This is a genomic window from Arthrobacter sp. B3I4 (assembly GCF_030816855.1).
Taxonomy (GTDB): Bacteria; Actinomycetota; Actinomycetes; order Actinomycetales; family Micrococcaceae; genus Arthrobacter.
The window spans coordinates 618,975-730,063 of sequence record NZ_JAUSYK010000001.1; the positions used below are offsets into that span (position 1 = coordinate 618,975).

113 protein-coding genes, 1 tRNA gene and 2 pseudogenes (2 of these 116 cut by a window edge) are annotated in these 111,089 nt (G+C 67.4%); 48 read left to right on the forward strand and 68 right to left on the reverse strand.

The window, feature by feature from the left end:
- The 5 genes from dhaL to QFZ61_RS02950 form a co-directional block, all read right to left on the reverse strand.
- Positions 1–184 carry the 5' portion of a dihydroxyacetone kinase subunit DhaL gene (gene dhaL / locus QFZ61_RS02930; protein ID WP_307033158.1) on the reverse strand. The gene continues 443 nt to the left of window position 1, outside the view, so the window shows 184 of its 627 coding nt (coding positions 1–184); it begins with the start codon at positions 182–184; the stop codon falls past the left edge of the window.
- Between the two features lie 2 nt (positions 185–186).
- Complete coding sequence (gene dhaK, locus QFZ61_RS02935; RefSeq protein WP_307033160.1) at positions 187–1,188, reverse strand: dihydroxyacetone kinase subunit DhaK; 1,002 nt, start codon at positions 1,186–1,188, stop codon at positions 187–189.
- Between the two features lie 95 nt (positions 1,189–1,283).
- Complete coding sequence (locus tag QFZ61_RS02940; RefSeq protein ID WP_307033162.1) at positions 1,284–1,439, reverse strand: hypothetical protein; 156 nt, start codon at positions 1,437–1,439, stop codon at positions 1,284–1,286.
- Positions 1,440–1,582: 143 nt separating this feature from the next.
- Complete coding sequence (locus QFZ61_RS02945) at positions 1,583–2,092, reverse strand: amino-acid N-acetyltransferase (protein WP_307033164.1); 510 nt, start codon at positions 2,090–2,092, stop codon at positions 1,583–1,585.
- A 117-nt stretch (positions 2,093–2,209) separates the two neighbouring features.
- Positions 2,210–4,327 (reverse strand): prolyl oligopeptidase family serine peptidase, encoded by a 2,118-nt coding sequence (locus QFZ61_RS02950; protein ID WP_307033165.1) that lies wholly within the window; start codon positions 4,325–4,327, stop codon positions 2,210–2,212.
- A gap of 125 nt (positions 4,328–4,452) precedes the next feature.
- On the opposite strand from QFZ61_RS02950, the gene QFZ61_RS02955 reads away from it, so the two are divergent.
- The gene (locus QFZ61_RS02955) at positions 4,453–4,899 is read left to right on the forward strand and encodes a Rieske (2Fe-2S) protein (RefSeq protein WP_307033167.1); all 447 of its coding nucleotides are present in this window, start codon (positions 4,453–4,455) and stop codon (positions 4,897–4,899) included.
- A gap of 130 nt (positions 4,900–5,029) precedes the next feature.
- Here QFZ61_RS02955 and QFZ61_RS02960 read toward each other — a convergent pair whose 3' ends face one another.
- The 4 genes from QFZ61_RS02960 to lysS form a co-directional block, all read right to left on the reverse strand.
- Positions 5,030–7,522: an ATP-dependent Clp protease ATP-binding subunit gene (locus tag QFZ61_RS02960; RefSeq protein WP_307033169.1), complete on the reverse strand. Its 2,493-nt coding sequence runs from the start codon at positions 7,520–7,522 to the stop codon at positions 5,030–5,032.
- Between the two features lie 456 nt (positions 7,523–7,978).
- Positions 7,979–8,305: an Lsr2 family protein gene (locus QFZ61_RS02965; RefSeq protein ID WP_307033171.1), complete on the reverse strand. Its 327-nt coding sequence runs from the start codon at positions 8,303–8,305 to the stop codon at positions 7,979–7,981.
- 137 nt (positions 8,306–8,442) lie between these two features.
- Positions 8,443–8,631, reverse strand: a complete 189-nt coding sequence (locus QFZ61_RS02970; protein ID WP_307033173.1) for a hypothetical protein — start codon at positions 8,629–8,631, stop codon at positions 8,443–8,445.
- A 2-nt stretch (positions 8,632–8,633) separates the two neighbouring features.
- Positions 8,634–10,166: a lysine--tRNA ligase gene (lysS, locus tag QFZ61_RS02975; RefSeq protein ID WP_307033175.1), complete on the reverse strand. Its 1,533-nt coding sequence runs from the start codon at positions 10,164–10,166 to the stop codon at positions 8,634–8,636.
- A 155-nt stretch (positions 10,167–10,321) separates the two neighbouring features.
- On the opposite strand from lysS, the gene QFZ61_RS02980 reads away from it, so the two are divergent.
- Positions 10,322–10,948, forward strand: coding sequence for a thymidine kinase (locus tag QFZ61_RS02980; protein WP_307033177.1), 627 nt, complete (start codon positions 10,322–10,324; stop codon positions 10,946–10,948).
- Between the two features lie 100 nt (positions 10,949–11,048).
- The gene (locus tag QFZ61_RS02985) at positions 11,049–11,882 is read left to right on the forward strand and encodes an alpha/beta fold hydrolase (RefSeq protein ID WP_307033179.1); all 834 of its coding nucleotides are present in this window, start codon (positions 11,049–11,051) and stop codon (positions 11,880–11,882) included.
- A gap of 118 nt (positions 11,883–12,000) precedes the next feature.
- Here the strand turns inward: QFZ61_RS02985 and QFZ61_RS02990 are convergent, their stop codons facing one another.
- From QFZ61_RS02990 to dacB, 15 genes are all read right to left on the reverse strand, one after another.
- On the reverse strand, positions 12,001–13,470 hold the full coding sequence (locus tag QFZ61_RS02990) for an MDR family MFS transporter (protein WP_307033181.1): 1,470 nt from the start codon (positions 13,468–13,470) through the stop codon (positions 12,001–12,003).
- Positions 13,471–13,569: 99 nt separating this feature from the next.
- Entirely contained in the window at positions 13,570–14,457 is an 888-nt protein-coding gene (gene panC, locus QFZ61_RS02995) for a pantoate--beta-alanine ligase (protein ID WP_307033183.1), read from the reverse strand.
- Complete coding sequence (locus tag QFZ61_RS03000; RefSeq protein ID WP_307033185.1) at positions 14,457–15,377, reverse strand: Rossmann-like and DUF2520 domain-containing protein; 921 nt, start codon at positions 15,375–15,377, stop codon at positions 14,457–14,459. The genes panC and QFZ61_RS03000 overlap by 1 nt, the downstream gene beginning before the upstream one ends.
- The gene (locus QFZ61_RS03005; RefSeq protein ID WP_307033187.1) at positions 15,370–16,941 is read right to left on the reverse strand and encodes a PH domain-containing protein; all 1,572 of its coding nucleotides are present in this window, start codon (positions 16,939–16,941) and stop codon (positions 15,370–15,372) included. The genes QFZ61_RS03000 and QFZ61_RS03005 overlap by 8 nt, the downstream gene beginning before the upstream one ends.
- Positions 16,938–17,450 carry a PH domain-containing protein gene (locus QFZ61_RS03010; RefSeq protein ID WP_307033188.1) on the reverse strand — a complete coding sequence of 171 codons (513 nt, stop codon included), beginning with the start codon at positions 17,448–17,450 and terminating at the stop codon, positions 16,938–16,940. Before QFZ61_RS03010 ends, QFZ61_RS03005 begins: the two co-directional genes overlap by 4 nt.
- Complete coding sequence (locus tag QFZ61_RS03015) at positions 17,431–17,952, reverse strand: DUF3180 domain-containing protein (protein ID WP_307033190.1); 522 nt, start codon at positions 17,950–17,952, stop codon at positions 17,431–17,433. The genes QFZ61_RS03010 and QFZ61_RS03015 overlap by 20 nt, the downstream gene beginning before the upstream one ends.
- Positions 17,949–18,503: a 2-amino-4-hydroxy-6-hydroxymethyldihydropteridine diphosphokinase gene (gene folK / locus QFZ61_RS03020; protein ID WP_307033192.1), complete on the reverse strand. Its 555-nt coding sequence runs from the start codon at positions 18,501–18,503 to the stop codon at positions 17,949–17,951. The genes QFZ61_RS03015 and folK overlap by 4 nt, the downstream gene beginning before the upstream one ends.
- On the reverse strand, positions 18,500–18,859 hold the full coding sequence (gene folB / locus QFZ61_RS03025) for a dihydroneopterin aldolase (RefSeq protein WP_307033194.1): 360 nt from the start codon (positions 18,857–18,859) through the stop codon (positions 18,500–18,502). Before folB ends, folK begins: the two co-directional genes overlap by 4 nt.
- 12 nt (positions 18,860–18,871) lie before the next feature.
- A complete protein-coding gene (gene folP / locus QFZ61_RS03030; RefSeq protein WP_307033196.1) occupies positions 18,872–19,828 on the reverse strand; it encodes a dihydropteroate synthase in 957 nt (318 codons plus the stop codon).
- 11 nt (positions 19,829–19,839) lie between these two features.
- Positions 19,840–20,481, reverse strand: a complete 642-nt coding sequence (gene folE, locus QFZ61_RS03035; protein WP_373427119.1) for a GTP cyclohydrolase I FolE — start codon at positions 20,479–20,481, stop codon at positions 19,840–19,842.
- A 9-nt stretch (positions 20,482–20,490) separates the two neighbouring features.
- A complete protein-coding gene (ftsH, locus tag QFZ61_RS03040) occupies positions 20,491–22,557 on the reverse strand; it encodes an ATP-dependent zinc metalloprotease FtsH (protein WP_307033198.1) in 2,067 nt (688 codons plus the stop codon).
- A 200-nt stretch (positions 22,558–22,757) separates the two neighbouring features.
- Entirely contained in the window at positions 22,758–23,309 is a 552-nt protein-coding gene (gene hpt, locus QFZ61_RS03045) for a hypoxanthine phosphoribosyltransferase (protein ID WP_307033200.1), read from the reverse strand.
- Between the two features lie 29 nt (positions 23,310–23,338).
- A complete protein-coding gene (gene tilS, locus QFZ61_RS03050) occupies positions 23,339–24,400 on the reverse strand; it encodes a tRNA lysidine(34) synthetase TilS (RefSeq protein WP_307037969.1) in 1,062 nt (353 codons plus the stop codon).
- A gap of 98 nt (positions 24,401–24,498) precedes the next feature.
- Positions 24,499–25,629: a zinc-dependent metalloprotease gene (locus QFZ61_RS03055; RefSeq protein WP_307033202.1), complete on the reverse strand. Its 1,131-nt coding sequence runs from the start codon at positions 25,627–25,629 to the stop codon at positions 24,499–24,501.
- 61 nt (positions 25,630–25,690) lie between these two features.
- Positions 25,691–27,196, reverse strand: coding sequence for a D-alanyl-D-alanine carboxypeptidase/D-alanyl-D-alanine-endopeptidase (gene dacB, locus QFZ61_RS03060; RefSeq protein WP_307033204.1), 1,506 nt, complete (start codon positions 27,194–27,196; stop codon positions 25,691–25,693).
- Positions 27,197–27,347: 151 nt separating this feature from the next.
- Here dacB and QFZ61_RS03065 point away from each other — a divergent pair, with 151 nt between their 5' ends.
- From QFZ61_RS03065 to QFZ61_RS03075, 3 genes are all read left to right on the forward strand, one after another.
- Complete coding sequence (locus QFZ61_RS03065; RefSeq protein ID WP_307033206.1) at positions 27,348–27,839, forward strand: inorganic diphosphatase; 492 nt, start codon at positions 27,348–27,350, stop codon at positions 27,837–27,839.
- A gap of 126 nt (positions 27,840–27,965) precedes the next feature.
- A complete protein-coding gene (locus QFZ61_RS03070) occupies positions 27,966–29,291 on the forward strand; it encodes a carboxylesterase family protein (RefSeq protein WP_307033208.1) in 1,326 nt (441 codons plus the stop codon).
- A 3-nt stretch (positions 29,292–29,294) separates the two neighbouring features.
- Complete coding sequence (locus QFZ61_RS03075; RefSeq protein WP_307033210.1) at positions 29,295–30,062, forward strand: DUF429 domain-containing protein; 768 nt, start codon at positions 29,295–29,297, stop codon at positions 30,060–30,062.
- Between the two features lie 16 nt (positions 30,063–30,078).
- On the opposite strand, the gene QFZ61_RS03080 is transcribed toward QFZ61_RS03075, so the two are convergent.
- The gene (locus QFZ61_RS03080; RefSeq protein ID WP_307033212.1) at positions 30,079–32,493 is read right to left on the reverse strand and encodes a phosphoketolase; all 2,415 of its coding nucleotides are present in this window, start codon (positions 32,491–32,493) and stop codon (positions 30,079–30,081) included.
- Positions 32,494–32,668: 175 nt separating this feature from the next.
- Here QFZ61_RS03080 and QFZ61_RS03085 point away from each other — a divergent pair, with 175 nt between their 5' ends.
- The gene (locus tag QFZ61_RS03085; RefSeq protein ID WP_307033214.1) at positions 32,669–33,268 is read left to right on the forward strand and encodes a hypothetical protein; all 600 of its coding nucleotides are present in this window, start codon (positions 32,669–32,671) and stop codon (positions 33,266–33,268) included.
- Between the two features lie 33 nt (positions 33,269–33,301).
- Here QFZ61_RS03085 and QFZ61_RS03090 read toward each other — a convergent pair whose 3' ends face one another.
- Entirely contained in the window at positions 33,302–34,147 is an 846-nt protein-coding gene (locus tag QFZ61_RS03090; protein ID WP_307033216.1) for an HAD family hydrolase, read from the reverse strand.
- 93 nt (positions 34,148–34,240) lie between these two features.
- Positions 34,241–35,521, reverse strand: a complete 1,281-nt coding sequence (gene serS / locus QFZ61_RS03095) for a serine--tRNA ligase (RefSeq protein WP_307033218.1) — start codon at positions 35,519–35,521, stop codon at positions 34,241–34,243.
- A gap of 78 nt (positions 35,522–35,599) precedes the next feature.
- Here serS and QFZ61_RS03100 point away from each other — a divergent pair, with 78 nt between their 5' ends.
- Positions 35,600–36,685: a diacylglycerol kinase family protein gene (locus tag QFZ61_RS03100; protein WP_307033220.1), complete on the forward strand. Its 1,086-nt coding sequence runs from the start codon at positions 35,600–35,602 to the stop codon at positions 36,683–36,685.
- On the opposite strand, the gene QFZ61_RS03105 is transcribed toward QFZ61_RS03100, so the two are convergent.
- The 3 genes from QFZ61_RS03105 to QFZ61_RS03115 form a co-directional block, all read right to left on the reverse strand.
- Positions 36,682–36,915, reverse strand: a complete 234-nt coding sequence (locus QFZ61_RS03105; RefSeq protein WP_307033222.1) for a hypothetical protein — start codon at positions 36,913–36,915, stop codon at positions 36,682–36,684. The genes QFZ61_RS03100 and QFZ61_RS03105 overlap by 4 nt on opposite strands.
- A 94-nt stretch (positions 36,916–37,009) precedes the next feature.
- Positions 37,010–37,990, reverse strand: a complete 981-nt coding sequence (gene pheA / locus QFZ61_RS03110) for a prephenate dehydratase (protein ID WP_307033224.1) — start codon at positions 37,988–37,990, stop codon at positions 37,010–37,012.
- Positions 37,991–38,004: 14 nt separating this feature from the next.
- Entirely contained in the window at positions 38,005–38,331 is a 327-nt protein-coding gene (locus QFZ61_RS03115) for a rhodanese-like domain-containing protein (protein ID WP_307033226.1), read from the reverse strand.
- A gap of 183 nt (positions 38,332–38,514) precedes the next feature.
- Between QFZ61_RS03115 and QFZ61_RS03120 the strand changes: the two genes are divergently transcribed.
- The 3 genes from QFZ61_RS03120 to QFZ61_RS03130 all read left to right on the forward strand — a co-directional run bounded on the left by QFZ61_RS03120 (position 38,515) and on the right by QFZ61_RS03130 (position 42,118).
- On the forward strand, positions 38,515–39,627 hold the full coding sequence (locus tag QFZ61_RS03120; protein WP_307033227.1) for an alcohol dehydrogenase catalytic domain-containing protein: 1,113 nt from the start codon (positions 38,515–38,517) through the stop codon (positions 39,625–39,627).
- A gap of 156 nt (positions 39,628–39,783) precedes the next feature.
- Entirely contained in the window at positions 39,784–41,253 is a 1,470-nt protein-coding gene (locus QFZ61_RS03125) for a peptide MFS transporter (RefSeq protein ID WP_307033229.1), read from the forward strand.
- Between the two features lie 4 nt (positions 41,254–41,257).
- Positions 41,258–42,118: a phosphotransferase gene (locus QFZ61_RS03130; protein WP_307033231.1), complete on the forward strand. Its 861-nt coding sequence runs from the start codon at positions 41,258–41,260 to the stop codon at positions 42,116–42,118.
- Positions 42,119–42,143: 25 nt separating this feature from the next.
- On the opposite strand, the gene QFZ61_RS03135 is transcribed toward QFZ61_RS03130, so the two are convergent.
- The 5 genes and pseudogenes from QFZ61_RS03135 to uxaC all read right to left on the reverse strand — a co-directional run bounded on the left by QFZ61_RS03135 (position 42,144) and on the right by uxaC (position 48,036).
- Positions 42,144–43,115, reverse strand: a complete 972-nt coding sequence (locus tag QFZ61_RS03135; RefSeq protein WP_307033233.1) for a sugar kinase — start codon at positions 43,113–43,115, stop codon at positions 42,144–42,146.
- Positions 43,112–43,816 carry a bifunctional 4-hydroxy-2-oxoglutarate aldolase/2-dehydro-3-deoxy-phosphogluconate aldolase gene (locus QFZ61_RS03140; RefSeq protein ID WP_307033235.1) on the reverse strand — a complete coding sequence of 235 codons (705 nt, stop codon included), beginning with the start codon at positions 43,814–43,816 and terminating at the stop codon, positions 43,112–43,114. The genes QFZ61_RS03135 and QFZ61_RS03140 overlap by 4 nt, the downstream gene beginning before the upstream one ends.
- Positions 43,792–45,363: a UxaA family hydrolase gene (locus QFZ61_RS03145; RefSeq protein WP_307033237.1), complete on the reverse strand. Its 1,572-nt coding sequence runs from the start codon at positions 45,361–45,363 to the stop codon at positions 43,792–43,794. The genes QFZ61_RS03140 and QFZ61_RS03145 overlap by 25 nt, the downstream gene beginning before the upstream one ends.
- Positions 45,360–46,587 (reverse strand): annotated as a pseudogene (gene manD, locus QFZ61_RS03150) (D-mannonate dehydratase ManD). The gene QFZ61_RS03145 and the pseudogene manD overlap by 4 nt, the downstream one beginning before the upstream one ends.
- Positions 46,588–46,605: 18 nt before the next feature.
- A complete protein-coding gene (uxaC, locus tag QFZ61_RS03155; RefSeq protein WP_307033239.1) occupies positions 46,606–48,036 on the reverse strand; it encodes a glucuronate isomerase in 1,431 nt (476 codons plus the stop codon).
- 240 nt (positions 48,037–48,276) lie between these two features.
- Here uxaC and QFZ61_RS03160 point away from each other — a divergent pair, with 240 nt between their 5' ends.
- The 7 genes from QFZ61_RS03160 to QFZ61_RS03190 are packed head-to-tail and all read left to right on the forward strand — an operon-like array spanning position 48,277 to position 55,022.
- Entirely contained in the window at positions 48,277–49,335 is a 1,059-nt protein-coding gene (locus QFZ61_RS03160) for a LacI family DNA-binding transcriptional regulator (RefSeq protein ID WP_307033242.1), read from the forward strand.
- Positions 49,322–50,047: an extracellular solute-binding protein gene (locus tag QFZ61_RS03165; protein WP_307033243.1), complete on the forward strand. Its 726-nt coding sequence runs from the start codon at positions 49,322–49,324 to the stop codon at positions 50,045–50,047. The genes QFZ61_RS03160 and QFZ61_RS03165 overlap by 14 nt, the downstream gene beginning before the upstream one ends.
- A gap of 40 nt (positions 50,048–50,087) precedes the next feature.
- Positions 50,088–50,549 carry a hypothetical protein gene (locus QFZ61_RS03170; protein WP_307033245.1) on the forward strand — a complete coding sequence of 154 codons (462 nt, stop codon included), beginning with the start codon at positions 50,088–50,090 and terminating at the stop codon, positions 50,547–50,549.
- On the forward strand, positions 50,546–51,679 hold the full coding sequence (locus tag QFZ61_RS03175) for an ABC transporter ATP-binding protein (protein WP_307033247.1): 1,134 nt from the start codon (positions 50,546–50,548) through the stop codon (positions 51,677–51,679). Before QFZ61_RS03170 ends, QFZ61_RS03175 begins: the two co-directional genes overlap by 4 nt.
- On the forward strand, positions 51,676–52,599 hold the full coding sequence (locus QFZ61_RS03180) for an ABC transporter permease (protein ID WP_307033249.1): 924 nt from the start codon (positions 51,676–51,678) through the stop codon (positions 52,597–52,599). Before QFZ61_RS03175 ends, QFZ61_RS03180 begins: the two co-directional genes overlap by 4 nt.
- Complete coding sequence (locus QFZ61_RS03185) at positions 52,599–53,477, forward strand: ABC transporter permease (protein ID WP_307033251.1); 879 nt, start codon at positions 52,599–52,601, stop codon at positions 53,475–53,477. The genes QFZ61_RS03180 and QFZ61_RS03185 overlap by 1 nt, the downstream gene beginning before the upstream one ends.
- 42 nt (positions 53,478–53,519) lie before the next feature.
- Positions 53,520–55,022, forward strand: a complete 1,503-nt coding sequence (locus QFZ61_RS03190) for a mannitol dehydrogenase family protein (RefSeq protein WP_307033253.1) — start codon at positions 53,520–53,522, stop codon at positions 55,020–55,022.
- A gap of 87 nt (positions 55,023–55,109) precedes the next feature.
- Here the strand turns inward: QFZ61_RS03190 and QFZ61_RS03195 are convergent, their stop codons facing one another.
- Complete coding sequence (locus QFZ61_RS03195) at positions 55,110–55,598, reverse strand: DUF4190 domain-containing protein (protein ID WP_307033255.1); 489 nt, start codon at positions 55,596–55,598, stop codon at positions 55,110–55,112.
- Between the two features lie 131 nt (positions 55,599–55,729).
- Between QFZ61_RS03195 and pgm the strand changes: the two genes are divergently transcribed.
- On the forward strand, positions 55,730–57,391 hold the full coding sequence (pgm, locus tag QFZ61_RS03200) for a phosphoglucomutase (alpha-D-glucose-1,6-bisphosphate-dependent) (protein WP_307033257.1): 1,662 nt from the start codon (positions 55,730–55,732) through the stop codon (positions 57,389–57,391).
- 22 nt (positions 57,392–57,413) lie between these two features.
- Here the strand turns inward: pgm and QFZ61_RS03205 are convergent, their stop codons facing one another.
- The 5 genes from QFZ61_RS03205 to QFZ61_RS03225 all read right to left on the reverse strand — a co-directional run bounded on the left by QFZ61_RS03205 (position 57,414) and on the right by QFZ61_RS03225 (position 61,917).
- On the reverse strand, positions 57,414–58,580 hold the full coding sequence (locus tag QFZ61_RS03205) for a GGDEF domain-containing protein (protein WP_307033259.1): 1,167 nt from the start codon (positions 58,578–58,580) through the stop codon (positions 57,414–57,416).
- A gap of 117 nt (positions 58,581–58,697) precedes the next feature.
- The gene (locus QFZ61_RS03210; protein ID WP_307033261.1) at positions 58,698–59,237 is read right to left on the reverse strand and encodes a 2'-5' RNA ligase family protein; all 540 of its coding nucleotides are present in this window, start codon (positions 59,235–59,237) and stop codon (positions 58,698–58,700) included.
- 50 nt (positions 59,238–59,287) lie between these two features.
- A complete protein-coding gene (locus QFZ61_RS03215; RefSeq protein WP_307033263.1) occupies positions 59,288–59,893 on the reverse strand; it encodes a malonic semialdehyde reductase in 606 nt (201 codons plus the stop codon).
- Positions 59,894–60,032: 139 nt separating this feature from the next.
- Positions 60,033–60,773: a phosphotransferase gene (locus QFZ61_RS03220; RefSeq protein ID WP_307033265.1), complete on the reverse strand. Its 741-nt coding sequence runs from the start codon at positions 60,771–60,773 to the stop codon at positions 60,033–60,035.
- Between the two features lie 10 nt (positions 60,774–60,783).
- Positions 60,784–61,917: an MFS transporter gene (locus QFZ61_RS03225; RefSeq protein ID WP_307037971.1), complete on the reverse strand. Its 1,134-nt coding sequence runs from the start codon at positions 61,915–61,917 to the stop codon at positions 60,784–60,786.
- Positions 61,918–62,185: 268 nt separating this feature from the next.
- Between QFZ61_RS03225 and QFZ61_RS03230 the strand changes: the two genes are divergently transcribed.
- The 6 genes and pseudogenes from QFZ61_RS03230 (at position 62,186) to QFZ61_RS03255 (ending at position 66,987) form a co-directional block, all read left to right on the forward strand.
- Positions 62,186–62,557 carry a ClpX C4-type zinc finger protein gene (locus QFZ61_RS03230; RefSeq protein WP_307033267.1) on the forward strand — a complete coding sequence of 124 codons (372 nt, stop codon included), beginning with the start codon at positions 62,186–62,188 and terminating at the stop codon, positions 62,555–62,557.
- 147 nt (positions 62,558–62,704) lie between these two features.
- Positions 62,705–63,478 carry a DUF222 domain-containing protein gene (locus QFZ61_RS03235; protein ID WP_307033269.1) on the forward strand — a complete coding sequence of 258 codons (774 nt, stop codon included), beginning with the start codon at positions 62,705–62,707 and terminating at the stop codon, positions 63,476–63,478.
- A gap of 221 nt (positions 63,479–63,699) precedes the next feature.
- A pseudogene (locus tag QFZ61_RS03240) lies at positions 63,700–64,572 on the forward strand (HNH endonuclease); the annotation flags it as partial.
- 209 nt (positions 64,573–64,781) lie between these two features.
- Entirely contained in the window at positions 64,782–65,288 is a 507-nt protein-coding gene (locus tag QFZ61_RS03245; RefSeq protein WP_307033271.1) for a hypothetical protein, read from the forward strand.
- A gap of 127 nt (positions 65,289–65,415) precedes the next feature.
- A complete protein-coding gene (locus tag QFZ61_RS03250) occupies positions 65,416–66,678 on the forward strand; it encodes an NAD(P)/FAD-dependent oxidoreductase (RefSeq protein ID WP_307033272.1) in 1,263 nt (420 codons plus the stop codon).
- Positions 66,679–66,780: 102 nt separating this feature from the next.
- Entirely contained in the window at positions 66,781–66,987 is a 207-nt protein-coding gene (locus tag QFZ61_RS03255; RefSeq protein ID WP_307033274.1) for a hypothetical protein, read from the forward strand.
- A 66-nt stretch (positions 66,988–67,053) separates the two neighbouring features.
- Here QFZ61_RS03255 and QFZ61_RS03260 read toward each other — a convergent pair whose 3' ends face one another.
- A complete protein-coding gene (locus QFZ61_RS03260; RefSeq protein WP_307033276.1) occupies positions 67,054–67,884 on the reverse strand; it encodes an alcohol dehydrogenase catalytic domain-containing protein in 831 nt (276 codons plus the stop codon).
- 123 nt (positions 67,885–68,007) lie between these two features.
- Here QFZ61_RS03260 and QFZ61_RS03265 point away from each other — a divergent pair, with 123 nt between their 5' ends.
- The gene (locus tag QFZ61_RS03265; protein ID WP_307033278.1) at positions 68,008–68,658 is read left to right on the forward strand and encodes a class I SAM-dependent methyltransferase; all 651 of its coding nucleotides are present in this window, start codon (positions 68,008–68,010) and stop codon (positions 68,656–68,658) included.
- A 101-nt stretch (positions 68,659–68,759) separates the two neighbouring features.
- A complete protein-coding gene (locus tag QFZ61_RS03270; RefSeq protein WP_307033279.1) occupies positions 68,760–70,115 on the forward strand; it encodes a uracil-xanthine permease family protein in 1,356 nt (451 codons plus the stop codon).
- A gap of 123 nt (positions 70,116–70,238) precedes the next feature.
- On the opposite strand, the gene QFZ61_RS03275 is transcribed toward QFZ61_RS03270, so the two are convergent.
- Positions 70,239–70,772 (reverse strand): hypothetical protein, encoded by a 534-nt coding sequence (locus QFZ61_RS03275; RefSeq protein ID WP_307033281.1) that lies wholly within the window; start codon positions 70,770–70,772, stop codon positions 70,239–70,241.
- 65 nt (positions 70,773–70,837) lie between these two features.
- Complete coding sequence (locus QFZ61_RS03280) at positions 70,838–71,734, reverse strand: SDR family oxidoreductase (protein ID WP_307033283.1); 897 nt, start codon at positions 71,732–71,734, stop codon at positions 70,838–70,840.
- A 102-nt stretch (positions 71,735–71,836) separates the two neighbouring features.
- On the opposite strand from QFZ61_RS03280, the gene QFZ61_RS03285 reads away from it, so the two are divergent.
- The 3 genes from QFZ61_RS03285 to QFZ61_RS03295 all read left to right on the forward strand — a co-directional run bounded on the left by QFZ61_RS03285 (position 71,837) and on the right by QFZ61_RS03295 (position 73,387).
- Positions 71,837–72,328, forward strand: a complete 492-nt coding sequence (locus QFZ61_RS03285) for a DUF6328 family protein (RefSeq protein WP_307033285.1) — start codon at positions 71,837–71,839, stop codon at positions 72,326–72,328.
- Between the two features lie 2 nt (positions 72,329–72,330).
- On the forward strand, positions 72,331–73,041 hold the full coding sequence (locus QFZ61_RS03290; RefSeq protein WP_373427120.1) for a DUF6766 family protein: 711 nt from the start codon (positions 72,331–72,333) through the stop codon (positions 73,039–73,041).
- 121 nt (positions 73,042–73,162) lie between these two features.
- On the forward strand, positions 73,163–73,387 hold the full coding sequence (locus tag QFZ61_RS03295) for a DUF2188 domain-containing protein (protein WP_307033287.1): 225 nt from the start codon (positions 73,163–73,165) through the stop codon (positions 73,385–73,387).
- Between the two features lie 71 nt (positions 73,388–73,458).
- On the opposite strand, the gene QFZ61_RS03300 is transcribed toward QFZ61_RS03295, so the two are convergent.
- Complete coding sequence (locus QFZ61_RS03300) at positions 73,459–74,583, reverse strand: glycerate kinase (RefSeq protein ID WP_307033289.1); 1,125 nt, start codon at positions 74,581–74,583, stop codon at positions 73,459–73,461.
- A 155-nt stretch (positions 74,584–74,738) separates the two neighbouring features.
- Between QFZ61_RS03300 and QFZ61_RS03305 the strand changes: the two genes are divergently transcribed.
- The 3 genes from QFZ61_RS03305 to QFZ61_RS03315 all read left to right on the forward strand — a co-directional run bounded on the left by QFZ61_RS03305 (position 74,739) and on the right by QFZ61_RS03315 (position 76,665).
- Positions 74,739–75,509: a histidine phosphatase family protein gene (locus QFZ61_RS03305; protein ID WP_307033291.1), complete on the forward strand. Its 771-nt coding sequence runs from the start codon at positions 74,739–74,741 to the stop codon at positions 75,507–75,509.
- On the forward strand, positions 75,493–76,380 hold the full coding sequence (locus QFZ61_RS03310) for an NAD(P)H-hydrate dehydratase (protein ID WP_373427121.1): 888 nt from the start codon (positions 75,493–75,495) through the stop codon (positions 76,378–76,380). The genes QFZ61_RS03305 and QFZ61_RS03310 overlap by 17 nt, the downstream gene beginning before the upstream one ends.
- A 96-nt stretch (positions 76,381–76,476) precedes the next feature.
- Positions 76,477–76,665: a hypothetical protein gene (locus tag QFZ61_RS03315; protein ID WP_307033295.1), complete on the forward strand. Its 189-nt coding sequence runs from the start codon at positions 76,477–76,479 to the stop codon at positions 76,663–76,665.
- Between the two features lie 18 nt (positions 76,666–76,683).
- On the opposite strand, the gene QFZ61_RS03320 is transcribed toward QFZ61_RS03315, so the two are convergent.
- From QFZ61_RS03320 to QFZ61_RS03360, 9 genes are all read right to left on the reverse strand, one after another.
- Positions 76,684–77,484: a glycerophosphodiester phosphodiesterase gene (locus tag QFZ61_RS03320; RefSeq protein WP_373427122.1), complete on the reverse strand. Its 801-nt coding sequence runs from the start codon at positions 77,482–77,484 to the stop codon at positions 76,684–76,686.
- 24 nt (positions 77,485–77,508) lie between these two features.
- The gene (locus QFZ61_RS03325) at positions 77,509–77,757 is read right to left on the reverse strand and encodes a hypothetical protein (RefSeq protein ID WP_307037975.1); all 249 of its coding nucleotides are present in this window, start codon (positions 77,755–77,757) and stop codon (positions 77,509–77,511) included.
- Between the two features lie 122 nt (positions 77,758–77,879).
- A complete protein-coding gene (locus QFZ61_RS03330; RefSeq protein ID WP_307033296.1) occupies positions 77,880–78,698 on the reverse strand; it encodes an HAD family hydrolase in 819 nt (272 codons plus the stop codon).
- Positions 78,699–78,796: 98 nt separating this feature from the next.
- Positions 78,797–79,297 carry a YbhB/YbcL family Raf kinase inhibitor-like protein gene (locus tag QFZ61_RS03335; RefSeq protein WP_307033297.1) on the reverse strand — a complete coding sequence of 167 codons (501 nt, stop codon included), beginning with the start codon at positions 79,295–79,297 and terminating at the stop codon, positions 78,797–78,799.
- Positions 79,298–79,322: 25 nt separating this feature from the next.
- On the reverse strand, positions 79,323–80,288 hold the full coding sequence (locus tag QFZ61_RS03340; protein WP_307033298.1) for a carbohydrate kinase: 966 nt from the start codon (positions 80,286–80,288) through the stop codon (positions 79,323–79,325).
- Between the two features lie 70 nt (positions 80,289–80,358).
- Entirely contained in the window at positions 80,359–81,720 is a 1,362-nt protein-coding gene (nhaA, locus tag QFZ61_RS03345; RefSeq protein ID WP_307033299.1) for a Na+/H+ antiporter NhaA, read from the reverse strand.
- Between the two features lie 77 nt (positions 81,721–81,797).
- Complete coding sequence (locus QFZ61_RS03350) at positions 81,798–82,493, reverse strand: TrkA family potassium uptake protein (RefSeq protein WP_307033300.1); 696 nt, start codon at positions 82,491–82,493, stop codon at positions 81,798–81,800.
- A complete protein-coding gene (locus tag QFZ61_RS03355; RefSeq protein ID WP_307037977.1) occupies positions 82,486–83,829 on the reverse strand; it encodes a TrkH family potassium uptake protein in 1,344 nt (447 codons plus the stop codon). Before QFZ61_RS03355 ends, QFZ61_RS03350 begins: the two co-directional genes overlap by 8 nt.
- 91 nt (positions 83,830–83,920) lie before the next feature.
- The gene (locus QFZ61_RS03360; RefSeq protein ID WP_307033301.1) at positions 83,921–84,715 is read right to left on the reverse strand and encodes an alpha/beta hydrolase; all 795 of its coding nucleotides are present in this window, start codon (positions 84,713–84,715) and stop codon (positions 83,921–83,923) included.
- A 206-nt stretch (positions 84,716–84,921) separates the two neighbouring features.
- Between QFZ61_RS03360 and QFZ61_RS03365 the strand changes: the two genes are divergently transcribed.
- A complete protein-coding gene (locus QFZ61_RS03365; RefSeq protein ID WP_307033302.1) occupies positions 84,922–86,028 on the forward strand; it encodes a GTP pyrophosphokinase family protein in 1,107 nt (368 codons plus the stop codon).
- Between the two features lie 28 nt (positions 86,029–86,056).
- Here the strand turns inward: QFZ61_RS03365 and QFZ61_RS03370 are convergent, their stop codons facing one another.
- On the reverse strand, positions 86,057–86,497 hold the full coding sequence (locus QFZ61_RS03370) for a protein-tyrosine phosphatase family protein (RefSeq protein ID WP_307033303.1): 441 nt from the start codon (positions 86,495–86,497) through the stop codon (positions 86,057–86,059).
- 236 nt (positions 86,498–86,733) lie between these two features.
- Here QFZ61_RS03370 and QFZ61_RS03375 point away from each other — a divergent pair, with 236 nt between their 5' ends.
- Positions 86,734–87,027 carry a DUF4287 domain-containing protein gene (locus QFZ61_RS03375; RefSeq protein ID WP_307033304.1) on the forward strand — a complete coding sequence of 98 codons (294 nt, stop codon included), beginning with the start codon at positions 86,734–86,736 and terminating at the stop codon, positions 87,025–87,027.
- Positions 87,028–87,073: 46 nt separating this feature from the next.
- Here QFZ61_RS03375 and QFZ61_RS03380 read toward each other — a convergent pair whose 3' ends face one another.
- Positions 87,074–88,597 (reverse strand): SulP family inorganic anion transporter, encoded by a 1,524-nt coding sequence (locus QFZ61_RS03380; protein WP_307033305.1) that lies wholly within the window; start codon positions 88,595–88,597, stop codon positions 87,074–87,076.
- 195 nt (positions 88,598–88,792) lie between these two features.
- Here QFZ61_RS03380 and QFZ61_RS03385 point away from each other — a divergent pair, with 195 nt between their 5' ends.
- The 3 genes from QFZ61_RS03385 to QFZ61_RS03395 all read left to right on the forward strand — a co-directional run bounded on the left by QFZ61_RS03385 (position 88,793) and on the right by QFZ61_RS03395 (position 92,169).
- Complete coding sequence (locus QFZ61_RS03385; protein WP_373427186.1) at positions 88,793–89,179, forward strand: MerR family transcriptional regulator; 387 nt, start codon at positions 88,793–88,795, stop codon at positions 89,177–89,179.
- Between the two features lie 102 nt (positions 89,180–89,281).
- Entirely contained in the window at positions 89,282–90,280 is a 999-nt protein-coding gene (locus tag QFZ61_RS03390) for a bile acid:sodium symporter family protein (RefSeq protein WP_307033309.1), read from the forward strand.
- A 104-nt stretch (positions 90,281–90,384) separates the two neighbouring features.
- Positions 90,385–92,169: a thiamine pyrophosphate-requiring protein gene (locus QFZ61_RS03395; protein ID WP_307033311.1), complete on the forward strand. Its 1,785-nt coding sequence runs from the start codon at positions 90,385–90,387 to the stop codon at positions 92,167–92,169.
- A gap of 9 nt (positions 92,170–92,178) precedes the next feature.
- On the opposite strand, the gene QFZ61_RS03400 is transcribed toward QFZ61_RS03395, so the two are convergent.
- The 5 genes from QFZ61_RS03400 to QFZ61_RS03420 form a co-directional block, all read right to left on the reverse strand.
- A complete protein-coding gene (locus QFZ61_RS03400; RefSeq protein ID WP_307033313.1) occupies positions 92,179–92,475 on the reverse strand; it encodes an antibiotic biosynthesis monooxygenase in 297 nt (98 codons plus the stop codon).
- 128 nt (positions 92,476–92,603) lie between these two features.
- Positions 92,604–94,388: a biotin carboxylase N-terminal domain-containing protein gene (locus tag QFZ61_RS03405; protein ID WP_307037979.1), complete on the reverse strand. Its 1,785-nt coding sequence runs from the start codon at positions 94,386–94,388 to the stop codon at positions 92,604–92,606.
- 7 nt (positions 94,389–94,395) lie between these two features.
- Entirely contained in the window at positions 94,396–96,117 is a 1,722-nt protein-coding gene (locus QFZ61_RS03410) for a 5-oxoprolinase/urea amidolyase family protein (RefSeq protein WP_307033315.1), read from the reverse strand.
- A 42-nt stretch (positions 96,118–96,159) separates the two neighbouring features.
- The gene (locus QFZ61_RS03415) at positions 96,160–97,497 is read right to left on the reverse strand and encodes an MFS transporter (protein WP_307033316.1); all 1,338 of its coding nucleotides are present in this window, start codon (positions 97,495–97,497) and stop codon (positions 96,160–96,162) included.
- 115 nt (positions 97,498–97,612) lie between these two features.
- A complete protein-coding gene (locus tag QFZ61_RS03420) occupies positions 97,613–98,386 on the reverse strand; it encodes a LamB/YcsF family protein (protein WP_307033318.1) in 774 nt (257 codons plus the stop codon).
- Between the two features lie 187 nt (positions 98,387–98,573).
- On the opposite strand from QFZ61_RS03420, the gene QFZ61_RS03425 reads away from it, so the two are divergent.
- Positions 98,574–99,179: a GntR family transcriptional regulator gene (locus QFZ61_RS03425; protein WP_307033320.1), complete on the forward strand. Its 606-nt coding sequence runs from the start codon at positions 98,574–98,576 to the stop codon at positions 99,177–99,179.
- A 20-nt stretch (positions 99,180–99,199) separates the two neighbouring features.
- A complete protein-coding gene (locus tag QFZ61_RS03430; RefSeq protein ID WP_307033321.1) occupies positions 99,200–99,535 on the forward strand; it encodes a hypothetical protein in 336 nt (111 codons plus the stop codon).
- Positions 99,536–99,573: 38 nt separating this feature from the next.
- Here QFZ61_RS03430 and QFZ61_RS03435 read toward each other — a convergent pair whose 3' ends face one another.
- Positions 99,574–100,311, reverse strand: a complete 738-nt coding sequence (locus QFZ61_RS03435) for a LysR family substrate-binding domain-containing protein (RefSeq protein ID WP_307033323.1) — start codon at positions 100,309–100,311, stop codon at positions 99,574–99,576.
- A 96-nt stretch (positions 100,312–100,407) separates the two neighbouring features.
- Between QFZ61_RS03435 and QFZ61_RS03440 the strand changes: the two genes are divergently transcribed.
- On the forward strand, positions 100,408–100,812 hold the full coding sequence (locus QFZ61_RS03440; RefSeq protein ID WP_307033325.1) for a DUF5997 family protein: 405 nt from the start codon (positions 100,408–100,410) through the stop codon (positions 100,810–100,812).
- 39 nt (positions 100,813–100,851) lie between these two features.
- Here the strand turns inward: QFZ61_RS03440 and QFZ61_RS03445 are convergent, their stop codons facing one another.
- Positions 100,852–101,229: a VOC family protein gene (locus QFZ61_RS03445; protein ID WP_307033326.1), complete on the reverse strand. Its 378-nt coding sequence runs from the start codon at positions 101,227–101,229 to the stop codon at positions 100,852–100,854.
- A 121-nt stretch (positions 101,230–101,350) separates the two neighbouring features.
- Between QFZ61_RS03445 and QFZ61_RS03450 the strand changes: the two genes are divergently transcribed.
- On the forward strand, positions 101,351–101,965 hold the full coding sequence (locus tag QFZ61_RS03450) for a hypothetical protein (protein ID WP_307033328.1): 615 nt from the start codon (positions 101,351–101,353) through the stop codon (positions 101,963–101,965).
- Positions 101,966–102,004: 39 nt separating this feature from the next.
- A complete protein-coding gene (locus tag QFZ61_RS03455; protein ID WP_307033330.1) occupies positions 102,005–102,643 on the forward strand; it encodes an NADPH-dependent F420 reductase in 639 nt (212 codons plus the stop codon).
- A gap of 15 nt (positions 102,644–102,658) precedes the next feature.
- On the opposite strand, the gene QFZ61_RS03460 is transcribed toward QFZ61_RS03455, so the two are convergent.
- From QFZ61_RS03460 to QFZ61_RS03475, 4 genes are all read right to left on the reverse strand, one after another.
- The gene (locus QFZ61_RS03460) at positions 102,659–103,141 is read right to left on the reverse strand and encodes a pyridoxamine 5'-phosphate oxidase family protein (protein ID WP_307033331.1); all 483 of its coding nucleotides are present in this window, start codon (positions 103,139–103,141) and stop codon (positions 102,659–102,661) included.
- A 130-nt stretch (positions 103,142–103,271) separates the two neighbouring features.
- A complete protein-coding gene (locus QFZ61_RS03465) occupies positions 103,272–104,798 on the reverse strand; it encodes an APC family permease (RefSeq protein ID WP_307033333.1) in 1,527 nt (508 codons plus the stop codon).
- A complete protein-coding gene (locus QFZ61_RS03470) occupies positions 104,795–105,709 on the reverse strand; it encodes a universal stress protein (protein ID WP_307033335.1) in 915 nt (304 codons plus the stop codon). The genes QFZ61_RS03465 and QFZ61_RS03470 overlap by 4 nt, the downstream gene beginning before the upstream one ends.
- A gap of 55 nt (positions 105,710–105,764) precedes the next feature.
- Complete coding sequence (locus tag QFZ61_RS03475; RefSeq protein WP_307033337.1) at positions 105,765–107,156, reverse strand: NAD(P)/FAD-dependent oxidoreductase; 1,392 nt, start codon at positions 107,154–107,156, stop codon at positions 105,765–105,767.
- Between the two features lie 148 nt (positions 107,157–107,304).
- Between QFZ61_RS03475 and QFZ61_RS03480 the strand changes: the two genes are divergently transcribed.
- On the forward strand, positions 107,305–108,003 hold the full coding sequence (locus tag QFZ61_RS03480) for a TetR/AcrR family transcriptional regulator (RefSeq protein ID WP_307033339.1): 699 nt from the start codon (positions 107,305–107,307) through the stop codon (positions 108,001–108,003).
- A gap of 9 nt (positions 108,004–108,012) precedes the next feature.
- Positions 108,013–108,561 (forward strand): hypothetical protein, encoded by a 549-nt coding sequence (locus QFZ61_RS03485; RefSeq protein ID WP_307033341.1) that lies wholly within the window; start codon positions 108,013–108,015, stop codon positions 108,559–108,561.
- A gap of 72 nt (positions 108,562–108,633) precedes the next feature.
- Here the strand turns inward: QFZ61_RS03485 and QFZ61_RS03490 are convergent.
- A tRNA-Leu gene (locus QFZ61_RS03490) sits at positions 108,634–108,716 on the reverse strand.
- A gap of 473 nt (positions 108,717–109,189) precedes the next feature.
- On the opposite strand from QFZ61_RS03490, the gene QFZ61_RS03495 reads away from it, so the two are divergent.
- The 3 genes in view from QFZ61_RS03495 to QFZ61_RS03505 are tightly spaced (at most 2 nt apart) and all read left to right on the forward strand, a layout consistent with a single transcriptional unit that may run on beyond the window.
- Positions 109,190–109,933: a DUF3662 and FHA domain-containing protein gene (locus tag QFZ61_RS03495; protein ID WP_307033343.1), complete on the forward strand. Its 744-nt coding sequence runs from the start codon at positions 109,190–109,192 to the stop codon at positions 109,931–109,933.
- On the forward strand, positions 109,930–110,412 hold the full coding sequence (locus tag QFZ61_RS03500) for an FHA domain-containing protein (RefSeq protein WP_307033345.1): 483 nt from the start codon (positions 109,930–109,932) through the stop codon (positions 110,410–110,412). The genes QFZ61_RS03495 and QFZ61_RS03500 overlap by 4 nt, the downstream gene beginning before the upstream one ends.
- Before the next feature lie 2 nt (positions 110,413–110,414).
- On the forward strand, positions 110,415–111,089 hold the start of the coding sequence (locus QFZ61_RS03505) for a PP2C family serine/threonine-protein phosphatase (RefSeq protein ID WP_373427123.1). Its footprint extends 1,035 nt past the window's final position; 675 of the gene's 1,710 nt are visible here — the first part of the coding sequence; its start codon is at positions 110,415–110,417; its stop codon lies off the right edge, out of view.

Consider the following 111,089-nt stretch of genomic DNA (forward strand, 5'->3'; position numbering starts at 1 on the left):
CAGGCGTTTCCGGGGGCGTCTCCGCCAGTTTGGCCATCACCGCCTTGAAACCGCGGTCCATGTTCTCGCCGTGGTCGGAGTCTCCAATAGGCCGGTCCAGTTCGATGAGTTCGACCCGGTGCTCGGCCATGGCCTCAGCGGACAGCGTCAGCCATCGCACCGCCCAATCGGTATCCAGTCCCACGGTCAGACGCCCCAGCGGAGGGCCGGGGTGTGGACGGGCGCGTCCCAGAGTTCGGTCATCTCGTCGTCGAGCCGCAGGACAGTGATCGAGCAGCCCTGCATCTCCAGAGAGGTGATGTAATTGCCCACCAGCGAGCGGGCCACCGTGAAACCTTGCTCTTCCAGTTTCTGCACGGCCCGGCGGTACACGATGTACAGCTCGCTTAGCGGGGTGCCGCCCATGCCGTTGACGAACAGGAGAACCTTGTCCCCCGAGGCCAGCCCGAGGTCGCTGACGACCGGCTCCAGCAGCCGGTCGGTGATGCCGTCGGCGCCTTCCATGGCGATCTTGTGCCGGCCCGGTTCGCCGTGGATGCCGATGCCGATCTCGATCTCATTTTCCTCGAGTTCGAAGCTGGGGACCCCCGCGTGCGGGACGGTGCAGGCGGTCAGGGCGACACCCATGCTGCGCACGTTTTGGTTCACCCGGTCGCCGATAGCAGCGACGGCGTCGAGGCTGTCGCCGCGTTCGGCAGCCGCCCCGGCGATCTTCTCCACCAGGACGGTCCCGCCCACGCCCCGCCGGCCGGCTGTGTAGAGCGAGTCCTGGACGGCGACGTCGTCGTTGACCAGCACCGTGCGGACCTCCACCCCCTCGGCCTGGGCCAGCTCGGCGGCGGTCTCGAAGTTCAACACGTCGCCGGTGTAGTTCTTAACGATGTGCACGACGCCGGCTCCGGAGTTCACGGCGAGGGTGGCGGGCAGGATCTGGTCGGGGGTGGGCGAGGTGAACACCGCGCCGGGTACCGCTGCGTCGAGCATGCCCATGCCGACGTAGCCGCCATGGAGTGGCTCGTGACCGCTGCCGCCGCCGGAGACAAGGCCGACCTTGCCCGCCACCGGCGCGTCCCTGCGGACGATGTATTTGGGATCCGGGTGGACGGTCACGAGGTCGGCGTGTGCAAGCCCGAACCCCTCCACTGACTCGTCGACCACGGCTTTGGGATCATTGATGAGTTTCTTCATGGCTGTGCTCCCTGGATGGTGTCCTGGCTGCTTGCTTAGACCCTACTACCGGGGCCTGACCAGCGGTAGGCTCCGGATTCAACGCTGTTTGAGGCTCAAGTTCTGTGCACCGCCGGCGCCGTGAAGCCCGGCCAGGCGTCGGCGCCGAGCGCGTCCTGGCGCTGGATTCTGCGCACGGAGTCACCTTCCGCGCCGCTACCGGGGTCCGCGCCGCCGGGGTCCAGCCGCACCGGGACGGCGTCGATCGTCATTTGGAATGCGGAGAAATCTGGGAAAATTACGCGATGCTGCAATTTTGCCTCCGGGCGCCGGCGGCCCGCCCCATCGGGCCGGGATCAGCTTATCCACCAACTAGATTTAGCGGAAGACCCGGTTCAGGCGGGCACGGCGGGGCTTACAGCTCTCGGATCATCCGGGTGTTGCCGAGGGTGTTGGGTTTAACCCGCGCGAGGTCCAAGAATTCCGCGACGCCTTCGTCGTGCGAGCGGAGCAGTTCCGAATACACCACGGGGTCGACCGCCGTCTGGTCCGCCATCACATCGAAGCCGTGCTTTTTGAAGAACTCGACTTCGAAGGTGAGGCAGAAGACGCGGGAGATGCCGAGCGCTTTCGCGTCTTCCAGCAAGTGCTCCACCAACTGGTGACCGACTCCCCTGCCGCGCCAGGCCTCCGAGGTGGCCAGGGTGCGGACTTCGGCCAGGTCCTCCCACATCACGTGCAAAGCCCCGCAGCCGACCACCTCGCCGCCGTCGGTCTCGGCGATCCGGAACTCCTGCAGGCTCTCGTAGTACGCCACGGTTTCCTTGGCCATCAGGATCCGCTGTTCGGCCAGCGGCGCCACCAGGGTCTTAATCACCGGGACGTCACCGGTACGGGCAGGGCGGATGCGGATCGTCTCAGTCACAGCCCAATCCTACGGCGCGGTCCGGGGCGCGCCCGCCCGGGCCCACCGGCTCGCACCGGGTGCCATTTCCAGTCCTCAAAATGACACCCGGTGCGAGTCAGGCGGGTAGCCGCAGGGTCAGAGGCCCAGCTCGTCCGGGACGGGGAGGTCTTTGTCCAGCAGGTTCTTGGCCAGGAAGTGCTCGACGACGCCGTACCAGACCTTGGCGTGCTGCGGCTGCAGGATCCAGTGGTTCTCGTCCGGGAAGTAAAGGAAGCGGTGCTCGGTGTCACCGTTCTCGTCAGCCGGCAACTGCGACTTGGAGAGCAGTTCGTACCAGAGCCGCAGCCCCTCGCCGATCGGCACGCGGTAGTCTTTGTCGCCGTGGATTACCAGCATGGGGGTGCGGATGTTCTCCACGTGCAGGTGCGGGGAATTCTCGGCGGCCATCTCAGCCGTCATCTCCTTGAGCCAGTACTGGGCCGAGTCAGTGGTGGGCCCGAACTGGTCCAGGGCCCAGAGGCTAGCGTGCGTGACGATCGCCTTGAACCGGTCGGTGTGCCCGGCGACCCAGTTGGCCATGTAGCCGCCGAAAGAACCGCCCATCGCCGCGGTGCGGGTTTCGTCGATGTCCGGGCGCCGCACGACGGCGTCGGTGATCGTCATCAGGTCGGTGAAGGGCGCCTTTCCCCACTCCCCCCAGCCGCGCTGGATGTGCTCCTGGCCGTACCCGGTGGAAAGGGCGGGGTCAGGAAGCAGTACCGCGTAGCCGCTGGCCACGAGCAGCCAGGGGTTCCAGCGCCAGGTCCACGCGTTCCAGGAACCCAGCGGGCCGCCGTGGATCCAAAGCAGCAACGGAGCCGGGCTTCCCTCCGAGGCACCTTCCGGAAGGGCCAGGTAGCCGGGAACGCGCGTGCCGTCCGCCGCGGTCGCCTCCACGCGCTCCAGGCTGCCGCGGTAGGCGGGCCGCTCGGCCGGCGCGGGAAGCCGGGTGACCTCGCCGCTGGCCAGGTCGATCCGCACGGCCTCGGCCGGGAACTCGTAGGAGCTTCGCAGCGCGTAGGCTGAGCGGCCGTCCGGGGCGACGACGACGTCGCTGTAGGCTGCGGCGTCGGCCGTCAACCGGGCCGGCGCGGCGTCACCGCCTGCTGCCGGGCCGGATACGCTGATCCGGAACACCGGCGAGGCTCCGTCCTCATCGGCGGTGACCAGCAGGGCAGAGCCGTCCGGCAGCCAGGCTGCCGGGCGCGGCCAGCGGTCCCAGCCTTCCGCCAGCGGGGTCAGCTCTCCGCCGTCGGAGGAGAGGTCCAGCAGGTGCAGCGCCACCACGGGTGCGCGCTCCGGGGTGGTCTCGCTCTGGCTCACCACCGCCAGGGTCCGGCCGTCGGGGCTGACCGGGCCGGGAGTGTAGTTCATGCCTTCGGTGTCCAGCAGGGTCCGGCGGGTTCCGGTGGCGACGTCCACGGCCACCAGCACGGTGCGGGAGTCGGCATTGGCAAGCGGCTTCGTGAAGCTGCTGTAGAGGGTTTTCCCGTCCGGACTGACGACGGTGTCGGCGTCGCGGAGGCCGTTTCCAGCGTCGGGAGTCAGGTTGCGTAGCTTGACCGGCGGCAGCGTGTCGACCGTGCCGGGTTTTCCCGGCTCCGGTTCGACGCCGGGGTCGACGGCGAACAGGCGCGGCTGCGCAGGTCCTAAGTCCGCATCCCAGTGGCGCACCGGGTAGCCGGTGTGAAGGATGGCGGCCACCTTGTTGTCCTTGCGGGCCGTGCGGCGCTCCTCGTCGTCGTCCTCGTCGGTGGAACCGGCGAGCACAGAGGCGGTGACGAACAAAGTGTCGGCATCCTTCGCGGCCAACAACCCGTTGACGCCGCCGGCGCGGGAAAGCGCAACGCGGGCCTCGCCGCCGTCGGACGGAAGCACCCACAGCGCGTTGACCGGGTCGGCGTCCGGGCTTTCAGGATCGGGCCGCGCCGACGTGAAGTACAAGCTGCCGTCTGCCGCGAAAACGGCCCCCGCCTCACCTTTGGCGCTGCGCGTGATCCGGCGGGCCTGCTTCCGGCCGGCGGGATCCAGCTCCCACAGGGCCGTCCGGTACTCAGTGCCCTTCTCATTCAGCGTGGCCACGGTGGTGACCAGCCTCTCGCCGTCCCGACTTAACGCTAGACCGCCCACCCTCGGAATGGCGAGGTAATGGTCCAAGTCATGGAAAGGGGTCTCGGGGTGTTCGCTTAATGACTGCGCATCGGTAGAAGACATGCCCCGATTCAACACCCGATGTGCCACCGATCACACCCCGTTCACTATGAGTGAAACACTGCTTTCAGATCATGGCCGCGCCGGTGGTGCAGGGAACTGTCAGGCACAGTTGGCAGAATGGGCCCATGAATCCTGAAAAGTCCCTCCCGCGACGCTCATTTCTGCTCGGTGCCGGCGCTTTGGGCGGGAGTGCCGTTGCCCTCTCCGCCTGCGCGGGTCCCGGCCAGGATGCGGCCGCCTCTTCGGCGGCAGCTGGCCCCGCGGTTCCGGCCGGCACTCCGGTCCGGGTCGGCAAGCTCAGCGACGTGCAGGTCGGCGGCTCCGCCAGCGGCAAGGTCAACGGCAAAGCCGTCGTGGTTTTCCGGCCCACCGAGAACACCGTGGTGGCATACGACGCCGCCTGCACCCATGCCGGGTGCCCGGTGGCTCCCGCCGGCGGGGAATTCGACTGCCCCTGCCACGGCTCCTCCTTCAAGGGCTCGGACGGCAGCGTGATCACCGGCCCGGCCCGGGCGCCGCTGGGCAAGCTGCAGGCCGCCGTCGACGGCGAATGGATCACCGTCAGCGCCTGACCCGGTCACAGCGCTCCGGAAGACGGCGAAGGACAGCAAGAGGCCCCGGCCGCCTCCCCTTTGGGGGAAGCGGCCGGGGCCTCTTTGGTTTGCTCGCTCCTAGTGCGCTCCGCTCCTAGTGGCGCCGCTCCTAGTGGCTCGGGGCGATCTCCGGGATGCTCGGCTTGGCGTTGCCTGCGAAGGTGAACTTCGCCTCGTCGCCTTCGCCCTGGACGTCCACCACCACGATGTCGCCGGAGTGCAGCTCGCCGAAGAGGATCTTCTCGGAGAGCTGGTCCTCGATCTCGCGCTGGATGGTCCGGCGCAGCGGCCGGGCGCCCATGGCGGGATCGTAACCGCGGGTGGCCAGCAGCACCTTGGCCGCGGGCGTGAGCTCGATGCCCATGTCCTTGTCCTTGAGGCGCTTCTCGAGCCGGGTGACGAACAGGTCCACGATCTCGATGATCTCGTCCTGGGTCAGCTGCGGGAACACCACGACGTCGTCAACACGGTTCAGGAACTCGGGACGGAAGTGCTGCTTGAGTTCCTCCGTGACCCGGGCGCGCATCCGGTTGTAGCCGGTCTGCGTATCCGTGCCCGACTGGAAGCCGGTGGCGACGCTCTTGGAGATGTCCCGGGTACCGAGGTTCGTGGTCATGATGATCACGGTGTTCTTGAAGTCCACCACGCGGCCCTGGGAGTCGGTCAGACGGCCGTCTTCCAGAATCTGCAGCAGCGAGTTGAAGAGGTCGGCGTGCGCCTTCTCCACTTCGTCGAACAGCACCACGGAGAACGGACGACGGCGGACCTTCTCGGTCAGCTGGCCGCCTTCCTCGTAGCCCACGTACCCCGGAGGGGCACCGAAGAGCCGCGAAACCGTGTGCTTCTCGGAGTACTCGGACATGTCCAGCGTGATCAGGGCGTCTTCCTCGCCGAAGAGGAACTCCGCGAGGGCCTTCGCCAGCTCGGTCTTGCCGACGCCGGTGGGGCCGGCGAAGATGAACGAACCGCCCGGACGCTTCGGGTCCTTCAGGCCTGCACGGGTGCGGCGGATCGCCTGGGACAGGGCCTTGATGGCCTCATTCTGGCCGACCACGCGCTTGTGCAGTTCGTCTTCCATCTTCAGCAGGCGCGAGGACTCTTCCTCGGTCAGCTTGAAGACCGGGATACCGGTGGAGTTCGCCAGCACCTCGGCGATGAGATCCTCATCCACCTCGGAGATGTCGTCCATGCCGCCGGTCTTCCACTGGCGTTCCTTCTCGGCGCGTTCGGCAATGAGCTTCTGCTCCTTGTCGCGCAGCGAGGCGGCGCCTTCGAAGTCCTGGGCGTCGATCGCGGATTCCTTCTCAAGCTTCATGGCCGAGATTTTCTCGTCCATGACCTTGAGCTCCGGCGGAGCCGTCATCCGGCGGATACGCAGCCGGGCACCGGCCTCGTCAATCAGGTCGATGGCCTTGTCCGGCAGGAAGCGGTCCGAGATGTAGCGCTCGGAAAGGCTCGCGGCCGAGGCGAGGGCGCCGTCGGTGATGGTGACGCGGTGGTGCGCCTCGTAGCGGTCACGCAGGCCCTTGAGGATCTCAATCGCGTCAGCGACGGAAGGCTCCTTGACCTGGATCGGCTGGAAGCGGCGCTCCAGGGCGGCGTCCTTCTCGATGTGCTTGCGGTACTCATCCAGCGTGGTGGCACCGATGGTCTGCAGCTCGCCGCGGGCCAGCATGGGCTTCAGGATCGAGGCAGCATCGATGGCGCCCTCGGCGGCTCCGGCACCCACCAGGGTGTGGATCTCGTCGATGAACAGGATGATGTCGCCGCGGGTGCGGATTTCCTTGAGGACCTTCTTCAGGCGCTCTTCGAAGTCACCGCGGTAGCGGGAGCCGGCCACCAGGGACCCGAGGTCCAGGGTGTACAGCTGCTTGTCCTTGATGGTCTCCGGCACGTCGCCGCGGACGATCGCCTGGGCGAGGCCTTCGACGACGGCGGTCTTGCCGACACCGGGCTCACCGATCAGCACCGGGTTGTTCTTGGTGCGGCGGGAAAGGACCTGCATGACGCGTTCCATTTCCTGCTCGCGGCCGATCACGGGGTCCAGTTTGTTTTCCCGTGCGGCCTGGGTCAGGTTCCGGCCGAACTGGTCGAGGACGACCGAGCCGGCGGGGGTGCCTTCGGCCTGGCCGGGGCCAACGCCTGCGCCGGACGTCTCCTTGCCCTGGTAGCCGGAGAGCAGCTGGATGACCTGCTGGCGGACGCGGTTCAGGTCCGCTCCAAGCTTGACCAGCACCTGCGCCGCCACACCTTCACCCTCGCGGATGAGGCCGAGCAGAATGTGCTCCGTGCCGATGTAGTTGTGGCCCAGCTGCAAGGCCTCGCGCAGCGAGAGCTCCAGCACTTTCTTGGCCCGCGGCGTGAACGGGATGTGACCGGAAGGAGCCTGCTGGCCCTGGCCGATAATCTCCTGCACCTGCTCGCGGACGCCGTCGAGCGAGATGCTCAAGGACTCGAGGGCTTTGGCGGCAACACCTTCACCCTCATGGATCAGACCCAAGAGGATGTGTTCGGTACCGATGTAATTGTGGTTCAGCATGCGTGCCTCTTCTTGGGCAAGCACAACTACGCGACGGGCACGGTCCGTAAATCGCTCAAACATTTCGCCACACTCCTAGCTACGACGTACTTTGATGCTACGTGCCGGAGTTCGAGATTTGGGGCTTGTTCGCCACGGGGGAAACCGGCCGCCGCTCCGGGCTTCACGCTTCAGGGTCTGGCTGGACTGCCTGGCGGCGTATGAACCCGGTTACGCCGGCCGGCAGCCGGCCTGGCCGGGCGGTGCGACGGGCGGTGCGACTGGCGCTGCGACGCTCCTGCCCAGTTACTCCTTCCGGACCGGGAAAGACACCGCTTGTCGCCGGCCGGACGCCCCGGTTTGGGCCGGCAACTGGGCTGGAACGCACGCCAACCACCCGTTGTGTCACCCGGCATCCGGCCCACCCGATCTGGCACCCGGCACAAGTCCTGGCACCCACCGGACATGACAATGCCCCCGCCGAGAGCGGGGGCAAAGTCATGGCCTGCAAGCGCACGACGGCGGCGGGCAAGTCCGGAGCTAGGAATTTGCCTTTTGGTAGGCTTCCTGAATTTCAGCCTGGATGCGGCCGCGGCTGTTAACCGCATAGCCGTTGTCCCGGGCCCACTGCCGGATCTGCGCCGAGTCCTGATTACGCGCTGTTGTTGCCTTTGTCCGGGTCGCCCGGCCAGTCGAAGTCTTACGCGCCTGGCCTACGAACCGCTCAAGTGCCGAGCGCAGTTCCGAGGCGTTGCCGGACGAGAGGTCAATTTCATAACTGACGCCGTCCAGGCCAAACCGGACAGTTTCGTCCGCGGATCCCCCATCCAGATCATCAACGAGGATGATTTTAACTTTCTGTGCCATAAAGACTCTCTTTTCAAAAGGATGAGTATTTAGAAAAGCAGGATGTATCTGTAAAAAGTATCCATCGTTTTAAGGCCGCGAGTCAAAGCGGAAAATACGCGTCAAAGGAAATCCACAGGAAGGAATAGACCGAGCTTTTAGCGCTGCTCCGGGGAAGGACCGTTTTCCCGGGCTATATTCTGTTCCGGCCCACGGGCAGCCGCCTCGGCCTGCGCACGGGCTTCGGCCTGGCGCTCGGACTTGTCCGCATTGAAGATCGCTTTCATGGCGAACCAGAAGAGGAGTCCCACCACTATGGACGGGAGCAAGACTGCTACGTATTCCATGGTCAGTGCCCTTCCGGCTTCAGCAGCGGGAAGAGGATGGTTTCGCGGATTCCGGCGCCGGTAAAGAGCATGACCAGCCGGTCGATGCCCAGTCCGATGCCGCCCATCGGCGGCGCTCCGTACTCAAGGGCGCGGAGGAAGTCCTCATCAAGCTGCATGGCTTCGACGTCGCCGGCTGCTGACCGGCGGGACTGCTCGGTGAGCCGTTCGCGCTGAATAACCGGGTCAATGAGTTCGGAGAACGCGGTGCCGCGCTCCATACCGCCGATAATCAGGTCCCACGCCTCGATCAGCCGACCGTCTTCGCGGTGCTGGCGGGCCAGCGGCTGCGCGGAGGGCGGGTAGTCGTAAACGAAAGTAGGGTTGAGCAGCGTCGGTTCAACCAGTTCGCCGAAGAGCTCGACGACGAGCTTCTCGGCGTCCCAGTTCGCATCGACCTTGACCTCATACTTCTCGGCCAGGGCCAGCAGCTCGGCTTCAGGCGTGTCCGGGGTGATCTCCTGGCCCACAAAGTCGGAAAGGCCCGGGTACACCGCCATCCATGCCCAGTCGCCGTCGAGGTTGATCTCGCCGGCCTCGGTCTGCAGCACACGGCCCACTCCGGCCGCGTCGGCGGCGTCGAGGATGATCTCCTTAATGCGGTCCGCCATCACGAACTGGTCCGCCCAGGCCTCGTAGCTCTCGAGTGTGGTGAACTCCGGGCTGTGCGTGGAGTCAACGCCCTCGTTCCGGAAGACGCGGCCCATGTCGTAGACGCGGTCGATGCCGCCGACGACGGTCCGCTTCAGGTACAGCTCGGTCGCGATCCGCAGCGTCATCTTCTGGTCGAAGGCGTTCATGTGGGTTTCAAACGGGCGCGCGGTGGCCCCGCCGTGCACGAGCTGCAGCATCGGGGTTTCCACCTCGACGTAGCCCTGGCGGTGCAGGGTTTCTCGGATGGAACGCGTGATCGCGGCCCGGGTGTAGACCATCTCGCGGGCCTCGTCGCGGACGATCAGGTCCACGTAGCGCTGCCGGACGCGGGTTTCCTCGTTGAGCTCGGCGTGCAGCACCGGCAGCGGCCGCAGCGCCTTGGACGCCATGGTCCAGGACTCGGCCATCACGGAGAGCTCGCCGCGGCGGGAGGAGATGACCTCACCCTTGATGAAGACGTGGTCGCCAAGGTCGACGAGGGACTTCCAGTCCGCGAGCGCTTCCTCGCCGATGTTCGCCAGGCTGAGCATGATCTGCAGCCGTACGGCCTTTCCGTCGAGCCCGCCCTCCTGAAGGGTGGCGAAGCACAGCTTGCCGGTGTTGCGGATGAAGACGATGCGGCCGGTGACGCCGACGACGTCGCCCGTGGTTTCGTCTGCCACCAGGTGCGCGTACTTTTCGCGGATTTCCGTCAGCGAATGCGTCCGCTCGACCCCCACCGGGTACGCCTCAACGCTACGTTCGATCAGCTTGGCGCGCTTCTCCATCCGGACCAGCGTCTGTTCGCTGACGTCGGACGGCTCGGCGGCGGTGTTCGGGGCGGGGGTGTTTTGGGAAGTCACAATCCCTAAGTTTACCGGTCGTTCGGCCACCGCCGGTGCGGCAGGCGCGGAAGGACCCCGGGCAGAGGCCGCGCCTCCGGGGTCCGGGACGGCCGCGCCGGGGCCGCTGGCTTCTGGCACTAGAATCGGGGGCGACCGATGTCGAAAGGACCCCCTTGGCCAAGCTCTACTTCCGTTACGGCGCGATGAACTCCGGCAAGTCGACGGGGCTGCTGCAGGCCGCGTTCAACTACGAGGAGCGCGGCCAGCGGGTGCTGCTCGCCAAGCCGGATATCGACACCAAGGGCGACGCCGACGTCGTCTCCCGGCTGGGGATGACGCGGTCGGTGGACTTTCTGATCCCCGCCGGCGCATCCGCCCGGGAGCTGTTTTCGGCGCAGGCCCACGGCGACGACCCGGACGCACTGCTTCAGCATGTGGACACGCCGCCGGTGGCCTGCCTGCTGGTGGATGAAGCCCAGTTCCTGGAACCGGAGCAGGTGGACGACCTGTTCCGCATCGCCGTCCTGGACAACGTCCCGGTGCTGGCCTACGGCATCCGCACCGACTTCCGGACCCGGGCCTTCCCCGGCTCGCTCCGGCTGCTGGAAATCGCGCACACGCTGGAGGAGCTCAAGACCATCTGCCGGTGCGGGCGCAAGGCCATCTTCAACACCCGCCGGATCGGCGAGCAGGTGGTGTTCGACGGCGAGCAGGTCGCCATCGACGGCCAGGACGCCTGGTACGAGTCGCTCTGCGGGTCCTGCTACCTTGAGCTTTCCGGCGGCCGGCTGGGCAGCTGACGACGGGTCAGGCGGCAGGCCGGACGGTACGCGAGACCCCGGGTCAGGCCGCGGGCGAGGTTTACTGTCCGGTACCGGACGCCTCGGTTAGGCTCGAAGCATGACCCGCGAGAACATTCGAACCCCAGACGGCGGAACCCTCGAGCTTTTTAGCACGGGCGCGGAGCTTGCGGCGGCAGGCTCCGGCGTCGTCGTCGTGCCCGCCTCGATGGTGACGGCCGCGGACTACACCCGTTTCGCGCAAAAGCTCAGCGCCGCCCTGGGCCGGCCAGTCCACACCTTTAACCGGCGCGGCCGCGGCTCCTCCTCACCGCAGCCGGAGGATTACACCCTCGATGTCGACATCCGGGACCTGGACGCCGTGATGCGGCACACCGCCAGCACCGACGTCTTCGGCCACAGCTTCGGCGGCGCCGTCGCGCTGCACGCGGCACGGACCCTGCCGGTGGAGCGCTTGGCCGTGTACGACCCCGCCGTGTCGGTGAACCACAGCGTCACGGCCGACTGGACCTCCGAATACGAGCGCCTGACCGCCGCCGGCGACGACGACCGTGCCCTGGCCGTGCTGGTCCGCGGCCTCGAGACCGGCAGTGCGCTGTCCCGGATGCCGCTGTCCATGCTGACCCTCGCGAACAAGTTCACCGCCGGCACTCCGGTGGGCAAGCAGCTGCGCGAGCTCATGAAGACAGGTGTCCGCGAGATCAAGGCGATCGTGGCCGCGGATATGCCGGCCGAGCCGTTCCTCGAACTGCCCTTGGAGACGCTGATCATCGTGGGCGAGAAGAGCCCCGCGTATTTCGGTGTCGCCTGCGGGCAGATCCACGACGTGCTCTCCGGTTCCAGCTACACGATTCTGCCGGGCATGGGTCACGACGGAGTCAACAAGGCGCCTGACCGGCTGATCTCCGAACTCACCGACTTCTACGCCGGCTGATCCACCCCTCCCCAGAGCGCGAACGGACACTTCCGGCCCTCCCCCCAGAGCGCGAACGGACACTTCCGGCCCTCCCGCCGGGGCGCGAAGTGTACGTTCGCGCGATGAGCCGGGTGGGTTAGTGGCCGCCCGGAGTTGCGGCGCCGTCGGTCTTGCGCATCAGAACGGACAGCACGACGGCGGCGCATGCGATGCCGGCCGCCGTCAGGAATGCCGCGTGCATGCCCGCGACGATGCCGGACCCGGCGGAGACGACGGCGAAGATCGAAATCAGCAACGCGGTGCCGGCCGCCCCGGCAACCTGCTGCAGCGTGCTCATAATGGCCGAGCCGTGCGAGTAGAGCTGCGGCGGCAATGGGTTCAGGCCGGTGGTGAACGCAGGCGTGAACAGCAGCGCCAGTCCCAGGCTAAGGGCAACATGCAATGCGATGATCCAGCCCACCGGTGTCTGGGCGTCAAGGCGCGAGAACTGCCAGAGCGAGAGCACCATCAGAACCGATCCTGTCACGGTCAACGGCAGCGGGCCCAGCTTGTCGAAGAGCCGGCCGATAACCGGGCCCAGCAGGCCCATCGCGAGGCCGCCCGGTAGCAGGACGAGACCTGTTTCCAGCGATTTGAGCCCGCGGATCTCCTGCAGGTACAGGGGCAACAGGATCACGGCGCCGAACAAGGCAATCATCGCGACCACGAGCAGCAGCACGGAGACGGTGAACATCCGGAAGTTGAAGGCGCGCAGGTCCAGCAGCGGCGCCGTCGACTTTTGCAGCGTGAGCTGGCGCAGGACGAAGGCCAGCAGGGCGACAACGCCGACGCCGAGGGCCACGACTGCCGGGACGGCGGGGCCTCCGTTTCCGCTGCCGATCTGGCTCAGCCCGTAAACGACGCCGCCGAACGCCGGGACCGTCAGCAGCACGGAGAGCACGTCCAGGCGGGTCTTCTCGGTGTCGCCGATGTTGCGCAGGAACCTGGCGCCGATGCCGAAAGCGAGCAGGGCGACCGGCAGGACGAAGACGAACATGAACCGCCAGGAGAAATGCTGGAGGATCAGCCCGGACACCGTCGGCCCCATGGCCGGTGCCACCGAGATCGCGATGCTCACGTTGCCCATCACGGCGCCCCGGCGGGCAACCGGAACCAGGGTGAGGATGGTGGTCATCAGCAGCGGCAGCATAATGGCCGTGCCGCCGGCCTGGATGATCCTGGCCAGCAGCAGCACCTCGAAGCCGGGCGCGAGGGCCGCGAGCAGCGTGCCGCCGGAGAAGAGTCCCATGGCCAGCATGAAGGCCGCCCTGGTGGAGAGCCGCTGCAGAATGAACCCGGTAGTGGGAATGACCACGGCCATGGTCAGCATGAAACCGGTGGAGAGCCACTGCACGGTGGGCGCATCAACCCGCAGGTCAACCATGAGCCGCTGCAGTGCAACGTTCATGATCGTCTCGTTCAGGATCACCACGAAGGTGGCCACCAGCAAGGTGGCGATGACGGTGACGGACTCGCGGGACAGTTTGTCCGGTGCCGGGTTCCGCTTCTCGGGGGCGACGCCGGCCGGGGCAGGATTGCTGTGGGCGGGCGAAACGTCGGTAGACATGGTGTTCCCTCACGGAGTGGATGAATTGGGCCGCGTCGGGGCTGCCTCAGATTCCAACCATCAGGTCCGGGGAGTAATTCCCGCTCCGGGAGGTCCGGGTTAGGAGTCCAGCGGAACGTTGTCGATCAGCCGCACCGGACCGACCTTCGCGGCGATCAGCACGAGGCCCTCGCCGCGGAACGGTGTCTCGCGGCAGTTCTCCGCAAGCGGCTCCAGGGTGAGCGGATCGACGACGTCGAAGTAATCCAGCTCCACGAGGGGCTGGGATTCCACCAGCGCCCGGGCCGAGTCCAGGTCCAGGGGTTCGTGCGCGTTGGCACGGTCCTCGACCAGCCGCAACGCCCGGGACAGCACGAGGGCGGCCTCGCGCTCGGGATCGGACAGGAACCGGTTGCGGCTCGAGAGTGCCAGCCCGTCCGGTGACCGGACGATCGGCACCGGCACGATTTCCACCGGGAAATTCAGGTCCGCCACCATCCTCCGCACCAGGGTCAGCTGCTGGGCATCCTTTTGGCCGAAATACGCCCGGTAAACGGTCTGGCCTGTGCCGGGAAGCCCGTAGTGCAGCAGCTTCGCCACCACCGTCAGGGCGCCGTCGAAGTGCCCGGGCCGGGACGCGCCCTCCCACTTGTCCGCGAGCGTGCCGGACGTGATCCGCACCATCGGTTCCCCGCCCGGGTACACCTCCTCCACCGAGGGCGCAAAGACCAGATCCACCCCTTCGGCCTCGAGCAGGGCCAGGTCAGCCTCGAGAGTCCGCGGGTAACGCTCGAGGTCCACCGCTTCGCCGAACTGCAACGGATTGACGAAGATGCTGGCCACCACGACGTCGTTCTGTTCGACGGCGGTGCGCGCCAGCCGGGCGTGGCCCGCGTGCAGGGCGCCCATCGTGGGCACCAGCCCTTGCGAAGTTCCGCCTTTCTCGGTGAGCAGGCGGGCACTTTCGGCGCGCAACTGGGCGGCGGTGGTCACAAGCTGGATTCCCATCAGGGTCCTTCCTCAGGAAGCGGGCCGTCGGCATCGCGGGCTTCAAGCGCCCGGTGAATGCCCTGGACCTGCTCCGGCTTCAGCAGCCCGCGGCTGCCGGCACGGCGGGCGGTCGCCCGGGCCATGGCCAGGTACGCGTCCAGAATATCGCCGCCGGAGCCGCCGTCGAGTTCCCGCAGGGCCTCCGAGTGCGCGCTGACGGTGCCGGCGTCGCCGCGGGCCACCGGGCCGGTGAGCGCGGACTCCCCCGAGGCAAGGGCGTTTTCCAGGCTGGCGCGCAGCAGCGGGCCCAGCATGCGTTCGGGGGCGTCGACGCCGACCTCCCGCAGCAGTTCGGACGCCTGGGCCACGAGGGTGACCAGATGGTTGGACCCGTGCGCCAGGGCCGCGTGGTACAGGACCCGGTCACCCTCGGCGATGGCGACCGGCTCGGCACCCATTTCCACTACCAGGGCCTGCGCGATGGGAAGCATGGCCGGGTCCGCGGTCACCCCGAAACTGCAGTCCAGCAGCCGGGTGAGGTCCAGGCTCATGCCGGTGAAGGTCATGGCGGGGTGCAGCGCGAGCGGGACCGCCCCCGCGGCGCGGACCGGGTGCAGGATGCCGACGCCGAAGCGGCCTGAGGTGTGGGCCACGAGCTGGCCGGGCTGCCAGGCGCCGAGTTTGGCCAGGCCTTGCACGAGCGGGCCCAGTGCGTCGTCCGGAACGGCCAGCAGCACCAGTTCCGCGCGCTCCACAATGTCCTGGATGTCGAGGACAGGGACGCCGGGGAGCAGGGTTTCCGCGCGTTCCCGGCTCGCGTCGGATACGGCGGAGACCCCGACGACGGCGTGTTCGGCCGCGCGCAGGGCCGCCCCCAGGACGGCCCCGACCTTCCCGGCTCCGATGATTCCGACGCCGAGGCGTCCTGGCTTAGCCATGTTGCGGCCCTTCCTGTGGTGCGTGTTCGAGGGGGTGGGACCGGACGAGCCAGTGTTCACTGAGTTGCTGCTTCCGCGCGGTCCGGGCTCGGGCTGCCTGCGCGTCAAGCAAGGCGCGGCCCTCGTCCAGGCCGACCTGGATCAGCCGCGGCGCCACTGGGCCCGCGGTGGTGTGCAGAACCAGGTCCGCGACACGGAAGCGCCGGGCCAACGGACCCTGCTGGAGTGCCATCGACTGCGTGCGCTGATGCGGGACCAGCACGAGGTGGCGCCACCAGCGGCCGGAGCGGATCAGCAGCGCGGTGTCCGTGGCGGTGAAACCGTTGCGGCGCCAGCCCAGCGGAGCGAGCAGGCGCGCCCGCTGCGGGGTGGTGACGAAGCCGCCGTCGTCGGGGGCCGCGGCACCGCCGGGAACGCCGCCGGCAGCGGGACCGCCGATACTTCGGGCGGGAGTGCCGGCGGCACCGGGGATGGGCGCGAGCCCGTGCAGCCCGGCGGTGAAGACCCGCACGGGGTCCGGGGTGCCGGGGTCGGGCAGGACCAGCGAAAGCATGGCGAGCACCTCCGGCAGAGTTCCAACGGGCAGCAGGGTGGTCCGGGAAGCGCTGTCGCCGTTGCCGGGGGCGCCGTAGCCGGCCACGTTGACCTGCATCCGGTACCAGCCGAGGATCCGCCACAGCGGCGGCTGGCTGACGCGCAGGGCCTGGATCCGTCCGGGCGGGAGGGTCTGCGCCAGGGTGTCCAGCAGGCCGTAGCGGAGCCGGATGCCGTCGTCGGAAACGGCCGCAGTGAAGTTGTAGCCCTTGTTGAAGGAATTCCAGTACGCCGCGAGGATGCCCAGGCCGGCCGGGATCAGGTAAAAGTAGAAGCTGCGGTTCTCGGTGACGGCGGATAGCAGCACGGAGGCCGCGGCCCCGAGGACGAGGACGACGGTCTGTTCGCTCAGCACCAGTGACCCGGCCAGCCGCTGCGGCGGAACCGTGAGCACCGGGCGTTCCAGCGCCTCGGCGACGGCGTGTGGCGGCCCCGGTGGGTTCTCCTGCCCCTGGGCAACCGCGGCACCGACGGCACCCGGCGCGGAACCGGCGGCCCCGGCCAGAATCGCGGCACGCAGCCGTCGCGCCTCGTCCACCCGCAGGTAGGCCAGGTGCACCGCGGACTGGCCGGCGTCGGCAACTTCGAACCGGAGTTCCGCGAGCCCGAAGATCCGTGCCAGCAGGGGTTGCACAACGTCGATTGCCTGTACCCGGTCGAGCCTCGCCTGGCGCTGCTGCTTGAACAGGAAGCCGGTGTTGACCCGCACGTACCCGTCCGCCACTTGGTAACGGGTGAAATACCAGCTCAACACAAAACCGAGCACGGTCAGCAGCAGCACGGTGCCGCCGCCCAGCAGCAGCCAGGGTGCCCGCGCCGCGAAGCGCTCATCGAAGACCGGGGCGCCGCGGAGCAGGCGTTCGAAGGCGTCACGGCCGAAGAAGAACAACAGCGCCGCCAGCGCCAGCCAGCCGCGGACAAACGGTGAGGCCGGATGCACCCGCTGCCAGGTGCTGCCCGTGTCCGTCACAGCCCGGCCAGCCGGGCCTCGCCGCGGGCCGACAGCTGTTCGCGCAGCCGCGCGCCCTCGCCGGCGGGCAGGCCGGGGATCTCGGCGCTGGTTCCGGCCGAGGCGGTGTGCAGTTTCAGCGTGCACAGGCCCAGTCCGCGTTCCACCGGGCCCGCGCCGATGTCCACGTACTGCATCCGCCCGTACGGCACCACCAGGGTGCGCTGGAAGAAGATGCCGCGGCGGATCAGCAGGTCGTCCTCGCGTTCGGCGTACCCGATGGACCGCACCTGGCGCGGAATGAGCAGCAGCCGCCAGAGGGCCAGCAGGAAGACGGCGGCGGGCAGCACGACGGCGAACCACAGCGGCGGCCAGGTCCATGCCCCGTTCAGGACCAGCACCAGCGGCAGGGACAGGACCGCGACGGCGGCCAGGTTCCCCAGCGCCCAGCCGACGAGGCGCACGGTGACGTACTTCGGCGACACCCTCAGCCAGGCGACCCCCGGGGGGTCAATCGCCTCGGTAGGCATATTCACCTTCCGCTGTCGGCTTGCGCTTTCCGGGTACCCCCGGCGTGCCCTCGGCGTCGCCGTCCTCGGGCGGAATCCGGCAGAACCGCTCCACCACTAGGCCAACCACAATCATGACCAGTCCGCCGCCCGCCATCGCCAGCGTCTGCCAGGTGATCTCCTGCCCGCTGCGGACGTTCCAGAGCCGAAGCTGGTCCATAAAGATCCCGGCGTGCCAGCCCAGCAGGACGGCGCCGGTGTAGGCGCACGCCTGCGCGAGGACCAGGGTCCACGCAGCCAGGAGCGGGTTGAGCATCTTCTTCTTCTTGCCGTTGCGCCACCGCAGCACCCGGACCCCCAGGATCAGGGTGATCACCACGATGACCCCCATCGTGACCAGACCGGTCAGCGGCAGTACCGGCGTCGCCAGGCTGTAGCGGGCGGCCATCAGCGTGGCGAACCAGCCAGCGGCGGCGAGCCCGACGCCGATCACCAGCAGCACGAGGGGGTTGGTCAGCTTCACGGCAGGTCCGCCGTTCCGGCCCCCGGCACACCGTTGAGTTCCTCAAAGCCGTCGAACGGGGCAAGGTCGCGGAAATCGGCAGCCCGCGCGGCGAGCTCCCCGACGCGGACACCGTTGAGCTCCGCTGCGGGGTCGATCAGGGACCAGGGGTAGAGCACGAAAGCGCGCTCGGCGGCACGCCTGTGCGGGAGGGTGAGCTCCGGGTCGGAGCTGACGAGTTCGCCGTAGGTGATGACGTCCACGTCGAGGGTGCGCGGGCCCCAGTGGACCTCCCGGACCCGCAGGTGCTTTTGTTCGACGGCGTGGCAGTGCGCCAGCAGTTGCTGCGGGGACAAGGAGGTCTCGACGCCGATGACCATGTTCAGGAAGTCCGGCTGATCCGGCGGGCCGCCGACGGCCTTGGTCTGGACGATCGGGGAAATCGCCAGCAGCCGCACCTCCGGAGGGTCCACCAGGTCAGCGACGGCGGCCGAAAGGGTGTCGTTGCGGGCCCCCAGATTGCTGCCGAGCGCGAGTACCGCCCGCGTGTATACGGCGGCGGGGGCGTTCATGGCCGTTCCCGGTGCACGCTGACGGAGACGTCGCCGAAGTCCACCTGGATCGGAGCCTTTGGTTTGTGCACCGTGATGTCAACGGCGGCCACCGGGAAACGCGCCAGCACGTCGTCGGCGATCCGCACCGCGAGGGCCTCGATGAGGTTCAACGGCGTGCCGGTGATCCAGCCGCGGATGCACTCGGCCACCTCGCCGTAGTGGGCGGTGTCCAGCACGTCGTCGCTGGCCGCGGCGGCCGTGAAGTCCAGGTGCAGTACGGCGTCCACGACGAAGGGCTGCCCGTCGCGTCGTTCAAAATCGAACACCCCGTGGTGCCCGACGGCGGTGACACCGCTTAGCGTGATCCGGTCCATGGCGCGGCCGGTTCAGGTGTTGCCGGGCGCGGCCGGCGGCACCGAGGAGGAAGCCGACGAGGAAGCCGGGGCAATCCGGGCGGCGACCTTGACGGCGTCGAGGCTGGGGCCGACGTCGTGCACCCGGACGGCCCAGGCGCCGCGGAAGGCGCTGATAGCCGTCACGGCGGCGGTCGCCGCGTCACGTTCGGCCGGCGGGGCGGACTTGCCGGCGACGGTGAGGAGGCTTCCGAGGAACCGTTTCCGGGACGCGGCCACGAGGACCTTGTGGCCCATCGCCTGCAGCACATCGAGGCGCTGCAGCAGTTCCCAGTTCTGCTCCCCGGTCTTGGCGAAGCCCAGGCCCGGGTCGAGGATGATCTGTTCCGGCGTTGCGCCGGCGGCGTACAGCTTGTCCCGGACGCCGGCCAGCTCGGCGGCCACGTCCTCGGCCACGTCGCGGTAGTCGGTGAGCGAGTCCATCGTGCTGGCGTCGCCGCGGCGGTGCGTCAGGACGTAGGGCACCTTGCTGCGTGCTACGAGTTCGGCCATTTCCGGTTCGATCGTGAGGCCGGAGACGTCGTTGATGATCGCGGCGCCGGCGGCGAGTGCAGCCTCGGCCGTGGCGGCATGGGTGGTGTCGATGCTGACCAGGGCCCCGGCCTTGACCAGCGCCTCGATCACCGGCAGGACCCGGCGCTGTTCCTCCTCCACGGTGACCTCGGCGGCGCCGGGACGGGTGGATTCCCCGCCGACGTCGATGATGTCAGCACCGGCATAGTACATCCGCAGGCCGGCTGCGACGGCGGTGTCCGGCGTCGCATGCTTGCCGCCGTCGCTGAACGAATCCGGCGTGACATTCAGGATCCCCATCACGAGCGTCCGGTCCGTCGACAGGTCCTTGAAGGCGGCGGCGGGGCGCGGCTTGCGCAGCACGGGCAAAGGTGACGTGGCAGGCCCTGTTCCGGGGGCTGCAGCGAGGGAGTCCATAGGGTGTCTTCTTACCTTCCGAGGATGAGGCTCATGGCTTCGGCGCGGGTGGCCGGGTCATGCAACTGCCCGCGGACCGCGCTGGTGACGGTTTTCGCTCCGGGCTTGCGGATGCCGCGCATCGACATGCAGAGGTGTTCGCATTCGACCACGACGATCGCGCCGCGGGGCTTGAGGTGGGTGGTGAGAGCTTCAACGATCTGGGTGGTCAGCCGCTCCTGGACCTGGGGCCGGCGGGCGAACATGTCCACCAGCCTGGCGAGCTTGCTCAGCCCGGTGACCTTGCCGTCGTGCGAAGGGATATAGCCGACATGGGCGACGCCGTGGAAAGGCACGAGGTGGTGCTCGCAGGTCGAATAGAAGGGAATGTCCTTCACGAGCACGAGTTCCTCGTGGTCCAGGTCGAAGGTGGTGCCGAGGATCTCCGCCGGGTCGTGGTGCAGACCGGCGAACATCTCCGCGTACGCCCTGGCTACCCGTTTCGGGGTGTCCAGCAGGCCGCTGCGGTCCGGGTCCTCGCCGATGGCGAAGAGGATCTCGCGTACCGCCGCCTGGATGCGGTCCTGGTCGACGGCGGCGGCGGGGACGGACCCTCCCGCCGCCAGAAGACCGGTGGCGGGAGCGTCGTCGTCGTCGTTTAAGAAGGAAGTCACTGCAAAAGCCTAGCCGGGATGGCCGTCAGGCCCCAGATCCGTTGCGCCGCCCTGGAAGGGCTCCTGCGCGGGGACGCCCTGGGCGTGCGGCGGGAGGGTGTCCAGCGGCTCCTCGAGCCGGGCCTCCTTGGCTTCTTCCTGCGCTTCACGTTCGGCCTTTTCGCGGCGCGACTCCACCGGTCCGACAGCCTGGATGGGCCGGCTTTCCTTGGAGAGCCAGATTTCGCGGAAGTCGCGCTTGCGGATGTGCGTGAACACCTGGGCGATCTCGGCCTGGTTCAGCGTTTCGCGTTCCAGCAGTTCCAGGGCCAGCTGGTCCAGAACGTCACGGTTGGCGGTCAGGATCTCATACGCCTCGTCGTGCGCGCCCTCGATCAGGCGGCGCACTTCCTCGTCCACGACGTAGGCGATCTGATCCGAGTAGTTGCGTTCGTGGCCGGCGTCGCGGCCCAGGAACGGCTCGCCGCCGCCCTGGCCGAGGCGGACGGCACCGACGCGCTCACTCATGCCGAACTCGGTGACCATTTTCCGGGCGATGCCGGTGGCCTTCTCGATGTCGTTGGAGGCGCCGGTGGACGGATCGTGGAAGACGAGTTCCTCGGCCACCCGGCCGCCCATGGCGTAGGCCATCTGGTCCAGCAGTTCGTTGCGGGTTACGGAGTACTTGTCGTTTTCCGGCACCACCATGGTGTAGCCGAGGGCTCGGCCGCGCGGCAGGATGGTGATCTTCGTGACCGGGGCCGAGTTCCGCAGCGCCGCCGCCACCAGGGCGTGGCCGCCTTCGTGGTACGCGGTGACCTTGCGCTCGTGTTCCTTCATGACGCGGCTGCGCTTCTGCGGCCCGGCCATCACGCGGTCGATCGCCTCGTCCAGGGCACGGTCATCGATCAGGTTGGCGTTGGAGCGGGCCGTGAGCAGCGCCGCCTCGTTGAGCACGTTGGCCAGGTCGGCGCCGGTGTAGCCGGGGGTTTTCTTCGCGACAGCCTTGAGGTCGACGCCGGGGGCCATCGGCTTGCCCTTGGCGTGCACCTTCAGGATCTGGTCGCGGCCGATCAGGTCGGGGGCCTCGACGGAGATCTGGCGGTCGAAGCGGCCGGGCCGGAGCAGGGCCGGGTCGAGCACGTCGGGACGGTTCGTGGCGGCGATGAGGATGACGTTGGTCTTGACGTCAAAGCCGTCCATTTCAACCAGGAGCTGGTTGAGCGTCTGCTCGCGTTCATCGTTGCCGCCGCCGATGCCGGCACCGCGGTGACGGCCGACGGCGTCGATCTCGTCAACGAAGATGATCGCCGGGGAGTTGGTCTTGGCCTGTTCAAAGAGGTCGCGGACGCGGGAAGCGCCGACGCCGACGAACATCTCGACAAAGTCCGAACCGGAGATGGAGAAGAACGGCACGCCGGCTTCACCGGCGACGGCGCGGGCCAGCAGGGTCTTGCCGGTGCCGGGAGGGCCGTACAGCAGCACACCCTTGGGGATCTTGGCGCCGACAGCCTGGAACTTTGCCGGTTCCTGGAGGAACTCCTTGATTTCCTGAAGCTCCTCGACGGCCTCGTCGGCTCCGGCGACGTCGCTGAAGGTCACCTGCGGCATGTCCTTATTGACCATCTTGGCCTTGGATTTGCCGAACTGCATGACCTTGGAGCCGCCGCCCTGCATCCGGGAAAGCAGGAACCAGAAAAGCACGCCCAGCAGCAGCACCGGGACCAGCAGCGAGAACAATCCGGAGAACCAGTTGCTTTCCACCGGCTGGTCGGTGAAGCCGCTCGGCGGCTTCGACTCGTTGACGGCCTTGACGATGTCCTGGGCGCGGGCGTTCACGAAGTAGAACTGGACGTTCTTGCCCTTGTCCTGCCCATCGACCTGCAGGTTGTCCTTCAGGACCAGGTCCACACGGTTCTCGGCGTCGAAGATTTTGGCCTGCTCAACCTTGCCGCCCTCAGTCAACAGCGCCAGGCCCTTGTCCGTGTCAATGCGGCTTGAGCCGCCCGGAGCGAGGGTGGCAAAGGCCAGCAGGAGCATGCCGATCACTACGACAATCCAAATGCCGGGGCCCTTGAGGAAACTCTTTGCTTTCATCTGATCGGGGGCTGGCCCCGTCCCTCCTGGTAGTGCTGCACGGCGACTGTTCTGCGCGCGTGGTGGTGCTGCGTCAGTCTAGCTATACACCGTCGCCCTAACTCACGCACGGCCAGGGCATAAAGTTCCCTGTGGGCGTAGCGGGGCACCCCGCTGGGACCGGTCAAGGCCGGCGTCGAAACCGGCCGGCGGGGCCGGGTTTACTCGTAGACGTGCGGGGCGAGGGTGCCCACAAAGTCCAGGTTGCGGTACTTCTCGGCGTAGTCCAAGCCGTAGCCGACGACGAATTCGTTGGGGATGTCGTAACCGACGTACTTAACGTCAATCTGGACCTTCGCGGCGGTGGGCTTGCGGAAGGCGGTGCAAATTTCCACGGACGCGGTGCCGCGGGATTCCAGGTTGGTCTTCAACCAGGACAGCGTCAGGCCGGAGTCGATGATGTCTTCGACGATCAGGACGTCCTTGCCCATCAGGTCCGTGTCGAGGTCCTTGAGGATGCGGACGACGCCGGAGGACTGGGTGCCGGAGCCGTAGGAGGAGACAGCCATCCAGTCCATGGAGACGTGGCTGTGCAGCGCGCGGGCAAGGTCGGCCATGACCATCACCGCCCCCTTGAGCACGCCGACGATGAGCAGATCGCGGCCTTCATAGTCCCGGTCAATCTCGGCTGCGAGTTCGGTGATGCGGGACTGGATCTGTTCCTTGGAGTAGAGAACGTGCTTGAGGTCTGCCTGGACGTCGTTTGAATCCACCAATGGCTCCTGTGTAGATGCGGGTGCGACTAATCTTGGGGCCGCTGTTGAGGCCGGAATACTAGCTTCCCACAGCGGGCGCCCTCGCGGGGCACTCCGGCCACGGACTGCCCTGCCTCGGACTGCTCCGCCGCGAGCAGCTGCGCGAGTGAGAGCCGGTACACGCCCACACCGCCGGGCAGCTCCACCGGCCCGGCGGATCCCTGCCGGCGCAGCAGCGCTTCGGCGGCGAGCAGCCGCTGGTAGCTGGGCTGTTGACCACCGACGGCGGCGGCGGCCTTGGCGATCACGCGGAACCGCACGGCCGGAGCCAGCTCGCGCAGCGCTGCCTCGGGCAGGCTGAGCTCCTGGCTGAACTCCGTGCCGGTGCGCTGCTGCAGGCGGGCGAATGTGTCGTCCGCGACCTGTTCCAGGTAATCGGCGTCAAGCTGCAGGATCGACGCCGTCCGGGCCAACGATTCGGCCACCCCGGGGCCGAGCTTGTCCTCGAGCATCGGCAGCACCTCAACCCGGGTCCGGGACCGGGCAAAAGAAACGTCAGTGTTGCTCGGATCGTGCCACGGGTCCAGGCCTTCGACGCCGCAGATTTCCAGCGTCTCGATCCGGCGCAGGCCTAGGAACGGCCGCAGCAGACGGCCGCGGACGGGCCGCATTCCGGCCAGCGAACGGGTTCCGGAGCCCCGCGCCAGCCCCAGCAGGACCTGCTCGGCCTGGTCGTCCAGGGTGTGGCCCAGCAGCACCGCCGACGCACCGGTGTCATCCGCGGCCGTTTCAAGGGCCGCATGCCGGGCGTCCCGGGCGGCAGCTTCCGGGCCGGTCCCGGCCGCGGCGACCTCGACCTTCCGCACCAGGATCGGGTCGAGACCCAGCTCCTGTAGGGTCACCGCTGCGGCCGCGGCCACGGCGGCGGATCCGGGCTGGAGTTGGTGGTCCACGACGACGGCGCCGATGGAGACCGGGTGGCCATCCACGTGGCCGCGGCGGGCAAAGTAGGCGGCGACGGCGGCGAGTGCCAGCGAATCCGGGCCGCCGCTGCAGGCCACGAGCACCCGTGCCGGGTACCCTGCCTCGGCGAGCGCATCCTGCAGCATCTTGCGCGCCTTGCCCAGGACGGGCGCGAGCCGGCCGGGCCGGCGTCGCCCGGCGGAAGCGGCCGGCAGGTCCGGCTCGGTCGTACCAGGCACGCGGACTAGAGCCCCATCCGATCGATCCAGACTTTCGAGTCGTGGATTTCGACCTCGGTGGGGAGATGGTCCGCAGACTCCCAAACCCGGTTAAAGCCCGGCATCCCGACGGTGTCCACGACTTCCCGGACGAACTTCGAGCCGTCACTGTACTGCCGCATCTTCGCGTCGAGGCCCAGCAGGCTGCGGATGAACTTCTCGACGGCGCCGCGGTCCTTACCGCGGGCGTTGAAGCGCTGCCGGATGGTCTTGACTGAGGGCACGATGCTGGCATCCACCGCGTCCATGACCACGTTCGCGTGGCCTTCCAGCAGGCTCATCACCGCCGTGAGGTGCGAGATTGCTGCGCGTTCCTCCGGGTCCTGCAGCAGGTCCAGGATGGCGCCGCGGCCCGGGGCCGACCCTGGAGCGGTCCGGTCTTTCAGCGACTTTGCGGCCGCCGCGGCGCGTTCCATGATGGAGTCGACGTTGCCCAGCAGGTGCTCGCTGAGGCTTTCGATCTGGTCGAGCATGTGGTGGCGCAACCAGGGGGCGGCAGCGAACTGCACCCGGTGCGTTTGTTCGTGCAGGCACACCCACAGGCGGAAGTCCTCGGGCGTCACGTTCAGCTCGCGTTCGACCGAAATGATGTTCGGTGCCACCAGCAGCAGCCGGCCGGCGGCGGGGGCGGTGGAGTTGGGGGCCAGCGCAGCAAAGGGGTCGTACTGTCCCAGGACCTTGCTGGAGAGGAAGGCGAGAATCGCGCCGAGTTGACTGCCGGTGATGGCACCGCTGACACTCGCGGCGCTCGGACTTACGCTCCCGTGGCGGCTTTCGAGCATTTTTTCGATCGCGGGCTGGAGCATGACGGCGAAGCTTTGCGTATTCGCCTTGGCCCACGAGGCCCGGTCCACCACCAGGACGGAGGAGTCGCGGAGGTCACGAGCGGCCTCAAGTCCGGTGATGTCGTGCACGTGCGGCACTGAGATGTCGGCCATAAGGCGCAGGTTGTCGACGGCCGCGCCGATTTCCTTGGACCCCAGCGAAGGTCCGGCCGGCGCGAGCCGCGCGGCCGTGGACGCCGCCATCTCCCAGTTGATCAGGGCCTGGGCCCGGGCTGATGTCTCTGCTGAGGTGGCGCGCGAAGAGGACTCCATAGCCCCATGAGATCACAGGGCACGGCGGATGCGCCTTAATTTCGCTGAGCGGTTAAGCCCGTCAGCGGCACCCGCAGGCGGCGAGGACCGACGCCGTCCGGTCCAGCGCCTCCTTGTTGCCGGCCGCGCCGGGCGTGAGGCCGTTGCCGATAAAGGAGAAGACCAGCAACCGGCCGTCGGCGTCCACCACGTACCCGCTGAGGGCGATCACGGTGTTCAACGTCCCGGTCTTCGCCCGGACCAGGCCCGCTCCCCCCGCGGTGCTGGTGTCCGAATACCGGCTGCCGAGGGTTCCGGTCAGCCCGGCCACCGGGAAGCCGGCAAGGGCGGAACGCAGCCGGGTGTCGGGTCCGGTGGTCATCGCGCGGATCACCGCCGTAAGCTGCCGGGCCGAGACGCGGTTGTCCAGGGTCAGCCCGGCAAGATCGGCAGCGTGGAGCGAGGCCGCGGGGATTCCCAGCTCCTCGAGCTGCTGCAGCACCGCGGCGACCGCGCCGTTGTTGCTGGCCGGTTTGCCGCTCGCCGTCGCCACCATCCGGCCCATCACCTCGGTGAGGTAGTTGTCCGAGGTGCGCAGCAGCAGGTCCACCTGCTGGCTGACGGTCGCGGATTCCACCGCGGCGAGGACCTTGCCCGCCTGCCCGCCGTCCGGGGCCGGCTGGGGGGCCGGCCCCCGGATCACGCCCGGCGCCACGGCAATTCCGACGGCGGCACCGGCCTCGGTAAGCCGGGCTGCAAAGGCCTCCGCGGCGGTCATGGCGGCGTCCTGCGGCCGGGGTCCGGTGCTGGTTCCGGGCGTGAAGCGTGCCGAGTTCAAGGCCAGCGGGAACAACGGGGCCACCTCGCCAGCGGCCACGTCCTCCGGGCTCCAGGCCGGGCTGAGGGCGGGGCCGGTAAAGAGCGAATCATCCAGCAGCACCGACACCGGGCCGGTGGCCCCGCCCTGCTGCAGCGCCTGGACCGTGGACCGGGCGAGCGTGGCCAGCCCGGCGTGGCCCAGCACCGCATCCGGAGCCGAGTCGCCGGCGCCCAGCAGCACGTCGCCGCCGGCGGTCAGGACAACGGTTCCGGGGGTGCTGCCCGCGACGGTCCGGGTGCTGAAACGCCGGTCCGGGCCAAGCGTGCGCAGGGCTGCGGCGGCAGTCAGCAGCTTGATGTTGGAGGCCGGGGCGCGGCCCTCGTCGCCGGACCGGTCGAAGAGCACCTCCCCGGTGGCCGCGTCCTGCACCATCCCGCTGAAGGACCCGGCGCCGTCGGCCTTCAAAGTGGCGCTCAGTTGGGCGGCGAGGGCGGCGGCGTCGGGCACCGGAGCCGCGGCGTTGAGCGGGCGGATACCGGCACCGCTTCCACTGCCGGCGGCAGTGCTCAGGGTGGCGGGGGGAAGCTGCCAGGGGCCGGCCGGGGCGGGGCCCGGCGGCCGTGCGGGGCCGAGGAAACCGGGACCAATCGCCACGCCCGCGGGGACGGCGAGGGCGACGACCAGCAGCATCAGGAGCAGCAGGGGGAGGCTGCGGCCGAGCCTTCCGGGCGGCGGAGCGGCGCCCTCCTGGCCTTTTTTGGGTGTCATGCTGCTGCTGGTCCTTAGTCCCGAAATGTCCCCACCAGTTCCTGAAACCAGCGCCTGTCGCTATATCCTCAATAATAGTCGGCGGCATCGGTCGTGCTCTTTCCGGGCATCACCTGTGCCGCGCACCCCTGAATCCGTCGAGGAGTATTCCATGAAGCATGACGTGACCATCGAGATCCCCAAGGGATCCCGCGTCAAGTACGAAGTCGACCACGAGACCGGCCGTGTCCGCCTGGACCGCGTCCTGTTCACCTCCATGCAGTACCCGACGCACTACGGGTTCTTCGAGAACACCCTGGGCGAAGACGGCGACCCGCTGGATGCGCTGGTGCTGCTGCAGGACTTCGACCTGCACCCAGGCGTGATCGTCGAGGCCCGCCCGATCGGCGTCTTCAACATGACCGACGATGGCGGCGGGGACGCCAAGGTCCTGTGCGTGCCGGCCGACGCTCGGTTCGACCACATCAACGAGATCAGCGATGTCAGCGAGTTCCTGATCAAGGAAATCGAGCACTTCTTCACGCGGTACAAGGACCTGGAGCCCGGCAAGTGGGTCAAGGCCGAGGGCTGGGGCGACCGCGCGGCCGCCGAAGCCGAGCTCGAAGCCTCGATCAAGCGCTACGTCCCGGGCGCGGGCCACTAACCCGCCGCCCTCCCCCGGGGAGCGCGAACGTACACTTGACGCCCTGGAATCTGCGGATTCCGGGGCCTCAAGTGTACGTTCGCGCTTTGTCAGCCGCGGGTCAGGAAGATGTGAAATCGTTGGGCCATGATTTCCGAGCCAACTTTCAGCCCGCCGTGCGGCCCGGTCACCGGCCGGCGGGACGGCGACGTGCTGCGCGCCACCGGCATCCCCTATGCCACAGCGGCCCGCTTCCAGCCTCCCGTTGCCGCGGCTGACTGGACCGAGACCCTCGCCGCCACCTCGCTTACCCCCGCCTGCCCGCAGGCCCCGGTCCCGTTCCTGGACGACATCCTTGGTACCCGCTACGGGGAACTGCCCGGTAGCGAAGACTGCCAGCGGCTCTCGATCACCCTGCCGGCGGACCTTGGCGACGGCGAACGCGTCCCGGTCATGGTCTGGCTGCACGGCGGCTCCTACACCTCCGGCTCCGGCGACCTCGCCATTTTCGACCCCAGGGCCCTGGTGGCCGAGAACCGGGTCATCGTGGTCTCCGTGACGTACCGTCTGGGCCTGTTCGGCTACCTTGCGGCCGGCACCGACCGCCCCGGCAACCTCGGTTTGCTGGATCAGCTCGAGGCGTTCCGGTGGGTGCAGCGCAACATCGGGGCCTTCGGCGGCGACCCGGGATGCGTCACGGCTTTCGGCCAGTCCGCCGGCGGCGACGCCGTGGCCCACCTGATGGCGACACCGGAAGCGCCTGCCCTGTTCCGCCGCGCCATCATCCAGAGCGCCCCGCTGGGCATCACCCGGGGCCGGGCGAAGATGAGCGCTGCGATGGGGGTCGCGGCGGAAGACATCACTGAAGAAACCCCGGCGATGGATGTCGTGGCGGCCGAAGCGCGGGTGTCGCAGGCAGCCCGGAAGTTCGGGCTGATCGCCGCCATGCCGTTCGGCACCCAGTACGGGCACGCTCCGCTGCCGCCCGAACCTGACATCGAAGACGCCTGGAATGCCACGGCCCCGGGGATTGAGGTATTGATCGGCCATACATCGGAGGAAGCCCGGATGTTTCTGCCGCGCAACCCGGTGGTGGGCCGGCTCGGAAAGGTCCCGGTGGTCGGCACCGCCGTCGTCAAGGCCGTCAACTGGGCGGTAACCGAGGCGGTGTACGGCAAAGCTGCCCGGAAGTTCGCCCGCCGTCATGCCCGGGCCGGCGGAACTGCATACCGTTACCTGCTGACCTGGCACGCGCCGGGAAACATTTACGGCGCCGCCCATACAGTGGACCTGCCGTTGCTTTTCGGCGACCAGCAGACCTGGGCCGGGGCAGGTCTGCTGGCCGGCGCAAGCTGGGAGGACATCAATGCCCCGGGCAAGGCGCTGCGTGCCCTCTGGGCCCGCTTCGCCTCGGGCGACGGTCTTGACGCCGACGGCGGGATCCCCGGCGCCTTGCGGTACCGCGCGGTCTGAGCCGTGAAGACCCTCGGCGTCGACCTCGCAGCGGCCGCCAAGAAGACCGCGGCGGCCGTCGTCGAATGGGGCGATGCGGGGGCCCGGCTGGTGCACTTGTCCCTCGGCGTCGACGACGCCGAGATCGTCCGGCTCTTCGGCACCTGCCGCCTGACCGGAATCGACTGCCCGGTGGGCTGGCCGGACGCGCTCCTGCCCTTTTTGACCGGGCACCTGGCCGGCGATGCGCGGCCGGTGCTGGACCGCGACGGCATCGAAGGCCGCCGGATGCTGGCCTATCGGGACACCGACCGGTTCGTCACCGCCCGGACCGGCCTGATCCCGCTGAGCGTCTCCGCCGACCGTCTGGCACACCCGGCGATGCGCTGCGCCGTGATACAGGCCAAAATCGCGCAGGAGCACGGGTTCCAGCAGAGGGACGGCAGCTGCCGGCTGGCCGAGGTCTACCCGGCGGCGTCGCTGAAGTCCTGGGGCTTGCTGGCCCGGGGCTACAAAGGGCGCGGCGGTGCGGAGGCCCAACGCCTGGCCGGCCTCGTGGGCGGGCTCAAGCAGGCTGCCCCGTGGCTCGATCTGGCCGGTTGCGAGGACCGGCTTGCCGGTTCGGATGATCTGTTTGACGCCCTGATCGCCGCCCTGACCGCCCGGGCCGTGGCGCAGGGCGGGACCCTGCGCCCGGACGCGGGCCAGGCTGCGGCCGCCCGGACCGAAGGCTGGATCCACCTGCCCGTCGGCGGCCTGCAGGCGCTCCGTTCCGCAAGCCCCGTCGGTTAGCGGGCCGGAACGGCGGCTACTCCAGGCTGAGGGTCCAGCCGCTGATCTCCTTCGCGTCCTCCCCGTGCACCCGGGTGTGGTTGTGCGCCCGGATCCGCCGGTCCTGCAGCGACTGGCGCAGCAGCGAATGCCGTTCGGCCATTCCCGGCACCCGGTCGATCGCGTCGATGGCCAGCTGGTAGCGGTCGATCCCGTTGAGCATGGCCATGTCGAACGGTGTCGTCGTCGTGCCTTCCTCCTTATAACCGCGCACGTGCAGGCCCTCCTGGTTGGTGCGCCGGTACGCCAGTCGGTGGATCAGCGAGGGATAGCCGTGATAGGCGAAAATGACCGGCTTGTCGGTCGTGAAGATGCCGTCAAAGTCCCGGGACGTCAGGCCATGCGGGTGTTCGGCGGCGTCCTGCAGCCGCATCAGGTCCACCACGTTCACCACCCGGATCTTCAGCCCGGGCGCCCCTTCCTTGAGCAGTTCGGCCGCCGCGACGGTCTCAACGGTGGGAACGTCGCCGGCGCAGGCCAGCACGACGTCGGGCTCCTCGCCGGGGACCTCGGAACCAGCGAACTCCCAGATCCCCAGCCCGCGCTGGCAGTGGTGCGCCGCCTCGGCGGGATTCAGCCAGGTGGGTGAGGGCTGCTTGCCGCTGACGACAATGTTGACGTAGTCCCGGGAGCGGAGGCAGTGCTCCATTACCGAGAGTAGGGTGTTGGCGTCCGGCGGCAGGTAGACCCGGATGACCTCGGCCTTCTTGTTCACCGCATGGTCAATGAAGCCCGGGTCCTGGTGGGAGAAGCCGTTGTGGTCCTGCTGCCAGACGTGGGAGGACAGCAGGTAGTTCAGCGAGGCCACGGGCCGGCGCCAGGGCAGCTCCCGGTGCACCTTGAGCCATTTGGCGTGCTGGTTGAACATCGAGTCGACGATGTGGATGAAGGCCTCATAGCAGTTGAAGACCCCGTGCCGGCCGGTGAGGAGGTACCCCTCCAGCCAGCCCTGGCAGAGGTGCTCGCTGAGGACCTCCATCACCCGGCCGGCACGGGCCAGGTGCTCGTCGACGTCGTCGATCCGGTACTGCCACACCTTGTCCGTGACCTCGTATACGTCTTGCAGCCGGTTGGACGCGGTCTCGTCCGGGCCGAAGAGCCGGAAGGTCTCCGGGTTCAGCGCTATCACGTCGCGCAGCCAGGAACCCAGGGTGAGCATGGCACTGACGCGGTCCCGGCCGGGCCGGTCCATTTCCACGGCGTGGTCTTCGTAGCGGGGAAGTTTCAGGTCGCGCAGCAGAATGCCGCCGTTGGCATGCGGCGTGGCGCTCATCCGGAGCTCTCCGGCCGGTGCGTTCGCCGCGACGTCGGTCCGGAGCCGGCCCTCGCCGTCGAAGAGTTCGTCCGGCTGGTAGGACTCCAGCCACCGGCCCAGCATCGCCAGGTGTTCAGGATTGGTGTTCACGCCGGCGAGGGGCACCTGGTGGCTGCGCCAGGTGCCTTCGACCTGCAGCCCGTCAACGGTTTTGGGCCCGGTCCAGCCTTTGGGCGAGCGGAGCACGATCATCGGCCACGCTGCAGTGGCCGCGTCCCCGTCCAGCCCGCCGACCCTGCGGGCGCCCTGGATGGCACGGATTTCGGCCAGGCAGGCATCGAGCGCCGCGGCGAAATCCCGGTGGGCCGTTGCCGTGTCCTGCGGGTCGGTGACGGTGACGAAGTGCGGTTCGTGGCCGTAGCCGCGCAACAGCTGCTCCAGCTGGGCTTCAGGCATGCGCGCGAGGATCGTCGGGTTGGCGATCTTGTAGCCGTTCAGGTGCAGGATCGGCAGGACGGCGCCATCCGCGGCAGGGTCAAGGAAGTTGTGTGAGTGCCAGCTCGCGGCCAGCGGGCCGGTTTCCGCCTCCCCGTCGCCGATCACGACGGCGGTTACCAGCTCCGGGTTGTCGAAGACGGTGCCGTAAGCGTGGGCCAGCGAATAGCCGAGCTCGCCGCCTTCGTTGATGGAGCCCGGGGTTTCCGGGGCGGCGTGGCTGGGGATGCCGCCGGGGTAGGAGAACTGCCGGAACAGCTCGGCCAGTCCGTCCTCGTCATTGCCAACGTTGCTGTAAATCTCGGAGTAGGTACCCTCGAGCCAGGCATTGGCGACCACGGCCGGTCCGCCGTGGCCTGGACCGGCGACGAACAGCATCTTCTGCCCGTCCCGGCGGATGACGCGGTTCAGATGCGAGTAGACGAAGTTGAGCCCGGGGGTGGTGCCCCAGTGGCCCAGCAGCCGCGCCTTGGTATCAGCGGCGCTAAGCGGCCGGCGCAGCAGCGGATTGGCGCGCAGGTAGATCTGGCCTACGGACAGGTAGTTGGCCGCCCGCCACCACCGGTCCACAAGGGCGAGCTCCGCGTCGTCGGCGGCCTCTGCGGTCCGCTGTCTGGTCCCGATATCCGTGCCATCAGCCACGTGAACACCCCGCTTCCGTCCGTGCCGCCGGCGGCAGCCTCTCCCCTCATCGCAACACCTATCCGGGCCGGACACAAGCCAGCGGAGTGTCGCGGCCAGGGCATTACCAGGACCGTAATGGGGCCCGCACCTCTTACTTGCCTCCCGGTTACCACGCGGTAGTGTGGCATCCAGTATGTTCACGCTGACCATCAACCAAACCGACAGCCGACGCGACGGTGACCGTGTGCCGCAGCTCCTCAAGGACCTGCGGCACATTCCCGCGCGCCTTGATTTCGACCGTTCGGTGGAGGATGAAGTGCAGGGCATCCTGGACTGCCCCCGCCAGACTGTCGAGGCCGCGTTGATCGCCCTGCGCACCGGCGCCTGGTACGTCGGTATCGGCGTCGGACCGGTCAACGAGCCGTTGCCGAACCAGATCAAGGACGCTTCCGGCCATGGCCTGGTTTATGCCCGGCGTGCGGTGGACCGGCTGCGGAACAGCAAGGAGCGGGTTCCGGTGGCGGTGGAGGGCCCGCTCGCGGATTTGGCCGCGGAGGCCGAGGCCGTGCTGCGGCTGCTGGGCCTCATCGTGCACGACCGCAGCGCCGCCGAGTGGCGCGTGCTGGACCTGCTCACCCCCGGCGTCCGCGGGCAGCAGAAGGCCGTGGCCCAGGAACTGGGCATCACCACCCAGGCCGTCAGCAAGGCCGTCGCCCGCGCCCAGTGGAACGAGGAACACGCGGCCCGGCCTGCCGCTGCCCGGCTGCTGGGCCTGATCCTCGACGTCCGCTAGCCTGCCCAGGTTGCGGCCGCCGTCGGCCTTTCCTTAGCGGAGGAGGCTGCGCAGCACGTGGGCGGCGCCGTCCTCGTGCACCGAGTGGGTAACCTCGTTGGCGGCGGCGATCACCTCTGCCGGGGCCTGGCCCATGGCCACACCCCGCCGGGCCCAGGTGAGCATCTCGATGTCGTTGCGGCCGTCACCGACGGCGACGGTGCGGTGCGCCTCAATGCTCAGCCGGCCGCGCAGCTGTTCCAGCGCGCTGGCCTTCGTGACGCCGGCGGCGGCAATGTCCAGCCACGCGGTCCATCCCACGGAATAGGTGACGCCGGCGAGTCCCACGTGCCGGATCGCGGTGTTGAACTCCTCGGGCGTGTTCTCGGAACTGAACACCACGACGCGGACGGCGGTGGCCTCGAGCATCGTCTGGAAGTCGACGCCGATCGCCTCCACGCCGAAGCTCGCATCCTGGAACCGCTCGGTGGAGAGGAAGTTGCCGTGTTCGTCTTCAAGCGCGTACTTGGCGGACGGCAGCCGCTTGCGCAGGGCGCGCAGGGCGGGGCCGGGGTCGAAGGTGGCCTTGTGGAGCACCTCGTAGCCGTCGGCGAGCCCGGAATCCACGCGGAGGGTGACGCCGCCGTTGGAGCAGACCGCGTAGCCGTTCTCGATGCCGATGTGCTCGATAATGGGCAGCGTGGCGTTGAGCGACCGGCCGGTCGCGATCATCACCTCGTGTCCGGCGGCCACCACGGCCTGGGCGGCTTCCCGGACCGGAACCGACATGTGTCCGTCGTGGTCGACGAGCGTGCCGTCAACGTCGAGCGCGATCATCATTTTGTTTGCATCTCGCTGGTCATCGTTGCCAGCGACTGAGGCTTCAGTCAGTGTTGTCATCTGATAATTAGAGCAGACGGCGGGGGCAGCCGCTAGGATCCGCACCACAGCAGGAGGGGAAACCTGGGTTAACGGCTGACGACAATTGACGGGTCAGAGGACAGGCAGGACCGTCATGCCGCCGAGGTACTTCTGCAACGCCGCGGGGACGTTGACCGAGCCGTCCGGGTTCTGGTGATGCTCAAGGATGGCGACGATCCAGCGGGTCGTGGCCAGGGTGCCGTTCAGCGTAGCCACCGCACGGGTGCCCTTGGGCGTCCCGTCCGCGCTGATCACCCGTTCGCGGATGTTGAGCCGCCGCGCCTGGAAGGTGGTGCAGTTAGAGGTGGAGGTCAGTTCGCGGTAGGCGCCTTGGGTGGGGACCCAGGCCTCGCAGTCGAACTTGCGAGCTGCTGAATTGCCGAGGTCCCCTGCCGCGGTGTCAATGACGCGGTACGGCAGCTCGCACTTGGCCAGCATCTCTTCCTCCCACGCCAGCAGGCGGGCATGTTCGGCGGCTGCTTCTTCGACCGTGGTGTAGATGAACATTTCGACTTTGTTGAACTGGTGCACCCGGATGATGCCGCGGGTGTCCTTGCCGTGCGACCCGGCCTCGCGGCGGTAGCAGGAGCTCTGCCCGGCGTAGCGCACCGGCCCGGCGGACAGGTCGAGGATTTCGTCGGCGTGGTAGCCGGCCAGGGCCACCTCAGAGGTTCCCACCAGGTAGAGGTCGTCTTCCGCGAGGCGGTAGATCTCGGCGTCGTGCTTGACGTCGAAGCCGGTGCCCTGCATGGTCTCGGGACGGACCAGGGTCGGGGTGATCATTGGGACGAACCCGGCGTCGATGGCCTGCTCCATGGCCATCTGCAGCAGCGCCATCTCAAGCCGGGCGCCCACGCCGCGCAGGAAGTAGAAACGTGAGCCGGACACCTTGGCACCGCGCTCCATGTCGATCGCACCGATCAGCTCGCCGATTTCCAGGTGGTCCTTCGGCTCGAAGTCGGGGAACTCCCGCGGCGTTCCGACGGTCTTGACCACGACGTAGTCATCCTCGCCGCCGGCGGGGACACCGTCCTCAACGAGATTGGGCATCCCGCGGAGGAGTTCCTCCTGGGCGGACTGGGCGACGTCGGCCTCAGCGGCGGCTTCCTTGACCGAGGCAGCGAGCACCTTTACTTCGGCGAGCAGTGCCTGCTTCTCCTCGCCCTTGGCCTGCGCCACTTTCTTGCCAAACACGTTTTGCTCGGCCCGCAGGTTCTCGAAGCGGATTAACGCAGCGCGCCGGGCGGAATCGGCCGCAATGATCGCGTCCACGACGGACTCATCGGCGCCTCGGGCACGCTGGCTGGCACGGAACTTGTCCGGGTTTTCGCTGAGGTCTTTTACGTCGATCACCAGATAAGAGTATCGAATGCGCAGGGTGTCCTTTGGCCGTCCTGCCGCAGCACGCGCCCGGGATAGTGTTGGAGCAATATGCGCGATTGGCTGCTCTACCTCATCATCGCCGGGGCCCTGGTCTTTGCCGTCTCCAGCTGGTGGGGTGTGCGCCGCTTACGGGCGCTGCATACCCGCAGCGCCGTCTGGGAGGACACGCACAATCCCGGGCTGTCCCGGCAGAAGGTCGCGGTGGTGCTGAACCCGATCAAGGCCCGGTCCGCGGAGGCGCGCGCCCTGGTCGAGAGCGCCTGTCTCGCCGCCGGCTGGGAGGCGCCCTGCTTCTTCGAAACCACTGCTGAGGATCCCGGCTTCGGGCAGGCGCGGGCCGCCGTCGAGTCCGGCGCCGACGTCGTTCTGGTGGGCGGCGGTGACGGCACAGTACGCGTCGTGGCCGACGTCCTGGCCCATACGAACGTCGCCATGGGGCTGCTCCCGCTGGGCACCGGCAACCTGCTGGCCCGCAACATCCATTTGGACATCGGAGACCTGCACGGCTGCGTGCAGACCGCACTGTTCGGGCACCAGCGCTTCATCGATACCGCCCGCATGACGGTGCAGAACGCCCTGACTGACGAATCCGCGGAGTACGCCTTCCTGGTCATCGCCGGCATCGGGATGGACGCCGAGGTCATCGGCGACACTAACGACGGTCTCAAGAAGGCGGTGGGCTGGCTTGCCTACACGGAGGCGGGGGTGCGGCACCTGCCCGGCCGCCGCAAACGGGTTTCCATCTCGCTCGACGACCAGCCGGAGCAGTCCAGGAAGATCCGCAGCGTCCTGTTCGCCAATTGCGGCCTGATCCCCGGCGGCATCGACTTCATTCCGCAGGCCATGATCGACGACGGCGTGCTGGACGTGGTGGTGATGAGCCCGCGCAGCGCGATCGGCTGGGTGGCGATGTACTGGAAAATTGTGCTGAAACACAAGCGGAACCTGCCGGTGATGACGTACTACCGCTCGGGCAAGATCGTGATCACGTGCGCCGAACCGATGCCAACCCAGGTGGACGGCGATCCGTCCGGCGACGCCACCACTCTCACGGTCCGGGTAGCACCCCACTCCCTGCTGGTGCGGGTCAAGGAAGACGCCCTGGTCCGGGACAAGGGAGTCACAGCTGCCTAGCTGGCTTCTTTCTCAGCGGCTTCCTTCTCCGCTTCGGCGGACTTTTTGGCCTCTGCCGCTGCCTTGGCGGCGCGGGCTTCGGACTGCTCGCGGATCATGGCCTGTTCCTCTTCGAAGCGCAGGCGGTCGGCGCGGTCGGCGTCGTCGCCGTCCCAGTCCTGGTTCTCAGCTGTCGGCTTCGGGTTGACGATCATGCCCTGGCCGTCGTTGTCTGTGCTGGTGTCTGGCATTACCTGCTCCCTCCGGTAGGGGACTGCCCCAATATGGTTCAGGCCAGCATACGCCGGTTCAGAAAGGGTGGAAGGGCAGGACGGGCCGCTTCAGCTACGCTGTGGGCGAAGCGGCCGGCTTATATTCCGGCACCACAGATGCCCCCGCGAGTATGTTCTCCACCCAGCTGTGGGCGGCCCGGAATGCCTGGTCGGACGTGTGCGGGGCGACCTCGGTCTGCTGCCCGTCGGCCCGGCCGTAGGAGCCCAGGAAGCGGGTTGCCGGGCTGATCCGATGCAGTCCGGCCAGCGCGTCGGCAACCCGGGCGTCACCCACATGCCCGTCGGCGTCGATGCTGAAGAAGTAATGGCCCAGGTATTGCCCGGTGGGCCGCGATTCGATCCGGCTCAGGTTAACGCCCCGGGTGGCGAACTGATCCAGAATCTCCATCAGGGCGCCGGGACGGTCCTCGGGCAGCGGCACCACGACGGTCGTCTTGTCCGCACCGGTTGGTTCGGGCAGGGCGCCGGGCCGGCCCACCAGGACGAAGCGCGTGACCGCCCCAGGGTTGTCGCCGATGTTTTCTGCGAGGACCGTCAGGCCTGGCTGCTCGGCGGCAACGATCGGCGCGCAGATAGCGGCGTCGTAGTGGACGTCGTCCTCCAGCAGCCCCATCGCAGCGGCGGCCGTAGAGGAGCCGGGGATGTATTCCGCCTCCGGAATATGATTTCCCACCCAGATCCTGCACTGCGCCCAGGCATGCCCGTGGGTGGAAACGCGGCGGATGTCCTCGAGCCGGACACCGGGCCGGACCACCAGGACGAAGCTGATTGGCACCAGGGCCTCGCGGAGGATGCGCAGCTCGGGGCCGGTGGCGATGGCATCGAGCGTGGCGGTGACTCCGCCCTCCACTGAATTCTCGATCGGCACCATCGCAGCGTCGGCGGAACCATCGCGGACCTTATCCAGCGCGGTGTTGACGTTCGACGCCGGAACGCGGGTGGCCTCGCCTGCGCCCGGCACCTGCATCAGCGCCGCCTCGGTGAAGGTGCCTTCGGGGCCGAGGAAGGTGTAGGTGACGGGCGAGGCAGGCATGGATTGTTCCTTCGTTAGAGGATGACGGGCTTGAGCCCGTTATCGGAGACGAGCGGCAGGCCGTTCTCCAGCCACTGGTCCATGCCGCCGGCCACGTTCAGCGCGGAGTAGCCGTTGCCGACGAGCCACTGCGCGGCCCGGAAGGAGCGGCCGCCGGTGCGGCAGATGACATAGAGGTCCTCATCCGGGTCCAGCTCGTCGAGCCGCGCCGGGAGCTGGTCGAGCGGGATGTGCAGTGCCTGCTCGGCGTGGCCGGCGGCCCATTCATAGTCCTCCCGCACGTCCAGAATCCGCGCCGCCTTGGGAATGTCGGAAACGGTCACGGTGTCGATGTCGCTCATGGTCGTCCTCTCCGCTGAAAACCAGGTCTGCCACCAGCGTATCGCCAGGGGTCCGGGGTCCTGGCAATCCCGTGGCACGTTACGCCGCAGAGATTTCCTGGGCAGAGCGGTCTGGGGTTTACTGGTGCCAACGGGGCACGACAGCGACTGGTGCCGACGGGGCCAACGACGGGAGAGGGATCGATGAAGATCACTGGTGCAGTACTTGAGGAAATCGGCCGGACCCGGCCGTTTGCGGAATCGACACCCATCAGCATCTCCGAGCTCGAGCTTTCCGCCCCCGGACCGACGGAACTCCTGGTCCGGCTCGAGGCCGCCGGCATCTGCCACTCCGACCTGAGCGTGGTGGACGGGAACCGGGTCCGCCCCGTGCCCATGCTGCTCGGCCATGAAGCGGCCGGACGGGTCGTGGAGGTAGGAGCCGAAGTCACCGACCTGCAGCCCGGCCAGCGGGTGGTGATGTCCTTCCTGCCCCGCTGCGAGCAGTGCGCCAACTGTGGCGCCGACGGCCGGCTCCCCTGCACCGCCGGCTCGAAGAGCAACGGCGAGGGAACCCTGCTGCACGGGTCCCGGCACCTGAGCCGGGACGGCGAAACGGTGCACCACCACCTCGGCGTATCCGGGTTCGCCACCCACGCCGTCGTGGACCGCGCCTCCGCGGTCCCGGTCGGCGACGACATCCCGCCGGAAATCGCCGCCGTCCTGGGCTGCGCCGTGCTGACCGGCGGCGGCGCGGTCCTGAACGCGGCGAAACCCCGGCCCGAGGACAGCATCATGATCGTCGGCCTTGGCGGCGTCGGCATGGCCGCACTGATCACCGCCGTTTCCCAGGGGATCTCCCGGATCGTGGCCGTGGACACGCTGGCGGAAAAACTGGAGCACGCCCGCCGCCTCGGTGCGCACGAAACCTACACGCCGCAGCAACTGGCGGAACAAGGCGTCAAGGCCAAGTTCGTCGTCGAGTGTGCCGGCAGTGCCCGCGCCTTCGAGAGTGCGTTCGCCGCAACCGACGTCGGCGGCACCACGATCACCGCCGGCCTCCCCTCCCCCGACGCCCGCGCCCAGCTGTCCCCGCTGACCATCACGGCCGAGGCCCGCACGATCGTCGGCAGCTACCTGGGTTCGGCCGTGCCGGCGCGGGACATCCCCAAGTACGCCCAGCTGTGGCGGGAGGGAAAGCTGCCGGTCGAGGAACTCATTTCGTCCCGGATCGCCCTGGCGGACATCAACCAGGCCATGGACCAGCTCGCCGAGGGGAAGGCCGTCCGCCAGGTCATCATGTTCGACGCCGAATAGCCTGCCTCCCCCGGTTGCTCTATCACTTACAGCTGCTAAAACCGGCCCGGGACGGCAACAAGTGATGGAGCAACTCCCGCGAAACACTTCCGGCTTGACTTGCACCGGCGCGCCGCGAATGTGACAATCCCGCGCCGCGGTGCCAGCATTGAAACAATGAGCACAACTCATTTATCCGATCCCCCCGCTTCCAAGCCGGGCGACACGTCGTTTTTCGGCCAGCCGAAGATGCTGGCGAGCCTCTTCTCCGTAGAAATGTGGGAGCGCTTCTCCTTCTACGGCATGCAGGGAATCCTGCTGTACTACATGTACTTCACGGCCGCGCAGGGCGGCCTGGAAATCGAGCAGGGATTGGCCGCCAGCCTCGTTGGAGCCTACGGCGGCGGCGTCTACCTCTCAACCATCCTTGGCGCGTGGCTGGCTGACCGGCTCTTCGGCTCGGAGAAAGTGCTGTTTGGTTCGGCCCTGATGATTATGGCCGGCCACATTGCCCTCGCCCTGGTTCCCGGCATTCCCGGCCTGGTCGCCGGCCTCGTCCTGGTCGGCGTCGGCTCCGGCGGGCTGAAGGCCAACGCCACCGCCCTGGTCGGCAGCCTTTACGGCGAAAAGGATGAACGCCGCGACGCCGGGTTCTCCATCTTCTACATGGGCATCAACGCCGGTGCGCTTATCGGCCCGCTGGTCACCGGCTGGTTGCAGGTGAGCCAGGGTTTCCACTGGGGCTTCGGTGCTGCCGCCGTCGGCATGGCCGTGGGTCTGGCGATCTACGGGGCGGGCCGTAAGAACCTCCCCGAAGAAGCGCACCGGGTGCACAACCCGCTCCCCGCCGCGGAGCGGACCAAGTACGCCCTGATATTCGCCGGTTTCACGGTGGTAATCGCCGTGCTGCTGGCCACCGGAGCCGTCAACGCGGGAAACCTGGCCCTGTCCATGGCCTACGCGGCAATCGGTGCGTCGGTTCTTTACTTCGCCCTGATCTTCAGCAGCAAGAAGGTCAACGGCACGGAACGCCGCCGGGTCGGCGCGTTCATCCCGTTGTACATTGCCTCCGCCGCGTTCTGGGCCCTGTTCCAGCAGCAGTTCACCTTCATCGCCGTGTACTCGCAGGAGAAGCTGGACCGGAACCTGTTCGGCTGGGAAATGCCCGCCGCCTGGGTCCAGTCAATCAACCCGGTGTTCATCATCATCTTCGCGGGCGTCCTGGCGGCTCTGTGGACCCGGCTGGGCAGCCGGCAGCCGGGCTCAGCCATGAAATTTTCGGTCGGCCTGTTCGTCATGGGCCTGGCCTTCCTGGCCTTCATTCCGCTGGCCGGGGAGGGCAAGACACCGCTGCTGGCGCTGGTGGGAATCCTGTTCCTGTTTACCCTCGCGGAACTGTTCCTCTCCCCCATCGGCTTGTCGGTGACCACGAAATTGGCTCCGGAGGCCTTCCGCACCCAGATGGTGGCGCTGTTCTTCCTTTCGGTTTCGCTGGGCACCACGCTGGCCGGCATTCTGGCCGGGCTGTACAACCCGAACGACGAACTGCCGTACTTCATCGGCGTCGGCGGCACGGCGATCATCCTGGCCGTCGGCCTGGCCGCGGCGTCGCCTGCTATTAAGAAGCTCATGGGCGGCGTACGCTGACCCGATGAGCCCCACCCATCGCCCGCCGGTTGAGGCGCGCGTCTACGCACCCGCCGACGGCGAGGCGTCCGACGTCGAACTCATGCCGGCGGGCGATGTCACCGAAGGCGTGGTCCGTATCGGCGGGACTATCCGCCGTCCGCACCAGCGGCAGAGCCGTGCCGTGGCGGAGTACCTCGACTGGCTCGAGGACGCCGGTTTCGAGGGCTCGCCGCGGTTCCTGGGCCGCGACGACGAGGGCCGGGACGTGCTGACCTTCGTCCCCGGCCGCTGCGCCGCGGCGGTGCCGGAAGAGTGGGTGCAGTCCGAGGAGCTGCTGGCCTCCGTGGGCCGGCTGGTCCGCCGCCTGCACGGCGCTTCGGCCGGTTTCGTCCCGCGGGCGCACCCGTTCCCGCCGCATCCCGTTCCCCGGCGTGCCGACAGGCATGATGCTGCGGAGCTGGTGTGCCATCTGGACGTCACGCCGCAGAATGTCGTGGTCCGCGACGGCCGCGCCGCCGGCCTGGTGGACTTCGACCTCGCCGGCCCCAGCACGGCGCTTCGGGATTCCTACAACACCGCGATGCACTGGGTCCCGCTCTGCGACCCCGCGGATGCGTGGCCGGGCTGGGAGGGGCTGGACCCCTACCGCCGGCTCCGCATCTTCGCCGACGCTTACGGCTGGGATCGGGAGGAACGACGGCGGCTGCCCGGGCTGGGCGTGGACGCCGGCACGCTGACCCACGAACGGATGCGGCACAACGCCGTCGCGCTTGGTGGCGGCTGGGCCCGGATGTGGGACGAGGGTGTCGGCGGGCTCATTCTGCGCCGCCGCCGCTGGCTCCAGGCCAACGCGGAGCGGCTGTTGGACGCGCTCCTGGCCTGACTGCCGCCGCACGCACGGCCGCAGGCTAGCGGTGCACGGGGTCGACCAGGTCGAGCAGCCCGAGTTCGGAACGGCGCGGCATCCCCTCCCAGTCGCCGGGGACCATGCATGCGTAGGCCCCGGTACGGACGGCGGTCAGCAGCCGCTGCTGTACCGGCTGCCCGTCGAGCAGTTCGGCGAGATAGCCGCCAACGAACGCATCCCCTGCACCCACGGTGTCCAGCACCCGGACCGGAACCGCGTCCTGACGGTATTCTTGCCCGTCGACCAGGGCAACGCATCCTCGTTCTCCCAGCTTGACCACCACTTGGCCGGGGCCAAGTTGGGCGACCCGGTGCGCCAGTTCCAGCGGATCGGAAGCGTTTCCCACGAAGATCGCGGCCTCGTCATCTCCTGCGAACACCACATCCGCCTGGCGGGCCAGTGTTTGAAACGTTACCGCTGCAGACTGCCTGGTCCAGAGCGCGGACCGGTAGTTGACGTCGAAAGACACCAGCGTGCCGGCGGTCTTGGCGCAGTCGATGGCGGCTTGGACCGCGGCTGCCGCGGAGGCCGAAAGCGCCGGGGTGATGCCGGTGATGTGGAGGAGCCGGGCGGCAGCGATTTTTCCTTCCGGCAGGTCCTGCGGCGACAACTTAGAACCTGCACTGCCGGAACGGTAGTACCAGACTTTTGCCGTCTCACTGGTGCGGCGTTCCTTGATCATGAGCCCGGTGGTGGCGCCGGCATCGCGGCTGCAGTCGACGTCGAGCCCTTCCGCCATTAGCTCCCGCAGGACCAGGTCGCCCAGGCTGTCGTTGCCGACCCTGCCCACCCAGGTCACCGACGTGCCCAGCCGGCGCAGGGCGATGGCCACGTTGCTTTCGGCGCCGCCGATGCCCAGCCGGAGGGACTCGGTGAAGGCCAGCGGCCCGGGGGTTGCTGCCTTCATCAGTGCCATCGTTTCGCCGAGTGTGACGACTTCGCTGGGCGTGCCGCCGCCCGGTCCGGCGTTCATCCGCCGCTCCGGGCGCTTACGGCGTCGGCCACCAGGGCGCTGACACGTTCGGCCCGTCTGGTCAGCTCGCCGAGGTCACCGCCCTTGAAGGCGTCTCCGATCAGTGGACCGCCCAGGCTGACTGCCAGCGCACCGGCGCGGATCCAGTCCGGTGCTTCCTCTATGGCCACCCCGCCGGACGGAATGACTTGCAGTTCCGGGAAGGGTCCGCGCAGCTGGGAAATGTACCCGGGACCGACGGTGGAGGCGGGAAAGACTTTGACGGCCGTCGCTCCGGCCCGCCAGCCGGCCAGCAGTTCCGTGGGCGTCAGGCCGCCCGGGAAGACCGGCGTGCCGTGCTCGACGGCGGCCTGGACGATGCCGACGTCGGTCACGGGCGTGACGAGGAAACGCGCGCCGGCGGCCAGGGCTTCCCGCGCCTCGGATTCCGTGGTGATCGTGCCGACGCCGATCTCGATCCGGTCCCCGAAGCCGCTGGTCAGTTCCGGCAGGAGTTCGAAGACCCCGGCCGTACTCAAGGTCAGCTCGATCGACCGGACGCCGCCGCCGGCGAGCGCCTCGATGACGGGGGCGTATTCGCGGGCGTGCCCGGCGCGGAGGACTGCCACGACGGGATTCGCCTGCAGGATCCGACTCATCGCCGGCCGCTGCAGGGTCCCGGTCCCGGTCCCGCCGCTCATGTCACTGTCCCTAGTTGCCATGGCACAAATTCTTCCTGTCCGAGATCGAGTTCTTCACTGACGGTCTGCGCTCCGGAGGCGACGGCGAGGATGCGGGCGAAGATCTGTGCCCCCACCTCCTGGACCGTAGCCTCACCGTCGACGATGATGCCGCAGTTGAGGTCAAGGTCCTCAGGCATCCTGTTGTAGAGCTCGGTGTTGGTGCCAAGCTTGATACTGGGCACCGGTTTGCAGCCGAAGACGGATCCGCGGCCGGTGGTGAAGCATACGACGTTGGCGCCGCCGGCCACCAGCCCGGTGACGGACACCGGGTCGTACCCCGGGGTGTCCATGAACACCAGTCCGGGGGCGGTCATGGGTTCGGCGTAGGCGTAGACGGCGGACAGCTCGGCCTGGCCGGCTTTGGCCACCGCGCCCAGGGATTTCTCCAGGATGGTGGTCAGGCCGCCGGCTTTGTTGCCCGGCGAGGGGTTGTTGTCCAGGCTTCCGCCGCCGGAGCTTGCATAGTCCTGCCACCAGGAAAGCTGGTCGAGCAGCCGCTGCCCCACCTCGGGCGCGACGGCGCGGCGGGTCAGCAGGTGCTCGGCCCCGAAGACCTCCGGGGTCTCGGCGAGCGCCGACGTTCCGCCGTAGGCCACCAGCAGGTCCGAGGCGACGCCCAGGGCAGGGTTGGCCGTGATGCCCGAGTAGCCGTCGGAGCCGCCGCAGTTCAGGCCCAGCACGAGCTCTGAAACATCCACCGGCTCGCGCTGCAGGGCGTTGATGGCCGGGAGCATGCCCTGGATCAGGGCCACTCCCGCTTTGACGGTGGCCCGGATGCCGCCGGAGTCCTGGATGGTGAGCCGCTCGATAAGTGCGGGGGCGGTCTCCGGATCGAGGAAGCGTTCGGTCTGCAGCATTTCGCAGCCCAGGCCGAGCACCAGCAGACCGGCGAAGTTGGGGTGCGCCGCGTAGCCGCGGAGGGTGCGGACCAGGACTTCGGCGCCGGCGCTTCCCAGCACCATGCCGCAGCCGCTGCCGTGGGTCAGGGCGAAGACCCCGTCCACGTTGGGATAGTCGTCCAGGGCGCTGCCGCGGAACTGGTCGGCAATCATCCGGGCCGTGCTGGCCGAACAGTTGACGGAGGTCAGGATGCCCACGTAGTTGCGGGTGCCGACTTTGCCGTTGGGCCGGCGGTAGCCCTGGAAGGTGGGGCGCGGCCCGGGGGGCGCTGCGGGGGTGACCCTGGCCGTGCCGAACTCGTAGTCCTGCTTCACCTCGTCCATGCCGAGGTTGTGGGTGTGGACGTGGGCGCCGGGACGGATGTCGGCCAGGGCGCGGCCGATCGACTGCCCGTACTTGTGGACGGGGTTGCCGGCGGCCACGGGTTTGAGCGCGATCTTGTGTCCGCGGGGAATGTTGGCGCTGACCGTCAGCTCCCAACCGGCGCTGTCCGGTCCGGCGCTGCCCAGGAGAACCGTTCCGGCGGGAAGGTCGCGGGTGGCGACGCCTACTTCATCATCCGCTGCCAGCCGCAGGACACAGGATTCGAGCGGGAGGGCTGCGGCGGCGGCTTCTACGCTATTCACCAGTCGTGCACCGTCCCGTCAAGGAGGCGGGCGGCAGGCAGGTACGCCGGGGTGTACTCGTAGCCGGCGGCCAGCCCGTCGTCGTACTCCACCCCCAGGCCGGGATTGTTACCCGGATGCAGCAGCCCGTCCTCGAACGTGTAGCTGGTGCGGAATACCTGCAGCGTCTCCTCGGAGTGTTTCATGTACTCCTGGATGCCGAAGTTGTGGATCGCCAGTCCCAGGTGCAGCTGCGCTGCCTGGCCCACCGGCGAGATGTCTGTCGGGCCGTGGAACCCGGACTTGATCTGGTAGATCGCGGCGAAATCCATCAGCTTGCGGAGCGCCGTGATGCCGCCCGTGTGGGTGACCGCCGAGCGCACATAGTCGATCAGCTGTTCGGTGATCAGCGTCTGGTAGTCGTAGACACTGTTGAAAACCTCCCCGATCGCCAGCGGGGTGGTGGTCTGGGACCGCACCCGACGCATGCCCTCCTGGTTTTCACCGGGCGTACAGTCCTCAAGCCAGAACAAGTCGTACGGCTCCAGGCTCTTGCCCAGCGAGGCGGCCTGGTTAGGGGTCATGCGGTGGTGTCCGTCATGCAGCAGGACCAGCTCCGGACCGAATTTCTCCCGGACCGCTGCGAACACCCCGGGGACGTGGCGGAGGTAGGCGCGGGTGTCCCAGAGTTCCTCTGCCGGCTTCGGGAGGCGCTTGGCAGGCTCGTAGTCGTAACGCTGCCCGGGGCGCTGGTCACCGGCGACGCCGTAAATCTGGCCCAGGCCGGGGACCCCGGTCTGGACGCGGATCGCCTTGAAACCCTGGTCCAGGTGGTTCTGGATGGACACGCACAGGGCGTCCAAGTCGGTACCCGAGGCGTGGCCGTAGGCCAGGCAGCCGGTGCGCGAAGCGCCGCCCAGCAGCTGGTACAGCGGCAGGCCGGCGACCTTTGCCTTGATGTCCCAGAGCGCGACGTCGACGGCGGCGATCGCGGCCATGGTGACGGGTCCGCGGCGCCAGTAGGCGCTGCGGTAAAGGAACTGCCAGGCGTCCTCGATCTTCGCCTCGTCACGTCCGATCAGCAGCGGCACGACATGCTCCGTGAGGTAGGCGCTGACGGCCAGTTCACGGCCGTTGACCGTGGCATCACCAAGCCCCACCACCCCGTCCTCCGGTGGTGATGCGCAGCGTGACGAAGTTCCTTCCCGGGCTGCTGACCAGGACCTCGGCTGAGCGTATCGTCATTGTTGTTCCTTCCGGGGGTCAGCGGCGGGCCGCGTAGGACTGCAGGGGCAAGTTGTAGGTGAGGTCGACGGCGGTCTCCACGGCCTCAGCCATGCCCAGCCGTCCTTCGGTGACCAGGCGCGCCAGGTATCCGGCGTCGATCCGGCGGGACAGGTCATGGCGGGCCGGGATGGAGGCCAGCGCCCGGGTGTCATCGACGAAGCCGCTGGTGTTGTAAAACCCGGCCGTTTCGACGGCGGACTCACGGAAGCGCCGCATCTGTTCGGGGCTGTCCAGGAACCACCAGGGGGCGCCGAGTTTCATGGCGGGATAGCAGCCGGCGAGCGGCGCGAGCTCGCGCGAATAGACAGTCTCATCTGTGGTGAAGGCGATGAAGCGGAAGTCCTTGTTCATGCCGAAGCTCTCCAGCACGGGCCGCAGGGAACGGGTGAACTCCACGCTGACGGGGATGTCGAAGCCCTTGTCCGGACCGTAGGAGTCATAGACGCTGTGGCAGTGGTTGCGGAGCACCCCGGGGTGGAGCTGCATCACCAGTCCGTCCTCGACGGACATCCGGGCCATCTCGTACAGCATGCTGCCGGAGAAGGCCTGCGCCTCCTCGGCGGTCGCTTCGCCGCGGGTGGCTGCAGCGAAGATGCGCTGTGCCTCCGCTGCCGGCAACGGGGTAGTGTCAGCGGACAGGTGGCCGTGGTCGGTGGCGCGGGCGCCGGCCTCGACGAACGCATCACGGCGCTGCCGGAGGGCGGCCAGGAAGCCGGCATAGTCCGCCACCTCCACGCCGGAAACCTCGGAGAGCGTCCGGATTTCGTCCTGCCACCGGGGATGGTCGACGTGCAGCAGCGAGTCGGGACGGAAGGTCGGAACAATCCGGCCCGGCCCCAGTTCGTCGCTGAGTTTGCGGTGGGCGGACAGGTCCGACAACGCCGAATCTGTGGTGGCCAGGATCTCCACGTTGAAGCGGTCGAGGATGGCCCGGGGACGGAACGGTTCGGTCTGGAGCAGGGCTGCGAGCCTGTCATAAAGGACATCGGCGTTCTCGGCGGACGGCTGCAGCGGGGTGTCGAAAACCACCGCCAGCTCGTGTTCGAGCCAGTACCGGGTGGGCGTTCCGCGGAACAGCTTCCAGTTCTCGCAGAAACGCCGCCAGATCAGGCGGGCGTCCCGCTCCGCGAGCGCTGTGTCCTGCCGGTTCGGCACGCCCAGCTCGGCCGGCGTATAGCCCTGCGAAACCAGCATGCGCACCAGGTAGTGGTCCGGAATCACCAGCAGTTCGGCGGGATTCCCAAAGAACTCGTTGTCCACGAACACTTCGGCTTCGACGTGGCCGTGCATGGAGACGATCGGCAGGCCGGCGACTGTGCTGTACAGCTCCCGGGCGATGGACCGCGTCGTTGGATCGGCAGGAAGGGCCCGGTCCGGATCGATGGCCCATGCAGTGGCATCACTCATGTAATTCGCCTCTTCTATGAAACAAAATGCAACAAATGTTTGGGGGTTGAACTGTTACCAATATGCATGGCGGGTCGGGATAAAGCAATGAAAACCCGGCAATTGTCGGGAAGCTGAACATCCCGGCGGGCCGGCTCAGATGATTTTCGTTGCAGCCTATTGACAGATTACTGCAAACGGTTGCAGGATGTGACGTGCCGCACAAAGCGGCAGTTTAGCGAAATGTTAGGTGAAGTACGCATGAAGGGTTCCATTACCGTCCGCGACGTGGCGAAGGCGCTGGGCGTGTCGCCGTCGACAGTGTCCCGGGCGCTGTCGGCCTCGGACCTGGTTGCCCCGCGCACCCGCCAGCAGATTATCGACAAGGCGCGGGAGCTGGGGTACGTCCCGAACAACGCCGCCCGCGGACTCGCCACCGGACGCAAGGGGACACTGGGCCTGGTGGTGCCGGATCTGGAGAACCCCTACTTCGCCTCGGTCACCAAGGGGGTCCAGGCCAGGGCACTCGCCGCCGGTTACTCCGTCTTTGTCGCCGATTCGGACGAGGACAGCCGCGTGGAGCGTGAGCTGGTGGGCAAGCTCAAGCCGCAGGTTGACGGACTCATTCTGTGCTCGTCCCGGATGCCCGACGCGGACCTCGCCTCACTCGTGGACGGAATCCCCGTGGTGCTGATCAACCGGCGCATGCAGGGCCTCCCGGATATCACCGTCAATGACCAGGAAATCGTCCGCCAGGCGCTGGAGCATCTGCATGCCTTGGGGCACCGGAAGGTGGGCTACGCCGGTGGCCCCACCGGCTCCTGGTCGGACCAGCAGCGCCGCCGGGGCATCGAACAGGCCGTCCCTGGCCTTCCCGGGCTTGAGGTGGTCTCCCTGGGGTCGTTCGCGCCGGTCTTCGGCGGCGGACAATCCGCCGCAGACCTCGCCTTCGCCGCCGGCCTCACCGCCGTCCTGGCCTACAACGACCTCGTGGCCCTGGGCGTCATCGCCCGGCTACATGCCCGGGGTATCAGTGTCCCGGAGGAGATGAGCGTGGTGGGCATCGACGACATCAACGCCGCGACCCTCGTCTCCCCCGCGCTGACCACCGTCCGGGCGCCCCTGCGCAGGGTGGGCAGCGCCGCCGTCGACCGTCTGGTGGACAGCCTTGACCCCCACTCCGTGCCCCGCACCGCCGAATACCTTCCCATTGAGATCGTTGTCCGGCAGTCCACATCTGTAGTTCCGTCCGCTATCCGTGAGCGTCCGTCCGGCAACGTTGCCGAACGCAATGAAAGGAAATCCCATGCGAGCATCTAGAAGAGTCCAGTGGGCTGCAACCCTCGGCGTGGCCGGGCTGCTGGCCACGGGTTGCGGCGCCCCCGGGAGCGACAACGCCTCCGCCACGTCGCTGTCCGCGGGCAGCGTGCCGGAGAAGCCTTCCAAGGCCGTCACCCTGAACATCCTCGACGTCGCCGGAAACAAGCAGCTGACCGGTGCCATCTTCGACCAGTTCGCCAAGGACCACCCGGACATCATCTCCTCCGTCACCTGGGAGACCGCCGGCGCCCCGGACATGGCCGGCAAGGTCAAGGCACAGCAGCAGGCCGGGAACCTGAAGATCGACCTGGTCCTGACCGGCACCGACGGCCTGGCTGCAGGCATCAGCGAGAGCTTGTTCGCGCCGGTGGCAAAGGATTACAAGGACCGGCTGGGGAACATGGCCAACTACCAGGAGCCCGCGGCGGCGATGCAGAAGCTGGCCGAGGACCAGGCCGTGGAGCTGACCTACTACCCCTCGGGACCGCTGCTTGAATACAACCCGGACAAGGTCCCCAACCCGCCCACCACTGCGGAGGAGCTCCTGGCCTGGGCCAAGGACCACCCGGGCCGCTTCGGCTACGCCCGCCCGGCCAACTCCGGGCCCGGCCGCACATTCCTCATGGGCCTGCCCTACATCCTGGGCGACTCCGATCCGAAGGACCCGGTGAACGGCTGGGAGCAAGACCTGGGATTACCTCAAGCAGCTTAACCAGACCGTCTCCTCCTACCCGACCGGCACGGGCGTGACCATGAACAACCTGAAGAACGGCACCTGGGACATGGCCCTGACCACCACGGGCTGGGACATCAACCCCCGCGCCCTGGGCCAGGTTCCGGAGAACTTCAAGACGCAGGCGCTCAAAAACTTCACCTGGGTCACGGACGCGCAGTACGCCGCCGTCCCCAAGGGTGTCTCCGCTGACAAGATGGCGGCCATCCTGCAGGTGCTGCAGTACGCACTGACCCCGGAGCAGCAGGCCAAGACCTTCGACACCGGCTACTTCTACCCCGGCCCGGCCATCAAGGACGTCACCGTCGACCTCGCTCCGCAGGCCAGCAAGGACGTCATCGCCAAGTTCGGCCGCCCCGAATACGACGCCCTCATCAAGGACAACCCCAAGGCCACGCCGATCGACGCCGCCGCCCTGGTCAAGGCTTTCGACACCTGGGACACGCAGGTGGCCACCGGAAAGGTTGAGCAAAAGAAATGAGCATCCACGCCACGAGTTTTGAAACCCTCGAGCTGGACAATGTGGCCCGCTCCTTCGGCGGGCAGAATGCCCTCCGGAACCTCAACCTCTCGATCCGCAGCGGCGAGTTCATCGCACTGCTCGGACCTTCCGGCTGCGGCAAGTCCACCGCCCTGAACTGCCTGGCCGGCCTGCTGCCCCTGACCGGGGGCCGCATCCTGATGGACGGCAAGCAGATTGACCAGCTGCCGCCCGAGAAGCGCGGCTTCGGCATGGTCTTCCAGAACTACGCCCTCTTCCCGCACCTCAGCGTGGAAAAGAACATCGCGTTCGGCCTGGAAATGCGCAACGTGCCCAAGGCGGAGATCAAGAAGCGTGTCGCCGAGGCCATCGAGCTGGTCCAGCTTGGTCCGCACGCCTCCAAGCTGCCGGGGCAGATGTCCGGCGGCCAGCAGCAGCGGGTGGCGATCGCCCGCGCCGTGGTGCTGCGTCCGCCGCTGGTCCTCATGGACGAGCCGCTGTCCAACCTGGACGCAAAGCTGCGCCTGGAGATGCGCACCGAGATCCGCCGGCTGCACCAGTCGCTGGGTCTCACCACGCTCTACGTGACGCACGACCAGGAGGAAGCCCTGTCCCTGGCTGACCGGCTTGTGGTGCTGCGCCTCGGCGAGGTGCAGCAGGTGGGCACCCCGCAGGAGCTCCATGAACACCCGGCCAACTGGCACGTCGCGGACTTCATGGGCTACCGCAACCTGCTCGAAGGCGTCGTGGAGCGGGCCCACGGCGGGGCCGTGACCGTCTCGGTCCTCGGTACCACCGTAACCGGCTCGTCCAAGGAAGCGCTCCGGGCCGGCGACGCCGTCAAGATCGGCCTGCGACCGGAAGACTTCGACATCGCCCCGGCAGGCTCGGCTCCCGCCGGCCTGGCCAGCATCGACGCCATGGTCGAAGTGGTCGAATACCAGGGCCGCGAGTTCGCCGTGGAGGCCAGGTCCGACGCCGGGAAGCCGCTGCACGTGCGCACGCACCGCCACGTGGAGCCCGGCCAGCGGGTCACCCTGACGGCGTCGCAGGACCGTGTGCTGGTCTTCCCCGCCGAGCTGGCGCCGCCGGTAAAATCCGCTCCCGAGTTTGAGGCGGCGGCGCTGTGACAGTCACCGGGCAGCGCCCGGCCCGGGGGAAGCAGGACGCCGCCAATCGTCCCGCACTGTCCCACCGGCTGGCCGAACGCGGAATCGACAAGCTCCTTCTCCTGCTGGTCCCGGCGTTGCTGTTCGCCCTGGTGCTGTTCGTGTATCCGTTCGTTTACGGCCTGGGCCTGTCCTTCCAGCCCAAGACCGGCGGGCTTTTCGGCGCGTACGTGAAGTTCTTCACGGACCCTTCGGTCAGGGGCATGGACTCGATCTGGGTCACGCTGCAATTGGCGCTCCCGGCGGCCCTGCTGAACGTCCTGGTCTCGGTTCCCCTCGCGTATAAGATGCGCGGGAAGTTCCGCGGCAAGCGGGCCCTGACCACCGTCCTGGTCATCCCGATCACGCTCGGGACCGTTCTCACGGCCGAGGGCCTGCTGAACTTCTTCGGCCAGCGTGGCTGGCTGAACCGGTTCCTGGGCGTCCTGGGTTTTGAGCCCCTCCAGCTGGTCCAGAACTACTGGGGCGTGCTCTGGTCGCTGATCATCTCGGGGTTCCCCTTCGCGTTCCTGCTGATCCTGTCCTACCTCTCCGGCATCGATCCGTCGCTGGAGGCGGCCGCCCGGACCCTGGGCGCGGACTGGAAGCAGCGTTTCCGCCGGATCACCCTCCCGCTGCTGGCGCCCGGCCTGGCCATCACCTTTTGCCTGACCTTCGTCCTGGCCTTCAGCGTCTTCCCGTCGGCCATCCTGGTCGGTGATCCGTCCGGGTCCACGCGCGTGATCGCCTACGTCGCGTACAACGCCTGGGGCCAGCAGTTCGACTACCCGCTCGCATCCGCCGCGGCCATCATCATGGGCGTCGTGGAACTGATCGTCATCATCCTGGTGCTGATCTGGCGCTCCCGCATGTACAAAGGATCCACCGGAGGTAAGGGCTAATGAGCGTTGCACTGAAACCGAAAACGGCCGCCACCCCGCGGGCCGCCAAGCGGCCCCTGGCGTCCTCCCCGGGCACGTTCCTGATCTGGGGAAGCATGGCTGTGTTCCTGCTGCTGCTCCTGGGCGTCGTCTCCTCCGTGGTGGTCAACTCCTTCGCCAAGGAATGGTTCGACACCTGGCTGCCCTCCGGCTACACCCCGGCCTGGTACGCGGACGCGTGGAAGGAGTACGACCTCTCCCAGGTCATCGGCACCACGCTGACGGTGTCCGTCGCCGTCGTCGGCATCTCCGTCCTGATCGGAGCACCTGCCTCCTACGTGCTGGCCCGCCGGAGCTTTCCGGGCAAGAGCCTCCTGATGCTCGTCTTCCTGCTCCCCATCATGATGCCGCCCATCACCTACGGCATCCCGCTGGCGACGCTGCTGACGTACTACCACCTCGCCCCGGGCCTGACCGGGGTAATCCTGGCCAACCTGGTCCCCTCCATCCCGTTCGTCATCCTGACCATGACGCCGTTCATCGAGCAGATCAACCCGTCAATCGAGTCGGCGGCGCGGATGTGCGGCGCCAACATGCTGCGGCTCTTCACCAGGATCCTCGCACCGCTCCTGGTGCCGGGCATCCTCGCGGCCGCCGTCCTGGTGCTGGTCCGCACCGTGGGCATGTTCGAACTGACCTTCCTGACCTCGGATTCGACGTCGGACACCCTCGTCGTTGCCTTGTTCACGGCCATGACCGGTGCCGGCATCCGCGCCCAGCAGTCGGTGGACGCGATGGCCGTGGTCTACATGCTCATGATGATGGTCCTGCTGGTCGTGGCCCTCCGGTTCGTCAATCCCACCCAGCTTGTTTCGCAGGTCCGGGAAGAGACCGACTGACCAGTAACCCGTCCGCGCCCTCCTCCCCCGGCTGAAAGGCCCATGATGTCTGCAATTACCCTCACGGACCGCCTGTCGCTGGCCACCTTGGCTCCGGCGGCGGAACGCCCCGGCGTCTCCGGCCCTGCCGTGAATCCCCGCGCGCTCAGCACCGGGATGGTCCACTTCGGCGTCGGCGCGTTCCACCGCGCGCACCAGGCTGTCTATACCGAGGACGCCGCGGCGGCCTCAGGCGACACCCGGTGGGGCATCCTTGGCGTCACCGGCCGTTCCGCGAAGGTTGCGGAACAGCTCGGCCCTCAGGACGGCCTTTATTCAGTGCTGACGAAGGCCAGGGACGCCACGTCGCTGCGCGTCATGGGGTCGCTACGTAAAGTGGCGTTCCCGGGAGTCGATTCCGAGGAAGTGCTGCGGACGCTGGCTGCCGAGACAGTGCACCTAGCGTCTCTGACCATCACCGAGAAGGGCTATCCTCGGACCCCTCAGGGCTCGCTGGATCTGGCCAGCCCGGCGGTGGCCGCCGATGTTGTAGCGCTCAAGGCCGAGCTGTCGGGCGGCGGCTTCGCCGGCGCTGCCCGGACCCCCCTCGGCCTACTGGCGCGTGGCCTGGCTCGGCGCCACGCCACCTCCGGCGCCCCGTTCGCGGTGGTGTGCTGTGACAACCTGATGTCCAACGGCAGCGTTACCCGCGGCCTGGTGCTCGCCCTGGCGGAAGCGGCCGGGGCCGGACAGATGCTCGAGTGGCTGGACACCGCCGTCACGTTCCCCTCCACCATGGTGGACCGGATCGTGCCGGCGACAACCGAGGCAAACCGCCGGGAAGCCGAAGGGATGCTGGGGCTCCGGGATGAAGCTCTGGTGGTTGCAGAGCCGTTTGGCCAGTGGATCATCGAAGATAATTTCAAGGTCCCCCGGCCGGCATGGGATCGCGCCGGAGCCGTCGTGACCGCCGATGTCGGTGTCTTCGAGGTCGCCAAGCTGCGGATGCTTAACGCCACCCACTCCCTGCTGGCCTATCTGGGTGCCCTGCGCGGGTACCGGACGATCGCTGAGGCCGTGTCCGCCGAGGGACTGGCCGAGGAGGCGCGCCGGCTGCAGCGCAATGACATTATCCCCACCTTGACCGCCCCGCCCCGCACCGATCTGGCGGACTACGGCGAGTCAATCCTGGAGCGTTTCGCCAATCCAAACCTCGGGCACACCACCATCCAGGTGGCTATGGACGGGTCGCAGAAGCTGCCGGTGCGGATTCTCGGAACGGTTATCGACCGCTTGGCCGCGGGGGAAGTTCCGCAGTCCGGCGCCCTGCTGGTTGCCGCCTGGATGGTATTTGTCTACCGCGGACGGGACGTCAATGGCCGGCCCCTGGTTTTGGACGACCCCGTTGCGGACATGCTCCGCGCAGCCGCGGCCGGCTCCGAGGCCGGACTTGCTGACCGGCTCCTGGCCGTCCGGGAGATCTTTCCTGCAGAGCTTGCCGACCACCCGGAGTTCCGGGCGGCGGTGGCTGAGGCGGTCCGGCAGCTGCTGTCCGAGGTGCCGTAAACCGGGAGGCCGAGGTTCCCCTTTTGTCCGTGCCCTTTTACGGAACCCTTTAGCCGTGCCCTTTGCGGAACCCTTTAGCGGCGCCCTCTAGCGGGTGACGAACTCCGCGTTGGAGAAGGCCACGCCGAGCACGACCATCACCAGCACCGTGATGGCGATCGCGACGTAGCCAAGAACCAGGCCGGCGATGGCGAGGCCCTTGCCGCCCGGTTCGCGTTGCAGGGCCAGGTGGCCGAGGACGACGGCGGCCAGCTGTGGAAGAACGAAGAAACCAAACCCCATGAAGGCCGCGATGCCGCAGCACAGGCTCGCGATACTCAGGGCCCTTGGCACCGGCGGGGCGGCGTAATACTGGGGCTGGCCGTAGCCGTTTAGGTACGGGCTGGGCTGCGGGGGCCCATAAGCGCCATAGCCGCCGCCCGGCTGCCCGGGCGGGCCGAGGTGCGGGGCGGAGGGCGGCATCGGCGGGATGTGGCTGTCGGGCCGACCCGATGGCTTGAATACCGGCGCCGGGTTCCACTGCGGCTGGTAACCGCGGTGCGACTCGTCCTCCCCGTACCTGTCCTGCTCGGTCATCGACATCCCCCTTACGTGTGTCCGTCCAGCGTACCGCCGGGGCGTTTTCCTGTCCGGACGTCGGACGTCACCCCAGCTTCGATTCCGGCCCAATCATGTCACCGGGCCGCGTCGTCTGGCATGCTGGAGCCATGGCTAGCCGCGCGGGCACAGTTGCCCAACCCCAAGACCTTGTTGATCTCACTGCGCTCCTGGACGCGTACTACGACGTTACGCCGGATTTGAACGACCCCGGCCAGCGGGTGGTGTTCGGCACTTCCGGGCACCGGGGCTCCAGCCTTAAAGCGTCGTTCAATGAGCCGCATATCCTTGCCATCACCCAAGCGATTGTGGAGTACCGCCGGGGCCAGGGCATTACCGGACCGCTGTATCTGGCCAAAGACACACACGCGCTGAGCGAACCGGCCCAGAACTCTGCCCTGGAGGTCCTGGCAGCCAATGGCGTCCACGTGCTGATCGATGCCCGCCACGGCTACACGCCAACCCCGGCCCTGAGCCACGCAATCCTGACCCACAACAACAACTCCCCTGCCGGTGCGCCGCAGGCCGACGGCATCGTGGTGACACCCAGCCACAACCCGCCCGGCGACGGCGGTTTCAAGTACAACCCGCCGCACGGCGGCCCGGCCGACAGCGACGCCACCGGCTGGATCGCCAACCGCGCCAATGAACTCCTCGAGAACGCGCTGCGCGGAGTCAAGCGGGTTCCCATCGCTGATGCCCTGGCCGCGGACAGCACCGGGAAGTTCGACTTCCTGTCCAGCTACGTTGATGACCTGCCCTCCGTGCTGGACCTCGACGCCATCCGCGACGCGGGCGTCCGCATCGGCGCTGATCCCATGGGCGGCGCCTCCGTGGACTACTGGGGCGAAATCGGCGAGCGCCACCACCTCAACCTCACGGTGGTGAACCCGACCGTGGACCCGCAGTGGGCCTTCATGACGCTGGACTGGGACGAGAAGATCCGGATGGACTGCTCCTCGCCGTCCGCGATGGCCTCGCTGATCAGCCGGATGGCCGCCGGGGCGGACGGGTCCGCACCGTTTGATGTTGCCACCGGGAACGACGCCGACGCCGACCGGCACGGGATCGTTACGCCGGACGGCGGTCTGATGAACCCAAACCACTACCTCGCCGTCGCCATTGATTACCTTTACCGGAACCGCAGCGGGTGGAACCCCCAGTCGGTGGTCGGCAAGACCCTGGTGTCCTCGTCGATCATTGACCGGGTGGCCGACAGCCTGGGCCGCAAACTTGTTGAGGTCCCGGTGGGCTTCAAATGGTTCGTTCCCGGTCTGCTGTCCGGGGAGGGCGCGTTTGGTGGCGAGGAATCCGCCGGTGCTTCCTTCAACAAAAAAGACGGCAGCGTCTGGACCACGGACAAGGACGGTATCCTGCTGGCATTGCTGGCCTCGGAAATCACGGCCGTCACCGGCAAGTCCCCCTCGCAGCTGTACAAGGGCCTGACCGACAAGTTCGGCGACCCCGTCTACGCGCGTATCGACGCCGCCGCGACGCGAGAACAGAAGTCCGCTCTGGCCAAGCTGTCGCCGTCGGACGTTACCGCGACCGAACTGGCCGGCGAAACGATCACCGCCAAGCTGACCGAGGCGCCGGGCAACGGCGCGGCCATCGGCGGCCTCAAAGTGGTGACGGAGAGCGCCTGGTTCGCGGCCCGCCCGTCCGGCACGGAGGATGTCTACAAGATTTATGCCGAGTCATTCAAGGGCGAGGAGCACCTCAAGCAGGTGCAGGCCGAGGCCAAAGCCCTGGTCGACGGAGTCATTTCGTAGCCGCCCAGGCGGTTGTAGCCGCTCAGGCTGTTTGTTCCTCGCGCAGGCTGGTTGCCAGCACCGACCGGTCCCGGCCGAGCGTTTTGGCCCGGTAGAGGGCGGCGTCGGCCGAGTCGATCAGGGCTTGCAGGTCGACCCGGCCGGGGCCGGTCGAGGCGATCCCGTAGCTTACCGTGGGAAGCTTCGCCGCCACGTTGGGTTGTTCTTCCTGTAGCCGCCGGCTGATTATCGCGGCCATCTCTCTGGCCCGTTCGGGGCTCACGCCGGGAAGGAGCAGGATGAACTCCTCACCGCCGTAGCGGCCGACGAGGTCAGTGGAGCGGACGGAGGCCGTACACGCCGCGGCGAAGGTCTGCAGCGCCGCGTCCCCGGCCGCGTGTCCGTACTTGTCGTTGACGGCCTTGAAGTGGTCCAGGTCGGCCAGGACGATGGACGCCGTGGTCCGGGCACCGCTCAGGCGGCGCAGCTCGTTCTCGGCCAGGTCCAGGAACGCGGTGCGGTTCAGCAGCCCGGTTAGCCCGTCGACAGTGGCGCGGGCGCGGAGGTCACGGGTCAGCTGTTCGTTGCTCACCTCGGCCATGGTGAAGGACGCGAGCACCAGGATTACCGATGTCAGCAGCGTGGTCACCACGGAGCCAAAGTAGGTGACAAAGACCGGCCCTTCTTGGCCGTCGAGGAGAAAGGCGATCAGGCGGCCGAGGTAGAAAAGTCCCAGCAGCGCCGAACCGTAAGCGAGGGGCCGGTGCACCCTTGAGTAATCGGGGTCGAGCCGGAAGAGTTCGCGCGAGGACAGCCCCAGCATCAGGGCCATCAGCCCCAGCATCACCGCACCGCCGGACCAGTTGTTCGTCGCGGGATGATCCATCACGGAAACGACCCCGGTCACCACCGGTCCTGCCAGCAAGGACCACAGCTTGGGACTGGTCCTCCGTAACGACCTCGCCCCAGCCCACATCGCCCCGGCACCGCCGACAAGCAGGGTGTTGCCCAGCGGATTCGCCCAGCTCTGATGCACCGTTCCGTCGAGCAGATAGGACGCGGATCCGGTCAGGAAGAGCAGCAGAGCGGAACACCACCAGCCGCTGTAGGACGAACGCGTGCGCCGGAAGGTGATGAAGTAGAACAGGCACAGCAAAGTCAGCGTCACGATGGCGAGGGCGACACGCAGGGTGGAAGTGTCAAGCATCATCCGGTGGTTCCCCCAGCAATCACCCAGTGACCCCGGTATCCATCGGTGTCAGACTCTCAAAGTTGACCCCAGTATTGCACCTTGTTTGCACCTCGGGCGGGAAATGAAGAGACTCATTCACATTGCAGCCCTCCAGAGCTTTAGCACGCGCCGGCTGGCATGACCGCCGTCGGGCGCCATGTCCACCAAGGCGACCCGGTTCAGGACCAGTTTTTCGCCTGCCAGCGGTGCCTTTCCGCCGCGATGGGAAACATGGGGACGGTACCCGCTCCGGGTGTAAGCCGGGGTCGAGACCCGCCCCGGCAACGCTTCCACCACATCAACCAATGCTTCGTGAAGGTGCTGAAGTGCGGCGCTGGGTTCGATCAGGCTGACCGGCACGGACCCGCCGCGGCCGAACCCGGCCCCGCCGCCGACGGTCAGCGAACTGCCCAGGAATGCCCGGACCGGCGCGTCCATGAGCCCTGCCACCGTTTCGACGACGGGGTCACGGTGGCCTTCGCCGTCGGCGCCCCCCTCGCTATCGCCGTCGCCGGGCGGGAGCGGATCGACGACGTCGAACTTCACCAGGGTGATGTGCAACGGCCAGGCCTCGCGGGGGAAGTCCGTCCCCTCGGTGACCGGTTCCAGGAAGGCCACCACTATCAGGTTCCGCATGGGCTCAGTTTGCCACTGCCCGCCGAGGCGCGCCCCGCACGCCTGCAGCGCTAGACGGTTTGCACCACGTCTTCGTAGGCGAACTTGGGCTTGGGGGCGCCCCAGGCGTTCTCGGCGGGCTGGCCGATGTTAACCACCATGAAGCTTTTCTGGCCGCCGCGGGGGAAGAAGGCGGCGTCGATCTTGCCGAAGTCGGCGCCGGTCATCGGTCCCGCCGCAAGCCCGAGCGAGCGGACCGCCAGGATGAAGTAGCCGGCCTGCAGATGCGCGTTGTTGTTGCCGGTAGCCGCGGCGAGCTCCGGGGAGGCGTCGTACATGGCCTTTGGCGCGCCGTAGCCGGGGAGGAAGTTGTCCCACTGCTCGTGCCAGGCCGTGTCGGTGCTGAGGATAGCAACCAGCGGCGCGGACGCCGTCTTCGCACGGTTGCCAGCGGAAAGTGCCTCCACGAGGGTCGCCCGCGCGTCGTCCGAGCGCACGTAGGTCACCCGCAGCGGCTGGGAGTTGAAGGCGGTGGGACCGAACTTCGTGAGTTCATAGATGGCGCGGGCCTGCTCGTCCGTGACGTCTCCGGTGAAGGCGTTGGCAGTGCGTGCCTCGGCAAAGATGGCGTCGACGGCTGCGGCGTCGATTACTGCTTCTTCATGGGCGATCGTCATTCTGGTCTCTTTCCCTGGCTCGCCCGGTCCCGGGCGCGATTGGTGTTGTCTCTGGTTCAACCGGGGCCGGCCGCGGCTGCTTCCCCGCGCGGCGCGTGACCTCGACCACAGGCGTTGCACCCCTAACCAAAGTCCCGGCTCACGCGTCCTCCGCGAGCCGGGCCATCCGGGCGCTGTCGCCTCGGTACATGGCCGCATGATCATTGAGTTCGGTCCGTCCGGTCTCGGCCGCACGTCTGTCAGAGTATTCGGCAAGTTCAAGAAGCCGAACTGCAAGGGTTTCGAACACCTCCCGGTGCGTAAACGGGCGGCCGTACACCGCTATGAGGTCATTGAGGCGGGGAAGTTTCTCCGCTGCCTCCGGTTCGCCGGGTCCTGTTCCACGGATCAACGGGACCAGCTGGTAAGCCAGGTAAGCGAAGTCCCAGATCCTCGGGCCGGGTGAGGCCGCGTCGAAATCAAAGACACCGGCAAGCTTCCGGTCCTCGAACGCCATGTTGTACGGGGCGAAGTCGTTGTGGCAGACCACTTCAATCGGTTCGTGGCTCGCCAGCTGCCAGGTCAGCCGGGTGCGGACCAAATCAACGCTGGCGTCATGGAACTGCCGGAGCAGTTTCCCAGCCTCCGCGAGGATCGCTGGGTGCCAAACCCACGCCGGCAGCGGATACTGCACGGTCTCGCCCGGCAGAAAGGAAAGGACTTCGCGGCCCAGATCGTCCAGGCCTGCGGCCACCGGAACGCCGGTGACTCCGGCAGCGTGCAGTGCGTCCAGCAGCGCGTGCACGGCCGGCGTCCACGGTCCGGAGTTCCTGCGTACGGTATCCCCAACCCGCACCACAACGCTGGAATTACCGCCGGTCAGGATTTCTTCGTTCGCCACCGAACCAAATCTAGAGCACGGAGGGCGCCGGTTCAGCGCGTCCGGCCCCGCCGACGTCGATCTCTTCCGGGAATACCGTCCAGCTCCTCAGCGGTGACAGGATGACCGGCAAAGCCGAGGATGCCGCGATCAAAGCTGCTGTCCAAAGTACAGGTGCCTCTCCAGCAAGAAGCGCCAGGTAGCCACCCGTGAGACTGGCAACCGGCATCACGCCCAGGGTGACCAGGCGGTTTGTGGACATGACCCTGCCCGTCAGCCCGGGCGGGATAAGCCGGGGCAGAATGCCGGCTCCCGCCAGACCGGTCAACACCACGAAAAAGGACCAGCCGAACCCTGACAAGCCGACCCAGAAGACGGCCTCCAGTCCCATGGAAGGGGCTGCCGGAACGAGGACCATGCAAGCCGCACCGGCCAGCCCGGCGATGATCTTCGTCCTCCCGATTCCCAAGCGGCTGGTGACGCCCGTGGCCAGCAACGAAGCCAGCAGGCCACCGGCGGCGGACACGGTACCAAGGGCCAGCACCTGGTCGACCGATAGGTGGAGAGTCTTGAGAATATAGACGACCTTCGCACCAGCCCCCCACATGCCGGCCGCGTTGAGCAGCGCCACTGAAACCATCAGTGTCCGCACAAGGGGGTGCTTGAGCGCGAACGACGCGCCATGGCCAGCCTCGGCCCAGAAACCGGCGGGACCCGCGGACGGGGCCTTCTGCGGTTCGGGCAGCCAGCAGGTTACGGCGGCCGAGAATAGGTAGGCCACACCGGAAATGACCAGAACCACCGGCAGAGCCAACACCCTGATGAGCACTCCAACTAGTCCAGGGACCGTAACCGCCAGCCCACTTTGGACGGCCTGGATATGGGCGTAGCCCCGGCCGAGCTGCTGACCGGCTAGGAGTGTAGGCATTACCGCCGAGTGGGCAGCGGTAAAGAAGACGTCGGCAGTACTGACGATGGCGGCAACGAGGAACAGCTGGCAAAGGCTCAGGGATCCCCACGCAAAAGCCAGGGGTACCGTCAGCACAGCAACCGCCCGGACAAGGTTGGCGCCGATCAGGACCGGCTTCCGGCGCCGACGGTCCACCAGGACGCCCGCCGGCACGCCCATGAACAAGAAAGCGGCCATGCTAAGGGCGTTGAGGATGCCAGCTTATAAGGCGCTAGCGCCAAGGACAGCCACCGCGACGACGGGCAGCACTGATCGGACGACGTCGTCACCAATCCCGTCGCCGATGGTCGCTATAAAGAGGCTGCGAAAAGGGCCACGGAGAAGTACCCGGGCAGGATCGGGGCCTCGGTCCTCCCGGTTCCGGCCGGAGCGGCTATTCTTGGTATCGCCAGCTTTGCGTAAGGTCACACCTGACAGTGTCAGGTTAAGCCTGACGCTGTCAACGGCGCCCGAAGGAGTATCAATGCACAAGCACGACCCGGAACGCCCTTTTTGCTCCTTCTGCGGTCTCGGGCCAGCCCCCGACCGGCGGCTCGTAGCGGGTCCGGGCGTCTGTATCTGTGAACAGTGCGTGGCGAAAGCCCGGCAACTGCTGGGCGCGCCCGACGCTGCAACCACTTCGGACCGTTCGCTCGGGCCGGCTTGGGACCGTCTAAGCGATGCCGAAATCCTCGAGCACCTGCCGGAGGTCTCGCGCGTGGGTGCGCAGCTCGATGATCAGCTCAAACGCTGGGTGCTCGCAGCAAGGGAGCGGAGTATCAGCTGGTCCCGGATCGGCGAGGCATTGGGCATCACCCGGCAAACCGCCTGGGAACGGTTCAAAACCATGGACTGAGCCAGCGGCAATAATTGACGCTTCCGCAGTTCAGGAATTCCGGAGTTACCGGGAGTTCGCGGGGTCGCCAAATTATCAGCCCCGGACTGACGCCGACGTTAGGCGGCTGCCGCAATTATTGTCATAGGTCTGCGGCAGGATTGGTTCATGGGAACCAGCGCAGCGGTCACCTTTTCACCGGCCACCCGGCCGGCGAGTGATGGCCGATGCGCCCCGCCGCTGGAGATTGGGCCGACGACTCCATTGTTGGATGATGTGCTGGGCCAGTTGCGTGAGCTGACGGCAACCGCTGCCACGGACACCGCGGGGCTGGGCTTCCGCGCTGCGGCGGCGTACGCGGGGCAGATCGAGGAAGCCGGCCGTGCCCTGGAGTACCTGCAGGTTATGGCCGCCGGCGCGGTGGACCGGACCCGCACGTCCGCCCCGGACGCGGTCCCGGCCGGGGAAGACGGGTACCGCCGGACCGAGGACTTCCTGCGGGACCGGCTGCAGATCAGCGCCGCCGAAGCGCACCGCCGCCTGTCCCTGGCCCGCACCGTGCTGCCGCGCACCGGGATCACCGGGGACCGGCTGCCTGCGGTGCATGAGGAACTTGGGGATGCGTTCGCTGCCGGGGACGTCCCGACCCGGTCAGCGACGATTATCAACCAGGCGTTGGAGCGGGTCCGGCCGCTGTGTGATGCGGAGACCGCGGCGCGGATGGAACACTCCCTGACCTGCGCCGCGGCCGAGCATGACCCGGACTTCCTGTCCCGTCTGGCCCGGCGCTGGTGGACGGCATCGACCAGGACGGCGGAGAACCTTCCGAGGAGCTCCTGCGCCAACTTCAGGGCGTGTTCATCCGCCGGCCCCGCCACGGGTTGCAGCACCTGGAGATCTTCGCGACCAACGAACAGTTCGAACACCTCCTCACCGCAATGAACACCGCCACCAACCCCCGCACCCCCAACCCCGCCACCAGTACCAAAGAAACGGCAGGAACCGGCACCCGGGCGGCAACCGGCACCGGCACCCCGGCAACCGGCACCGCGGGCGCCGCGACAGGAGGAGCTGGCACCGCTGGCGCCGTTGGGGCTGGGTACGCAGGTGACCGGGCCGAGCAGGATGTGTTCGTTCCGGGTCTGGACTGGCGGTCGCGGCCGCAGAAACTCCTCGACGGTCTTGTCGGCGCTTCCAAAGTCGCCCTCGCCTCCGGCGGGATGCCCGCCACCGGCGGACTCCGGCCCCAGGTCATGGTCACCATCGACTACCGTGACCTCCTCGACCGCCTCCAAAACACCACCACCAATACAGCTGCCGACACAACAGCCACAGCCGGGACAACCGAGGCGCCGGGAGCCGGTGACGGTAACGCGTTCACCTTCGGCAACAGCGGCACCACCAACGCCGGTGACGGTAACGGATTCAGCTTCGGCAACAGCGTCACCACCACCAACGCGGAGAGCGGTAACGGATTCAGCTTCGGCCAAGGCTTCGGGTGGGACACCGGCCAAAGCGCCGAGGGCGGTAAGGAATTCAGCTTCCGCAACGGCGGCAACACCACCGGCTTGGGGTCCCGGGTCAGCTGCGGCGGGGCCGGGCCGTTAGGGTTCACCGGAACCGGGACCCTGGCGTTCACCGGACCTGTCACGGCCTCAACGATCCGCAAGATCGCCTGCGACGCGGACATCATCCCCGTCCTGCTCGGCTCCCAAGGCCGGGTCCTGGACATCGGCCGCGCCAGCCGGGTCTTCCCGCCCCACATCCGCAAAGCCCTCACTGCCCGCGACCAGGGCTGTACCTTCCCCGGCTGCACCATCCCCGCGTCCTGGTGCGAAGCCCACCACATCACCTACTGGTCCCGCGGCGGCACCACCGGAACCGACAACGGAACCCTGCTCTGCTCCCACCACCATCACCTGATCCACAAAGAAGCCTGGACCATCCAACTGCGAAGCGGCGTCCCGTGGTTCATCCCGCCACCCCACCTCGACCCACGCCAAACACCAAGACAAAACCACTACTTCCGCTCATGACGGCAGCTGGCGGGAAAGCGTCTTAGAGGTACTGCCATCCCTTTCTACATGACGAGCGCGGGCAGACAGTCACCATTGCCGGGGAGCGGCCGATGCTCCAGACTGGCCGGAGGTGAATGTACACGCAGGACGGCTCAGATAGGTTGGAATGCAACAACCGGTATCTCGCGCCCTGGCCTGAGAGCCGTCAACAGAGAGGAAGTACAGCCGTGCAGAGCCCTACCCCGGCAAACCCGGACAGAGTGCAGCAGCAGCTGGCCATCTTTGATGTTGTCCGACGTGCCCGAGGCAAGTCGCTTGCCGAGGTGAAGACAATGCTCACCAAGGCGTTCGCGGACCGTGGCCTGCCCAGGCAGCCGGACCTGTGGGTCGATGCTGTGGCGTCCGAGGCCGCCTACGGGAAGCCCTATATCGTGGACCTCCCTGCCGCCGTTGCCGCGGACAGCATCACCAACGCTCCCGACCCAAAAGTGGAGGAAATCCTCCGTGACCGCCGTCAACTCAGGTCGGAAAGCGACACCGAGGATCCGGAAGCCGGCCCCGCCACAAAAGCGGCTCAACGAGAAGCGATCGACGACGCCGCCCACCCGCGGGGCGGTGCGGGCGTCCGTCCGCTTACGTTGCTGGGTTTCGTCGCGGCAGCTGCCGCCATCGCCCTCGCGGCCGCAGCGGCCCGTGCGGCCCTTCGCCGTTCAAGTCGGCATCAGGGGCGGTAATAATCCAAAATCCTCAGCTGCGGTAAGCCGAAGTCGCGGCCGCGGGTCGTTCGGCTGACCTGGCTGGTCCTTTCTGTCTGGCGCTTGGGCACTGTTGCCCGGGCCTCAGGAGGAGTAGGTTGCTCAGATGGAAGATACCTATCAGGTCATCGTGGTCGGTTCCGGATTCGCAGGCCTTTCGGCTGCCAAGGAACTGGGTCGAAAAGGTGTGCGCGTACTGCTCATCGACTCCAACAACTACCATCAATTCCAGCCCCTCCTGTACCAGGTGGCCACCTCGCAGATCGGGGTTTCTGCCGTTACCCGCCCCATCCGGTCGGTCTTCCGCAAGCTCCCAAGCGTGCGGGTGATGACCGCGGAGGTGGCCGCCGTCGACGTCGCTAACCACACCGTCACCACCGCCGACGGCGACACGCTACAGGCCCAGATTCTGGTGATAGCAGTGGGCGCCGTGCCGAACTTCTTCAACACTTCAGGCGCTGAAGAGCACGCCTTGCCGTTGTATTCGATCACTGATGCGACCGCGCTCGGAACCAGCCTGACCCGGTTACTTGACCAGGCCGATCGGGAGCCCGACGTCCCGGTCGAAGTGGTCGTGGTCGGCGGAGGCCCGACGGGTGTGGAAACCGCAGGGGCGATGGCGGAAAACATCAAGTTCGTGGTGACCAAGTACTTCTCCCCCGAGCTCGCCGCTCGGTGCCGCGTGCACCTGGTGGACATGGTTCCCAGTGTCCTAAACATGTTTTCGTCGAAGTCCCAGGAGTACACCACGGAGCGGCTGCTGAAGATCGGCGTGCAACTGCACATGGGAGTCGGGGTCACCGAGGTGCGCGCCGACGGCGTGACACTGGCAGACGGCACTGACATCCCCAGCCGGATGGTGGTCTGGGCCGGTGGCCTCAAGGGCGGTGACCTGCTCGCCCAGTCCGGCCTGAGCCAAGGAAAGGGAGGCCGCATCGACGTTCACTCGGACCTGACCGCCCCTGATGTTGAGGGCGTCTACGTCCTCGGCGACGCAGCCAACATCACCGACGCGACCGGCGCCAAGCTGCCTCAGCTGGGGTCCGTGGCCCAGCAGGCCGGGAAATGGGCCGGCAAAAACATTTACGCGGACCTCAACGGAGGTACCCGGCAGCCCTTCCGTTATCTCGACAAGGGGTACATGGCGATGATCGGGCGGGGCGCCGCCGTCGCCGAGATCGGCCGCAAGCGCCTCCAGCTTCAGGGACCGCTGGCTTTCGTCTCATGGCTCCTGGTCCACCTCGCCCTCCTGTCCGGAACGCAACAGAAGGTCCGCGCCCTCTTCTCCTGGCTCAACGGCTACATCCTCCACAGCCCGGCCCAGGTGGTGGTCGGCGGGACAGAACGGCGTCCTCAGCTCGGCCGCTAGGACAACTTCATTGTTACCCGTGGCCTGAGTAATTTCGCGCTGGCACCTGTAGGATTTTGCTTTCGAAGCCGGAAATTAACTCCGGCGTGGCGCAAGGAGGGCATGATGGCCGAGAACCTGCATCTCACCCCAGAGGAAGATTTTCCGGAAGATCTCACAGATGTCGGAGACCAGCAGTTGCAGGTCCTCGACAGCCAGATCCAACGCCAACTCGACTACGAAGTTGTTATTGAGGGAGAGCCCAACCCCGAGACGGAGTTCCGGCATTATGAACTCGATGAGGAGTTCCAGAGCCGCGACGACCGCTAGCGCAGCCGCTACGGGTCGGGGGCGTTCAGCGGCGCCAGCGATACGGCGTCGTCGTCGAAACCCGGCTCAGGCGGCGGGACTGCCGGGATTGGCGTACTCCACGAGCACGCCGCCGTGCCGCAGAGCGGCCAAGCCGGAGTCCACCCAATCGCCGCCCAGTCCGTCCAGCGCGGCGTCCACTCCCTTCGGTTCCGCGCGGCGCAGCGTCTCCACCGCGGCCTGCCCCCGCACCCCAAGAGGTATTACGCCGTTTGCGACGAGCCAGGGATCCTTTGCCCCGGTTTCGACACCGTACATTGTCAGCTGAAGCAGTAACCCCAGCTGCACCAGCGCTGTGCCAATCCCGCCGGCGGCACCGGTGACGAGAATAGCCTGCCCCCGCTGGACGCCTGCCACCCGAGAGAGCACCTGGTGTGCGACCAGATAATTGAGCGCCACGGCCACCACCTCGCCCGCGTCCAGTCCACGGGGGACATGCATCATGGGGTACCGCCGCACAAAGACGTACTCGGCGTACCCGCCACGCTCCGTCAGCACCACCACCCGGTCCCCCGGAGCAACTGCGGTCACGCCGCTCCCGACGGCATCCACCTCACCCACCACGGCGTAGCCGGGAACAAACGGGAACCGCGGCGGATAAGTCGATAATCCCCGGCGCGCCTGCACGTCCACTGCGCTGACGCTGCTGGCTTCCACCCGCACCCTGACTTCGCCCCGCCGTGGGTCCCTGAGCTGACGGACAACCACTTCCAGCACTTCCGGCCCACCCCGGCGGAGGGCAACCACGCAGCGGTACTCGCCCGGCCCAGCCCCTTGCCCGGCGCGTGAGGTGCCGGATCCGCCTGCCATCCCGACAGCAGCCCACCCCGTAAGCCGCCGCAGCGCTTTATCTCCCACGCGGACATCCTCTCCGGGGTTCTCAGGACCGCATCACCGGCTGCTTCGCTTACCAGCGTGGTCCCACAGCCCAGATGCCGGCAGGGTCCAAGGTCATGCCGGTGTCCTCGGTAGGCTCGGGCGATGGAGAACTCCGGAAACCTGGCCCGCGTTCGGACCGTCTACGACATGGTTGCCGAGACGTACGCGGCCGTCCTTCCGGACACCAGCTTCGAGGCGCCCGAAGACCTGGCTCTGATCAACGAGTTTTCAGCACGGCTACGCGGAGCGGCCGGGCACAGAGTGGTTGACGCCGGATGCGGCACCGGACGCATGAGTGCGTACCTGAGCGGCGCGGGGCTACAGGTCACCGGAGTCGACCTCTCGCCAGGCATGGTTCGCACGGCGCAACGCCTCCATCCGCGGCTCACCTTCGCGGTGGGCGGCCTGGCTGAGCTTCCGGTGGCGGACGCCGCCGTCGACGGCGTTTTCGCCTGGTACTCGATCATTCACTCCGCCCCGGCCGCTCTCTCGGGGACTGCCCGCGAGTTCTGGCGGGTGCTCCGTCCCGGCGGGCTGGCGCTTGTCGCCTTTCACGTGGGCAGCGGCCACCGGACGCTCCAACGCGCCTACGGGCATGACGTTGAACTTCGGCTGGAACTGCACCGGCCGGACGACGTCGGACTTCGGTTCGCGGGACAAGGCTTCGTTCCGGAGATGCAGCTGCTCCGGGCGGCGCGGGGAACGGAAAAACACCCGCAGGCGGCCCTGGTCATGAGCAAACCGAAGGTCTAGGCGACGGGGAAGGACCGTCGGCCGGGCGCGGTCCGCGCGGTAAAGTGGCACCGGAAGATTCCTTCCCGGCCCCGCCACACCATCTTGAAAGGCTCACTGCCATGAGCATGCTCGGCACCAACTGGAAGATCCACGGAAACGGCAAGTCCATCCGCCCCGGCGAGGTCGTCCGGCCGGATGAGCGCCTCACGTGGCCGCTGACCATCGGCGTCGGCATGCAGCATGTGGTGGCCATGTTCGGCGCCACCTTCCTGGTTCCGATCATCACCGGCATGCCGCCCGCCACCACCTTGTTCTTCTCCGGCATCGGCACCTTGCTGTTCCTGGTTATCACCAAGGGCCGCGTTCCCAGCTACCTCGGCTCCTCCTTCGCCTTCATCGCCCCGATCATGGCATCGCAGCAGCAGTTCGGGATCCCGGGGGCGCTGGGCGGCGTGGTGCTGGCCGGTGTCGGACTGGCCGTCATCGGGGCCATCGTGCAGAAATTCGGCGCCGGCTGGATCAACCGCCTCATGCCGCCGATCGTCACGGGCGCCATTGTCGGCCTCATCGGCCTGAACCTGGCTCCGGCGGCCAAGAACAACTTCGACGCCGCCCCGGTCACCGCCCTGGTCACGCTCGCCGTGATCATCGTCGTCAGCGTCTTCTTCCGGGGCATCCTGGGACGGTTGAGCATCCTGGTCGGCGTCGTCGTGGGCTACCTGGTCGCCATGGTCCGCGGCGAGATCAACTTCGCCAAGGTCGACTCCGCCGCCTGGATCGGCCTCCCGCATTTCCAGACCCCCGAATTCCACCTCGGCGTCGTCGGCCTCTTCGTGCCTGTCGTGCTGGTGCTCGTGGCCGAAAACATCGGCCACGTAAAGTCCGTTTCCGCCATGACCGGCCAAAACCTCGACGGCGTCTCCGGCCGCGCGCTCATGGCCGACGGTGCCGCAACCGTCCTTGCCGGTCTGGGCGGCGGTTCCGGCACCACCACCTACGCCGAAAACATCGGTGTGATGGCCGCGACGAAGGTCTATTCGACTGCGGCGTACTGGGTGGCGGGCATCTTCGCCGTCGTGCTCAGCTTCTCGCCGAAGTTCGGCGAACTCATTGCCACCGTCCCGGCCGGCGTGCTCGGCGGGGCCGCCACCATGCTCTACGGCATGATCGGCATCCTGGGGGTCAAAATCTGGGTGCAGAACAAGGTCAACTTCTCCAACCCGGTCAACCTCACCACCGCCGCAGTGGCCCTGATCATTGGTATCGCCGACTACACCTGGACCATCGGCGACTTGAAGTTCACCGGCATCGCCCTCGGGTCGGCCGCCGCCCTGGTCATCTACCACGGCATGAAAGCCATTGCGAAGGCCCGCGGCACCGTGGCCGAGCCGGAGACCGAAGCCAGCACGCCCGTGGCGGCCGCCCGCGCTGCTGTCAACGCCGCAGCGAAACGCTCCCCGAAGAAACGGCGCTGACGTAGCACGGACGTAGCACTGACAGGCTCTGCCAAGCGGCAGTGCCCAGCCATTACCAAGAAGGCCGGGGCCCTTCCCCCAGTTGGTGGGAGGGCGCCCGGCCTTCAGCTGTCCGCGACGGGTTTAGCCGGCGTTGAAAGATTCCTCATCGTCGCCGTCCCGGTCCTTCGGCGCCTTCTCGTCCGGCAGATCGGTGCCGCTGCCGTCGGGGATTCCAGCGGCGTCCTGGCCGGACTCCGAGGAGAACGGGCGGTCCGAATCCGGTTCCTCCGTGTTGGACTGGTCCATGTCCGCTTCCGATGAGGGCACCGCGCCGCCGTTTTCAGCCGCCGTTTGGTCGCCCTGCTCGAATCCTGCTTCGGTGCTTTCGTTCTCTGCGCTCATTTGTTCCTCCGTTCCTCCGAAGCGTCCCGCTCCGGGTTCTCCTGCACTGTCTTGGTCTTCGGCACCGAACTGGCTGAGATCGGGAGCCCCGGCGGGGTAGGTTTCTCCGTCCGGGCTGTCCTGGTTCAGGCCCGCGGCGTCGAAGGCCTCTTCGTCCCGGGGCTGCGTGAAGGACTTTGCGTCGCCGTCCGGGAGTTCCTGCTCGGCTGTCGGGGTTCCGTAGCCGCCGGCTTCTTCCTCGACGACGCGATCCTGCTGGTTGTCCTGAGTCATGGGTTCCTCCTGCAATCGGGCATTTGGTCAGTTGAATCTGGATAGCGAGTTCGCAAGAGCCTGTTCTAGAGGCCCTTGCCGCCAGTTACCGGCAGCACGGCGCCGGAGATGTAGGAGCCGTGGTCGGATGCCAGCAACACGTAGGCCGGGGCCAGTTCAGCGGGCTGTCCGGCCCGCTGCAGGGGCGTGTCCTGACCGAAGCTGGGAAGCTTGTCCGGCCATTCAGTGGCCGGAATCAGCGGGGTCCAGATGGGTCCCGGCGCCACGGCGTTGACCCGGATACCCTTGGGTCCCAGCTCCTGGGCGAGGGCCTTGGTGAAGGCCACCTGCGCAGCCTTGGTCATGGCGTAATCAACAAGCTCCGGCGAGGGGTTGAAGGCCTGGATCGACGCCGTCGTAATGATGGACGACCCCGGCTTCAAGTGCGGGACCGCGGCACGGGCGGTCCAGAGAAGGGAGTACAGGTTGGTCTTGAAGACCCGGTCGAATTCCTCGGTGGGCAGGGATTCGAGGCTGTCCCGGTTCTTCTGGTAGCCGGCGTTGAGTACCAGGGCGTCCAGCCGGCCGAACTCCGCGAGCGCGTCGTCCACAATCTTGGCCGAGAAGTCCTCATTGCGCCCGTCGCCTGCCAGCAACAGCGCCCTGCGGCCTGCTTTGCGGATCCATTCGGCGGTGTCCTGAGCGTCGTCTTCTTCTTCGGGAAGGTAGGAGATGGCGACGTCGGCGCCTTCGCGGGCGAACGCAATGGCCACCGCTTTACCGATTCCGGAGTCCCCTCCGGTGATCAGCGCCGCCTTTCCTTCAAGGGCCCGGCTGCCTTCATAGCTTTCCTCGCCGTGGTCCGGCTTTGGCTCCATGGGCGCTGTCAGTCCGGGCTGTTCCTGTACCTGCTCCGGAAAGGATCCGGAGTAGTACCCGCCCCGGGGGTCTGTCGGCTGGTCTTGCTGCTTTGAGTCGCTCAATTAGTCCACCTACCCAAACGTGTCGGTTTTCCTGTTCCTCCACCGTACCCGAAAATCGTCAGTAAGCTTAGTACTATCTGGAAACTTGAACGAGGAGCACCGATGCCAGAGGCTGAAGAAACCCGCCGCGGGGGACGGGATGAGACCTTCGACGAGAAGATGGACCGCAACTGGGGGGAGTTGCTGCAGGAGCTCCGGGTGCTCCAGACCGGGGTTCAGATTCTGGCCGGTTTCCTGTTGACCCTTCCCTTCCAGAGCCGGTTTGAGACGCTGGACAGCTTTGAGCTGTCTTTGTACCTCTCGAATGTCGTCATCGCAGCGCTCACCACCGCGCTGATCCTGCTGCCGGTGAGCGTGCACCGCCGGCTCTTCCGCAAGGGGCTCAAGGCAACCCTGGTGTCGAGCGCCGACAGGATCACGAAGCTGGCGCTGACCGGTGTCGCACTTCTGAGCGTAGGCACCTCGACGCTGGTTTTCGACGTGACAGCCGGACGGGCCGCAGGGCTTACGGCCGGCGTCGCACTCCTGGCCGTACTCTTGGTCCTGCTGGTCCTGATCCCCAACCGGCTTCGCAACCACACAGGGCAGGACTAGCCGTGGCAGACACCGCAATCCACACCGTTGAACCGTCGTCGGGAGCAAAGATGCGCAAATGGGCGAAAGAGCATGGACTGTTGTTGGCCAACATCGGACTTTTTGCGGCCTTCTTCATCGGCATGATCATCAGCGGAGCAGCCGATTACAGCGAGGACCAGCTCTCCCACGGCCAGCCCGCCGTCAGCATCTTCGAGTACTTGGGCACAGGCGCCTTCCTGGAGGCGACCTTTGAGAACTGGGAATCGGAGTTCCTGCAGATGGGCATGTACGTCATCCTGACCGTGTTCCTCTTCCAGAAGGGCTCCTCGGAGTCCAAACCGATGGGAAAGAACGCGCCCCAGGACGAGGACCCGCGTAACGCCACCCTCAAGGCTGCCACGCCATGGCCGGTACGCCGGGGCGGGTGGGTGCTGAAGCTGTACGAGCACTCGCTTTCGATCATGTTCCTGTTGCTGTTTTTGGCCTCCGTCGCGCTCCATGCGATCGGCGGTAGCCAGGAGTACAGCGAGGAGCAGCAGGCCCACGGCCAGCCCCCCGTCACCGTGTGGGGCTATTTCGCGACCAGCAGGTTCTGGTTCGAGTCGTTCCAGAACTGGCAAAGTGAATTCCTCGCCGTCGCAGTGCTCGTCGGCGCCTCGGTCTACCTGCGCGAGAAGGGCTCACCGGAATCCAAGCCGGTCGCCCAACCGCATTATGAAACCGGCGCCTAAGCGCGCCACACGGGTGTCGTCACCGCATCGCGGCGCAGTTGCCTCGTTACGCGGCTGCCTTTGTGTAGCGTGACCAAAGTAAGCAGATGTAAGCCAAACCACGACGGACAAGGAGCCTCCGATGCCCCAAGGTGATATCGAGACGTACTACGAAGACGGCGAGTGGAAGAACAAGCGCGAAGGAACCAGCCGCGCCTTTTCGACCGGCGGAACCAAAGACGAGGCAGTCGCGGAGGGCCGAGAAGCCGCCCGCCGCGACAAGGTCGAGCACATCATCAAGAACCAGGATGGGCAGATCGCCAGCAAGAACAGCTACGGCAACGACCCGGCGAACGTTCCGGGCTAGCGGCGCCTGCGGTGGCGAGGGCGGCCGGCTGGCCGGCCCCGCCACCCGCACGTCCGGCGGCTAGGAGCGGTTCACGCGCCTTCGAGCACTTGGCTGGTGGTCCAGGCCAGGTACTTTCCCGCGTTGGCCACGGACTCCGCCGCACTCGGTGCGACGTCGAGGAGTTGCGCAGCCGCAACCACGCCGTGACGCTCCAGGTCCTCCGGCGAAACCAGGATCCTGCCGGCGACCATGATCACCGGGATGCCCTGTGCCCGGGCTGCGTCCGCGAGGGCGATCGGTGCCTTACCGGTCAACGACTGGGAATCGAGCGACCCCTCCCCGGTGATGACCAGGTCAGCTTTCCCGAGTTTGTCGGCCAGCCCGGTCAGCCCCGCGACAAGCTCGAAGCCGCCCTCGAGGGAGGCGTTGCTGAAGGCCAGGAACGACGCCGGGAAGCCGCCGGCGGCGCCCGCGCCCGGGACATTGACGTCACGGCCGCTCGCCTCCCTCAGCACCGAGGCCCAGTTACGCAGCCCGGCGTCGAGCCGTTCCGCGGCGTCAGCATCGGCACCCTTTTGCGCACCGAAAACGTGGGCTGCACCCTCGGGTCCATAGAGCGGATTCTGCACATCCACCGCGATCCGGAGGTTCACTGCCGTCAGCCGCGGGTCCAGGCCGCTGAGATCCACGGCGGCCACCTCCCCGAGCGAGCCGCCGCCAAGGGGAACCACATTCCCCGCCGCGTCCACAGGTTTCAGGCCCAGGGCGCGTAGGGCGCCGCTCCCGCCGTCGGTCATGGCCGAGCCGCCCACGCCCAGGACGATCTCAGTAGCGCCGGCGTCCAGCGCTGCCGCGATTAGCTGCCCGCAGCCGTAACTGTGGGCACGCAAGGCGTTCGCGGGCGTCGGTTCCATGTGAGCAAGGCCGGAGGCCTGCGCCGTTTCGATGACGGCTGTCGCCCCGCCAAAGGCGTCCTTGCGGATCGCCCAGGCTGCACCGATCGGCGCCAGGATCGGCCCGACGACGGCGTTCAGGCGTTCCTCGTATCCGGCGGCGACGGCCGCCTCCAGCGTGCCCTCGCCGCCGTCTGCGACGGGAAATTGGACAACGTCTGCCTCTGGATAGACGCGCAGTGCGCCTTCGGCCATGGCGGCAGCGGCCTCAGCCGCGGTCAGGGAGCCCTTGAACTTGTCGGGGGCGATCAGGATGCGCATGGGCTCCATCCTGCCAGCCGGGGCCGACACTCCGGAACCGCGACAAGGCAAGGGCACGGTAGTAACGTGGGCACTTCCGCACACCCGGTAACCTCCCGGCGGCGGCCGTTGCACTTTCGGCCCGACGCCCCGGGAGCAGAGCACAGGAGGAAACGGTGGGCAGCAACGGAAGCGCCGACGGCAGCCGGACCGGCATCACAGGGCTCGTGCTGATCCGGCATGGGGAAAGCGAAGGCAACGTGGCGGCCACCCAGGCCCGGGAAGCGGGGGCCCACGTCATCAACGTTCCGGCGCGCGACGCCGACGTCGGACTGTCCGGCACCGGCCGGGAACAAGCGCTGGCCCTGGGCCGGTTGCTGGCGGGCGTCCCCGAAGCGAGTCGCGGTGCCGTGTGGTCCTCCCCCTACGCCCGGGCCCGGCAGACCGCAGAACTTGCCCTGCAGACCGGCGGGTGGCGGCAGCAGATCGGGCTCGATGAGCGCCTCCGCGACCGCGAACTCGGCATCCTGGACATGCTGACCTCCGCCGGCGTGGAAGCCCGGTTTCCAGAAGAAGCCCAGCGCCGCCGCTGGCTCGGAAAGTTCTACTACCGGCCGCCGGGCGGGGAATCATGGGCTGACGTGGTGCTGCGGCTCCGGTCGCTGCTGGCCGAGCTAGACCGGGAGCACCCCGGCGAGGAGGTCCTGCTGGTCTGCCACGACGCTTTGATCATGCTGTTCCGCTACATCCTGCAGCAGCTCACCGAGTCCGAGTTGCTGGATCTCGCCGCCACCACCAGTGTCCTGAACGCCTCGGTCAGCCGCTTTGTGCGGCCCGGCGGAACGGGATCTTGGGAGTTGGAGAGCTTCAACCTGGCAGACCATCTGACGGCGCACGGCGTACCCGTCACCGAGCACGCAGGAGATGCCAGTGTCCACCCGCGCTGAGACACCGGAGCTGGTGACACCGACCCTGCTGCGCGGCTGGCCGCTGCCCGGCGGCGGTTCCGGCAAGAATGACCGCGGCTCGGTGCTGGTGGTCGGCGGCGCACGCAAGACCCCGGGCGCGGCCCTGCTCGCCGGCGTCGCCGCCCTGCGCTCGGGGGCCGGCCGGCTGACTCTGGCCGTGGCCGAGTCCACCGCGGTACCGCTCGCCGTAGCCTTCCCGGAATCCGGGGTTGTCGGCCTGCCGGAAACCGCCCGGGGTTCGGTCAAAGGTTCCGCGGCCTCCCTGCTCGCGGACCAGTTCGACGCCGCGGACGCCGTGTTGATCGGGCCGGGACTGGACGACAAGGACGAGGCCCTGGCGTTGCTGAGGGGGCTGCTGCTGCCGGGACAGGGCAAGCCCAAGGACGGTCCCGCCGTCGTGCTCGACGCCTATGCCCTGGGTTGCCTGCCCGACCTGGCGGACGAGCTGAAGCCGTGGGCGGGCCGGCTGATCCTGACCCCCAACACCGCCGAAGGGGGTATTCTGCTGGGCCGGGACATTGAGGACCTGAAGCTGGACGTGCGAAAGATCGCCGACACCTACCAGGCAGTGGTGAGCTGCCAGGGCGTCATCGCCGAACCCGGCGGGGGCCTCTGGGAGATCACCACCGGCCACAGCGGTCTGGGCACCTCGGGCAGCGGCGACGTGCTGGCCGGCGCCATCGCTGGACTGCGCGGCCGCGGAACCACCAACGCGCAGGCCACCTGCTGGGGTTCGCACCTGCACGCAGCCGCCGGCGACCGGCTTGCCAGCCGGCTGGGAGGACTGGGCTACCTGGCACGCGAGCTCTGCGACGAGCTGCCGCCGCTGATGGTGGAACTGAGCAGCTGAGCCGGGTTCTGGACTAATCCTAAGCATGCTGATTATTCTGGAGGTGCAGGGCCGGGTATGTCCGGCCGCCGCAGCTTCAACAGTGAGGAGTACACGATGGGTCTGGGAGACAGCATCGAAAAGGGCGCCGACAACGCGATGAAAGACCTCGCCGGGAATGCGGATAAGTCCGACGACGGCAACACGCCGAACCCGGGCAATCCGCACGACGACGTCGAGGTGCATTCCTCGCTCAGCGAGGGCTCCAACGCGATGGAAAAAGAGCGCGAAGAGGACAAGAACTAGGGTCAGCCGGCGGCTGCCTCAGGGCAGCCACTGGCCCCGCTCCTGCAGGACTGCCTTGAGCAGGTCGGCACGGTCGGTGACGATCCCGTCGACGCCGAGGTTCAGCAGCCGGTGCATCTCGGCCGCTTCGTTGACGGTCCAGACATGGACGTGAAGGCCGTGGCGGTGCGCACGGCGAATCAATCCGGGCGTTACGACGGGTACGGCGCCGTAGCGGACCGGGACCTGCAGTGCGTGGACTCCGCGGAGAGCCCGCCGGGCCACCCGGCGTAGCAGCCCCGGCGGGAGCAACGGCCCCAGCAGCACGAAGAGTGCATTCGACGCCATCCCCGCGGAACTCGCCACGGGCCGGCTGAGCCGGCGCAGTACCGCGCGGCGCCGCCGGTCGGAGAAGCTGGCGACCAGGACACGGTCATGCAGTCCGTACCGCTCGATCGCCACCGCCAGCGTCTGCACCGAGTTCCAGTCCTTGACGTCCAGGTTGAGCCGGACCTCCGGGAACTCCTGCACCAGCTCCGCCAGCAACGGGATGGGTTCTGCACCGGCGATCCTCGCGCTGGCCACCGTCTCGGCGACCAGCTCCGAAATACGGCCCTCACCGTCCGTGACCCGGTCGAGCGTCTCATCGTGGAAGAGCAACAAGACGCCGTCGGCCGTGGTGTGCACGTCGGTTTCGAGGTAGCGGTAACCGAGGGCGACGGCGGCGCGGAACGCGGCCATGGAGTTTTCCCGACCCTCCAGGGAGAAACCGCGGTGTGCCATCGCCACCGGCGTGCGGGACGGGCCAACGGGGGCGAAAAAGGGGTGCGGGACGGTCACATTTGAAGCGTACCGGAAGGCTGCTCACCCGGCTCTGTGCAGCAGGATCTCCACCCCGTCGCTGCAATGCAGCAGCGTCCGGCCCCCGCCGTCGAGGTCTACCCAGACCGTGGTGTGGTCCGTCGTCAGCGCGTCCACGAAACCGGCGGCTTCATAGCCGGGCGCCAGACGCACCCGGACGCGGTCGCCCTGGCGCAGGGCTTGCCAGTGCGCGTCGGGCGCGACCCGGCGCAGCGGTTGCTCGTCAAAATGTCGGTTGCCGTTCCTGGCCATGATTGCCCCACCTTCAGTCACACGATCCTTTCGGTGCTGCCAGCCTAGGAGGCCCAGATGAACGCCAGTTGGCCGCCAGCTGGGAATCCCGTGTCCGCGGGGGCCTGGAGTGTTGCGCGGCTTTACCGGAGCGGGACGTCCAGGGCGGCGAGCTTGGCCTCCAGAACCTGGGCCACGCCGTCGTCGTCGAAATGCGGCGCCTGCTGTCCCGCCGCAAGGATCGCTTCCGGGTGCCCGCTGGCCATGGCGTAGCCCTGCCCGGCCCAGCGCAGCATCTCGATGTCGTTGGGCATGTCCCCAAATGCCACCACGTCCTGCGCCTGTACGCCCAGGGATGCTGCGTATTCAGCCAGGGTTACCGCCTTATTGACGCCGGGCAGGGACAGTTCCAGCAGCGCCAGGTTCGGGGCGGAGTGGGTAGCGGCAGCCAGGTGGGCGACGGCGGGTGCGACCTCCGCGAGGAAGTCGTCCGCGGTTCCTTCCCGCACGATCGCGAGGAATTTCACGACGGCATCACCCGCGCGGAGGGTTTCGTGCAGCGGCGCAGCCGTGACTTCAGCCAGCACCCCGCTGGAGCCGGTCCCCATGAAGCCTGGTTCCAGGTGGAAGCCGGTCAGCGTCTCGGCGGCGAAAAGGGCGGCCGGGCGTAGCCGCCGGATGATCCGGCGGACTTCCAAGACGGCGTCGAGTTCCAGGGCCCGGGCGGACACCAGCCGGTCCGCTTCCAAGTCCCAGACCACGGCTCCGTTGGAGCAGATCACGGTTCCGGTGTGGCCGAGCTGCTCTTGGAGCGGGTGTAGCCAGCGCGGCGGGCGGCCGGTGACGAAGACGACCTCCACTCCGGCGTCGCGGCAGGCATGGAAGGCGCGCACAGTCCGGGCGCTGATTCTGCCGTCGTGGCCGAGGATCGTACCGTCAATATCGCTTGCTACCAGCCGCATGCTGCCAGTCTACGTGGGGGGCGGGCCCGTTTCGGCGCGGCCGTGCCGGGTTTGAACGGCGCTCGACGACGCCGGTCAGTGACGCACGTTGGCGCCGGTCAGCGCCGTTCGTAGACGCCGGTCAGTGACGCGCGGGCCAGGACATGCGGACGGAGCCTCGCTTCAAACGCGGCCGGAGAAGCGCCGGCATCGAGGCCGGACTTTTCCACGTTCAGCGCGTGCACCGTGATGATGTAGTGATGCGGCCCGTGACCCTTGGGCGGTGCCGCACCCAGGTAGCCGACGGAGCCGCCGTCGTTCCGGAGCTGGAAGGCACCGGACGGCAGGCTGCGGCCGTCCCGGGAGCCGGCGCCGGCCGGCAGCGAGGTGACGTCCGCCGGGATGTCCAGCACCGCCCAGTGCCAGAAGCCGCCGGGGCCCGGAGCGTCCGGGTCAAACACCGTGACGGCGTAGCTCCGCGTGCCGGCGGGGGCGCCGGACCAGCTCAGCGGAGGGGATTCGTCCCTGGCTCCGGCTCCCGTCGCGGCGCCGCGCTGGGCAGCCGGAAGGACCCCGCCGTCATCGAGCGCGTCACTGCGGAGGGTAAACGTAGTTGCCATGACTTCCTCTCAGTTGGTGGCCGAGTCAGTTGCTGGTGGCGCCCGCACTTTCCGGATCCAGCTCCATCCGGTTCAACTCAGCCCGGGTGGGAGGATTCGCGCCGGCGCGGGAAACAGTGACGGCGGCGGCTGCGGCGGCGTGTGCCAGCAGTGTCCGAAGGCTCCCGGCGGACAGCCCCCGGAGGTCTTTCCGGTTTTGGGCCCCGTTCAGACCCAAATCGACAATGCCGGAGAGCAACGCTGCCATGAACGAATCGCCGGCACCGACGGTGTCGGCCACTTTCACCGGCGGGGTCGGCGCCTGCGCCTCGCCGGCAGCATTGATGGCCCATGGCCCGGTTGCTCCGCGGGTCACAACCACCATGGCGGGTCCTTCCGAGCCGCCGAGCGAGAGCCAGCGCCGGGCCGAGTCCAGCGGATCTTCGCCGGGGTACAGCCACTCCAGGTCCTCGTCAGAGGCCTTGACCACGTCAGCGAGGGTGACGAACTTTTCGGCCTGGCGGCGGGCCTGGCCGGCGTCGGCAATGATGCTCGGGCGGCAGTTGGGGTCGAAGCTGATGGTCATCGAAGGGTGGGCATGTTCGACGGCGGCGAGTACGTCCGCGGCACCCGGGGCCAGCATGGTGGCGATGGAGCCGGTGTGCAGCAGGGTGCTCCCCTGCAGCATGAACGGCAGCCGGGCGGCGAGACCCGGGAGCTCCCAGGCGAGGTCGAAGCGGTAGGTCGCGGCGCCGTCGTCGTCGATGGACGCGGCGGCCACCGAGGTCGGCAGCTCATCCGGTCCCAGCGGCAGCAGCACCGAACTCGACTTCAGGTGCGCCGCCACGGATTCACCGTACGCGTCCCTGCCGTAGCGGCCGATGAACTGCACCGGGTGGTCCAGCCGCGCCAGCCCGACGGCGACATTCAAAGGGCTGCCGCCGACGTGGGCCTGGGTTCCTGAGGGCCTCTGGACAACGTCTACCAGGGCTTCTCCGATGACTGTGAGCATGCCCATACTCTGCCAGAGAACGCGCCCGTGCGCTCCGCTGAGTTGCGGCCGGGCCGGCGGCAGCCGCGAATCAGGGTTGGGCGGTGTCCTGCTGGTAAACATCGGGGATCCCGTCCTGATCGGAGTCGCGCTTCTCCTCTTCCTCCGCGAGCCGGTACTGCCGGTTCCGGGTCTTGAGCACCGCCGTCGCCAGCAGTGCGGCGATGAACGAGGCGGCGAGGATGCCGACCTTGGCGTGGTCGTCATGGACGCTGCCTTGGCCGAAGCTGAGTTCGGCGACGAGCAGCGAAACCGTGAAACCGATGCCGGCCAGGACCGAGACGCCGAAGATATCGATCCACTTCAAGGAGCTGTCCAGCCGCGCCCTGGTCGCCTTCGTCAGCAGCCAGGTAGTGCCCAGGATGCCTGCTGGTTTGCCAAGCACCAGCGCGAAGATGACGCCCAGGGCCACCGGGTCCGTCAGCGCCGAGCCCAGGCCATCCCAGCCGCCCACGGCAACGCCGGCGGAGAAGAAGGCGAAGACCGGCACGGCAATGCCTGCCGAAATGGGGCGGAACCGGTGCTCGAAGATTTCCGAGAGCCCCGGTCCGGCCTCCGGCCCGCCGCTGGCCTGCGAACGGATCACCGGGATGGCCAGACCGAGCAGGACGCCGGCCACCGTCGCATGGATGCCGGAGGCGTGGACGAGTGCCCAGGTGGCAAGGCCGAGGGGCAGCAGGATCACCCAGGCGGCCGGTGCCTTGAGACCAAAGAACCGCCGGTAGCGGTGGGCCAGGTAGGTGTACAGGCCCAGGGGCAGCAGCGCCAGGATCAGGGGCAGGAACTGGATGTCGGCGGAGTAGAAGACGGCGATGATGGTGATGGCGATCAGGTCGTCCACCACGGCGAGCGTGAGTAGGAAGATCCGCAGCGCGCTGGGCAGGTGTGAGCCGATGATCGCGAGGACGGCGACGGCAAAGGCAATGTCCGTGGCCGTGGGGATTGCCCAGCCGCGCAGGGTCTCCGGGCTGCCGAAGTTGATCGCGGCGTAGATGACGGCCGGGACGATGACGCCGCCAACAGCGGCGGCGACCGGCACAATCGACTTGCTAAGCTCGCGCAGGTCCCCCGCGATGAACTCGCGTTTGAGTTCCAGGCCCACCAGGAAGAAGAAGATGGCGAGTAGCCCGTCGGCCGCCCAGGTGCCGAGGCTCAGGTTCAGGTGCCACGGCTCGTAGCCAACCTTGAAGTCGCGGAGCATGAAGTAACTTTCCGATGCCGGGGAGTTGGCCCAGATCAAGGCGATCACGGCGGCCGCCACGAGCAGGGCGCCGCCGACTGTTTCCTTGCGGAGAATCTCGCCAATGCGCAGGGACTCGGCGTAACTTCCCCGGCTGAAGACCGTGGCGCCGGGCTTCCCGGGTCGGGGCGCGGGCGGAGGGGTGTGGCTCATGCGGAAGTCCTAAGTTTTTGGGTCGACTGAACTATGCCGACCAGACTTCCCGGCGCACCTGTACCCAGTCTACTTGGCTACGGCAGCGTGCTGAATCGTTCGGCCCTCGATTTGGCGCCCTGGACGATGATTTGGTCATCCTCGTAGAGGACCGTCTGCGCGGTAGTGTGCCCCCAGGTGCCGCCCGGGCGTTTGACGGCGACGATGGTTACCCCGTATTTGTCGCGGATTCCGACGACGCCGAGTGGTCGGTCGCGGACAATTCCAGGCGGGCCGGTACGGATCATCACAAAATCATCTTCGAACTCCACGTAATCAAGAATGGCGCCAAGGACGAGGTGGGCAACGCGCTTGCCCATGTCGTGCTCGGGCCGGATCACATGTTCGACGCCGAGTTGCGCGAGGATTTCGGCGTGGGGCTCGCTGATCGCCTTCGCCCAGATCTGTGGACGCTGGAATTTGAGCAGCCGGGAAGTAGTCAGGATGCTGGCCTCAATGTCCGAGCCGATGCCCACCACTGCGCGGTCGAATTCGTGCACGGAAAGCTGGCGGAGCACTTCTTCCTTGGTTGAATCCGCCCGGACCACGTGGGTAAGGCGACCGTTGAAGGACTGGACGATGTCTTCACTGGCGTCCACCCCCAGTACCTCGGTCCCTTGGGCTTCAAGCTCGAGTGCGAGCGAACCACCGAAGCGTCCCAGGCCGATGACCACTACCGAGGACGCTTTGTCACTTGGGGTGGCCGAGCGGGTGGAGAAAATGTTCCTAGCCAATGAGCGGCCTTTCTTTCGGGAATTCATAAAGCAAAGGCCGTTCACGCAGGGCCAGCGCGGCCCCGAGGGTCACCGGTCCCAGCCTGCCGATGAACATCAGCAGGATCAGGACGAGTTGCCCGGCCGGCGGCATGGCAGCCGTGATGCCGGTGGACAGACCCACCGTTGCGAAGGCCGAAATGACCTCGAAGAGGATGCGCTCCTGGCCGAAGTCGGTGATGAGCATGAGGAACATGGATGACCCCACCACGAGGGCAATGGCGAGGAGCACCACGGTGATGGCCTGACGGTGAACGGCGCGGGAGAGCCGTTTGCCGAAGATGTTGACAGCCGTACCGCCCTGGAGTTCCGTGCTGAGGATAAAGAAAAGCACTGCGAACGTGGTGATCTTCAAACCCCCGGCAGTTCCGGCCGGGCCGCCGCCGATGAACATCAGAATGTCCATGCCGAGCCAGGACACCGGGTGCATCTGGGAGATGTCGACGCTGTTGAAGCCGGCAGTGCGGGTGATAGCAGACTGAAAGAGGCCGGCGAGGACCCGGTCGGCGGGCGGCAGCGCCCCGAGGGTGGCCGGGTTGGTCCACTCCACAGCAGTCAGGAAGACGGTTCCGCCGATGAGCAGGACCGCCGATCCGGCCAGGACCAGTTTGGTGTTCATGCTCCAAAGGACGGGTCGCCGATACTGCCGTCCCAGTTCGAAGAGCACCGGGAACCCGAGACCGCCGATGATGACCGCTGCCGCTATCGGCAGGCACACCCAGGGATCACCTACGAAGCCCATGAGATTGTCCGAATGGAGGGCGAAGCCGGCGTTGTTGAACGCTGAGACCGCGTGAAAGACGCCGTGCCAGACGGCTTCCCCGGGCGGATAGCTGTAGCGGACCATGAACCGCGCCGCCAGTGTCAGAGCCAGGACTGATTCGACCACGACGCTGATACCCAGGACCCCCAGGAGCAACCGCCGTACGTCACCGAAGCCGGTGCTCTTAGTTTCCGCGGCGGCGGACAACCGGGACTTGAGACCCAGCCGCCGCGCCGTCAGGACCCCCAGCAGGGTGCCAAACGACATTACGCCGAAACCGCCGATCTGGATCAGCACCAGGATGACTACTTGACCGAAGCCGCTCCAGAAGACCGGCGTATCCACGGTGCTCAGGCCCGTAACGCAGACGGCCGACGTCGCCGTGAACAGCGCCTCCAGGAAGGCGGCGCCACCTACGCCTGCTTTGGCCAACGGCAGGGAGAGCAGGCCGGTACCTGCAGCAACGGCTCCGACAAACCCGAGAACGATCACTTGGGCGGGATGGCGCGGCGCGAAAGCGCGGACGAACTTCATGAAGCCCGCGATGAAGGCGCGCAGCACCGCGGGAACTTCCACATGCATGGGGCCACGCTATCACCGGGACCGAGCGGGCGTTCCCGCCCGCTCAGCCCAGCAGCTGCTGGACCAGTTCCCTGCACTTCCGGTAGGCGGCCGCTTTCGGGTCGATGAGGGAGAAGTGGTCACCGGGGACCCTGAGGAACTGGACCGGGGCGCCACCCGTTCTTGCAGCGGCCGAATAGGCCTCGGATTGACTCATCGGCACGGTGTCGTCCTCCGTGCTGTGCACGGCATAGACCGGGGTGCGCAGCGGCACCGCGGTCATCGGATCCGCGTATTTATGCCGTTTGGGGTATCTTTCGGACGATCCACCGAGGAAGTTGCTGACGGCGCCGTTGCTGAGGTTAAGTTTCTCAGCTTCGGCCAGGTTCAGCAGCCCGGACTGACTGACAACACCGGCAAGGTGCACCGCGCCGCCGTCGTTCTTGCACTGCAGCTGGCGGTCTGCGTCCGGAATCCGCAGCTGGCCCAGACGGCTCCTGCCGGCCGCCCAAACGGCGAGGTGGCCGCCGGCGGAGTGGCCGAGGGCCACGACACGGTCCAGATCGAGGCCGTGCTCGGTGGCTGCGTCCCGGAGTTTGTCGATCCCGGCCAGCACGTCGTCGAACGTATGCGGCCAGCCGCCACCGTTGCCTGCCCGGCGGTATTCGAGGTTCCACGCGGCCATGCCATGCGCTGCGAGGTCCTTGGCCAGGGGTTCGCCCAGCTCGGCGCCGTACTGCGAGCGCCAGTAGCCGCCGTGGATGACCACCACCACGCCCTTGGGCGCAGCCCCGTCCGGCAGGAAAAGTTCCGCCCACTGGCTGGGGTCGTTTCCGTAGTGATACTTCTGCCGCTTCACTGTGTCCTCCTGGGGGCCAGGTGAACCAGCGGTGACTGCCCCCATGTCACTGCCGCTGCGTACCCGGGCCAAGCCCGACGCCGCAAATCCGCCATGAGCAGAGCCTACCTTGGGCCCGTGCCGGGTGGCGGAAGGTGCACAGTCTTCGGCGCCCCGGTGCCGACGGGCTGAGGTCCGCTGTCTGTGCTGCGCCGTAAGCTGGGCGTATGGCTAGCAACTGGGAGCGCCTGGACCCCGCGCTGCGCGAATCGGTGCAGGACAACGTGGAACTCTACGAACGCGTCCGCCCTGCCTTGAAATTGGTCACCCGTGAGGTGCTGCTGACTCTGCGGGCCATGCTCAAGGGCACAGAGGTGACGCCGCTTTTTGTTACCGGCCGGACCAAGACCGTCGAGTCTTTCCGGGAGAAGATCTCCCGGATTGAGGAACCGCTCGAACCAGGCGGGCCGCCGGTGCTGAAATTCCCGGACCCGTTCCGCACCCTCAATGACATGGTCGGGATCCGCGTCATCACCAAACTTCCGGCCGAGAACGCCGTCGTGGCCAACCTGATCAAGCGCCAGCGCCAGCTCTTCGACTGCCGCGGCGACCGTGAAAAGGACATCGGGTCCATCGAGTCCGGCACCTACGGGTACTCGAGCCGGCACCTGATCCTCCGGACCATCCAGAACGAGGCCGTCAAGGACTACCAGCAGGTCTTCAACCCGGAGGCGCAGGCGAACGGCAGCTACTTCTTTGAGTGCCAGATCCGGACCGTCTTTGCGCACGCCTGGAGCGAGATCGAGCACGACATCCGCTTCAAGGCCGAGGATCCCCGCGCCTGGACCCCGCAGTTCGACCGCCAGTTCACTGCCACGGCGGCCATGCTGGAAACCGTCGAAAGCGCGTTCGCCGACCTGCACGAACGCTATGAGGAGGTCCGCGGCTACTGGGACATGGACGGGGAGGGCGCCGCGCAGCTCACGCCGAATCGGATCCGCGACGTCTGGCGCACGCTGCTGCCGCACGTGGATCGGAAGGTCGACGACGACTGGGGCTGGGCCGCCGAACTCATGGCAGCGCACGGCCTGAACCAGACGGTGCAGCTCGCCGGCCTGCTCAGCGCCAACCGGATCACTGAGGTCCGTAAGGCCCTGGACCACCGCTACTCCCCCGGACCGGACCGGCTGTTGGATGACCTGTTGCTGTGGCAGTACGGCACCGCCCATATCGAGCTGACGGCCGAACCGGCCGACGCGGTCCCGCACCCCCGGCGGGACAGCCTGCTGCGCCGGCTCAAGCAGATCGAGCGCTACCGGCTGACCCAGCTGTAGGCTTTCGGGCTCCTACAGGCGCGTCGGGTCACTGCGCTGCGCCGAGGAACTTCGCCACGTAACTCCGCTGTCCGGGAGTTTCCACCGCACCGCGCCGGTAATTCTGCCGCACAAAAGCGACTGCGTCGCCGGGCGGAACGCCGTCCAGAACTGCGATGCAGGCCAGGGCGGTACCGGTCCGGCCCCGTCCGCCCCAGCAGGCAACCTCCACCCGCTCTGTTGCGGAGCGCCGCCACGCCTCTTCGAAGGCGTCCAGCGCATCGTGGTCGTCAGCGGGTAGGTGCAGGTCGCGCCAACGGACCCAGCGCGACTCCCATCTTGTCGGCTTCGGCTGCCTGCCCAGCAGATACAGCGCGAACTCCGGCTCGGGGCCGGACGGGAACGGCGCCAGGAGTCCCCGGCCGCGGATAAGCCGGCCGGAAGGAAGACTGAGCACGCCCGGCCGGCCCGGCTGCCACGTCTGCGCCACAGTCTTGAGCGTAGCCCCCGCGCCCGGATCACGCACCGGCTGCGTTCCCGCCCGGTTACGCCCCCGGGGCCCGGGCAGGACACAAGCCAAAACCGGCCCAAACAGCGGATAATTTCGTGTCCGGGCACGAGTAACTGGGCAGGAACGCGCCGTCGGGGGCTGTATGGCTCTGGTGGCAAACGAACCGGGTCTCTAGAGTGGCCCGGAAACCCGAACTGTTCTGAAAGGAGCCACCGATGTCATTTCAGGCATACCTCGACACCATCGAGGACAAGACCGGGCTCACTCCCCGTCAGCTCTTCGAACTCGCGCGGCAGAAAGGCTTCGTGGACGCGTCCGTGCAGGCCGGCGAGATCCTCGAGTGGCTGAAAGCCGATTACGGGCTGGGACGCGGCCACGGCATGGCACTGGTTCACGTCATCAAGCAAGGGCCGGGGATCAGCAGCAAGCATGTCGGGACTACCGGGGCCCACAGCGATGAGTCCAAAACCCTCTGGCTGGACGGCAAGGCCTCCAAGCCCGGCCCCTAGTGGCGGCGCCCACGGTGTCCCACCAGTGGCGACCGCGGGTGTCCTCCTAGTGGCCGGCGCCGAGCTTTCCGCCGAGCCGTTCCCGCATCAGGACGCTGGCATCGTTGAGGCCGACCACCAACACGTCCTTCCCGTGGTTGCGGTACTTCTCGGTAATCGCGTCCAGTGCGGCAATCGTGGATGCGTCCCAGAGGTGGCTGGCGTGCAGATCGATGACGACATGCTCCGGGTCCAAGGCGTATTCGAACTGGGTGTAAAGGTCGTTGGAGGAAGCGAAAAACAGCTCCCCGTTCACGACGTAAGTGGCCGTTTCATGGCCGCCTGTTGTTGTGACGGAGCGTTCGACACTCACGAAGTGGGCGACGCGGCGGGCGAACATCACCATCGCGACGAGAACGCCGACACCGACGCCGATGGCCAGGTTGTGCGTTGCGACGGTGACAACCACGGTGGCCACCATGACGCCGGTTTCGCTCTTGGGCATCAGTTTCAGGGTGCGCGGGTGGATGCTGTGCCAGTCGAAGGTGGCCACCGAAACGAAGATCATCACCGAGACCAGAGCGGCCATCGGAATCAGCGAGACGATACCGCCCAGGGCCACGACCAGGATCAGCAGGAAGACGCCGGCGAGGAAGGTGGAGATGCGGGTGCGGGCCCCGGAAGCCTTCACGTTGATCATGGTCTGGCCGATCATCGCGCAGCCGCCCATGCCGCCGAAGAATCCGGTGACCACGTTCGCAACCCCCTGGCCCCAGGCCTCGCGGCTCTTGTGCGAGCGCGTGTCGGTAATGTCATCGACGAGTTTGGCCGTCATGAGCGACTCCAGCAGCCCCACGAAGGCCATGGCGAGAGCGAACGGGAAGATCACCTGCAGCGTCTCCAGGTTCAACGGAACATTCGGGAAGAACAGCACCGGCAGGGAATCGGGCAGTTCGCCCTTGTCACCGACGGTAGGGACAGCGACGGCGGCAAGCACGGTAATCAGCGTCAGGACCACGATCGCCACCAGCGGGGCGGGGACGGCCTTCGTCAGTTTCGGCAGTCCGAAGACGATGACCAGGCCCAGCGCGGTGAGCGGATAAACCAGCCACGGGACACCGATCAGCTCGGGGACCTGGGACAGAAAGATCAGGATGGCCAGGGCGTTCACGAAGCCCACCATCACTGAGCGCGGGATGAAGCGCATCAGCTTGGCTACCCCGGAGAGCCCCAGGATGACCTGGAAGATACCGGCAAGGATCACGGCGGCGACAAGGTAGTCGAGCCCGTGGGACTTCACCAGCGGGGCGATGACCAGGGCGACGGCCCCGGTGGCGGCGGAGATCATCGCGGGCCGGCCGCCGACGATGGAGATGGTGACGGCCATGGTGAAGGAGGCGAAGAGGCCGATCCGGGGATCGACGCCGGCGATGATGGAGAACGCGATCGCTTCCGGAATCAGCGCCAGGGCGACGACGAGCCCGCCGAGGATCTCGGTCTTCAGCCGCCGCGGCGACTTCAAGGTCCCGCGCACAGACTGCAGTTGTTCAGGCGTGAACGCGGGGGCGCCCACGGCAGCTTTGACGGCCAATTCTGGCTCCGTTCAAGGTCAAGAAGACGCAGTAAGGCGCTCTCGTCTTCAAAGAATGGGGGCGCAGCTTCGCGCCGGAAGGTAGCGGGACTGCCCTTGGCTGTCTCACCGCTCACGGCCACTCTACCCTAACGTGATGGTAGAGTTTCAACCGACGACGGAAGGGGCCGCTTGAACTCGACGGGCCGCAGCTCCATGCACATTGGCGAACTGGCAGAACGCACCGGACTTTCCCTGCGCACCATTCGGCACTATGACGACGTCGGGCTGCTGCCAGCCACTGCCCGGACTGACGGAGGCTTCCGGGTCTACTCCGAGGCCGACGCCGCGCGCCTGATGCTGATCAAACAAATGAAACCGCTTGGTTTTTCCCTTGAGGAGATGGCGGAAATCCTGAGTCTGCTCAACGCAGGCGGAGTCGCGGAACGGGCTGGCGCCGTTGCCGGAGCCTCCGCCGCCGGGCCAGCCGCGGCCCGACTGGTGGAGTTCCTTGAGCGGGCTGAGCACCAGCGCACAAAGATGGCACGCAACCTCGAGCAAGCGGACGAATTCATCGCCATGCTGGGCCGGCAGACTTCCTGACACCTACAGGGCAGAGGGGCTGACGGGCATAAATCTGACATACTCGCCCGTCCGTTGGTCACAAAGTGGCCGGGGTGCGCGCGCCAGTGGCACCATGCTTGGATGCTTGAGGCAACCAAATCCCCAGAGTCCCGCAACGATGCTGACACGCCCGCCAACCCGGCCCTCGCCGCCGAGGCGAAGGTCGCCCGCATTGCGGTCACGGTTTTCCCGCTCCTCGTGGTGGTTGCCGGCGTCGCCGGCTTCCTGCTGCCAGGCGCCTTCAAACCGCTCGCACCCAGCGTGCCGTATCTGCTGGGCGTCATCATGTTCTGCATGGGCCTGACCCTGACCCCGCCGGATTTCGCGTCCGTCGCGAAGCGCCCCTGGGCCGTGGTCCTGGGCATCGTCGCGCACTACGTCATCATGCCCGGCGCCGGCTGGCTGATCGCGCAGGCGCTGCACCTTGAGCCGGAACTCGCCGTCGGTCTCATCCTGGTGGGCTGCGCACCGTCCGGCACGGCATCGAATGTGATGGCCTTCCTCGCCAAGGGGGATGTGGCCCTCTCGGTGGCCGTCGCCTCCGTCTCCACCCTGATCGCCCCGATCGTCACGCCGCTGCTGGTGCTGTTCCTGGCCGGGTCCTATCTGCAGATCGACGCGGCCGGCATGGTGCTGGACATCGTCAAGACCGTGCTGCTGCCGGTCATCGCCGGCCTGCTGGCCCGGTTGTTCCTCAAGAAGGTCGTCGCGAAGGTGCTCCCGGTCCTGCCGTGGGCCTCCGCCGTCGTGATCTCGCTGATCGTGGCCATCGTGGTGGCTGGCAGTGCCAACAAGATCGTGGCCGCGGGCGGGATCGTGTTCCTCGCCGTGGTGCTGCACAACGGCTTCGGCCTGGGCCTCGGCTACCTCGCCGGCAAACTCGGACGCCTGGATGACAAGGCCCGCCGCGCGCTGGCCTTCGAGGTGGGAATGCAGAACTCCGGCCTGGCAGCAACGCTGGCCACCGCGCATTTCAGCCCGCTGGCCGCGCTGCCCTCCGCCGTATTCTCACTCTGGCACAACATCTCCGGCGCCATCGTGGCCGCCTGGCTGGCCCGCCGCCCCCTGCGCGACGCCTAGCGCGCCCGGGTCTGAGGGCTGTGCCGGCCTCGACACCCTCGGGGGGCGCCGATAGGTTGTTGAAGGAACTAAACGACCCCGCAGTCCCGGAACCGGAGGCACGAATGGCCGAACGAGTTGTCGCAGATCTCATCGTGGACCGCCTGAAAGCATGGGGCGTGGACCGCGTCTTTGGCTACAGCGGCGACGGCATCAACGGCTTCATGGGTGCGTTGCGCCGGGCGAGTGCGGACATCGAGTTCGTCCAGGCGCGGCACGAGGAGACGGCTGCCTTCATGGCCGTGGGGCACGCCAAATACACCGGCGGGGTCGGTGTCGTGACCTCCACGCAGGGCCCCGGCGCGGTTCATCTGCTCAACGGCCTCTACGACGCCAAGCTCGACGGCGTGCCCGTGGTCGCAATCGTGGGGCAGCAGGCGCGCAGCGTGCTGGGCTCGGCCTACATGCAGGAAATCGACCTGGCGACACTGTTCAAGGATGTCGCCGCCCAGTTCTCCCAGCTGGTCAGCACCCCGGAGCAGCTCCCCATGGTCCTGGACCGTGCTTTCCGGACCGCCCTCGCCACCCGTTCCCCCTGCGTGGTGTTCGTACCGCACGACATTCAGTCGGCCCCCGCCCCGGAACTGGAGCAAGAGCACGGCATCGTCGTCACCGCGCCGCGCTGGGGGTCTGCAGCGGCAGTCCCGCGCGACGAGGACCTGGACGCCGCCGCGGAGATCCTCGACACGGGTGAAAAGGTGGCGCTGCTGGTGGGCCAGGGGGCCCGGCACGCCCAGGACGAGATCGTAGCCATTGCCGAGAAGCTCGGCGCCGGAATCGCCACCAGTTTGCTAGGCAAACCGTACGTTGACGAGTCGCTGCCGTTCGCCGTCGGAACCATGGGACACCTGGGCAGCACCGCGAGCGCACACCTGCTGGGCAACTGCGACACCCTGCTCATCATCGGCTCGAACGATCCCTGGACCGAGTTCTACCCGCCGCCCGGCGCAGCCCGCGCCGTTCAGATCGACCTCGACGAGCGCAAGATCGGCAACCGCTATCCGGTGGAGGCAGGCCTGCCCGGCGACGCCGCCCGGGTGATCACCGCGCTGATGGGGAGGCTCCGGCAGCGGGACCCGGGACCATGGCGGGCGGAAGTAGAAGAGAAAGTCCGCAACTGGCACCGGCTCCGCGGTGAGCGGGCGGCAGTTCCGGCCCGCCCGGTCAATCCGGAACGCGTAGTCCAGGAGCTGAACGGCCGGCTCCCGGACAACGCCATGGTCAGCGTCGACGTCGGCAGTTGCGTGTACTGGTATGCCCGGCAGCTGATGCTTCCGCGGGGTGTGCCCGCGCACCTGTCCGGAACCTTGGCGAGTATGGGCTGCTCCATTCCTTACGGGCTGGCGGCGAAGCTCGCCAACCCGGACCGACCGCTGGTGGCTCTCGCCGGGGATGGCGCCATGCAGATGGCCGGCGTCGCGGAACTAATCACCGTCGCCCACCGCTGGCGGGACTGGGAAGATCCGCGCTTCATCGTCTGCGTGTTCAACAACCGCGACCTGGCCGAGGTGAGCTGGGAACAACGTGAGACCGAGAGCGAGCCGAGGTTCCGGGACAGCCAGGAGCTGCCGGACTTTCCGTTCGCAGGCTACCGGGAGCTGCTCGGCCTGACCGGCATCAGGGTCGAAGATCCGGACCAGCTCGCCGGCGCCTGGGAGCGTGCGTTTGCGGCGGACCGGCCGGTGGTGATTGAGGTGATGACCGATCCGGATGTACCGCTGCTGCCGCCATTCCCTGCGGGGGCCGAGAAGGCCGAAAACATGCGGACGGCCCTCTCCGCGGAAGGCGAGGAAGGCGAAGCAGGATCCCGGTTGCTGGACACCTATACCGGCCAGGAGGAGGCGCCGTAAGGCTGCTCGTCAGCCGACGCTGGCCGCCTCATCCAGGGTCCGGCCCTCGAAGTGCTCCAACAGTTCCCGCATGGCTTCGACCCCCTGGGTGAAGGTGGCCGAACTGCGCCATTGCTCGATCTGCTCGAGTGATTCCCATGGGCCGGTGCTGATGAACCGGTTCCTGACGTCCCGGTCGTGCATCAGCACCGCCCTGGCCCCGGGATAATCTTCCTCGGTCTTCCTCGCCAGGTCCCGCCAGGCCTGCACGAAATCATTCTCGCGGCCGGGGTGGACCAGCCAGATCCCAAGCGTATAGACAGCCATGGCACAGCCTCCATTTTCCGTACGGGGTTGATACAGCCGAGTATCTGCCGCCGCTACGGGACAGGGTAGGGCCGGACTGCCCGGGGACAGGTCAGCGGCCCGGGGGTCCGCTAACCAGCCCTGGGCAGCTAGCCGATCAGGGCCAGGACAGCTCCGGCTGTGACCACTCCCCCGGCGAGGGCGCGGACGTCCCTCACGGTTCCGGCCCGGTGCGCGCTCACCTGGGTTTCCATCTTCATCGCTTCAAGCACCACGACGGGATCCCCGGCCGCCACCTCGGCGCCCGGCTCGACCAGCCACTTCACCACGGTCCCCGCCATGGCGGCCCGCAGTTCCCCCGGGTCAACCGAAGCAGATCCGCCGCCTTCGGAGGTACCGGCGTCGACCCCGGCACCGAGATTCCCCTGGACCGAAACTCCGCCGGGCAGTAACCGTCCGGCCGCAGCCCAGCCGTCCAGCAGCCCTGCCGGCAGCCCGACGGCGAGCCGCCTGCCGTCCACCTCGACCGTGATGGTGCGGCGTTCGCCGTCGGGCGCTGTGGTGTTGTAGCCCGGGTCAACCGGGATGTTGTCGGCGAAGTCGGTCTCGATCCAGCGGGTATGGACGCCCAGCGCCGCCTCCGAGGTGAAATCCGGTGACTCCAGCACGGCGCGGTGGAAGGGCAGAACGGTGGCCACCCCGGTAATTCTGAATTCGGCGAGGGCGCGGCGGGCGCGCCGCAGGGCCTGCTGCCGGTCCGCGCCGGTGATGATGAGCTTCGCGAGCAGTGAGTCGAACTGCGGCGGGACGAGCGAGCCGGAGCGCACCCCGGAGTCGAGCCGGACTCCCGGGCCGGTCGGACCCGCGAACTCGGTGATGGTGCCGGGCGAAGGCAAGAAGCCGCGGCCTACGTCTTCGGCGTTGAGCCGGAATTCAAAGGAGTGCCCGCGGGGTGCCGGGTCAGCGGTAAAGCGCAGGGGCTCCCCCGCGGCGATGCGGAATTGCTCCTGGACCAGGTCGATGCCGGTGGTTTCCTCGGTGATCGGGTGCTCCACCTGCAACCGGGTGTTGACTTCGAGGAAGGCGACCGTGCCGTCGGCCGCGACCAGGAATTCCACCGTGCCGGCGCCGGAGTAGCCGGCCTCCCGGCAGACGGCTTTGGCGGCGTCGTAGATCTGCTGCGTCTGCAAAGCGGACAGGAACGGCGCGGGCGCCTCCTCCACGAGCTTCTGGTGCCGGCGTTGCAGCGAGCAGTCGCGGGTTCCGACGACGACGACGTTTCCGTGCGTGTCCGCGAGGACCTGGGCCTCCACGTGCCGAGGTCTGTCCAGGTAGCGCTCCACGAAGCATTCGCCACGGCCAAAGGCGGCAACGGCTTCGCGGACCGCGGAGTCGAACGCTTCCTCGATCTCGTCGAGGCTTCGGACCACTTTGAGGCCGCGCCCGCCGCCGCCGAAGGCTGCCTTGATCGCCATCGGCAGCCCGTGCTTATCGGCGAAGGTGCGGCCATCGGCGGCGGACCCGACCGGGCCGTCGCTGCCGGCCACCAACGGAGCGCCGGCGCGGACTGCGGCTTCACGGGCGGTGATCTTGTTGCCCAGCAGCCGGATGGCGTCGGGGGCGGGCCCGATCCAGGTCAGTCCGGCGTCCAGGACCGCCTGCGCGAAGTCGGCGTTCTCGGACAGGAACCCATACCCGGGGTGGACCGCGTCCGCACCGGATTCGGCGGCGACGGCCAGCAGCTTCGGGATGCTCAGGTAAGTGTCCGCCGGTGAATTGCCGTCCAGGGCGTAAGCCTCGTCCGCGGCTAAGACGTGCATCGCGTCGGCATCGATGTCGGCGTACACCGCCACCGACGCCAGCTCGGCGTCGCCACAGGCCCGGGCTATCCGGACGGCGATTTCGCCGCGGTTGGCGATCAGGACCTTGCGCATCAATTGCTCACTTCTTCTTGGGCCGGGGTGGTGGGGGGATCTGGTCGCTGGGGGCGTGGTCCGCCCAGCGGAAGCGGATTCTGCCGCCAATCGGGATCTGCGCGGCGCGATCCAGTTGGACATCGACGACGACCGCGATTACGGGATACCCGCCGGTGATCGGGTGGTCGGCGAGGAAGAGCACCGGCAGCCCTTCGGGCGGGATCTGCAGCGCGCCGGCGACGGTCCCTTCGCTGGCGAGTTCTCCTTCCCGGGTGCGTTGCAGCGCCGTTCCGTCCAGCCGCATGCCCACCCGGTTGGACTGCGGCTTTACCTGCCATTCCTGGCTGGTGAGGGACTCCAGGGCGGCCGGGTCGAACCAGTCAGCGCGCGGGCCGGGCACGACGTCGAGCACCGTCACGCCGGTGCCGGGGAACTCGGGCTGCAGTTCCGGATCTCCGACGACGCCGGATTCGGCCCCGCCGCCGGCGGTCAGGAGCTGCCCCGCGGCCAGCGGCGCCGGGCCGATCCCGGACATAGTGTCGGTGGAGCGGCTGCCGAGGACCGGAGCGGTGTCGACGCCCCCGCGGACCGCCAGGTAGCTGCGGAAGCCGCTCTTCGGTGCGCCGACGCTCAGCGTTTCGCCGTCGAGCAGGGCGAACGGGGTGGCCATCGCAGGGTGGCGGCGGACGGGTTCAGCGTCCGGACCGGCCGGGGCGGTGACGGTCAGCTCCGACGGCGCCCCGGCCACGGCGAGGACCTGGTCACCGGCAGCACGGACCGTGAGTCCGCCGGCGACCGTCTCGATCGCGGCTGCCGACGGCGCGTTTCCGACCAGGCGGTTGGCGCGCCGCAGCGAGGCCCGGTCCAGCGCGCCGGCGGCGGAAACACCGAGGCCTGAGTGGCCGGGCCGTCCGAGGTCCTGGATCAGGCTCTGCAGCCCGGGCGAGACGATCCGGAGCCCGGAGGTGCCTCCCGACGCGGACAATGCGGGCTGTGGTGGTGATGCCGGTGCCGGGTCCGATTGTGATGCCGGTGCGGGGTCCGATTGTGGTGCACGTGCCGGTGCGAGCGCCGGGTCCGGTGCCAGCGAGACCGACTCGCGGACCGGCCGGAACTGGACCCGCTGCCCGGGAACGGCGAGGGCGGGCTGTTCACGGTCCAGGTCCCACATCCGTGCCCGGGTGTGGCCGATCAGCTGCCAGCCGCCCGGGGAACGGCGCGGATACACGGCAGAGTAGTTGCCGGCCAGCGCGACCGAACCTGCGGGCACGGCGGTGCGGGGCGAACTGCGCCTCGGAACGTTCAATGCTTCGTTTTCCCCCACCATGTAGCCGAAGCCTGGAGCGAAACCGGCAAAGGCAACGGTCCAGAGCTGGCCCGAGTGTGCGGCGATCACGCCCTCGATTCCCAAACCGGTCAGCTCCGCCACTTCGGCGAGGTCCTCGCCGTCGTACACGGCGTCAATGACCACGAGACCGCCGTCGTGCCGCACCGGCGCGGCGAGGTCCAGCTGCGGCAGCTGGGCGGCGATCCGGCGGGCAGCTGCCGGCGAGTCGGCCGTGACCAGAACCGTTTCGGCAGCCGCCAGCACATCCAGCTGGCCAGGCAGCGGCTGCTCAAGGAGCAGTGCCTGCAGTGCCATCACATCCTGCGTGCCGCCAAGTTCGGCGAGCACCGCGCGGGTGCCCACCGCCCGCACCGACTGCACTCTTGGAACGGCTGCCTGCCGTACTGCGTCCGTGTCCATTGCTGCCTCCATGATTGCCGTCACCTCCTGCGTCCGCGCCGCTCAGGCGCGGGCGTCCTGCAGCAGCCGCTCTTCTTCCGCGGTCTGCGGGTTACGGCCGATGGCCAGGCCCACGACCGTCACCACGGCGGACAGTGCGAGGTAGCCGGCGATCAGGTACCAGTTGCCGGTGGCTGCGAACAGGGCCGTGAAGACGAGGGGGGCGATGGCGCCGCCGATCACGCCGGCAAGGGTGTACGCCAGCGAGCTGCCGGCGTAGCGCAGCCGGGCGGGGAACTGCTCGGTGATGAAGGCGGCCTGCGGGCCGTACATGAACGCGTGCAGGGCCAGGCCAATCACGACGCCGATGGTGAGCAACAGCACCGATTTGCCCTGGATCATCAGGAAGAACACCGGAATGTAGACTGCGGTGCCGGCCGCGGCGATGCCGTAGACGAGCCGGCGGTTGAAGCGGTCCGTGAGTGCCCCGGCGGCCGGGATCAGCGCCAGCTGGAAGGCCGAACCGATCAGGATCGCGCCTAGGACGTTTCCGGTGGTCATGCCCAGCTGCCTGGTGGCGTAGAGGGCCACAAAGACGGTGAAGAGGGAGTAGAGCACGTCCGGGCAGATGCGGGACAGGGCGGCCGCGACCAGCGCACGGGGTTCTCTGGTAAAGACCTCTTTAATGGGCGCCTTGGGGGCCTCGCCGTGGGCCTGGATGGCCTTGAAGACCGGGGTTTCCTCGAGCTTGAGCCGGATCAGCAGGCCGAAGACCACCAGCAGGGCGGAGGACAGGAAGGCCACCCGCCAGCCCCAGGACAGAAACGCTTCGTTGCTCAGGGTCGCGGCGAGCAGTGCCAGCACGCCGTTGGCCATCAGGTTGCCGGCCGGCGGGCCGATCTGTGCGGCCGAGGACCAGAATCCGCGCTTACGGGCGTCCCCGAATTCACTGGAGAGCAGGACAGCCCCGCCCCATTCCCCGCCGACGCCGATGCCCTGGGCGAGGCGCAGCAGCACCAGGATCGCCGGGGCCGCGACGCCGATCGCTGAGTAGTCAGGCAGCACCCCGATGAGCACGGTGGCCACGCCGATCAGCATCAGGGTGACGACCAGGACGTGCTTGCGGCCGATCTTGTCACCCAGCCGGCCGAAGATCACGCCGCCGATCGGGCGGGCGAGATAGCCGACGGCGAAGGTGGAGAAGGACAGCAGCAGGCCGACCAGTTCGTCGCCCGTTGGGAAGAAGATCTTGGGGAAGATCAGCGCGGAGGCGACAGAGTAGATGGCGAAGTCGTAGTACTCCAGGGAGGTGCCGGTCAGGCTGGCGATGTAGGCCTTGAGGGCGCCCGGTGGCAGCTTCCTCTTGCCGGCCGCCGGAGCGGTCTGGTGCGGTGCGGTCATGATGTTCCTTTGAGTGGCGGGTGCTGCCTGCTGGGTGGGTGTGGCGGAGTCCGCCGCGCGCCTGGATACGGTGGCGCGCGGGGACGAACGGTGTCTGAGCGGGGTGCTGTTGCGCTTATACGAAGGGTGCGGTGCTGATGCCGGCGGCGTTGAGCGCTTCACGGACGGCGGCTGCCATGGCGACCGCTCCCGGGGAGTCGCCGTGGACGCAGATGCTTTCGGCGTGGATTTTAAGGATGGAACCGTCAATCGTGCGGACGGCGGAGTCTGCAGCCATCCGGAGGACATGCTCGGTGACTTCTTTGTGGTCGTGCAGGACGGCCCCGGCGCGGGTGCGCGAAACGAGGGTTCCGTCGGGATTGTAGGCCCGGTCGGCGAAAGCCTCGGTGACAGCACGCAACCCGGCTGACTCGGCCAGACGGAGCACCTCGGAGCCGGGCAGACCCAGGATCGGCAGGTCCGGGTCCACCGACTTCACGGCGTCGACGACGGCCTTCGCCTGCGCGGTGTGCGCCACGATGGCGTTGTAGAGGCCGCCGTGCGGCTTGACGTAGGTGACCTTGCCGCCTTCCGCGGCCGCCAGAGCCTGCAGCGCGCCGATCTGGTAGACGACATCGTCTGCCAGTTCGGCCGGGTCGATGTCCAGGAACCGCCGCCCGAAGCCGGCAAGGTCGCGGTAGCCGACATGGGCGCCGATCCGAACGCCGGCGGCGACCGCCTCGCGGCAGGTCTGCCGGATCACGCTGGGGTCGCCGGCGTGGAATCCGCAGGCCACGTTTGCACTCGAGACGGAGCGAAACATGGCACTGTCGTCGCCGAGGCTCCAGCGTCCGTAGGATTCGCCGACGTCACTGTTCAAGTCGATGCTGTTTGGTCCGGTGCTTGCCATTGTGATCCTCGTCTCAGTTCGCCCCTCTCCAAGGATGCACTATCCCGTCGGATTGTTCAACAATCCGACGATTCTTTCTGGGAGCAATCGTGTACATTCGGCAGTATGACGATTTCCGACGCCGGCCCCCCGGGTCCTTGCGGCCGCTGCGCGCCTGCGCGTCGCCGTCCCGTCGGTCGCCGACCGGGTGGCGGCCGAACTCCGGCTGCAGCTGGCCGACGGGGTCCTTCTGCCCGGCGCGCGGCTGACGGAGTCGACCATCGCGGAGGATCTCGGTGTCTCACGCAACACGGTGCGTGAAGCCTTCGCCGAGCTGGCGGCGGAGCGGCTGGTGGTCCGGCACCCCAACCGCGGCGTATTTGTAGCGAGCCTGGGTCCGGGGGACATCCACGACGTGTACACGGTGCGGCGGGCCGTCGAGGTGGCAGCCTTGCGGGGCGGCGGCAGTCCGGAACGGGTGGCTGCGGTCCGTACCGCGGTCGAAGAGGGCAAAGCCGCGGCGGCGGCGGACGACGAGGAAGCGCTGGGCACCGCGAACCAGCACTTTCACCGCGCGATCGTGGCTTTGGCGGAAAGCCGGCGGCTGGACACGATCATGTCCCAGATCCTCGCCGAGATGCGGCTCTTCTTCCACAAGGCCACCGTTGATGCGCACTTCTACCGCAGCTACGTGGATGACAACGAAGCGATCTGTGCGGCGCTCGAGGCCGGCGACCCGGAACGCGCGGCGGAGCTTCTGCTGTCCTACCTCGACCGCTCGGAAGCGAAACAGGCCGCCGTCCACGGCCAATGACTGCTTGCTAGGCTGGAACGATGAAACGCACCCTTGCTGCCACCTCCCTCGCCCTGCTCGCGATTGCGCTTTCCGGCTGCGGCCAGGTCCAGCAAGCCACCGAGAAAGCCGTCAACGACGGCGCATCCCAAGTCGCCACCGCGGCCGGCAGCGAGATCAAAAAGCAGGCATGTTCGCTCGTCTCGGACGGCCTGGTCAGCGTGCAGGACAAACAGGCGCTCGGCGGGCTGGTGTCCGGCGCCCAGGCTGCCGGGCTGCCCGCGGAGATCACCGCCCCGCTCAAGAAGATTGCGGATTCCGGTGACCAGGTCCCCGCCGACTCGCTCGGCGCGCTGCAGGACGCCTGCGCCAAGTAGCTGCCCGCCTTCGGTTCCGAACCAGTGGGGGGAAACGCCTAGCGCTTACCCTTTTTCCGGGAACCCTTACCGCGGCCCTTGTCCGGGTTGGGTGCGTAGCGCTGCGCGACCTTGGGTTTTTTGACCGCAGGCCCGCGCTTGTCCGGTTTCGGTTCGCGTTTGGGCTTCTCCTGCTGCGCGGAGGGCTGCCGGGAACTCGCGGCGGTGCGTCCGCGGACAATCCCGATGAACTCCTCGATGACTTCGTCCGTGCTGTCGCTGGGCCATGCCAGGGCGATCTCGGTGGCCGGGGCGCCGGTGAGTTTCCGCGCCACAGTGTCCTTGACGTTGAAGTGCCGGGCCACGGACATCGGCAGGACCACCAGGCCCGCACCGGAGGCCACCACCTGCAAGGCCAGCTCCGCTCCACCCAGGCCGGCCACGTCCAGGAAGGTTTCGGCGGCCAGGTCCTCCAGCGCCACCTCCTCGAAGACCGAGATTTCGTGGCCCTTCGGTGCCACCACCACCGGCTGTTCCTCGTAGAGCGGGATGACGCTGAGGCCTTCGCGCTCCACCGGCAGCCGGACGAAGCTCAGGTCCGCGGAGCCGTCGCGCAGCACGGCCAGCTGGGCGCCGTCGTCGGAAAGAAACGAGTGCAGCGGCACTTCGGGCATCCGGTCTTCCCAGCGGCGGATCCATTTGCCGGGGGTGACGCCGGCGACGTAGGCGAACCGAAGCTCCCGCGTCTCGGGTACCGCATCATCGTGGGGCTGGGTTGCTTCTTCTTCTGCGGGCACACGTTCACAGTACCGTTCAGGCCCCGGGGCCGTCCCGCCAGGCGGCGTGGTGCTACTTTGGTGCCTTGCGGGCTGACCGCCGGATACCCTTTAACCATGACCTCTGCGAACTCCCAGTCCATGAAGCCGACCACCGTTGCCAAGAAACTTGGCATCTACCTGCCCGCAACACCCCAGGAGTTCCAGGATTCGGTCATCACGCGCGCTGATTTCGCCGAGCTCCAGGCCAACCCGCCGGAGTGGCTCGCCGAGCTGCGCCGCACCGGTCCGCACCCGCGTCCGGTCGTGGCCCAGAAGCTCAACGTCTCGATCAGCGGCCTGGCCCGCGGCGGCGTCGAGGAAGCCCTGACGACGGCGGAGATCACCGCCCTGCTGCAGGCCCCGCCGGCCTGGCTGGTCGCCGAACGCGCCACCCACGCCGCCGTCCGCGCTGAAGCCCAGCGGGTCAAGGACGAAGCGGCAAAGAAGGACGCCAAGAAGGCCCGCGCCAACGCCGAGTAGGCCCCGACCGGACATCCAAGTGGCGCCGGGACCGTGCCCCTAGTCCTGGTGCAGTTGGACGTAGTTTCCGCAGCCGTCGTCGAGTACGGCGGTGACGCCCCAGGGCCCCTCGGACGGTTCGGCCTGGAAGATGACGCCCTTGGCCGCCAGCCGCTCGTACTCCGCCCGGACATCCGGCACGCCCAGCACGATCGCGGGCATCCCGGCGTCGTGGACCGCATTCATGTAATTGGCGCCGATCGGGTTGTCGCTCGGTTCCAGCAGCAGTCCGGCCGACCCGCCGCCGTCGGGGTCTTTGACGATGTAAAGGTTCTGCTCGGGCAGCGCCATGAGCGTTTCAAACCCCAGCGTCCCGGTGTAGAACTCGTGGGCGGCGGCCGGCTCCCTGACGTGGATGCTGCACATTTTCAGTCGCATGGGCCCTAGGCTACGCCGGACGGGCGACAGTGGGAACGGGCCATTGACGCTCCGCCCACGATGGACTCCAATGGAATCAGCGGAAAAGCTCCCGCCCGGGGGGTTCCGCGGGAGGTTCGTGATGCCGACACTATCGCTGTCCGGTCCGCTGGGGGCGTGGCAGTTGCTGGCCCTGGCCTTGTTCGTCGCGGCCGCTGTGGCCGGCTCGGTGTACCTCGTCCGCAAGCACCAGGCGTCCGACGGCGGCCTGCCGGACGCCGTGTTCTGGGACGGTTTCGGCGGACTCGCCGTCGTTGCCCCGGCGATCCTGCTGCCGGCGCTGGTCTCTCCCTGGGCCGGGCTGCTACTCGCCGCGGTCGGCGTCACGGCCGCCGGCGCCAGCTACCGCTGGACGCCGGTACTTTTCCGCCGCCAGGAATCGCGGCGCGCGGCCCGGGAGACTGCCGCCGCTGATGCCGCCGCCATCCTGCGGCACCGGACCGCTTTGGACCGGTGGCAGCGCTATGAGCTCGACCCGGCGTTCTGCATCGACTTTCCCGCGATGAGCGATCCGCGCCGTCCCGAAACCGCCGCCCTGATCAAGGCCATGAAGGCGGCGGAACTGTCGCGCCACGGATCCGATCGGAACGGGGACGGTTACAGCGCTGCCGTCGACCGGCTGGAGCAGGCCCTTGCTGCGGCGGAACGCGCCGCCGGCGCTGAACATACCGCCGACGCTGTTAAGGTTTCACCCTGAGCCTCCGAGTTCAATCCGGCGCTGAATCAGGAGGGCGCAATGACTGATATCACGATCATCGGCAGCGGCAACATGGCACGCGCGATCGGCCTGCGGGCAGTCGCAGCGGGACGGTCACTCCAGATCCTGGACCGGCACCCGGAGAACGCTGCCAAACTCGCGGCGGAGCTCGGCGCGGATACCGCGTCCGGGAGTCTTGGCGATCTGCCCGAGGGCGACCTGGTGGTGCTTGCCCTGTACTTTGAACCGGCCAAAGAGGTCGCCATGCACTACGGTGACACCCTCAGTGGCAAGACCGTGATTGAGATCAGCAATCCGGTCAACATGGAAACCGGTGACTCGCTGGTGGTCGAGCCGGGAACCTCCGCTGCCGAAGAAGTTGCCAAGCTCCTCCCCGGCGCGCGGGTGGTGAAAGCCTTCAACACCACGTTCGCGGGCCCCTTGGCAGAGGGGGCTGTGAAGGGCACGCAACTGGACGTCCTCATCGCCTCCGACTCGGAGCCGGCCCGGAACGAGGTGGCCGCCTTCGCGGCCAAGGCTGGCCTGCGGCCACTGCAGGTGGGTGCGCTGCGGCATGCGCGGGAACTTGAAGGGATCCAGCTACTGATGATCGGGTTGCAGCTCAACCCGGCGTACGAGAGCTTCAACTGGGGCACCGCGCTGAACGTTGTCGGCTAGGTGCCCCAGCGAGTCCTACAGTTCGACGGTGCCGCTTTCGCCGACGCTCATCCGGCTGTTCGTGACCTTGGACTTTACCCATTGCAGCACCGTAGCGGCCGTTCCACCGGGGCTGGTCCAGTATTCGGCCGAGTCCGAGTCGACGCGCAGCAGGACCACGCCCGGGGTTTCCGGGCCGTCCGGGAACCATGCCTCCACGGCCTGGTTCCACCGCTCGCGGATCTGCTGGCGGTCGGTGACGATCTGCGCGGTCCCGGCCACTGACACCCACTCGGTGCCCTTGCCGAAGGAGACGTTGACCGCGGGGTTGGCTTTCACGTGCGCCACCTGGGAGGTGTCGTCCGAGGTGAAGAACCACATGTCGCCGTCGTTCTCAACGTCCTGGACCGCCAGCGGCCGGCTGACGAGGGCGTTCTCCTCATTGATGGTGGTGAACATCCCGATATGGGAGTGGTTAATGATGTCCGTTACTTTGCTGATGTCCTGTTCGTCCGACATGTGCTCACCTCGTCCTAAGTACAACGGAGGAAGGTCCTCCCTCCGACCAGCCTATTGATAAGCGTGCTTACTTTTCAAGCGCACGTTCATCAGCTGGTCGGAGGGAAGACCTTTCCCGGTCCTTCTGCCGTCAGTTCCCCCGGGACAGCACCTGGCCCCTGAAGAATTCCGGACGCAGCTTCGCCATGACGAGCATGAGCACCACGCCGAGCAGGATGACTCCCATCCCCAGGATGAAGACCAGTCCGAGACCGCCAACCGAGGAACCTGAGCCGTACTCCGGGTCCATCGAGTCGTAGGCCGTCTTGAAGAACATCACCAGCAGGATCACGCCGCCCAGCAGCGGTGCGAGGAACTTGAAGACGAACGAGTGCGCCCCGCGGAAGGCCTCGGCGCGGAAGAACCAGACGCAGGCCAGGGCGGTGATGCCGTAGTAGAAGCAGATCATCATGCCAAGCGCCGTGATGGTGTCCCACAGGGCATTTTCGGACAAGGTCCGGGTGACCACGTAGAACGCGGCGGCAGCCACGGCCGAGGCGATGGTGGCGTAGCTCGGGGACTTGTAGCTGGGGCTGATAGTGCCGAACTTGGCCGGCAGCGCCTTGTAGTGGCCCATGGACAGCAGGGTGCGGGCCGGCGAAACGAAGGTGGACTGTAGCGACGCTGCCGAGCTGCTCAGGATGGCCAGGGACATCAGGATCGCGAACGGTCCCATCACGGGTCCGGCCAGCACGGCGAAGATGCTGCCCTGGTTCTCCGGATTCCCTGCGCCCAGGCCCTCTTCACCGACGCCGGCGAAGGCCAAGGTGGACAGTGCCACGGTCATGTAGATGATGACGATGACCAGCACCGTGACGGTCGCCGCACGGCCCGGGGTCTTCTCCGGGTTGCGGGTCTCCTCATTCATGGTCAGCGTGACGTCCCAGCCCCAGTAGATGAAGATGGACAGCGACACGCCGGCTGCGAAGGCGGAGAAGGATTCGACGGCGAACGGGTTGAACCAGTCCGGCGCAATGGCGGTGGCGTCGAACGCCGTTCCGTTGGCCACATGGCTGAACGCCGCGACGGCGAACCAGCCCAGGACCAGCAGCTGGAATCCGACCAGGACGTACTGCACGGTCTTGGTGGTTTCCATGCCGCGGTAGGAGATCCAGCAGGCCAAGGCAATGAACACCAGGGTGGTGGCAATGTTCAGCGGCAGGTTCGTGGTCAGGTCGGCCAGCTCCGGATTACCGAACAATTGCGCCAGCATCAGGTAGAAGAAGTCGACGGCGACCGCGGCCAGGTTGGACAGCACGATGATGGTTGCCGCGATCAGTCCCCAGCCGCCCATCCAGCCGATCCACGGACCGAAGGCCCGGGAGGCCCAGGTGAAGGAGGTGCCGGCGTCGGGCATGGCGTTGTTCAGCTCACGGTAGCCGAAGGCCACCAGCAGCATGGGAAGGAAGCCGACCAGGAAGATTGCCGGGAGATGGACGCCGACTTCGGAGACTGTGGGGCCCAGGGCGGCGGTCAGGGTGTAGGCCGGGGCGATGCAGGAGACGCCGATTACGACGGCGCCGATCAGTCCCACTGATCCGGCCTTCAGTCCCTTTTCGCTCAGGCCGTGCTGGTGCTGGGCTACGGCCGCCTTGGAGGTCGCTTGTTCGGTGCTCATGCTGTTGCCTCTCGGGAGGTGTCATTCGACGTTGAATGGATGAGGTGCTTGAGTTCGTAGTCGCTGGGGACAACGATCATCGGCACCGGCAGGGCGCGGAGAATCCGGTTGGCGGTGCTGCCCAGGAAAATGGAGCGGTTCCGTGCGAGCCGGCTGGATCCGATCAGCAGGACCTCGCCGTCCTCCCAGTCGAGCCGGTCTACGGCTTCCTCGACGCTGCGGCCTTGCGCCACTACGACGTCGGCCTGGCCGGCTGGTGCGGTGCCGGAAGCGGCCGCCGGAAGGGCCGCATCGAGGTGCTTGTTGGCGTAACTCCGCGCTGTCTCCGCAGCCTCCGCTGAATCGCCCTCGTCCAGAGTGAGCAGGGAGACGACGCGCAGCGGAACGGCCCGGTTCACCGCCATGGAGACGGCGAAATCAAGCAGTTCCTCCGCGCCGGGGCGGTCCCCGAGTCCGCAGCTGACCCGGGTCAATGCGTCCCGGCGGTGGTATCCGTGGGGTGCCAGGGCCACCGGCACCGTGGCGGCGTGCAGCAGGGCGCTGGCCACGGAACCGACGGTGAAGCGTTTAAACAGGCCGTTGCTGGTGGCCCCGATGATGAGCATGTCCGCCTGGAACTCTTCGCAGGCCCCGATCAAGGTTTGCGCGTCGGACTCGCCGCTGCGGATGTGGGCCTGCGCCGGAACATCCTTGGGGATCAGGGCGAGCGCTTCATCGAGCCACTGCTCCGCCTGCTGGTGGAGATAGCTGTCGTATCCTGCGGCGGGAGCGTGGGCCGCATTAAATGGTCCCGCTTCCGGAATGGCCATCACCAGGTCCAGGGCCGCGCCCCGGCCGCGGGCCAGGGATACGGCCAGGTTGACCGCATCGCGGCCTCTGGCATTGGCGGAATACCCCACTACGTAACGCATCTGGCGGGCCTCTCTGGTTTCTTCACGGGTGTTGTTTTGGTGTGCGGTAGGTGTCTTAGCGGGCGGCCGGAATGCGGTCCGCGGCGGCGACGATGCGGGCTGCCGTACTGCGTCCCATCCGCACCGCGCCGTCCACATGCTGGTAGCCCTCGGCTGCGAGGTCGGAGCAGGCCCAGTAGATCGGACCCACCGGGGCGTGCTGGTCCTTGCCGTAGCGGTGCAGGCCGCCCAGATCGTAGCTCGCGGCGTAGGCACCGCGGGTCCACTCCTCGGCGCCCCAGTCCGATTCGTAGTAGACCTCCGGTTCGAGTGCCTTCTCGCCGAGGAACCCGGCGATCGATTCGAGGATGGCGCGGCGGCGTTCCTCGGCACTGAGTTCGAACATCGTGTCCGCCTTCTCGTCCGAGACGAAGCCGACCAGGGTGCCGCGGGGATCCTCGTGGTTGGTGTTGTCGTACACCTCCTGGACCAGCGCTCCGGCACCGAAGCACGTCCCGGACAATCCGTCCTCGCGCCAGAAAGGAGTGCTGTAGACCGCGTGCACTTTAATCACCAGGCCCAGCGACTGATGCTGGTGCATCTGGTGCTGGCGCCTCGGCAGCGGCGGGTTGTAGGAGACGCGTGAATAGAGGTTCGGCGGTACGGCCATGATCACGAAACGGGCGTTGACAGTGGCGCGGTCGGAGAGGACCTTCACCCGGTAACCGGCGGCCTCCTCGTTCGCCTCCCAGTTGATCGTGCGCACCGGGCTGGCCAGGACGACGTCGTCGCCCAGTTCCGCCGCCTGCAGCTCGGAGACCTGCTGCATGCCGCCGACGACTCGTTTGTCCAGGATGAAGTCCTCGTCCGTGAGGTGGGTGAACGACCCTGCCGAGGCCGCCATCAGGACCGCCTGCAGCGCGGAGAAGGCGTGCGCGGGCTTGGTCAGCATGCCCCCGGCGATGAACAGCCCGATGTTGTTGCACGCTTCCTCATCAGGAGAGTTCTGGCGCAGCCAATGGTGGAAGGAGATCGTGTCCAGTTCGCGGGCTTTCGGGTGCGCCCACGGCTCCGTGGCCCCGATCTCGGCAGCGAGTGCGTCCAACAACTCCGTGAGCCTGGCCATTTCTGCCGCGGTGGCGTCACTGACCGGGAAGGAATCACCGGAATATAAGGTGCGCCTGCCGTCAGCGCCGACGTACACCGACTGCCCCTCACGGTAGCGATCATAGGTTTCGAGGCCAAGCTCATCGAGGAGTTCGAGCAGGGCCGTCTGGTCCGGCGAGACCCACTGGCCGCCGATCTCGAGCATGGCGCCGTCGACGGTGTCAGTCCAGGTCCTGCCGCCGACCCGGTCGCGCGCCTCCAGCACGGCGACACTCAGGCCTGCCTTTCGCAGCTCGCGGGCGGCAGTCAGGCCCGCTGGGCCGGCTCCGACGATGACGACGTCGCGGTCAAGTTCCAGCATGATGTCCTTTCTGTGGCCGCCAAGTGATGCGTACCACTAAATGAATGCCATTCATTTACGACGACTATAGCGGTAGCCTGACAAAGAGGGAAGACCCTGGCTGCAGCGGTGGAATAATCCAGAGGACAGCCCAGCAGAAAGGCCCGCCATGCCGGCAGCCACAAGCGCCTCCACGGAGCCGCACCGCCCCGAAGCCAAGCCGCGCCGCCGGGTGGGCCGGCCAGCCTCGGCCATCCTTGACCAGGACGGCATCACCGCCGCTGCCCTGCGGCTGGTCCGCAAAAGCGGCTATGACGGTTTCACCATGGCCGCCTTGGCGCGCACGCTGAACGTGGCGCCGTCGGCTCTCTACAACCACGTGTCATCAAAGCGGGACGTCCTCGTCCTCGTCCAGGACCACCTGACCTCGTTCGTCGACGTATCGGCCTTTGAATCTCAGCCATGGGAGCAAGCGGTTCGGGACTGGGCTTGGAGCTACCGTGACGTGTTTTCCCGGCACACCCCGCTGATCCCGGTTATCGCTGTGCTGCCGGTGGCCGACGCCCCTAAGACCCTTGCCATGTACGAGGCGGTCAGCGCGGGGTTCCACCGGGCCGGGTTCCCGCAGGAGCGGATCGTCTCCGCGATCGTGGCGCTGGAATCCTTCATCTTCGGCTCCGCCTACGACGTGAGCGCACCGGCAGACATCTTCGATTCCGGCGGCCTTGCGGCTTCGACGCCGAACTTTTCCGCCGCCGTCGCCAGCCTCGGCGCCCAGGGATATGCGAACCAGGCGGACGCGGCCTTCAGTCTGGGGCTTGAGGCGCTTATCGCGGGGTTTGGGGCCCTGCGCGCTCCGCAGCCGTAGACTCAGCCCATGCCGGGTCGTGGGGGAACGAAAATCAGCCGCTGGGCGGCCGCACTCTTAATTGGCGGGATCGCGGCTGCAGCGGTCCCGGCGTGCAGCTACGAGGACGACGTTGATGCGGAGCCGACGGCGGCGGCGCCTAGTTACCGGCCCGCGCACACCATCGCCGCCGGGGACCCGGACGTCCTGGCTGCCATCGCACGCAACTACGTTGAGCTTGAGCGGCGATTGGGAACGGTTCCGGGATCGGTGCTGCTTGCTGATTCCGGCCCGGCCGACGGGCCCGGCGTGGGCTTCCAAAAAGTCGCGACACTGCCGAACGCCGGTGAGTACACGGTCGTCGCGGCCTGCGTCGGTCTTCCCGGGGTGCAGTTCGCCCTCTCCCAGAACATGCCGGGCAGCACCCAACACACCGTGCTCGAGGTTGATTGCTCCGGAGCCCAGACCCAGGTTGTCGAACTGCACGAGGGGCATCTCAACGCCCAGCTGGTCGCCCGCCGCGACCCGGCGGGCGCCGCGACCGGCGCCGTCGCCGGCATCAGGATCACGGCGCCATGAGCACGGCCAGTAAGCCGATCCCGGGAAATGCAAAAGAGCTCCGGTCCTAAGACCGGAGCTCTTTCATTTGCGTGCGCGAGGGGGGATTTGAACCCCCACGCCCTTTCGGACACTGGCACCTGAAGCCAGCGCGTCTGCCGTTCCGCCACTCGCGCGCAACTTCTTCCACTCGGTTGGGTTCCGGAATCCGGACCGTCAACCTCGTAAAAGCAGCGAGATCAAGCATAACGGACACTGACGGGAAAACACCAATCGGCATTTTGGCAGGCCTCCGCGGCCCGCATCCGCGCCAGTTGCGTTGAACGGTCAAGCTCCGACCGGCAGTCCTAAAACCTATCCGGCGTGGTGCTCGGGCCGGACGGGCGACCGGCAGGGACTGCGTACCGTCAACTTTCCCCGCGACTGCCAGCTCTCACGGCCGCGGTCTCGGCCTGGGGACATCGGCCCACGTCAGGGCGGGGCTGAGACCAAGCTTGTCGGGCCCGGCGGCGGGCCGCATTAAGGCCATTCCCAGTCATGCCCAGTAGTATCGGTACAGGAGTGCCCGATCCGGGCGGGCTCCCGCGAATGTTGGAAACCGAGTTCCGGAACAAGCGCTGCCCTGCAGCTGTAAGGAAGGAGAAGGACCATGGGCTTGCTGGACAAAGTCGAGCGCGGCATCGAAAAGGCCGTCCGTGGAGTCTTCTCCACCGGTTCCCGAGCGCAGGTTGAGCCGGTCGAAATCGCCAGCCACCTCCGCCGCGAAGTCGACAACAAGGCCCTCACCATCGCCGCGGGACGCACCCTTGCGCCGAACGTGTTCGATGTCCTCCTCAGCGACGACGATTTCCAGCGTGCCCAGGAATGGGGCACGCCCCTCGCGGAAGAGCTGTGCGACGTCGTGATCAACCACGTCCGCAGCCAGGGGTACACCCTGCAGGGTCCGGTACGGATCAGTTTCCGCCGCGACGAGGACCACCGGGCCGGCGACTTCGAGATCAAGTCCCGCACCGAAAAGGCCGGCGGTTCCCCCTCGCAGCCGGGGACCCAGGGCACGACGCCGGCCCCGCCCGCCCGGCAGCCCGCGCGGCTTCAGCCCGTGCTGGACATCGACGGTCAGCGCTACTCGTTGAATGCTTCCTCGGTGGTTCTGGGCCGCTCCTCCGAAGCGGACATTCTGATCGACGACACCGGGGTTTCACGCCGGCACCTTGAAATCCGGTCCGGCCAGGGCACCGCGCAGGCAATTGACCTCGGTTCGACGAACGGCAGCTACGTGAATGGTCACAAAGTAGTGGGCACGTCGGAACTCACCGACGGCGCCACGATCACGATGGGACGGACCAAAATTATCTTCCGCCTTCTGCCCGCCAACCCCGGCGGCCGCCCGTGAGTGAACTGACGATCACCGCCCTGCGATTTGGCTTTCTGATTCTCCTTTGGGTTCTCATCTTCAGCATCGTCTCGGCCATGCGCCGTGACCTCATGATCGGCCGCAAGGCCGCTGCGGGAGCGCCCACCGCTCGCCAGGTGCGCCGCAACCCCGCGCTGGCAGAACCTGCTCCGGCCCCCGCGAAGCAACATGCCCGTGAACTCGTCGTCACCGAAGGACCGCTGAAGGGGACGACACTACCGCTGGCCGCCAGCCCTATCCTGTTGGGCCGGGCGCAAGAGGCCACGCTGGTCCTCGAGGACGACTATGCCTCCGGCCGCCACGCCCGCCTCTTCCCGCAGGGCAGCCGCTGGTTCATTGAGGACCTTGGTTCCACCAATGGCACCTATCTGGCAGATCAGCAGCTGACCCGGGCGCTTCCGGTGGAGCTGGGTGTCCCCGTGAGAATCGGCAAGACGGTCATTGAATTGAGGCCGTAGCCGTGGCCGCACCCGAAAATCCCGCCAACACGGCAGCAACTGCCCCGAAGCGGCCGCTCATCATGCGCTTCGCCGCGCGTTCAGACGTGGGCCGCGTGCGCTCCAAAAATGATGACTCGGCCTACGTCGGGCTGCATCTCGCCGTCGTCGCCGACGGCATGGGCGGTCACGCCGGCGGAGACGTTGCCTCCGGGGCAACCGTTCTGGACATGATCCACCTCGACCGCGACGACTATGACGCCGGGACCGGCGAAGCGGACACCGTCCTGGCCGATGAGATCCAGACTGCCAACTCTCTGCTGTCCGAGCTGGTTCACATGAACCCGAAGCTCGCCGGGATGGGGACCACGGTCACGGCGTTGCTGCTGGCCGGCGGAAAGCTCCACTTCGCGCACATTGGTGACTCGCGCGCCTATCGGCTGCGCAACGGCAAGTTCGAACAGGTCAGCGTCGACCACACCTTCGTCCAGCGGCTTATCGACGAGGGTCGGCTCCGGCCCGAAGAGGCCGAAACGCATCCGCACAAGAACGTGCTGATGCGCGTTCTCGGCGATGTCGATGCCAGTCCCGAACTGGACCTCGACGTGCTCGACGTCGAATCGGGCGAACGCTGGCTCCTCTGCTCCGACGGACTGAACTACGTCGCCGGCCATGTCGTTGAGCGCACCGTCCGCGAG

Coding starts and splice junctions, on each gene's coding strand:
- QFZ61_RS02950 (WP_307033165.1), bottom strand. CDS start 4,327: ATGTCTTCTACCGATGCGCAGTCATTAAGCGAACACCCCGAGACCCCT.
- folP (WP_307033196.1), bottom strand. CDS start 19,828: ATGGACTCCCTCGCTGCAGCCCCCGGAACAGGGCCTGCCACGTCACCT.
- QFZ61_RS03270 (WP_307033279.1), top strand. CDS start 68,760: ATGAGCATGCTCGGCACCAACTGGAAGATCCACGGAAACGGCAAGTCC.
- QFZ61_RS03065 (WP_307033206.1), top strand. CDS start 27,348: ATGAAGCATGACGTGACCATCGAGATCCCCAAGGGATCCCGCGTCAAG.
- pgm (WP_307033257.1), top strand. CDS start 55,730: ATGGCTAGCCGCGCGGGCACAGTTGCCCAACCCCAAGACCTTGTTGAT.
- folB (WP_307033194.1), bottom strand. CDS start 18,859: ATGGACCGGATCACGCTAAGCGGTGTCACCGCCGTCGGGCACCACGGG.
- QFZ61_RS03120 (WP_307033227.1), top strand. CDS start 38,515: ATGAAGATCACTGGTGCAGTACTTGAGGAAATCGGCCGGACCCGGCCG.
- QFZ61_RS03365 (WP_307033302.1), top strand. CDS start 84,922: ATGGCTAGCAACTGGGAGCGCCTGGACCCCGCGCTGCGCGAATCGGTG.
- QFZ61_RS03115 (WP_307033226.1), bottom strand. CDS start 38,331: ATGAGCGACATCGACACCGTGACCGTTTCCGACATTCCCAAGGCGGCG.
- QFZ61_RS03395 (WP_307033311.1), top strand. CDS start 90,385: ATGGCCGAACGAGTTGTCGCAGATCTCATCGTGGACCGCCTGAAAGCA.
- QFZ61_RS03255 (WP_307033274.1), top strand. CDS start 66,781: ATGATGGCCGAGAACCTGCATCTCACCCCAGAGGAAGATTTTCCGGAA.
- QFZ61_RS03195 (WP_307033255.1), bottom strand. CDS start 55,598: ATGACCGAGCAGGACAGGTACGGGGAGGACGAGTCGCACCGCGGTTAC.
- QFZ61_RS03455 (WP_307033330.1), top strand. CDS start 102,005: ATGACTGATATCACGATCATCGGCAGCGGCAACATGGCACGCGCGATC.
- QFZ61_RS03300 (WP_307033289.1), bottom strand. CDS start 74,583: ATGCGCATCCTGATCGCCCCCGACAAGTTCAAGGGCTCCCTGACCGCG.
- QFZ61_RS03010 (WP_307033188.1), bottom strand. CDS start 17,450: ATGCCTACCGAGGCGATTGACCCCCCGGGGGTCGCCTGGCTGAGGGTG.
- panC (WP_307033183.1), bottom strand. CDS start 14,457: ATGGGAATCCAGCTTGTGACCACCGCCGCCCAGTTGCGCGCCGAAAGT.
- nhaA (WP_307033299.1), bottom strand. CDS start 81,720: ATGAGCCACACCCCTCCGCCCGCGCCCCGACCCGGGAAGCCCGGCGCC.
- QFZ61_RS03265 (WP_307033278.1), top strand. CDS start 68,008: ATGGAGAACTCCGGAAACCTGGCCCGCGTTCGGACCGTCTACGACATG.
- QFZ61_RS03135 (WP_307033233.1), bottom strand. CDS start 43,115: ATGAACGCCGGACCGGGCGGCGGCACGCCCAGCGAAGTCGTCACACTC.
- pheA (WP_307033224.1), bottom strand. CDS start 37,990: ATGCCTGCCTCGCCCGTCACCTACACCTTCCTCGGCCCCGAAGGCACC.
- QFZ61_RS03465 (WP_307033333.1), bottom strand. CDS start 104,798: ATGAGCACCGAACAAGCGACCTCCAAGGCGGCCGTAGCCCAGCACCAG.
- QFZ61_RS03210 (WP_307033261.1), bottom strand. CDS start 59,237: ATGCGGAACCTGATAGTGGTGGCCTTCCTGGAACCGGTCACCGAGGGG.
- QFZ61_RS03140 (WP_307033235.1), bottom strand. CDS start 43,816: ATGGCAACTAGGGACAGTGACATGAGCGGCGGGACCGGGACCGGGACC.
- QFZ61_RS03000 (WP_307033185.1), bottom strand. CDS start 15,377: ATGGCTAAGCCAGGACGCCTCGGCGTCGGAATCATCGGAGCCGGGAAG.
- QFZ61_RS03055 (WP_307033202.1), bottom strand. CDS start 25,629: ATGGAGTCCTCTTCGCGCGCCACCTCAGCAGAGACATCAGCCCGGGCC.
- QFZ61_RS03445 (WP_307033326.1), bottom strand. CDS start 101,229: ATGCGACTGAAAATGTGCAGCATCCACGTCAGGGAGCCGGCCGCCGCC.
- folK (WP_307033192.1), bottom strand. CDS start 18,503: ATGAACGCCCCCGCCGCCGTATACACGCGGGCGGTACTCGCGCTCGGC.
- QFZ61_RS03340 (WP_307033298.1), bottom strand. CDS start 80,288: ATGCTCACAGTCATCGGAGAAGCCCTGGTAGACGTTGTCCAGAGGCCC.
- QFZ61_RS03190 (WP_307033253.1), top strand. CDS start 53,520: ATGATGTCTGCAATTACCCTCACGGACCGCCTGTCGCTGGCCACCTTG.
- QFZ61_RS03185 (WP_307033251.1), top strand. CDS start 52,599: ATGAGCGTTGCACTGAAACCGAAAACGGCCGCCACCCCGCGGGCCGCC.
- QFZ61_RS03335 (WP_307033297.1), bottom strand. CDS start 79,297: ATGGCAACTACGTTTACCCTCCGCAGTGACGCGCTCGATGACGGCGGG.
- QFZ61_RS03415 (WP_307033316.1), bottom strand. CDS start 97,497: ATGACCGCACCGCACCAGACCGCTCCGGCGGCCGGCAAGAGGAAGCTG.
- QFZ61_RS02960 (WP_307033169.1), bottom strand. CDS start 7,522: ATGTTTGAGCGATTTACGGACCGTGCCCGTCGCGTAGTTGTGCTTGCC.
- QFZ61_RS03390 (WP_307033309.1), top strand. CDS start 89,282: ATGCTTGAGGCAACCAAATCCCCAGAGTCCCGCAACGATGCTGACACG.
- QFZ61_RS03205 (WP_307033259.1), bottom strand. CDS start 58,580: ATGATGCTTGACACTTCCACCCTGCGTGTCGCCCTCGCCATCGTGACG.
- QFZ61_RS03450 (WP_307033328.1), top strand. CDS start 101,351: ATGCCGACACTATCGCTGTCCGGTCCGCTGGGGGCGTGGCAGTTGCTG.
- QFZ61_RS03090 (WP_307033216.1), bottom strand. CDS start 34,147: ATGACAACACTGACTGAAGCCTCAGTCGCTGGCAACGATGACCAGCGA.
- QFZ61_RS03375 (WP_307033304.1), top strand. CDS start 86,734: ATGTCATTTCAGGCATACCTCGACACCATCGAGGACAAGACCGGGCTC.
- uxaC (WP_307033239.1), bottom strand. CDS start 48,036: ATGAGTGATGCCACTGCATGGGCCATCGATCCGGACCGGGCCCTTCCT.
- dacB (WP_307033204.1), bottom strand. CDS start 27,196: ATGACACCCAAAAAAGGCCAGGAGGGCGCCGCTCCGCCGCCCGGAAGG.
- QFZ61_RS03410 (WP_307033315.1), bottom strand. CDS start 96,117: ATGGACACGGACGCAGTACGGCAGGCAGCCGTTCCAAGAGTGCAGTCG.
- QFZ61_RS03440 (WP_307033325.1), top strand. CDS start 100,408: ATGACCTCTGCGAACTCCCAGTCCATGAAGCCGACCACCGTTGCCAAG.
- QFZ61_RS03175 (WP_307033247.1), top strand. CDS start 50,546: ATGAGCATCCACGCCACGAGTTTTGAAACCCTCGAGCTGGACAATGTG.
- QFZ61_RS03250 (WP_307033272.1), top strand. CDS start 65,416: ATGGAAGATACCTATCAGGTCATCGTGGTCGGTTCCGGATTCGCAGGC.
- QFZ61_RS03215 (WP_307033263.1), bottom strand. CDS start 59,893: ATGACGATCGCCCATGAAGAAGCAGTAATCGACGCCGCAGCCGTCGAC.
- QFZ61_RS03085 (WP_307033214.1), top strand. CDS start 32,669: ATGTTCACGCTGACCATCAACCAAACCGACAGCCGACGCGACGGTGAC.
- dhaK (WP_307033160.1), bottom strand. CDS start 1,188: ATGAAGAAACTCATCAATGATCCCAAAGCCGTGGTCGACGAGTCAGTG.
- QFZ61_RS03285 (WP_307033285.1), top strand. CDS start 71,837: ATGCCAGAGGCTGAAGAAACCCGCCGCGGGGGACGGGATGAGACCTTC.
- QFZ61_RS03315 (WP_307033295.1), top strand. CDS start 76,477: ATGGGTCTGGGAGACAGCATCGAAAAGGGCGCCGACAACGCGATGAAA.
- QFZ61_RS02965 (WP_307033171.1), bottom strand. CDS start 8,305: ATGGCACAGAAAGTTAAAATCATCCTCGTTGATGATCTGGATGGGGGA.
- QFZ61_RS03385 (WP_373427186.1), top strand. CDS start 88,793: ATGCACATTGGCGAACTGGCAGAACGCACCGGACTTTCCCTGCGCACC.
- QFZ61_RS03495 (WP_307033343.1), top strand. CDS start 109,190: ATGGGCTTGCTGGACAAAGTCGAGCGCGGCATCGAAAAGGCCGTCCGT.
- QFZ61_RS03295 (WP_307033287.1), top strand. CDS start 73,163: ATGCCCCAAGGTGATATCGAGACGTACTACGAAGACGGCGAGTGGAAG.
- QFZ61_RS03330 (WP_307033296.1), bottom strand. CDS start 78,698: ATGCGGCTGGTAGCAAGCGATATTGACGGTACGATCCTCGGCCACGAC.
- QFZ61_RS03100 (WP_307033220.1), top strand. CDS start 35,600: ATGCGCGATTGGCTGCTCTACCTCATCATCGCCGGGGCCCTGGTCTTT.
- QFZ61_RS03070 (WP_307033208.1), top strand. CDS start 27,966: ATGATTTCCGAGCCAACTTTCAGCCCGCCGTGCGGCCCGGTCACCGGC.
- QFZ61_RS03470 (WP_307033335.1), bottom strand. CDS start 105,709: ATGCGTTACGTAGTGGGGTATTCCGCCAATGCCAGAGGCCGCGATGCG.
- QFZ61_RS03405 (WP_307037979.1), bottom strand. CDS start 94,388: ATGCGCAAGGTCCTGATCGCCAACCGCGGCGAAATCGCCGTCCGGATA.
- QFZ61_RS02990 (WP_307033181.1), bottom strand. CDS start 13,470: ATGTCTACCGACGTTTCGCCCGCCCACAGCAATCCTGCCCCGGCCGGC.
- QFZ61_RS03355 (WP_307037977.1), bottom strand. CDS start 83,829: ATGAAGTTCGTCCGCGCTTTCGCGCCGCGCCATCCCGCCCAAGTGATC.
- QFZ61_RS03165 (WP_307033243.1), top strand. CDS start 49,322: ATGCGAGCATCTAGAAGAGTCCAGTGGGCTGCAACCCTCGGCGTGGCC.
- tilS (WP_307037969.1), bottom strand. CDS start 24,400: ATGCTGCAGGATGCGCTCGCCGAGGCAGGGTACCCGGCACGGGTGCTC.
- QFZ61_RS03230 (WP_307033267.1), top strand. CDS start 62,186: ATGCACAAGCACGACCCGGAACGCCCTTTTTGCTCCTTCTGCGGTCTC.
- QFZ61_RS03485 (WP_307033341.1), top strand. CDS start 108,013: ATGCCGGGTCGTGGGGGAACGAAAATCAGCCGCTGGGCGGCCGCACTC.
- QFZ61_RS03160 (WP_307033242.1), top strand. CDS start 48,277: ATGAAGGGTTCCATTACCGTCCGCGACGTGGCGAAGGCGCTGGGCGTG.
- QFZ61_RS03275 (WP_307033281.1), bottom strand. CDS start 70,772: ATGACTCAGGACAACCAGCAGGATCGCGTCGTCGAGGAAGAAGCCGGC.
- QFZ61_RS02970 (WP_307033173.1), bottom strand. CDS start 8,631: ATGGAATACGTAGCAGTCTTGCTCCCGTCCATAGTGGTGGGACTCCTC.
- QFZ61_RS02985 (WP_307033179.1), top strand. CDS start 11,049: ATGACCCGCGAGAACATTCGAACCCCAGACGGCGGAACCCTCGAGCTT.
- QFZ61_RS03125 (WP_307033229.1), top strand. CDS start 39,784: ATGAGCACAACTCATTTATCCGATCCCCCCGCTTCCAAGCCGGGCGAC.
- QFZ61_RS03420 (WP_307033318.1), bottom strand. CDS start 98,386: ATGGCAAGCACCGGACCAAACAGCATCGACTTGAACAGTGACGTCGGC.
- QFZ61_RS03325 (WP_307037975.1), bottom strand. CDS start 77,757: ATGGCCAGGAACGGCAACCGACATTTTGACGAGCAACCGCTGCGCCGG.
- ftsH (WP_307033198.1), bottom strand. CDS start 22,557: ATGAAAGCAAAGAGTTTCCTCAAGGGCCCCGGCATTTGGATTGTCGTA.
- QFZ61_RS03235 (WP_307033269.1), top strand. CDS start 62,705: ATGGGAACCAGCGCAGCGGTCACCTTTTCACCGGCCACCCGGCCGGCG.
- QFZ61_RS02940 (WP_307033162.1), bottom strand. CDS start 1,439: ATGACGATCGACGCCGTCCCGGTGCGGCTGGACCCCGGCGGCGCGGAC.
- QFZ61_RS03170 (WP_307033245.1), top strand. CDS start 50,088: ATGAACAACCTGAAGAACGGCACCTGGGACATGGCCCTGACCACCACG.
- QFZ61_RS03430 (WP_307033321.1), top strand. CDS start 99,200: ATGAAACGCACCCTTGCTGCCACCTCCCTCGCCCTGCTCGCGATTGCG.
- QFZ61_RS03130 (WP_307033231.1), top strand. CDS start 41,258: ATGAGCCCCACCCATCGCCCGCCGGTTGAGGCGCGCGTCTACGCACCC.
- QFZ61_RS03475 (WP_307033337.1), bottom strand. CDS start 107,156: ATGCTGGAACTTGACCGCGACGTCGTCATCGTCGGAGCCGGCCCAGCG.
- QFZ61_RS03480 (WP_307033339.1), top strand. CDS start 107,305: ATGCCGGCAGCCACAAGCGCCTCCACGGAGCCGCACCGCCCCGAAGCC.
- QFZ61_RS02955 (WP_307033167.1), top strand. CDS start 4,453: ATGAATCCTGAAAAGTCCCTCCCGCGACGCTCATTTCTGCTCGGTGCC.
- QFZ61_RS03105 (WP_307033222.1), bottom strand. CDS start 36,915: ATGCCAGACACCAGCACAGACAACGACGGCCAGGGCATGATCGTCAAC.
- QFZ61_RS03460 (WP_307033331.1), bottom strand. CDS start 103,141: ATGTCGGACGAACAGGACATCAGCAAAGTAACGGACATCATTAACCAC.
- QFZ61_RS03400 (WP_307033313.1), bottom strand. CDS start 92,475: ATGGCTGTCTATACGCTTGGGATCTGGCTGGTCCACCCCGGCCGCGAG.